At 63.0% G+C, this 114,205-nt stretch carries 108 protein-coding genes and 1 pseudogene; 68 read left to right on the forward strand and 41 right to left on the reverse strand.

From position 1 onward, the window contains the following. Positions 1-151: 151 nt before the first annotated feature. Positions 152-775, forward strand: a complete 624-nt coding sequence (locus tag ACFI9K_RS21310; protein WP_462665338.1) for a DUF6188 family protein — start codon at positions 152-154, stop codon at positions 773-775. Here ACFI9K_RS21310 and ACFI9K_RS21315 read toward each other — a convergent pair. Continuing rightward, on the reverse strand, positions 754-1,503 hold the full coding sequence (locus ACFI9K_RS21315; protein WP_462665339.1) for a YqjF family protein: 750 nt from the start codon (positions 1,501-1,503) through the stop codon (positions 754-756). The two genes, ACFI9K_RS21310 and ACFI9K_RS21315, sit on opposite strands and share 22 nt — an antisense overlap. A 23-nt stretch (positions 1,504-1,526) precedes the next feature. Further along, complete coding sequence (locus tag ACFI9K_RS21320; protein WP_462665340.1) at positions 1,527-2,195, reverse strand: SIMPL domain-containing protein; 669 nt, start codon at positions 2,193-2,195, stop codon at positions 1,527-1,529. Positions 2,196-2,282: 87 nt separating this feature from the next. Here ACFI9K_RS21320 and ACFI9K_RS21325 point away from each other — a divergent pair, with 87 nt between their 5' ends. Further along, entirely contained in the window at positions 2,283-3,275 is a 993-nt protein-coding gene (locus ACFI9K_RS21325) for an isopenicillin N synthase family dioxygenase (protein ID WP_462665457.1), read from the forward strand. A gap of 7 nt (positions 3,276-3,282) precedes the next feature. On the opposite strand, the gene ACFI9K_RS21330 is transcribed toward ACFI9K_RS21325, so the two are convergent. Next, complete coding sequence (locus tag ACFI9K_RS21330) at positions 3,283-3,711, reverse strand: DoxX family protein (protein WP_462665341.1); 429 nt, start codon at positions 3,709-3,711, stop codon at positions 3,283-3,285. Between the two features lie 34 nt (positions 3,712-3,745). Between ACFI9K_RS21330 and ACFI9K_RS21335 the strand changes: the two genes are divergently transcribed. Beyond that, complete coding sequence (locus ACFI9K_RS21335; RefSeq protein WP_462665342.1) at positions 3,746-4,813, forward strand: DNA polymerase IV; 1,068 nt, start codon at positions 3,746-3,748, stop codon at positions 4,811-4,813. Here ACFI9K_RS21335 and ACFI9K_RS21340 read toward each other — a convergent pair whose 3' ends face one another. The 3 genes from ACFI9K_RS21340 to ACFI9K_RS21350 all read right to left on the reverse strand — a co-directional run bounded on the left by ACFI9K_RS21340 (position 4,814) and on the right by ACFI9K_RS21350 (position 8,446). Next, the gene (locus ACFI9K_RS21340; protein ID WP_462665343.1) at positions 4,814-5,518 is read right to left on the reverse strand and encodes a TerD family protein; all 705 of its coding nucleotides are present in this window, start codon (positions 5,516-5,518) and stop codon (positions 4,814-4,816) included. A 137-nt stretch (positions 5,519-5,655) separates the two neighbouring features. After that, positions 5,656-6,582: a hypothetical protein gene (locus ACFI9K_RS21345; protein WP_462665344.1), complete on the reverse strand. Its 927-nt coding sequence runs from the start codon at positions 6,580-6,582 to the stop codon at positions 5,656-5,658. Positions 6,583-6,694: 112 nt separating this feature from the next. Then, positions 6,695-8,446 carry a pyruvate dehydrogenase gene (locus tag ACFI9K_RS21350; RefSeq protein ID WP_462665345.1) on the reverse strand — a complete coding sequence of 584 codons (1,752 nt, stop codon included), beginning with the start codon at positions 8,444-8,446 and terminating at the stop codon, positions 6,695-6,697. Positions 8,447-8,725: 279 nt separating this feature from the next. Here ACFI9K_RS21350 and ACFI9K_RS21355 point away from each other — a divergent pair, with 279 nt between their 5' ends. From ACFI9K_RS21355 to ACFI9K_RS21370, 4 genes are read left to right on the forward strand one after another with little or no spacing between them, the layout of a single operon-like run. Further along, positions 8,726-9,463 carry a GntR family transcriptional regulator gene (locus ACFI9K_RS21355; RefSeq protein WP_462665346.1) on the forward strand — a complete coding sequence of 246 codons (738 nt, stop codon included), beginning with the start codon at positions 8,726-8,728 and terminating at the stop codon, positions 9,461-9,463. 35 nt (positions 9,464-9,498) lie between these two features. Then, positions 9,499-10,500, forward strand: coding sequence for an ADP-ribosylglycohydrolase family protein (locus tag ACFI9K_RS21360; RefSeq protein ID WP_462665347.1), 1,002 nt, complete (start codon positions 9,499-9,501; stop codon positions 10,498-10,500). Between the two features lie 30 nt (positions 10,501-10,530). Further along, the gene (locus ACFI9K_RS21365) at positions 10,531-11,997 is read left to right on the forward strand and encodes a purine-cytosine permease family protein (RefSeq protein WP_462665348.1); all 1,467 of its coding nucleotides are present in this window, start codon (positions 10,531-10,533) and stop codon (positions 11,995-11,997) included. Next, entirely contained in the window at positions 11,994-12,932 is a 939-nt protein-coding gene (locus tag ACFI9K_RS21370) for a PfkB family carbohydrate kinase (RefSeq protein WP_462665349.1), read from the forward strand. Before ACFI9K_RS21365 ends, ACFI9K_RS21370 begins: the two co-directional genes overlap by 4 nt. Here ACFI9K_RS21370 and ACFI9K_RS21375 read toward each other — a convergent pair. Further along, positions 12,888-13,967, reverse strand: a complete 1,080-nt coding sequence (locus ACFI9K_RS21375) for a LacI family DNA-binding transcriptional regulator (protein WP_462665350.1) — start codon at positions 13,965-13,967, stop codon at positions 12,888-12,890. The two genes, ACFI9K_RS21370 and ACFI9K_RS21375, sit on opposite strands and share 45 nt — an antisense overlap. A 112-nt stretch (positions 13,968-14,079) precedes the next feature. On the opposite strand from ACFI9K_RS21375, the gene ACFI9K_RS21380 reads away from it, so the two are divergent. From ACFI9K_RS21380 to ACFI9K_RS21455, 16 genes are all read left to right on the forward strand, one after another. Then, positions 14,080-15,114 carry a formamidase gene (locus ACFI9K_RS21380; protein WP_462665351.1) on the forward strand — a complete coding sequence of 345 codons (1,035 nt, stop codon included), beginning with the start codon at positions 14,080-14,082 and terminating at the stop codon, positions 15,112-15,114. 159 nt (positions 15,115-15,273) lie between these two features. Further along, positions 15,274-15,906: a flavin reductase family protein gene (locus ACFI9K_RS21385; RefSeq protein ID WP_462665352.1), complete on the forward strand. Its 633-nt coding sequence runs from the start codon at positions 15,274-15,276 to the stop codon at positions 15,904-15,906. Then, positions 15,903-16,796 carry a carbon-nitrogen hydrolase family protein gene (locus ACFI9K_RS21390; RefSeq protein ID WP_462665353.1) on the forward strand — a complete coding sequence of 298 codons (894 nt, stop codon included), beginning with the start codon at positions 15,903-15,905 and terminating at the stop codon, positions 16,794-16,796. The genes ACFI9K_RS21385 and ACFI9K_RS21390 overlap by 4 nt, the downstream gene beginning before the upstream one ends. Next, a complete protein-coding gene (locus ACFI9K_RS21395) occupies positions 16,774-17,805 on the forward strand; it encodes a hypothetical protein (RefSeq protein WP_462665354.1) in 1,032 nt (343 codons plus the stop codon). The genes ACFI9K_RS21390 and ACFI9K_RS21395 overlap by 23 nt, the downstream gene beginning before the upstream one ends. A gap of 1 nt (position 17,806) precedes the next feature. Further along, positions 17,807-19,066 carry an FAD-dependent monooxygenase gene (locus tag ACFI9K_RS21400; protein ID WP_462665355.1) on the forward strand — a complete coding sequence of 420 codons (1,260 nt, stop codon included), beginning with the start codon at positions 17,807-17,809 and terminating at the stop codon, positions 19,064-19,066. Then, on the forward strand, positions 19,063-20,493 hold the full coding sequence (locus tag ACFI9K_RS21405) for an MFS transporter (protein ID WP_462665356.1): 1,431 nt from the start codon (positions 19,063-19,065) through the stop codon (positions 20,491-20,493). The genes ACFI9K_RS21400 and ACFI9K_RS21405 overlap by 4 nt, the downstream gene beginning before the upstream one ends. Further along, the gene (locus ACFI9K_RS21410) at positions 20,493-21,344 is read left to right on the forward strand and encodes an FAD binding domain-containing protein (protein WP_462665357.1); all 852 of its coding nucleotides are present in this window, start codon (positions 20,493-20,495) and stop codon (positions 21,342-21,344) included. Before ACFI9K_RS21405 ends, ACFI9K_RS21410 begins: the two co-directional genes overlap by 1 nt. Continuing rightward, the gene (locus ACFI9K_RS21415; protein ID WP_462665358.1) at positions 21,341-23,707 is read left to right on the forward strand and encodes a xanthine dehydrogenase family protein molybdopterin-binding subunit; all 2,367 of its coding nucleotides are present in this window, start codon (positions 21,341-21,343) and stop codon (positions 23,705-23,707) included. Before ACFI9K_RS21410 ends, ACFI9K_RS21415 begins: the two co-directional genes overlap by 4 nt. Further along, positions 23,704-24,207 (forward strand): (2Fe-2S)-binding protein, encoded by a 504-nt coding sequence (locus ACFI9K_RS21420; RefSeq protein ID WP_462665359.1) that lies wholly within the window; start codon positions 23,704-23,706, stop codon positions 24,205-24,207. Before ACFI9K_RS21415 ends, ACFI9K_RS21420 begins: the two co-directional genes overlap by 4 nt. Further along, positions 24,204-24,830, forward strand: coding sequence for an SRPBCC family protein (locus tag ACFI9K_RS21425; protein ID WP_462665360.1), 627 nt, complete (start codon positions 24,204-24,206; stop codon positions 24,828-24,830). The genes ACFI9K_RS21420 and ACFI9K_RS21425 overlap by 4 nt, the downstream gene beginning before the upstream one ends. Positions 24,831-24,837: 7 nt before the next feature. Beyond that, positions 24,838-26,046: an XdhC family protein gene (locus ACFI9K_RS21430; RefSeq protein ID WP_462665361.1), complete on the forward strand. Its 1,209-nt coding sequence runs from the start codon at positions 24,838-24,840 to the stop codon at positions 26,044-26,046. Between the two features lie 108 nt (positions 26,047-26,154). Beyond that, a complete protein-coding gene (locus ACFI9K_RS21435) occupies positions 26,155-27,018 on the forward strand; it encodes a hypothetical protein (RefSeq protein ID WP_462665362.1) in 864 nt (287 codons plus the stop codon). Positions 27,019-27,119: 101 nt separating this feature from the next. Further along, the gene (locus ACFI9K_RS21440; RefSeq protein WP_462665363.1) at positions 27,120-27,419 is read left to right on the forward strand and encodes a hypothetical protein; all 300 of its coding nucleotides are present in this window, start codon (positions 27,120-27,122) and stop codon (positions 27,417-27,419) included. Next, positions 27,416-28,399, forward strand: a complete 984-nt coding sequence (locus ACFI9K_RS21445) for a hypothetical protein (protein WP_462665364.1) — start codon at positions 27,416-27,418, stop codon at positions 28,397-28,399. The genes ACFI9K_RS21440 and ACFI9K_RS21445 overlap by 4 nt, the downstream gene beginning before the upstream one ends. Further along, a complete protein-coding gene (locus ACFI9K_RS21450) occupies positions 28,396-29,334 on the forward strand; it encodes a hypothetical protein (protein WP_462665365.1) in 939 nt (312 codons plus the stop codon). Before ACFI9K_RS21445 ends, ACFI9K_RS21450 begins: the two co-directional genes overlap by 4 nt. Next, entirely contained in the window at positions 29,331-29,861 is a 531-nt protein-coding gene (locus tag ACFI9K_RS21455) for an LpqN/LpqT family lipoprotein (RefSeq protein ID WP_462665366.1), read from the forward strand. Before ACFI9K_RS21450 ends, ACFI9K_RS21455 begins: the two co-directional genes overlap by 4 nt. A gap of 1 nt (position 29,862) precedes the next feature. On the opposite strand, the gene ACFI9K_RS21460 is transcribed toward ACFI9K_RS21455, so the two are convergent. The 3 genes from ACFI9K_RS21460 to ACFI9K_RS21470 form a co-directional block, all read right to left on the reverse strand. Then, positions 29,863-30,786, reverse strand: coding sequence for an ABC transporter substrate-binding protein (locus tag ACFI9K_RS21460; protein ID WP_462665458.1), 924 nt, complete (start codon positions 30,784-30,786; stop codon positions 29,863-29,865). Between the two features lie 73 nt (positions 30,787-30,859). Further along, positions 30,860-33,163 (reverse strand): ATP-binding cassette domain-containing protein, encoded by a 2,304-nt coding sequence (locus tag ACFI9K_RS21465; protein ID WP_462665367.1) that lies wholly within the window; start codon positions 33,161-33,163, stop codon positions 30,860-30,862. Positions 33,164-33,291: 128 nt separating this feature from the next. After that, the gene (locus ACFI9K_RS21470; protein ID WP_462665368.1) at positions 33,292-33,831 is read right to left on the reverse strand and encodes a DUF2231 domain-containing protein; all 540 of its coding nucleotides are present in this window, start codon (positions 33,829-33,831) and stop codon (positions 33,292-33,294) included. Between the two features lie 85 nt (positions 33,832-33,916). Between ACFI9K_RS21470 and ACFI9K_RS21475 the strand changes: the two genes are divergently transcribed. Continuing rightward, positions 33,917-35,413, forward strand: a complete 1,497-nt coding sequence (locus ACFI9K_RS21475) for an acyl-CoA synthetase (protein WP_462665369.1) — start codon at positions 33,917-33,919, stop codon at positions 35,411-35,413. 7 nt (positions 35,414-35,420) lie between these two features. On the opposite strand, the gene ACFI9K_RS21480 is transcribed toward ACFI9K_RS21475, so the two are convergent. The 3 genes and pseudogenes from ACFI9K_RS21480 to ACFI9K_RS21490 all read right to left on the reverse strand — a co-directional run. Continuing rightward, the gene (locus ACFI9K_RS21480) at positions 35,421-37,034 is read right to left on the reverse strand and encodes an HNH endonuclease signature motif containing protein (RefSeq protein WP_462665370.1); all 1,614 of its coding nucleotides are present in this window, start codon (positions 37,032-37,034) and stop codon (positions 35,421-35,423) included. 37 nt (positions 37,035-37,071) lie between these two features. After that, positions 37,072-37,323: a DUF3253 domain-containing protein gene (locus ACFI9K_RS21485; RefSeq protein WP_462665459.1), complete on the reverse strand. Its 252-nt coding sequence runs from the start codon at positions 37,321-37,323 to the stop codon at positions 37,072-37,074. A gap of 15 nt (positions 37,324-37,338) precedes the next feature. Continuing rightward, a pseudogene (locus tag ACFI9K_RS21490) lies at positions 37,339-37,527 on the reverse strand (DUF2256 domain-containing protein); the annotation flags it as partial. On the opposite strand from ACFI9K_RS21490, the gene ACFI9K_RS21495 reads away from it, so the two are divergent. Next, positions 37,505-38,071 carry a peptide deformylase gene (locus ACFI9K_RS21495; protein ID WP_462665371.1) on the forward strand — a complete coding sequence of 189 codons (567 nt, stop codon included), beginning with the start codon at positions 37,505-37,507 and terminating at the stop codon, positions 38,069-38,071. The pseudogene ACFI9K_RS21490 and the gene ACFI9K_RS21495 overlap by 23 nt on opposite strands. Before the next feature lie 79 nt (positions 38,072-38,150). On the opposite strand, the gene ACFI9K_RS21500 is transcribed toward ACFI9K_RS21495, so the two are convergent. Beyond that, positions 38,151-38,483, reverse strand: coding sequence for a hypothetical protein (locus tag ACFI9K_RS21500; protein WP_462665372.1), 333 nt, complete (start codon positions 38,481-38,483; stop codon positions 38,151-38,153). A 106-nt stretch (positions 38,484-38,589) separates the two neighbouring features. Between ACFI9K_RS21500 and ACFI9K_RS21505 the strand changes: the two genes are divergently transcribed. Then, entirely contained in the window at positions 38,590-39,003 is a 414-nt protein-coding gene (locus tag ACFI9K_RS21505; RefSeq protein WP_222095967.1) for a DUF6992 family protein, read from the forward strand. Positions 39,004-39,144: 141 nt separating this feature from the next. Continuing rightward, positions 39,145-40,413: a DUF4185 domain-containing protein gene (locus ACFI9K_RS21510; RefSeq protein ID WP_462665373.1), complete on the forward strand. Its 1,269-nt coding sequence runs from the start codon at positions 39,145-39,147 to the stop codon at positions 40,411-40,413. Here the strand turns inward: ACFI9K_RS21510 and ACFI9K_RS21515 are convergent. Both ACFI9K_RS21515 and ACFI9K_RS21520 read right to left on the reverse strand, forming a co-directional pair. Then, on the reverse strand, positions 40,346-41,008 hold the full coding sequence (locus ACFI9K_RS21515; protein WP_462665374.1) for a hypothetical protein: 663 nt from the start codon (positions 41,006-41,008) through the stop codon (positions 40,346-40,348). The genes ACFI9K_RS21510 and ACFI9K_RS21515 overlap by 68 nt on opposite strands. Next, positions 41,005-41,961: a hypothetical protein gene (locus ACFI9K_RS21520; protein WP_462665375.1), complete on the reverse strand. Its 957-nt coding sequence runs from the start codon at positions 41,959-41,961 to the stop codon at positions 41,005-41,007. Before ACFI9K_RS21520 ends, ACFI9K_RS21515 begins: the two co-directional genes overlap by 4 nt. A 322-nt stretch (positions 41,962-42,283) precedes the next feature. Between ACFI9K_RS21520 and ACFI9K_RS21525 the strand changes: the two genes are divergently transcribed. From ACFI9K_RS21525 to ACFI9K_RS21550, 6 genes are all read left to right on the forward strand, one after another. Continuing rightward, positions 42,284-43,264 carry an ABC transporter permease gene (locus ACFI9K_RS21525; protein ID WP_462665376.1) on the forward strand — a complete coding sequence of 327 codons (981 nt, stop codon included), beginning with the start codon at positions 42,284-42,286 and terminating at the stop codon, positions 43,262-43,264. Between the two features lie 32 nt (positions 43,265-43,296). After that, the gene (locus ACFI9K_RS21530; RefSeq protein WP_222095971.1) at positions 43,297-44,217 is read left to right on the forward strand and encodes an ABC transporter permease; all 921 of its coding nucleotides are present in this window, start codon (positions 43,297-43,299) and stop codon (positions 44,215-44,217) included. Further along, entirely contained in the window at positions 44,210-46,111 is a 1,902-nt protein-coding gene (locus ACFI9K_RS21535) for an ABC transporter ATP-binding protein (protein ID WP_462665377.1), read from the forward strand. The genes ACFI9K_RS21530 and ACFI9K_RS21535 overlap by 8 nt, the downstream gene beginning before the upstream one ends. Positions 46,112-46,179: 68 nt before the next feature. After that, the gene (locus ACFI9K_RS21540) at positions 46,180-47,868 is read left to right on the forward strand and encodes an ABC transporter family substrate-binding protein (RefSeq protein WP_462665378.1); all 1,689 of its coding nucleotides are present in this window, start codon (positions 46,180-46,182) and stop codon (positions 47,866-47,868) included. A gap of 86 nt (positions 47,869-47,954) precedes the next feature. After that, the gene (locus tag ACFI9K_RS21545; protein ID WP_462665379.1) at positions 47,955-48,518 is read left to right on the forward strand and encodes a hypothetical protein; all 564 of its coding nucleotides are present in this window, start codon (positions 47,955-47,957) and stop codon (positions 48,516-48,518) included. A gap of 89 nt (positions 48,519-48,607) precedes the next feature. After that, positions 48,608-49,972, forward strand: coding sequence for an acetamidase/formamidase family protein (locus tag ACFI9K_RS21550; protein ID WP_462665380.1), 1,365 nt, complete (start codon positions 48,608-48,610; stop codon positions 49,970-49,972). A gap of 14 nt (positions 49,973-49,986) precedes the next feature. Here the strand turns inward: ACFI9K_RS21550 and ACFI9K_RS21555 are convergent, their stop codons facing one another. Continuing rightward, a complete protein-coding gene (locus tag ACFI9K_RS21555) occupies positions 49,987-50,580 on the reverse strand; it encodes a TetR/AcrR family transcriptional regulator (RefSeq protein ID WP_462665381.1) in 594 nt (197 codons plus the stop codon). A gap of 143 nt (positions 50,581-50,723) precedes the next feature. Between ACFI9K_RS21555 and ACFI9K_RS21560 the strand changes: the two genes are divergently transcribed. Next, positions 50,724-51,788 (forward strand): aldo/keto reductase, encoded by a 1,065-nt coding sequence (locus ACFI9K_RS21560; protein WP_462665382.1) that lies wholly within the window; start codon positions 50,724-50,726, stop codon positions 51,786-51,788. An 8-nt stretch (positions 51,789-51,796) separates the two neighbouring features. Here the strand turns inward: ACFI9K_RS21560 and ACFI9K_RS21565 are convergent, their stop codons facing one another. Beyond that, positions 51,797-52,414: a TetR/AcrR family transcriptional regulator gene (locus ACFI9K_RS21565; RefSeq protein WP_462665383.1), complete on the reverse strand. Its 618-nt coding sequence runs from the start codon at positions 52,412-52,414 to the stop codon at positions 51,797-51,799. Between the two features lie 85 nt (positions 52,415-52,499). Here ACFI9K_RS21565 and ACFI9K_RS21570 point away from each other — a divergent pair, with 85 nt between their 5' ends. Continuing rightward, positions 52,500-53,852 (forward strand): cytochrome P450, encoded by a 1,353-nt coding sequence (locus ACFI9K_RS21570; RefSeq protein WP_462665384.1) that lies wholly within the window; start codon positions 52,500-52,502, stop codon positions 53,850-53,852. Between the two features lie 3 nt (positions 53,853-53,855). On the opposite strand, the gene ACFI9K_RS21575 is transcribed toward ACFI9K_RS21570, so the two are convergent. From ACFI9K_RS21575 to ACFI9K_RS21585, 3 genes are all read right to left on the reverse strand, one after another. Beyond that, positions 53,856-54,719 (reverse strand): alpha/beta fold hydrolase, encoded by an 864-nt coding sequence (locus ACFI9K_RS21575; protein WP_462665385.1) that lies wholly within the window; start codon positions 54,717-54,719, stop codon positions 53,856-53,858. A gap of 46 nt (positions 54,720-54,765) precedes the next feature. After that, positions 54,766-55,062, reverse strand: coding sequence for an antibiotic biosynthesis monooxygenase family protein (locus ACFI9K_RS21580; RefSeq protein WP_462665386.1), 297 nt, complete (start codon positions 55,060-55,062; stop codon positions 54,766-54,768). Between the two features lie 69 nt (positions 55,063-55,131). Beyond that, on the reverse strand, positions 55,132-56,508 hold the full coding sequence (locus ACFI9K_RS21585; RefSeq protein ID WP_462665387.1) for an NAD-dependent succinate-semialdehyde dehydrogenase: 1,377 nt from the start codon (positions 56,506-56,508) through the stop codon (positions 55,132-55,134). 240 nt (positions 56,509-56,748) lie between these two features. Between ACFI9K_RS21585 and ACFI9K_RS21590 the strand changes: the two genes are divergently transcribed. Next, positions 56,749-58,986, forward strand: a complete 2,238-nt coding sequence (locus ACFI9K_RS21590) for an NADP-dependent isocitrate dehydrogenase (protein ID WP_462665388.1) — start codon at positions 56,749-56,751, stop codon at positions 58,984-58,986. Between the two features lie 72 nt (positions 58,987-59,058). On the opposite strand, the gene ACFI9K_RS21595 is transcribed toward ACFI9K_RS21590, so the two are convergent. Then, entirely contained in the window at positions 59,059-59,952 is an 894-nt protein-coding gene (locus ACFI9K_RS21595; protein WP_462665389.1) for a LysR substrate-binding domain-containing protein, read from the reverse strand. An 82-nt stretch (positions 59,953-60,034) separates the two neighbouring features. Between ACFI9K_RS21595 and ACFI9K_RS21600 the strand changes: the two genes are divergently transcribed. The 5 genes from ACFI9K_RS21600 (at position 60,035) to ACFI9K_RS21620 (ending at position 64,133) form a co-directional block, all read left to right on the forward strand. Beyond that, entirely contained in the window at positions 60,035-61,474 is a 1,440-nt protein-coding gene (locus ACFI9K_RS21600; RefSeq protein WP_462665390.1) for a CitMHS family transporter, read from the forward strand. Beyond that, positions 61,471-62,823 carry an acyclic terpene utilization AtuA family protein gene (locus tag ACFI9K_RS21605; protein ID WP_462665391.1) on the forward strand — a complete coding sequence of 451 codons (1,353 nt, stop codon included), beginning with the start codon at positions 61,471-61,473 and terminating at the stop codon, positions 62,821-62,823. Before ACFI9K_RS21600 ends, ACFI9K_RS21605 begins: the two co-directional genes overlap by 4 nt. Continuing rightward, a complete protein-coding gene (locus ACFI9K_RS21610; protein ID WP_094643741.1) occupies positions 62,820-63,134 on the forward strand; it encodes an AtuA-related protein in 315 nt (104 codons plus the stop codon). The genes ACFI9K_RS21605 and ACFI9K_RS21610 overlap by 4 nt, the downstream gene beginning before the upstream one ends. A 331-nt stretch (positions 63,135-63,465) precedes the next feature. Further along, positions 63,466-63,765, forward strand: a complete 300-nt coding sequence (locus ACFI9K_RS21615; protein WP_462665460.1) for a colicin immunity domain-containing protein — start codon at positions 63,466-63,468, stop codon at positions 63,763-63,765. A gap of 71 nt (positions 63,766-63,836) precedes the next feature. Beyond that, complete coding sequence (locus ACFI9K_RS21620) at positions 63,837-64,133, forward strand: colicin immunity domain-containing protein (RefSeq protein ID WP_462665392.1); 297 nt, start codon at positions 63,837-63,839, stop codon at positions 64,131-64,133. Between the two features lie 178 nt (positions 64,134-64,311). Here ACFI9K_RS21620 and ACFI9K_RS21625 read toward each other — a convergent pair whose 3' ends face one another. Both ACFI9K_RS21625 and ACFI9K_RS21630 read right to left on the reverse strand, forming a co-directional pair. Next, on the reverse strand, positions 64,312-65,142 hold the full coding sequence (locus tag ACFI9K_RS21625) for an adenylate/guanylate cyclase domain-containing protein (protein WP_462665393.1): 831 nt from the start codon (positions 65,140-65,142) through the stop codon (positions 64,312-64,314). Then, complete coding sequence (locus tag ACFI9K_RS21630) at positions 65,139-66,119, reverse strand: GlxA family transcriptional regulator (protein ID WP_462665394.1); 981 nt, start codon at positions 66,117-66,119, stop codon at positions 65,139-65,141. The genes ACFI9K_RS21625 and ACFI9K_RS21630 overlap by 4 nt, the downstream gene beginning before the upstream one ends. A 126-nt stretch (positions 66,120-66,245) precedes the next feature. Between ACFI9K_RS21630 and ACFI9K_RS21635 the strand changes: the two genes are divergently transcribed. From ACFI9K_RS21635 to ACFI9K_RS21650, 4 genes are read left to right on the forward strand one after another with little or no spacing between them, the layout of a single operon-like run. Continuing rightward, a complete protein-coding gene (locus ACFI9K_RS21635; protein ID WP_462665395.1) occupies positions 66,246-66,878 on the forward strand; it encodes an isochorismatase family protein in 633 nt (210 codons plus the stop codon). A 21-nt stretch (positions 66,879-66,899) separates the two neighbouring features. Then, positions 66,900-67,319: a hypothetical protein gene (locus ACFI9K_RS21640; protein WP_462665397.1), complete on the forward strand. Its 420-nt coding sequence runs from the start codon at positions 66,900-66,902 to the stop codon at positions 67,317-67,319. 12 nt (positions 67,320-67,331) lie between these two features. Continuing rightward, the gene (locus ACFI9K_RS21645; protein WP_462665398.1) at positions 67,332-68,315 is read left to right on the forward strand and encodes an alpha/beta fold hydrolase; all 984 of its coding nucleotides are present in this window, start codon (positions 67,332-67,334) and stop codon (positions 68,313-68,315) included. 7 nt (positions 68,316-68,322) lie between these two features. Then, the gene (locus tag ACFI9K_RS21650) at positions 68,323-68,979 is read left to right on the forward strand and encodes a nitroreductase family protein (RefSeq protein ID WP_462665399.1); all 657 of its coding nucleotides are present in this window, start codon (positions 68,323-68,325) and stop codon (positions 68,977-68,979) included. Positions 68,980-68,988: 9 nt separating this feature from the next. On the opposite strand, the gene ACFI9K_RS21655 is transcribed toward ACFI9K_RS21650, so the two are convergent. Both ACFI9K_RS21655 and ACFI9K_RS21660 read right to left on the reverse strand, forming a co-directional pair. Beyond that, a complete protein-coding gene (locus ACFI9K_RS21655; protein WP_462665400.1) occupies positions 68,989-69,633 on the reverse strand; it encodes a LuxR C-terminal-related transcriptional regulator in 645 nt (214 codons plus the stop codon). Continuing rightward, entirely contained in the window at positions 69,624-70,844 is a 1,221-nt protein-coding gene (locus ACFI9K_RS21660; protein ID WP_462665401.1) for a sensor histidine kinase, read from the reverse strand. The genes ACFI9K_RS21655 and ACFI9K_RS21660 overlap by 10 nt, the downstream gene beginning before the upstream one ends. Before the next feature lie 171 nt (positions 70,845-71,015). On the opposite strand from ACFI9K_RS21660, the gene ACFI9K_RS21665 reads away from it, so the two are divergent. Continuing rightward, the gene (locus ACFI9K_RS21665) at positions 71,016-71,672 is read left to right on the forward strand and encodes a DedA family protein (protein WP_462665402.1); all 657 of its coding nucleotides are present in this window, start codon (positions 71,016-71,018) and stop codon (positions 71,670-71,672) included. A 29-nt stretch (positions 71,673-71,701) separates the two neighbouring features. Here the strand turns inward: ACFI9K_RS21665 and ACFI9K_RS21670 are convergent, their stop codons facing one another. Next, on the reverse strand, positions 71,702-72,769 hold the full coding sequence (locus tag ACFI9K_RS21670) for a ParB/Srx family N-terminal domain-containing protein (RefSeq protein ID WP_462665403.1): 1,068 nt from the start codon (positions 72,767-72,769) through the stop codon (positions 71,702-71,704). 116 nt (positions 72,770-72,885) lie between these two features. Beyond that, positions 72,886-73,416: a GNAT family N-acetyltransferase gene (locus tag ACFI9K_RS21675; RefSeq protein ID WP_462665404.1), complete on the reverse strand. Its 531-nt coding sequence runs from the start codon at positions 73,414-73,416 to the stop codon at positions 72,886-72,888. 116 nt (positions 73,417-73,532) lie between these two features. Here ACFI9K_RS21675 and ACFI9K_RS21680 point away from each other — a divergent pair, with 116 nt between their 5' ends. From ACFI9K_RS21680 to ACFI9K_RS21700, 5 genes are all read left to right on the forward strand, one after another. Beyond that, a complete protein-coding gene (locus tag ACFI9K_RS21680; protein ID WP_462665405.1) occupies positions 73,533-74,384 on the forward strand; it encodes an ABC transporter permease in 852 nt (283 codons plus the stop codon). Between the two features lie 3 nt (positions 74,385-74,387). After that, positions 74,388-75,107, forward strand: coding sequence for an ABC transporter ATP-binding protein (locus ACFI9K_RS21685; protein ID WP_462665406.1), 720 nt, complete (start codon positions 74,388-74,390; stop codon positions 75,105-75,107). A 36-nt stretch (positions 75,108-75,143) separates the two neighbouring features. Continuing rightward, entirely contained in the window at positions 75,144-76,190 is a 1,047-nt protein-coding gene (locus tag ACFI9K_RS21690) for an ABC transporter substrate-binding protein (RefSeq protein WP_462665407.1), read from the forward strand. 18 nt (positions 76,191-76,208) lie between these two features. Beyond that, positions 76,209-77,312 (forward strand): LLM class flavin-dependent oxidoreductase, encoded by a 1,104-nt coding sequence (locus ACFI9K_RS21695; protein WP_462665408.1) that lies wholly within the window; start codon positions 76,209-76,211, stop codon positions 77,310-77,312. 370 nt (positions 77,313-77,682) lie between these two features. Beyond that, entirely contained in the window at positions 77,683-78,714 is a 1,032-nt protein-coding gene (locus ACFI9K_RS21700; RefSeq protein WP_462665409.1) for a zinc-binding dehydrogenase, read from the forward strand. Positions 78,715-78,781: 67 nt separating this feature from the next. Here the strand turns inward: ACFI9K_RS21700 and ACFI9K_RS21705 are convergent, their stop codons facing one another. Genes ACFI9K_RS21705 through ACFI9K_RS21720 form a run of 4 tightly spaced genes read right to left on the reverse strand, consistent with a single transcriptional unit; the run spans position 78,782 to position 82,780 of the window. Beyond that, entirely contained in the window at positions 78,782-79,915 is a 1,134-nt protein-coding gene (locus ACFI9K_RS21705) for a serine hydrolase domain-containing protein (protein WP_462665410.1), read from the reverse strand. Further along, on the reverse strand, positions 79,905-80,531 hold the full coding sequence (locus ACFI9K_RS21710) for a TetR/AcrR family transcriptional regulator (RefSeq protein WP_462665411.1): 627 nt from the start codon (positions 80,529-80,531) through the stop codon (positions 79,905-79,907). The genes ACFI9K_RS21705 and ACFI9K_RS21710 overlap by 11 nt, the downstream gene beginning before the upstream one ends. Beyond that, positions 80,528-82,090, reverse strand: coding sequence for a class I adenylate-forming enzyme family protein (locus ACFI9K_RS21715; protein WP_462665412.1), 1,563 nt, complete (start codon positions 82,088-82,090; stop codon positions 80,528-80,530). The genes ACFI9K_RS21710 and ACFI9K_RS21715 overlap by 4 nt, the downstream gene beginning before the upstream one ends. Positions 82,091-82,117: 27 nt before the next feature. Beyond that, the gene (locus tag ACFI9K_RS21720) at positions 82,118-82,780 is read right to left on the reverse strand and encodes a nitroreductase family protein (RefSeq protein ID WP_027497814.1); all 663 of its coding nucleotides are present in this window, start codon (positions 82,778-82,780) and stop codon (positions 82,118-82,120) included. A gap of 184 nt (positions 82,781-82,964) precedes the next feature. Here ACFI9K_RS21720 and ACFI9K_RS21725 point away from each other — a divergent pair, with 184 nt between their 5' ends. Beyond that, the gene (locus tag ACFI9K_RS21725) at positions 82,965-84,890 is read left to right on the forward strand and encodes a flavin-containing monooxygenase (RefSeq protein WP_462665413.1); all 1,926 of its coding nucleotides are present in this window, start codon (positions 82,965-82,967) and stop codon (positions 84,888-84,890) included. Here ACFI9K_RS21725 and ACFI9K_RS21730 read toward each other — a convergent pair whose 3' ends face one another. From ACFI9K_RS21730 to ACFI9K_RS21740, 3 genes are read right to left on the reverse strand one after another with little or no spacing between them, the layout of a single operon-like run. Beyond that, a complete protein-coding gene (locus ACFI9K_RS21730; protein ID WP_462665414.1) occupies positions 84,891-85,523 on the reverse strand; it encodes a DUF6636 domain-containing protein in 633 nt (210 codons plus the stop codon). Next, positions 85,523-86,155: a DUF6636 domain-containing protein gene (locus ACFI9K_RS21735; protein ID WP_462665415.1), complete on the reverse strand. Its 633-nt coding sequence runs from the start codon at positions 86,153-86,155 to the stop codon at positions 85,523-85,525. The genes ACFI9K_RS21730 and ACFI9K_RS21735 overlap by 1 nt, the downstream gene beginning before the upstream one ends. 14 nt (positions 86,156-86,169) lie before the next feature. Beyond that, on the reverse strand, positions 86,170-86,847 hold the full coding sequence (locus ACFI9K_RS21740) for a hypothetical protein (protein ID WP_462665416.1): 678 nt from the start codon (positions 86,845-86,847) through the stop codon (positions 86,170-86,172). A 263-nt stretch (positions 86,848-87,110) separates the two neighbouring features. Here ACFI9K_RS21740 and ACFI9K_RS21745 point away from each other — a divergent pair, with 263 nt between their 5' ends. Next, entirely contained in the window at positions 87,111-87,638 is a 528-nt protein-coding gene (locus ACFI9K_RS21745; protein WP_462665417.1) for a hypothetical protein, read from the forward strand. Positions 87,639-87,650: 12 nt separating this feature from the next. On the opposite strand, the gene ACFI9K_RS21750 is transcribed toward ACFI9K_RS21745, so the two are convergent. Together ACFI9K_RS21750 and ACFI9K_RS21755 are read right to left on the reverse strand one after the other, a co-directional pair. Continuing rightward, complete coding sequence (locus ACFI9K_RS21750) at positions 87,651-88,124, reverse strand: ArsR/SmtB family transcription factor (protein ID WP_462665418.1); 474 nt, start codon at positions 88,122-88,124, stop codon at positions 87,651-87,653. Further along, positions 88,121-89,224 (reverse strand): serine hydrolase, encoded by a 1,104-nt coding sequence (locus ACFI9K_RS21755; protein WP_462665419.1) that lies wholly within the window; start codon positions 89,222-89,224, stop codon positions 88,121-88,123. The genes ACFI9K_RS21750 and ACFI9K_RS21755 overlap by 4 nt, the downstream gene beginning before the upstream one ends. Before the next feature lie 159 nt (positions 89,225-89,383). On the opposite strand from ACFI9K_RS21755, the gene ACFI9K_RS21760 reads away from it, so the two are divergent. Both ACFI9K_RS21760 and ACFI9K_RS21765 read left to right on the forward strand, forming a co-directional pair. Further along, the gene (locus tag ACFI9K_RS21760; RefSeq protein WP_462665421.1) at positions 89,384-89,980 is read left to right on the forward strand and encodes a TetR/AcrR family transcriptional regulator; all 597 of its coding nucleotides are present in this window, start codon (positions 89,384-89,386) and stop codon (positions 89,978-89,980) included. Between the two features lie 39 nt (positions 89,981-90,019). After that, positions 90,020-90,454 (forward strand): GNAT family N-acetyltransferase, encoded by a 435-nt coding sequence (locus ACFI9K_RS21765; RefSeq protein ID WP_462665422.1) that lies wholly within the window; start codon positions 90,020-90,022, stop codon positions 90,452-90,454. A 53-nt stretch (positions 90,455-90,507) separates the two neighbouring features. Here ACFI9K_RS21765 and ACFI9K_RS21770 read toward each other — a convergent pair whose 3' ends face one another. After that, positions 90,508-91,281 (reverse strand): 8-oxoguanine DNA glycosylase OGG fold protein, encoded by a 774-nt coding sequence (locus tag ACFI9K_RS21770; protein WP_462665423.1) that lies wholly within the window; start codon positions 91,279-91,281, stop codon positions 90,508-90,510. A 283-nt stretch (positions 91,282-91,564) separates the two neighbouring features. Here ACFI9K_RS21770 and ACFI9K_RS21775 point away from each other — a divergent pair, with 283 nt between their 5' ends. After that, complete coding sequence (locus ACFI9K_RS21775; protein WP_462665424.1) at positions 91,565-91,783, forward strand: hypothetical protein; 219 nt, start codon at positions 91,565-91,567, stop codon at positions 91,781-91,783. A gap of 7 nt (positions 91,784-91,790) precedes the next feature. After that, positions 91,791-93,206, forward strand: a complete 1,416-nt coding sequence (locus ACFI9K_RS21780) for a hypothetical protein (RefSeq protein ID WP_462665425.1) — start codon at positions 91,791-91,793, stop codon at positions 93,204-93,206. Between the two features lie 573 nt (positions 93,207-93,779). Here ACFI9K_RS21780 and ACFI9K_RS21785 read toward each other — a convergent pair. After that, positions 93,780-94,655, reverse strand: a complete 876-nt coding sequence (locus ACFI9K_RS21785; protein ID WP_462665426.1) for a helix-turn-helix transcriptional regulator — start codon at positions 94,653-94,655, stop codon at positions 93,780-93,782. Between the two features lie 86 nt (positions 94,656-94,741). Here ACFI9K_RS21785 and ACFI9K_RS21790 point away from each other — a divergent pair, with 86 nt between their 5' ends. From ACFI9K_RS21790 to ACFI9K_RS21805, 4 genes are all read left to right on the forward strand, one after another. Further along, positions 94,742-95,527, forward strand: coding sequence for an SDR family NAD(P)-dependent oxidoreductase (locus ACFI9K_RS21790; protein ID WP_462665427.1), 786 nt, complete (start codon positions 94,742-94,744; stop codon positions 95,525-95,527). A gap of 150 nt (positions 95,528-95,677) precedes the next feature. Next, positions 95,678-98,128, forward strand: coding sequence for an AAA family ATPase (locus ACFI9K_RS21795; protein ID WP_462665428.1), 2,451 nt, complete (start codon positions 95,678-95,680; stop codon positions 98,126-98,128). Beyond that, a complete protein-coding gene (locus tag ACFI9K_RS21800; RefSeq protein WP_462665429.1) occupies positions 98,125-98,481 on the forward strand; it encodes a hypothetical protein in 357 nt (118 codons plus the stop codon). Before ACFI9K_RS21795 ends, ACFI9K_RS21800 begins: the two co-directional genes overlap by 4 nt. Further along, on the forward strand, positions 98,478-99,482 hold the full coding sequence (locus tag ACFI9K_RS21805; RefSeq protein ID WP_462665430.1) for an HNH endonuclease: 1,005 nt from the start codon (positions 98,478-98,480) through the stop codon (positions 99,480-99,482). The genes ACFI9K_RS21800 and ACFI9K_RS21805 overlap by 4 nt, the downstream gene beginning before the upstream one ends. Positions 99,483-99,496: 14 nt before the next feature. Here the strand turns inward: ACFI9K_RS21805 and ACFI9K_RS21810 are convergent, their stop codons facing one another. Then, positions 99,497-100,000, reverse strand: coding sequence for a type ISP restriction/modification enzyme (locus tag ACFI9K_RS21810; protein WP_462665431.1), 504 nt, complete (start codon positions 99,998-100,000; stop codon positions 99,497-99,499). A 337-nt stretch (positions 100,001-100,337) separates the two neighbouring features. Here ACFI9K_RS21810 and ACFI9K_RS21815 point away from each other — a divergent pair, with 337 nt between their 5' ends. The 3 genes from ACFI9K_RS21815 to ACFI9K_RS21825 all read left to right on the forward strand — a co-directional run bounded on the left by ACFI9K_RS21815 (position 100,338) and on the right by ACFI9K_RS21825 (position 104,222). Next, on the forward strand, positions 100,338-100,877 hold the full coding sequence (locus tag ACFI9K_RS21815; RefSeq protein ID WP_462665432.1) for a hypothetical protein: 540 nt from the start codon (positions 100,338-100,340) through the stop codon (positions 100,875-100,877). A gap of 590 nt (positions 100,878-101,467) precedes the next feature. Further along, positions 101,468-102,649 carry a TRAFAC clade GTPase domain-containing protein gene (locus tag ACFI9K_RS21820; protein WP_462665433.1) on the forward strand — a complete coding sequence of 394 codons (1,182 nt, stop codon included), beginning with the start codon at positions 101,468-101,470 and terminating at the stop codon, positions 102,647-102,649. A gap of 544 nt (positions 102,650-103,193) precedes the next feature. Beyond that, positions 103,194-104,222 (forward strand): hypothetical protein, encoded by a 1,029-nt coding sequence (locus tag ACFI9K_RS21825; protein WP_462665434.1) that lies wholly within the window; start codon positions 103,194-103,196, stop codon positions 104,220-104,222. 21 nt (positions 104,223-104,243) lie between these two features. On the opposite strand, the gene ACFI9K_RS21830 is transcribed toward ACFI9K_RS21825, so the two are convergent. Beyond that, a complete protein-coding gene (locus tag ACFI9K_RS21830) occupies positions 104,244-105,824 on the reverse strand; it encodes a hypothetical protein (protein WP_462665435.1) in 1,581 nt (526 codons plus the stop codon). Positions 105,825-106,854: 1,030 nt separating this feature from the next. Here ACFI9K_RS21830 and ACFI9K_RS21835 point away from each other — a divergent pair. From ACFI9K_RS21835 to ACFI9K_RS21850, 4 genes are read left to right on the forward strand one after another with little or no spacing between them, the layout of a single operon-like run. Continuing rightward, positions 106,855-107,853: a hypothetical protein gene (locus ACFI9K_RS21835; protein ID WP_462665436.1), complete on the forward strand. Its 999-nt coding sequence runs from the start codon at positions 106,855-106,857 to the stop codon at positions 107,851-107,853. A gap of 54 nt (positions 107,854-107,907) precedes the next feature. Further along, positions 107,908-109,053, forward strand: a complete 1,146-nt coding sequence (locus tag ACFI9K_RS21840) for a DUF6361 family protein (RefSeq protein WP_462665437.1) — start codon at positions 107,908-107,910, stop codon at positions 109,051-109,053. Then, a complete protein-coding gene (locus ACFI9K_RS21845) occupies positions 109,040-110,818 on the forward strand; it encodes a phospholipase D family protein (RefSeq protein WP_462665438.1) in 1,779 nt (592 codons plus the stop codon). The genes ACFI9K_RS21840 and ACFI9K_RS21845 overlap by 14 nt, the downstream gene beginning before the upstream one ends. Beyond that, the gene (locus ACFI9K_RS21850) at positions 110,811-114,029 is read left to right on the forward strand and encodes a helicase-related protein (RefSeq protein WP_462665439.1); all 3,219 of its coding nucleotides are present in this window, start codon (positions 110,811-110,813) and stop codon (positions 114,027-114,029) included. Before ACFI9K_RS21845 ends, ACFI9K_RS21850 begins: the two co-directional genes overlap by 8 nt. Positions 114,030-114,205: the final 176 nt, after the last annotated feature.

Genomic DNA, 114,205 nt, shown 5'->3' on the forward strand with positions numbered 1-114,205 from the left:
CTCCAGGTTCGGGGGCATCACGCATTTCGAAACCCCCACCCACACACAAAAACCCGAGTGCGCTGTGTCGCCTGGACCCGCCGGCTCCGAGGGTCCAGGTGGCAGTGCTGCGTGTGTACCGAACCGCTGTTGTGTGGCACAGTCGACGTCGATGAAACTCGACGTCGTTCAGTGCCGCGTCAGCAGAATTCTGCTCGATTTCGATTTGACCATCGAATTCCACGGGGGAGCCACCATTTCCTTCAGTGAGGTAGTCGTCGATGACCTCACGGTCGACGAGGACAATCAGTTCGAGGGCTTGCGAGCCCTCGCGACACTGCACGGTCTCGTCTGCGAGAACGCCGAGTACGACGGATCAGGCGTGCTGCGAATGGCATTCACAGGTGGGCGCGGTGTGGTGGCGCGTCCCCGCGACGAGGTCGAATCCTGGGAATATTGCGCAGCAGACGGGTCGACCGTGCTGTGCGGACCGGATGGAGCCGTCGAACAATGGCCCGCCCCGGAGCAACTCGGCGCGAAGGCATCCCCTGTAGAAGGGCTCCCGTCCATCGGTGCCACAGTCGTCCGGTTGTCGACGGGAGATGAGTCGGCTGTCGAATTCTCGGACGGCACCGTGCTGCTGTGCGATCTTCCGCTCGACAGCGGCTATCTCGTATTGCGGGAGAGCGTCACGTCGAGTTCTGTCTCCGACGCACATGCCGACGAGGCCCAGGGAGATTGGGTTGTCGAGCTTTCGTCGGGTCACGTGATCTTCTATCGCCCGCGAACCAGGTAGGGCTTTCCGAACTGTGTTTCCACGCCGGGCGAATACAGCACCGAGTCCGGCGAGCGGGTACTGACGTCGGGTAGCCCTGCAGCAGCAACGAGTTCGTCTGAGCAATGGGTCAGCTCCGCTTCCACCAGCTCCCAGTGCCGGTGCACGTTCGGTACGTACAGCAGCCGCCCGGCCAGCGAGGTGTGCAAGCCCCATCGCGCCGTCAGAAACACTGCAAGTGGGTTCTCGGACATATCGCGTGTTCCTCGGACGATTCCGAAATCCGTCGTCGCGCCGCGGTGCGGAGGAGCCAGCCGCGTGCTGCGGTAGCCGATCGTGGTGGTGTCGTCGTCGATGTCGATCGACGCCCAGCGGTACGGAATACGAGCGGCGTTGGTGCCCAACACGACTGCCAGTCTGGACGCCTCGAGCGATCGGAAGACGACGCCGCGTCGACCCTCAGCGTCCACGGAGTACAGCCGGACGTTGATCTCCCCGAACGTCCCGAAGTACGGAACTGGGTGCCGGTACCCGAGCCCGGCACCGACCATATGAAAACCGATGAGACCGACCCAGGAAGAGCCGTCGAATTCGTCGGGTTCGCACCCGTCGGGAAGCAACGGGGCGACAGTCGAACTCGGAACCCGCCAGTGCAGAAAGACCAGCCGCTCCCAGCGCTGATCCATCAAGATCGGACGAGGCAACAGCGGTGGCCGCGGCCAGAGGCGTCGGGCATCGTCTCGATTCATGATTCGAGAGTATGCGCGCGGAGTCAGGAGGCGGTGAATCGGGCGTGCACGCTCGCGGTGATCGTGATGTTCTCGGGTTTGAGCGCGAACCCGGCTGGTGCCGACTTGGCGGCGAGCATACGTGGTGAGGCGTCGGGGCCGCCGTGGTCGGCGGAGCCCGGCAACAGTCCCGGATCGGCTATCGCGACGGCGTGCACGCTCGTCCTCCCCAGGCTCGACGCGTAGGCCTCGGCTTTGGTCACCGCGTCTCGAACTGCACGTTCGCGTACCTCCAACGTGCGCGAGAGTCGGCTCGATTCGGTGAGGTCCCAATCGAAGTGATCGATCGACACTCCCTCGAGCGCGGAGGCGGCGTAGACGAAGGCGTCGACGAGGTCGAGCTGACTGAACTGGACTTCCACCGACGCTTCCGCCTGGTAGACGTACGGCAGTTGTTCGCCCTCGTGATTGAAGGGGCGGTTCCGAGAGTGCCGCACCTGATCGACCGACCATCGCTCGATGGGGCCACCGTCGCTGTTGTAGAGCGGTTCGACGAGCCGGGTGATCTCGCGAACGAGCTGTTGAGCCGGCTCCGACGCCGACTCCGCAGTCCGCCCATCGGTACGGACGGTCAGCGACAGGGTGCACTGCTCGGGCGGATACGTGGCTGCGCCGTGACCGACGACCGTGATGTCGAGTGCTTCGGGGCTCATGGTGTCCAGTCTCGCATCCACCCATCGGTATTCACCGAACGCCAACACTGCTGGCCGACGCGCGAGGTGGGGAGGACAATCATGAACATGCTTCCTGTTCTCGATCTGGCTTCCGCCGAAACAGAGCCCCATGCGTTCCAACTGTCACTGCGCGAGGCCGCTCATCGTTCGGGGTTCTTCTATCTGGTCGGGCACAATATCGAACCCGGACGCATGCGCGGGGTACTGCAGCTGGCACGAGAATTCTTCGCGGTAACCGACGAGGTGAAGGACGAGATCAGTCAGCTGAAGAGTCCGCACTTTCGCGGCTACTCGCGGGTGGGCGGCGAGCTGACGAACGGCCGAGTCGATTGGCGGGAGCAGATCGACATCGGACCCGAGCGCCCGGCCATCGACGGGGCAGAGGGCTATTGGAATCTGCAGGGCCCCAATCTGTGGCCGTCCCAGCCCGCAGGGTTCAGAGAGACGTTCGAGCAGTGGGAACGCACGGTGTCGGGTCTCGGGCTTCGCCTCCTGCGGCATTGGGCGCAATCGCTCGGAGCGCCCGAGACCGTGTTCGACGACGCGTTCGCCGTCGCTCCGGCGACACTCATGAAGGTCGTCCGCTATCCCGGTACCCCCGATCATTCGCAGGGCGTCGGCGCACACAAGGACTCCGGGGTGCTGACGCTGCTCCTCGTCGAACCGGAGTCGTCGGGACTCCAGGTCGAGACAACGCCTGATACGTGGATCGATGTGCCGCCGGTGGCGGGGGCATTCATCGTCAACATCGGCGAGTTGCTGGAGGTGGCGACCGGAGGCTATCTGCGTGCCACGCGGCACCGGGTGATTGCGCCGGGTCCCGGCACAGACCGGATTTCGGTGCCACACTTTTTGAGCCCGGCCCTCGATGCCGTCGTGCCGGTGATCGAACTGCCGGCCGAATTGGTTCAGCACTCACGGGGAGTCGAGAACGATCCCGACAACCCCATCTTCAGCACCTACGGCGAGAACGCGTGGAAGTCTCGGACGCGAGCGCACCCCGACGTGGCTCGGTTGCACCACGGCATCGTTGCGGCCGGGCAGCGGTCTACCTACTGATCTCCGCTTACTGGTCTCCGTTGCGGTCTCGACGCGATGCGCGGTAGTGCGCCCACGCGCCGGTGCACCACAGTGCCCAGACGATCAGCAACGGCTGGAACACCAGCCTGATGCCGCGCGCTGCGTCGGAGTCGAGACCGAACGCGTCGGTGTGGGTGACGAACTGCGAGATGTTGCCGGGGAAGACCGCGACGAAGAAGGCCGCGACGACCCAACCGACGAGCGGTGACCTGGCAGTCCAGAACAGCAGCGCCAGGCCGAGCACGATCTCGACGACACCCGACGCCAGTACGACGAAGTCGGTGTCGAGCGGCAGCCACTCGGGTACCTGCGCCGCGAATGTGCGGCGCGCCCAGAACAGGTGGCTCAGGCCGGCGAAGACGAGAAACGCCCCCAACACGACCCGGCCGATGGTGCGAGAAATCGATTTCGTCATGGCGTCATGAGACACCACGGGCACACTGGGCATCATGACCGGGAGCATCTCGACCGACTCCGTTCGTCGCCGATGGGTACTGCACGTCGACCTGGACCAGTTCATCGCTGCGGTCGAAGTGCTGCGCAACCCCCACCTGGCAGGCAAAGCAGTGGTCGTCGGCGGTAGAGGAGATCCCACCGAACGCGGGGTCGTCTCGACGGCCTCGTACGAGGCGCGGGCCAAGGGGGTCGGCTCCGGAATGCCGCTGCGCATCGCCGCGAGAAAGATCCCCGACGCGGTCTTCCTGCCGGTCGACAAACCGGCCTACGACGAGGCGTCCGCGATGGTCATGGACACACTGCGGGCGCTGGGCGTCGTGGTCGAGGTGATCGGGTGGGACGAGGCGTTTCTCGGTGTGGAGACCGATGACCCGGAGCTCTTCGCGAAAACTGTGCACGACGCGGTGTTCGATGCGACCGGGCTGCACTGTTCGGTCGGAATCGGAGACAACAAATTGAGAGCCAAGATCGCCACCGACTTCGACAAGCCGCAGGGTATCTATCGCCTCACCCAGGACAACTGGTTCGAGGTGATGGGTGAACGCAGTACGGACGCGCTGTGGGGCATCGGAAAGAAGATCTCGAAGAAGCTGACCACTTTGGGCATCTCGACCGTTCGCGCACTGGCCGAGGCCGACGATGCAGACTTGGCGGCTGCGTTCGGCCCCAAGATCGGTCCGTGGCTCGGTACCAAAGGGCGTGGCGTCGACCTGGCACCGGTCACGTCCGAGCCGTGGGTCGCACGGTCACACAGCCGCGAGGTGACGTACCAGACCAACGTGGCCGACTGGGACATCGTCCGGCAGGAGGTCGCTGCCCTGACGTCGAAGGTGTTGACAGACATCGAGGCCGAGAACCGCCCGGCCGTGCGAGCCGCGCTCAAGATCCGCTATGCCCCGTTCGAGACGCACACCGTCAGCGCACCGATCGTCGGCGCGCCGACCTTCGATCCAGCAATCTTGACTTCGGCGGCAGTGGCTCTAGTCGATCGCCTCGACCACACCCGGGAGGTCAGGCTGATCGGCGTCCGGCTGGAAATGACTCCCGCGCAGTCGGTCTGATTACTTTCTGCCCGCTGCCCAGCGCAGACCCCAGTTGTACTTCTTGTCCAGGTCGGCCTGGCTGCCTTGGATGTACTCGACCTCGCGCGTGACGGTGATTCCTGCAGACGTGTTCTCCAGCAACGCGATCGAACAGATTCGTGCCGAGTTCTCGGCCGAATCGAGTCGTACCTCCACCTGAGGTCCGCTGGTGGGATACAGCGTCACGACGCCGTCGACCGCGGCCCAGTTGGGCGCGCCGTCGTAGATCATCGCGAAGATCAGGATTCGGGCGAACTTCTCGGGATGCGCGAGGTTGATGTGCATGTTCTCGCCGCCGCTCACGGATCCGGAGCGGTCGTCGCCGTCGAGCGCGATGAACGGGGCGTCCTGCAGCGAACCGAAGCTGTTGCCGAGTGCTTGGACCACGCCCTTGGAACCGTCGCGCAGTTCGTAGAGGCACCCGAGGTCGAGATCCACACCGCCGGAACCGTACGACGCGGCGGCCAGCTTCGCGAGAAAGCCCTTCTTCTTCGGCTGTGCCGCGGGTGCGCCGGTAGACCAGTTGAGGTTCACCCGCATCGAGCCCTGCTTCTCACCGGACTTGGTCAGGCTGATGGTCGGCGCTGCCTTGGACAGCGTCACCTTGCTCAGACTGACGGGGGTGCCGGGTTGCTGCGCTGCGTTCTGCCCGGTCGAGGGCTTGCGGGTGTAGTCGATGGCCATCGTGGTGCCTTTCGAACTGTCGATTCCGGATTGCGATGTCCGGTTTGGGCGGTCCTTCGAGCCTAACCGTTGACGGAACGAGGCACGCATTTCGGGAGGGCACAGTCGCGGACGTGACCTGCATACACCGATCACTCCTATGGCGTGTGCTGACCGCCGACCACGGTGGGCATCGGCTCGTCGAAGCTTTCGTTCTCGGTCAAGGGATCCGTGCCGTGTACGTTGCCGATGTCCTTCACCGACTTGGTATTCGCAAGCTGGTCGGAACCGCGTCGTGCCCCGGCGAAGTCGTTGTACCAAAGGAACCACGGCAACCCGGCTCGGGTGTACTCGGCGGCCGAGGGCGGCATGGTGGGTGGCATTTCGCCGGTGAGGTTCTGCCATACGTCGCTGTTGGCGATGTCGATCGTGAATTCTGTTCCGTGGTCGAGATCCCAATCGTCGTGCTGCCGGAGGGGAGACGCAATGGTCTGACGGACGGACCCGCCGCCGCCGAAACCCATGTCCGATGCCGGTGCGGCGCACACGATGAAGTCGTGCACTGGGGGTTCGGGCGGCCTGGCATCCCAGACGGACGCCTTCAGTGGATAGGCAGCTATGCGGATTCCCCCGATTGCCTGATCGGCCGAGAGCTGCTCTTCCACCGTGTACCCGTCACCGAGAGGCATCGCGACGAACTGCCGGACGCTGCCCTCGCCGACATTGAATCCGTCGAGCCACGGTTGCTCGGGAACCTCGAAGTAGTCCTCGTCGTCGAAGTTCGGTGTCGCCGACCACGGTGAGCCGGTGACGACGTTGATCGAGCCGGCCGCGATCGTGACCAGGAATGGGTAACGAGCGGTGAAGTCGATCCAGCACGCTTCGGACTGCCACATCGGCAACACCGCACGATCGGCAGAACCGTTCTGGCGCAGCGGGAACGAGCCGAGCCCGGGCGGCAGGTTGTAGTCCGTACCGTCGTCGGGCACGCGCAGGGTGCGCTGAAACGTCATGTGCATCGTCGCCTCGGGATGGACCTCGGGGCAGGCGATGAACAGAGCGTCGTGTTCGACGAATGCAGGCATGGACTTCTCCTCGGTGCAGGGTGATCGTCGAAGGGTAGATCGAGGCACCGACAAGAAATATCGGCGCGACGGATGATGTCCGCCGCGCCGATATCAGGGAATGCGCAAAGAGCTACGGGCGCGGTACGTTGCGCAGATTCGTCTTGGCCATCCGAACTGCCTCGCCGACTCCGCCGTTCAGAACGATCTTGCTCATCGCCAACGCGAATCCCTTGATCTGCTCACCGGTGAGAGTCGGCGGCACCGACAGAGCCAAGGGGTCGGTGATCAGCTGGACCAGCGCCGGGCCGTCGACAGCGAAGGCGGCTTCGAGTGCGCCGCGGATGTCCTCGGGCTTCTCGACGCGTTGTGCGTGGATACCCGCCGCTGCGGCGATGCCGGTGTAGTCCACCTGCGGTACGTCGACGCCGAAGTCGGGCAGGCCGTCGACGAGCATCTCGGCCTTGACCATGCCCAGCGTCGAGTTGTCGAACAGGACGATCTTGACGGGCACCTTGTACATGGCAACGGTGAGCAGTTCGGAGAGCATCATCGAGAAGCCGCCGTCGCCGGAGATCGAGATTACCTGTCGGCCCGGGTTGGCGAACTGTGCGCCGATGGCGTGTGGCATCGCGTTGGCCATGGAGCCGTGCAGCATCGATGCGACGAAAGCTCTACGGCCGGTGGGGTTTATGTAGCGTGCGGTCCACACGTTGCACATGCCGGTGTCGGTCGTGAACACGGCGTCGTCGGCCGCAACGTCGTCGAGTACCGATGCGGCGTACTCGGGATGGATCGGGACCAGCTTCTCTGCATTGCGGGTGTACGCGCCGACGGTCTTCCCCATCAGTTCGTTGTGATTGTCGACCCACTTGTCCACGTAGCGGCGGTCGTTCTTTCGATAAACCAAGGGCTGCAGGGCATTCAGCGTTGCGCGTACATCGCCGTGCATCGGGTACTGCACCGATGTTCGACGTCCCAGCTTCGTCGGATCGATGTCGATCTGTGCCGTCGTGACCTTCTCCGGCAAGAATTGATGATACGGAAAGTCCGTACCCAGCAGGATGAGCAGATCTGCGTCGTGGATCCCGGCATGCGCAGCCCCGTACCCGAGCAACCCCGTCATCCCGACGTCGTACGGGTTGTCGTACTGGATGAATTCCTTGCCGCGCAACGAGTGTCCGACGGGAGCGCCGATGGTGTCGGCGAAGGCGACTACCTCGTCGTGCGCGCCCTTGACGCCGTAGCCCGCGAAGATGGCAACTTTTTCGGCATTGTTGATGGCGTCGGCCAGTTTCTGAATGTCTGCCGCGGGCGGTGTCACAACAGGTCTCGACGGAATGGCGATCGGGTCCATCGGTGCGGTGGCCGACAGTTCGGCGATGTCGCCGGGCATCGTCAGCACCGACACCCCACCACCGGTGATAGCGGCGTTGATGGCCGCACGGAACACCCGCGGGGCCTGCTCCGCGGTGGAGACGAATTCGTTGTAGAGCGAGCATTCGACGAAGAGCCGATCGGGGTGAGTTTCCTGGAAGTATCCCGAGCCGATCTCACTGCTGGGAATGTGTGACGCGATCGCCAGAACCGGTGCGCCGGAACGATGAGCGTCGAACAAGCCGTTGATCAGGTGCAGGTTGCCCGGGCCGCACGAACCCGCGCACACGGCCAGTTCGCCGGTGGTCTGGGCATCGGCCGATGCAGCGAACGCCGCGGCCTCCTCGTGGCGGACGTGAATCCAGTCGATCCCGCCCTTGGCCGATCCACCGGTTCGACGCACTGAATCGACGACGGGGTTGAGACTGTCACCGACGATGCCGTAGATGCGTTTGACGCCGGCTTCGACGAGTCCGCGAACGAGTTGATCGGCCACTGTGGTGGGCATGTTGCTTCTCCTCGGATGAAAGTGGTGCCTTCGGATGGGTCGCGTGCGCCTGTTCGACGTCTTCTCTATGCCAAGGGCGTAAAGACCATAGAAGTGCAGTGCGATCGGTACCGCAAGAGGAAAGCCCAGGTAGAGGACCGGTTCGGTCTCCGTCACGTGGCGATATTCCTGCCAGCACCCATCGAAAACTGGGGCTGTCCCGACATGCGCTCGCCGGAAGTAGTTCGGCAAAATGAACAGGCTCTGTACAGGTTCGATTTCTGGATGTACGGTATCGACATGAACGAGCCCGCTATGACTCAGCGCACACCGGAACGTGCTCGCCACAAGCGTCATCAAGTGCTCGCGTCGTTGAAGAGCACCATCGAGTCCGGCGGAATCCCCTCCGGCTCGTTCTTGCCGGGTGAGAACGAACTCGCCCGCGAGTTCTCGGTCAGCCGCGGAACCATTCGTTCTGCGCTGAGCGAGCTGGAAGAGCAGAAACTCATTCAAAAGCGAAGCGGCATCGGATCGCTCGTTACCTTCGACGGTCACCAGATCGAGACCGCCGAAGGTTGGGCGCGGGCGCTGTCGTCTGCGGGTGTGGAGATGCACACCCGCACTCTGCGCATCGAGCGCATCGTGGATCCCGAACTCGCTGCCGAGGCCGGAACTCCGACCCTGAACTTTGTTGCCGTCGATCGAGTGCGCCATGTGGTCGACGGTCGTCCGGTTTCGTTGGAACGAAGCCGCATTCCGGCGTTCGGGCCGCTCGCAGAACTGCCCGAGACCGGATTGGTCCGGGAGTCGCTCACGGCAACTCTCGAATCGGCGGGACTGACTGCTGCGACCGGCGAGCAATGGGTATCGGTGGTTCCGGTGGACTCGGCCGACGCGGCTGTTCTCGAAGTACCGGTAGGCACCCCGTACCTGCACAGTATCCGGGTCAGTCGGGACGCATCGGGTCGGTTCGTCGAGAAGGTCGTCAGCCTCCTTGCACCCGAACGCTTTCGGCTCCATCTGACTTTCAATTCCTGATCTGTCCCAACGTTCCTCCGGCAAGGATTGTGTACATGTCCACTTCACGTGATCGCGCCCTCGGGGCCTTCTACGGACTGGCGCTGGGTGATGCGTTGGGAATGCCCACGCAATCCATGCGCCGAGAGGACATCGTCGAGGATTACGGACAGCTGCGCGGATTCGTCCCCGCCGGTCCCCGTCAGCTCATCGCGCACGGAATGTCTGCGGGCTCGATCACCGACGACACCGAGCAGGCGATCATGTTGGCCCAGTTGATTGTCGACGGTGACGGCGTGGTCGATCCCTCGGCTTTCGCCCGCGCGTTGATCGCCTGGGAGTCGGAGATGTCCGCCCGCGGATCTCTGGATCTGCTCGGACCGTCTACCAAGCGAGCTGTGGAACGAATACTCGACGGCTCGGACCCGAACGAGGCGGGCAAATTCGGCAGCACCAACGGTGCGGCCATGCGAATCACCCCTGCGGCAATCGCGGCATCGTTGGACGGCGGAATCGTGCCGTTCGTCGACGCGATCTACAGCTGCAGCTTCGTCACCCACAACACGTCTCTCGGAGTAGCCTCTGCCGCAGCGGTTGCTGGAGCCATCAGCGCCGGAATTGCAGGTGCAGAATTGCACGAGGCGGTCGACATCGGTGTTGCCGCCGCCGTCGAAGGGGCCACCCGTGGATATTGGGTCGCCGGTGGAAACATCGCAGCCCGTATTCGCTGGGCAGTAGAGCTGGTCGGCACATCCGCCGACAGGCATATAGCGGACACGGTGGCCGACGTCATCGGCACTTCCGTCGCGTCACAGGAATCAGTGGTAGCGGCCTTCGCTCTGGCCGTTGCGTACGACGACCCTTGGGACGTCGTACTGGCAGCCGCCACCATCGGCGGCGACACCGACACGATCGCAGCAATAGCCGGCGCAATTCGAGGTGCCGTCGGCGGCCTGGCAGCGTGGCCCGGCGACGCGATACGAACGGTAACCGACGTGAACAAGCTCGATCTGGAGCCCATCGTCGATCGACTTCTCGCTCTCCGTAACACGAACTGACACAGTTCGACTCACTTTTGGAGCACAACCATGACCTCATCCGCTTCCACGTCTGCATCGGATACGGCAGTCGACGTACTGTCGCTGGAAACCAGGGGGATCGAGCCCGTCCCGGACGACGAGCGCAACGGCAATCCGCTGCAGTTGTTCTGGGTGTGGTTTGCCGCGAACATCTCCATCCTCGGTCTACCACTCGGGGCAACCCTCGTGGTCTTCACCGGTCTGAACATCTGGCAGGCATTGATCGTTGCGTTGGTAGGCGCGGCGGGTTCGTTCGCCATCGTCGGAATCGTGTCGATTGCCGGCAGACGGGGCGGGGCCCCCAGTCTCACGTTGTCGCGGGCCACCTTCGGGGTTCGCGGAAACATCGGCCCCACGCTGGTCTCGCTGATGTCGAGGCTCGGCTGGGAAACCGTCAACACCACCACCGCGGCATTCGTGTTGCTGTCGATCTTCACACTGGTCTTCGGCGGATCCGGTGTCGCGAAGGATCACGCCGTCGTCACGGTTGTGTCCATCGTCGTTTTCATCGTGCTGACTCTGGTGGTCAGTGGTCTGGGGCACGCGGCGATCCTCGTCATCCAACGTTGGTCGACGTGGATTTTCGGTGCGCTGAACATCTTCGTGGCGATCTTCCTGATCGCCACCGTGGACTGGACTGCAGTGACCAGCACCCCGGCCGGATCCATCAGTGCGATGGTCATCGGTGTCGGAACCATCGCTGCCGGAACGGGTATCGGTTGGGCAAATGCCGGGGCCGATATGTCGCGATATCAGCGAAAGAGTGTGGGAGCCGGCTCGTTGGTGCTGTCCAGCGCTGCTGGAGCCGGAATTCCTCTCGTTCTGCTGATCGGGCTCGGCGCGTTGCTCTCGGCAGGCGACAACAGCCTTGCCTCCGCATCGGATCCGGTTGCAGCCATCCGAGAAATACTCCCGGCCTGGATGGCCGTTCCTTATCTGATCACCGCATTCGGCGGATTGCTGTTGTCCAACCATCTTTCGGTGTATTCGGCCAGTCTCACCACGTTGACCCTCGGCTTCCGGATCAAGCGAGTTTATGCGGTCGGAGTCGACGTCTTCGTCACGTTCGTCGGTGCCATTTACTTCATGCTGATCTCCGACGGCTTCTACGGCCCGTTCATCACCTTCATCTCGGTTCTCGCGGTACCACTGACGGCGTGGCTCGGTGTGTTCATGTCGGACATGATCAGACGAAAGACATACGATGCGGCATCGATCATGAACGTGGGCAACAGCAGTCGTTACTGGTACACCGGCGGAGTGAACTGGTATGCCTTCGTGAGCTGGGCAGCGGGCATCGTCGTGGGATTCCTGTTCACTGCCATCGCTGTCGATGGAGACGTCATCTACACCGGGCCGCTGTCGGGCAGCTGGATCGGTGACAACGGTCTCGGCTGGGTGGCCTCGTTCGTGGTTGCCGCAGGTCTGTATCTCGCCACCGGGGGAGCCCGCCGGACCGAGACCGCAGCGCAGTGAGTCCCCGACTGATCCACACCGGCCAGGTCATCGTCGACGTCGTAATGGCCGTTCCCGAGGTCCCGCAACCGGGTGGAGACGTCGTGGCAACGTCACTGAACGAGACCGCGGGCGGTGGACTCAATGTGATGGTCGCCGCGATTCGTGACGATCTTCCGGTGATCTTCGCCGGCAGACACGGCACCGGCCACTACGGTTCGATCGTCCGCGACGCTCTGTCTTCCAGCGGTGCGCTCGTCGTCAATACCGCGCCAGCGGAGCGGGACTCGGGATTCTGCATCGCCCTCGTCGATGCGAACACCGAGCGTACGTTCGTCACCTACCCCGGAGCCGAAGCGGAACTGAGCATCGCAGACCTCGAGGCCGCAGGGGTGCGGAGTGCAGACTTGGTGTACGTGACCGGATACGGGTTGGCGCACGGGCGCAACGCTGCGGCACTGACTGCGTGGCTACCGACCCTGCCCTCGGATATCACGGTGTTGTTCGATCCGTCCCCTTTGATCGCCACGCTCGAACGCGACGTGGTGGACGTTGTTCTCGCCCGAGCCGACATCGTGAGCGTCAATCTACGCGAGGGCATGCTCATGACGGGTGAGGTCGACATCGACTCCATTACAGCCGAATTGGTGAGACTACTGCGGCCCGATGCCTCGGTGGTACTGCGTACCGGCCCGGACGGTTGTCGGATCGCGGGCGGTGAACGAACTCCGCAGTCGGTGCCCGGGTTCGAGGTGCACGCGGTGGACTCGAACGGTGCGGGCGATGCGCACGCCGGGGTGTTGTTGGCGGGACTCTCCCGTGGACTCGGTCTGTACGACGCGGCGGTGCGGGCCAATGCTGCTGCAGCACTTGCGGTGACCGAGCGGGGACCGGCGACGGCTCCGCCTCGATCACGTATCGACGCGTTGATCCGCACTCATCCTCTCGACGGGTGAGAGGAAGGGCTGTGTCGTCCGCCCCGGAACCGTCGAGTCGCGCACGACGAGTGCCGGCGTCAACGCCATCGAGGAGACAGGAAGTCCATGGGTGACAGCGAGCAGCATTTCGGCTGCGCGGGTGCCGATTTCGCGATGTGGACTGTGGATCGTAGTCAACGGAACGGTCAGCTCGCTGCAGATGGAGATGTCGTTGTAGCCGACGACGGCGACGTCGCGTCCTGGCTGCAGCCCCGATTCACGCAGCACGCCGAGCACCCCGATGGCACTGAAGTCGTTGGTGGCGAAAATGGCCGTCGGGGGAGTCGGCAGCGACAGCAGGGCGCTCGCCCCGCGCCTTCCGGCGTCGGGATCGAACCCCTCTTCTCGGACGTACTCGTCCGGAACGTCGATGCCTGCATCACGGAGGGCGGCTCGGCAGCCCTCCAATCGGTCGATTCCGGTACTGGCCCACGCTGGGCCGGACACGATCCCCACTCGGGTGTGGCCGAGTCCTGCCAAGTGCTCACCTGCGAGGTAGCCGCCCCGATGGTCGTCGCACGTCACCGAGGTCATCCCCGGGTACCGACGACTGATGAGCACGAACTTGATGCCTCGGCGTTGGAGGTTGTCGAGGTTCTCGCTGTCGAGGCGAGCGTCTCCGAAGATGAGGCCGTCGACGTTGCGGCCGAGCAGAAGGTCGATACGTCGACGCTGCTGAATCGGGTCGTCGTGGGTGTTGGCGACGAAGGTCTCGTAGCCTGCCCGGTTTGCTGTTTCCTCGATGGCGTCGTACATCGCCGAGAGCACCACATCGGTCAATCGCGGGACGAGTACTCCGAACGCGGTGGACTTCTTGGTGGTCAAGCTCGCCGCGTTGGGGTTGGGGACGTACTCCATCTCGCGGGCCAGCTCGAACAATCGCAGATCTCCGGCGCTGGCACCGGTCGGGTCGAGCGCGACGCGTCGCAGAGCTCGGGAGACGGTCGAGACATGTACTCCCGCAGCAGATGCGACCGTTTTGAGCGTGACGCTTCCCGACGTAGTGCTGTCCACTGGCGGTTCCCCTCGATTCTCCGTCGGCACTGCCCCGACCCCTGATGACCCTTAAGCTAGCACCGTGCGCAATCGTTTGCGCAACAAGTTGCCCTCGAGGAACGGACATTCGATGACAAGTTTGGGTGGTCTCAATCCGTCGCCGACGTCGCTCACGCTCGGCCTGGTTCAGCAGCAGGTTCCGCTGATCACGAGTATGGACGATGTGAACGCGACGACCGATCGCGTATGCACGCAGTTGCGGGAGGCGAAGGCCGGGTTCGGGGCGCTCGACCTCGTGGTGTTCCCGGAGTATTCGCTGCACGGTCTGCGTAAGTCGTCGTGGGCGTCCGACGAGGTGATGTGCGACATCGACGGTCCGCAGGTGGAGCGATTGCGGGACGCGTGCCGCGAATCCACAGTGTGGGGGTGCTTCAGCATCATGGAACGCAATCCCGTTGGAGCGCCGTTCAACTCGGGAATCATCGTCGATGATCAGGGTGAAGTGGCCCTGTACGTCCGCAAACTTCATCCCTGGACGCCGAAGGAGCCATGGGAACCGGGCGACATCGGTCTGCCGGTCTGCCCGGGGCCCAAGGGTTCGGTGTTGTCGCTGTTGATCTGCCACGACGGAATGTTTCCCGAGATGGCGCGGGAGGCGAGTTACCGCGGGGCCAACGTGCTGCTGCGTACAGCCGGGTACAAGTTTCCACTGCGGCAGTCCTGGCGTATCACCAACGAGGCCAATGCCTTTCACAATCTGGCCTACACGGCGTCGGTGTGTCTGGCGGGGGAGGACGGTAACGGCATCCCGTCGATGGGCGAGGCGATGGTGTGCGACTACGAAGGAACGATTGTCGAGCGCGGTGATTCCACACCCGATCGCGTGGTGACCGTATCGATCGAGCCGGCCAGGGCCGATGCGGCACGTCGAGAGTGGGGAGTGGAGAACAACATCTATCAACTGGGTCACCGTGGGTACAGCGCGCTCGAGGGCGGGGCGCGTGACTGCCCGTACACCTACGTCCGCGATCTCGCCGACGGAACCTACCGGGTGCCGTGGGAGGACGAGGTTCGCATCGTCGACGGGACCTCGGAGGGGTACGGGCCGCCGCGTCGAGTCGGCAATCCGACGGATTCTGCGCGGGCAGGTCTGCGCGGCGAGTAAGGCGCAGGTTACGTAGCGGGCGCCCGTGTAACGGTGCCATTAATTGGTTCCGGATTTGTCGCCCAAAGCTCGACATCGTGCGAGAAACCCCTCTATCGTCAGAGCAACGCAATCGGTTGCACGACCGGTTGCACAGCAAGCGAAAGAAGGATCGTTTCGATGACTTCCCAGGTAGGCGACTCTCTGGAGCTTACGGATCGCACCCGCCACGACATCGATTCGATGTCGTCGGGGGATGTGTACAAACTCCTGTCCTGCGCGGTGCAGCCCCGTCCGATCGCCTGGATCTCGACCGTCTCCGGCGACGGCGTCCGAAACCTGGCGCCGTTCAGTTTCTTCAATGTTGCGTCTCGCAACCCGGCGACGCTGATGATCTCCATTGGTGAACGCATCGGTTTCCCCGGAGAGTTCAAGGACACGCTGGTCAACATTCGCGACACCGCCGAATTCGTCGTCAACATCCCGTCGGCGGACACCGTGGATGCGGTGACCGCGAGCTTTGCCACCGTCGGCGCCGATGTCGACGAGTTCGAGCTCTCGCACATGACCGCAGTGCCCTCGGTGTCGGTCGCGGCCCCGTCGGTGCTCGAATCCTTGGTCTCGCTCGAATGCAGGATGCTGCAGGAAATCGCACTCGGCAGTGACACTTTGGTGCTCGGTACCGTCACGACGGTGACCAGCAGGCCCGGGTTGCTCACCGACGACCTCCACGTCGACACACTCGAACACCGATTCCTCGGCAGACTGGCGGGCCCGTTCTACACCACCGACATGAATCGGGTGGCGCAGTGACCACCTCGGCCCGTCTGCGCGAGGTCGACACCGAGTCGGTCGTCGAGACATTCGATATCGCTGTGGTGCAGACCAGTTCACGGGTCGGAGCCTGGCAGCAGAACATCGACGCCGTGCGGTCGGAGGTGCAGGTTCTTGCCGCGGGCGGATCGAAGGTGATCGTTCTACCCGAATTGTTCGCCAGTGGTTACGATCTCGATCGTATCGAGGCGATGGCCGAGTCCGTGCCCGGTCCAACGTCTACCGCGCTCGAAGTGCTCGCCGCCGAGACCGACACGGTTTTGGTGACGGCCATCGTGTTCCGTGATGCCGACGGAGTCGTCTTCGACAGCTCGCTCGTGGTAGGGCCGGATGGCCTGCTTGCATTTGGACACAAGCGTTTTCTGTGGGACCGAGAGAAGTCGGTGTTCACCCCTGGAGCACAGAGTGGTCTCCTGGTCGATACGCCGTTCGGCACCATCGGCGTCGTCATCTGCTATGAAGCAGGGTTCCCGGAGACGGTCCGCGATCTCGTTCAGCGAGGAGCCGACGTCATCGCCGTGCCGTCGGCATTCGGACACGTGCGTCTGCACGTGTGGAAGTTGCTCACCCGCTCCCGCGCACTCGAGAACGGCGTCGTCGTCGCGGCCGCCGGACTCACCGGACAGACCGGCGACGGCCCGCGGTTCGCCGGCCACAGCGTCATCGTCGGACCGCAGGGGCGCACCATCGTCGAGATGGACGAGAGCGTCGGATCGGTGTCGGCAACAGTGACTCGCCGCGAGTTGCTCGACGCGCGCGACGAAGTGCCTTATCTGAAAGACCTTGCCTGCCTGGGCGGAATCACCGATAACGATTCAACCGAGAACCCTCACGAGAGGAACCGAGATGTTCGATCTGCGATCAGCTGATCTCCTGCGCGCGTTCACCCGTCAGCTCGAGCTGTGCAAAGTGCAACCCGGAGAGCAGGTGGTGATACTCGCCGAGCCGTCGAGCCGCGGGGATTACGTCTCGGCTGCCTTCGGGGCGGCGCAAAGTCTGGGCGCACAGGTACTCTCGGCCACCGTTCCCGGCGGTAGTCCGGCACCGATGCCGAGCACCCACACCGGAGCGGGCCCCGGTCTGGTGTCGGTGATGAACAGTTCGGTCGCTCAGGACCTGCTCAAGGGAGCCGATCTCGTGGTCGATCTGACCAGCGAGGGCTTCATCCATGCGCCCATTCAGCAGGAAATCCTGGCTGCCGGCACACGCATCATCTTCGTCTGCGATGCCCCGGACGTACTCATCAGGAACATGCCGCAGGACGGCGACAAGGAACGGGTCCAGGCAGGCGTCGATCTGATCCGCAGCGGTTCCACCATGCGCATCACCAACGCCGCAGGCACCGATCTGACCGTGCAGCTGAGCAATTCGCAGCCCGAGTTCCAGGTCGGCTTCGCCGACGACAAGGGCCGCTGGGATCACTGGCCGTCCACAATGGTGCTGTGTTGGCCGGAGATCTCGAATGGGAAGATCGTGCTGTCCGAAGGCGATATCTTGTTGCCGTTCAAGGAGTACGTCCGGGACGAGACGACGCTGACGGTCACCAACGGCCACATCGACGAGGTCACCGGCGGCGGTGAAGCAGCACTGCTCAACATGTTCTTCGCCGACTCCAACGACAAGTGGGCGCGCTACCTGTCCCACATGGGCTGGGGATTGATGAAGACTGGCGACTGGTTTGCGGCCGCGATGTACGGCAAGGACGACATCATGGGCATGGACGCGCGAGCGTTCGCCGGCAGCTTCCTGTGGTCCACCGGCCCGCACCCTGTGCTCGGCCGAGACTCGTACGCGCACCTCGACATCGGAATGCGAGCTTGCACCGTGTCGATCGACGGCATCGATGTCGTCACCGAGGGTCGATTGGTGGAAAACTGACATGGCACCGATCGAAGTAGTCATCGCAGGCGGCGGCCTGGGCGGGTTGACCGCGGCGCTCTCGTTGCGGCACAGAGGTATTCAGGTGACGGTGCTCGAAGCCGCAGCCGAATTGGGCGAGGTGGGTGCAGGAATTCAGACTGCCCCCAACGCAAGCCGGATCCTCATTGCCCTCGGGATGCGGGACACGCTCGAAGCGATCAAGACCGAGCCGATGGATCAGGTGCGCAGGCGGTGGGAGAACGGCAAGGTCATCGCGCTCACCGCCCTCGGCGATTACTGCAAGAAGACGTTCAACGCGCCGTACTGGCACTACCACCGCGCGGATCTGCATTCGGCCATTCATGCCCAGTGCCTCGACCCCGATGGTCCGGGCCCGATGGTGGTGTTCGAGACCGACGCGAAGGTCGTCGAGGTCGACCGCACCGACCCGATGCGGCCGGTCGCGGTCACCGGAACCGGACAACGCTACGAGTCTGATCTGCTCATCGGAGCCGACGGTATTCGGTCGACCGTGCGCGATCTCATCGGCCTACCCGATACGCTGGTGTTCTCCGGTGAAATGGCCTATCGCGCTCTGATTCCGGGTGATCGCATCGTCAAGGATCCAGCTACCCGCTGGCTCGTCGACCGATACCAGAGCACCATCTGGTACGGACCCGACCGACACCTGGTGCATTACATGATCCGTAACGGTGAATACCTCAATGTCGTTGCGCTGGCACCGTGTACCGACGAGGTTCGCGACGGTGGACCACGGCTCGTCGGGCCCGAGGAACTGATGGCGACGTTCCCGGACTGGGACGACCGCGCCCACGCGATGCTGTCCAAGGCCGACGAGAACGTACTGTGCCAGGCGCTCTACTACCGCAGGCCCGACCCGCGTTGGACCGACGGCCGCGTCGCGTTGCTGGGCGATGCCTGTCACGCCATGCTGCCGTATCAGGCGCAGGGCGCATCGCAGGCGATGGAAGATGCGGCCGTGCTCGCCGAGGAACTCGCAAAGGTGACCTCGAGCGGAATCGACGACGCATTGGCGCGCTACGTCTTTCGTCGAGCCCGGCACGCGCGGATGGTGCAGGACGCGAGCCTGCAGAACAAGACCTTCTACCACATACCCGATGGACCCGAGCAGCAGAAGCGGGACGCGACACTGGCGTCGTTCGATGGGGAGTCCGACATCTCGTACGACTGGCTGTGGAGCGGTACACCGCTCGACGACAGCGACGACGAGAAATTCCATTACTCGTTCGTCCGATGACGACCTCGGACCACAACACCGCGCCGGAGGCTGCGATGAAGACTGGTGATCAGGTAGTACAGGAACTCCCCTGGAAATGGGGTGTGCAGGGCAAGATCTTCATCATCGGCGGGCTGGGCTACATGTTCGACGCCTGGGACGTGGCGCTGAACGGTTTTCTCACGCCGCTGCTCGGAAGCTACTGGGATCTGTCCCAGGCCGAGCGAGGTCTCGTCGCCACCGGCAACCTGATCGGCATGGCCGTCGGAGCCGTCGTGTGGGGCACGATCGCCGACCGCGTCGGTCGAAAGCGCGCATTCTCGTTGACACTGTTGATCTTTGCGCTGTTCTCGGTCCTCGGTGCTTTCGCGCCCAGCTTCGAGATCTTCATCGTGCTGCGGTTCCTCGCAGGATTCGGCCTCGGTGGCTGCATCCCGGTGGACTACGCGTTGGTCAGCGAATTCTCGCCACGCCGCATTCGCGGCAAGATTCTTTCCGCGATGGACGTCTGGTGGCCGATCGGTGCCACCATCTGCGGCGTCGTCGCAACACTTCTCGTCCCGATCGACGGTGACGTTCGTTGGCGCTTCATGCTCCTGTTCATGGTTCTGCCCGCACTGCTCCTGTTCTGGGTTCGACGCGGCATCCCGGAGTCGCCGATCTACCTCGCCAAGGTGGGCCGTGAGGCCGAGGCCCGTGCCGTCATCGACGACATGGTCACACGTACCGGATCCGACGCCGTCGACTACGTCATCGTTGCCGACACCACGCCGAAGGGACCGGGCGGAATGAAAGCTGCGCTGACGCAGCTCAAGTCGGTCTGGGCATACAGCCCACGTATCACCGCGGCAGCCTGGATGCTGTTCGTATCGATCATGCTCCTGTACTACGCCGCACTGAGCTGGATGCCGTCCATCCTCCGCGCCGAGGGCTACGGAGAATTCGCGGCCTTCGCCGGTACGACGCTCATGACCGGCGTCGGCATCGTCGGAGTGCTCACCTCAGCATTCATCGTCGAGATCTTCGGCCGCAAGTGGGTCATCGGACTGTCCGGCCCGATCGCCGGTAGCGCTCTGGTCATGTTCGCTGTCATGCTCGACATCCAGTCTGCGGCGCTGATCTGGCTCGGCATCTTCGGGTTCGTCATCCAGCTGACCATCCCGGTTCTTTACTGCTACGTCTCGGAGTTGTACCCCACCAACATCCGCGCCTCGGGATTCGGCTACGCGTCCTCGGTCAGTCGGGTGGCGACGGGCTTTGCGCCATTGCTCTTCGGCTCGGTCATGTGGCCGATTCTGGGTCTGCCGTTGACCTTCGGCATCGTCACCGCGTTCGTGTTGTTCGCGGTGATCTGGATGGCGTACTTCGCACCCGAGACCAAGGGGCGAGAACTCGACACCCTGGTCGACGAACCCACCGAGGTAGTCGCAGGCGAGGCTCGGGTCTGATGAAGCCCGCACAGTTCGACTACCACCGGGCGCGCGATGTCTCGGGCGCAGTGCGCCTGCTGGCCGAGCTGGGCGAGGATGCGAAGATCATTGCCGGAGGCCAGTCCCTGGTCGCCATGATGAACTTCCGTCTCGCTCGGCCCGGGCATCTGGTCGACGTGGGTGGCTTGAACACTCTGAGCTACATTCGCCGAGAATCCGACGGCCTCCACATCGGAGCACTCACCACTCACCATGACGTCGAATCCGGCGATGTGGGAACGGAATTCGCTGTTCTGCGCGATGCCATGCGGTGGGTGGGGCACTACCCGATCCGTACCCGCGGCACCGTCGGGGGCAGCATCGCCCATGCGGACGCCACCGCCGAATGGTGCTTGCTCGCCATCCTGCTGGACGCCCGTATCGTCGTCGAGAGCGTGCGGGGGCGGCGAACCGTCGACGCAGATTCGTTCTTCTTCGGGTACTACTCCACCGATCTCGCGTTCGACGAGATGATCGTGGAAATCGTGTTCCCGAACCCGGCACCGCATGCCGCAGTCACCGAATACGCCGAGCGGCAGGGAGATTTCGCGATCGTGGGCGCAGCAGTGTCCCTCGATCTCGACGGAGTGGCCGTGGTCGGCGGACGCGTCGCTCTCGCAGGGGTCGGCGCGACCCCGGTGCGCGCGCCGGCCGCAGAGGCCGCGCTCGCCGGCGGCGGAACGTTCGCCGACTGCGCGGACGCCGCAGCCGAAGCACTGGAACTGGAGGACGAGGGCATGTTCACCGCCGAGTACCGCCGCACCTTGGTGCGCACATTGGTCGCCGAAGCTTGCAGCGACGCACTGGTATCGCAGGGGGTGCCCACGTGAGCGTCGATCAGGTTCTCACGCCGAAATTCGTCGGCACCTCGGTCGCGCGCCGGGAAGATCCGCGGTTGCTCACCGGCCGCGGCAGATTCGTCGACGACATCGCGATGCCGGGAATGCTGCACGCTCAGTTCGTCCGCAGCACGGTCGCGGCCGGAGCGATCACCGCACTCGACATCGGTGACGTCGCCGGAGTCGAGGGAGTGCGCGGTGTCTTCACCGCGGCGGACCTGAGCCTGTGGCCGATCCGCGCCGAATTGTCCAGGCCGCTGAGCGAATTCGTGCCCACCGACATGCCGGTGCTGGCGCACGACGTCGTGCGCTACGTCGGTGAGCCGCTGGCCATCGTCGTCGCCGTCGATGCCTACAGCGTCGAGGACGGGCTCGAAGCGGCACGAGTGTCGTACCGGACCGTCACGGCCGTCACCTCCGCAGATCAGGCCATGTCCGAAGGCGTCCCTCTGGTTCATGATTCGGTTCCGAACAACACCGTCGTCGACGTGCAGATGTTTGCGACCGAGGGCATCGACGAGATATTCGACGACGCGCACACCGTGGTGTCCGTGCAGTCCAGAACCGGACGTCAGAACGCACTGCCCCTCGAGACCCGCGGATGCATCGCGTACTGGGACGACCGCGACGAGCAGTTGATCATCTACATCTGCACGCAGGTCCCGCACCAGGTCCGCACCGTCACCGCGCAGTGCCTCGGCTTCGACGAACGTCAGGTACGAGTCGTCGTGCCCGACATGGGTGGCGGGTTCGGACAGAAGTGCGTCGTCGGTCGCGAGGAGATCGCGGTCGCCGCGGCCGCCCTGAAACTCGGCCGTCCGGTCAAGTGGATCGAGGACCGCAAAGACGCACTGACGGCGTCGTTCCTGGCACGCGAGCAGCAGTACGACGTGCGGGCCGCCTTCGACTCCGAGGGACACATACTGGGCCTCGACGCGGATGTCGTGTGCGACATGGGCGCATACTCCTGCTACCCGTTCACCGCCGGTATCGAGCCACTCATGGCGTCGGCGGAAATGCCGGGGGTCTACCAGGTTCCGGCGTACCGAGTCCGTGGGCGATCGGTGTTCAGCAACAAGGCTCCGACCGCGCCGTACCGAGGGGTGTCACGCCCGCAGTACGTCATGGTGATGGAGCGACTGTTCGAGCGCGCAGCCCGCGAACTGGCACTCGATGCAGTAGAGATCCGACGCCGCAACGTCATCACTGCCTTCCCGTACACGGGCGTCAACAACATCACTTACGACCCCGGCTCGTACCTCGAGGCTCTCGATCTATGCGAGCAGACTGTACGAGACGGCGGGTGGTACGACTTTCAGCAGCGAGCCGCAGCGGAAGGTCGGCACATCGGCATCGGGTACTCCTGCTTCAGTGAGCGAACAGGGTACGGAAGTAGCGCGTTCGCTGCCCGCAAGATGAACGTGGTCCCGGGATTCGACATCTCGGAGGTCCGGATGGATACTTCCGGAACCGTGGTCGTAACGACCGGAACGATGAGCCACGGGCAGAGTCACGAGACCACCATGGCGCAGATCGTCGCCGATCGACTCGGGATCGGCGTCGAACAGGTGAAGATCGTGCAAGGCGACACCGACCGAATCACCTACGGCTTCGGATCGTTCGCGTCTCGCTCCATCACCATCGGCGGCAGCGCTGTGGCGTTGGCGTCGAACAAGCTGGGAGACAAACTGTGTGAAATCGCAGCGCACCTACTGGAGACTCGCGACGACAATGTCGAGCTGGCCCCGGGGCGAGTGCGTCAGCGTGACGACCACTCGAAGTACGTCACCTACCGGGACATCGCCGACGTCGCGTATCTGAAGGCACAGTTGCTGCCCAAGGGGGTCGAGCCGGGGTTGTCCGCGACGGCGAGTTTCGACGTGTTCAACGACGGCACGTTCTCCAATGCCACGCACGGTATCGTCGTGGAATTGCACGAGGGCACCGGGCAAGTGGAGATCTTGAAATATGTGTGTGTCGAGGACTGCGGGGTCGCGATCAATCCGAAGATCGTCGAGGGCCAGTGCCGCGGCGGGATCGCGCAGGGGATCGCGGGCGCGTTGTTCGAGCAGGTCTCGTACGACGACCACGGAAATCCACTGTGCGCGAGCTTCATCGACTACAAGGTACCCACTGCGTGCGAGATCCCCGACATAGAAATCCATCACCTCGAAACGCCCTGCCTGTTCACCGAATCCGGTGCCAAAGGAGCCGGCGAGGGTGGAACGATCGGTGCTCCGGCTGCGGTACTCAACGCGGTCAACGACGGATTGCGTTCCACCGGAGTGGAACTCAACGACACGCCGATCACTCCTGTCGCGGTACATACGGCGTTGATGAAGGGAAGGCCATGAGTAACAAGCAGTTGATCGAATTGACCGTCAACGGTACCGAGCACGAAGTGATCACCGAGCCACGCCGCACCCTGGTCGACGTTTTACGGCACGACTTGCAGTTGACCGGTACTCACGTGGGTTGCGAGCACGGCGTGTGCGGGGCCTGCACGGTGCTGATCGACGGCAAGCCGGCGCGGGCCTGCTTGACCTTCGCCGCGCAGGTGGAGAACTCCGAGATTCGGACCGTCGAATCCCTCGGTGTCGACGGCGAATTGAACGATCTGCAACGGGCGTTCGCGGACCACCACGGGCTGCAATGCGGATTCTGCACTCCAGGCTTCTTGATGCTGGCCGAGGGATACCTCGCCGACAATCCCGATGCCACCAAGGAACAGATCCGCGAGGTGGTTGCCTCGAACTACTGCCGTTGTACTGGATACCAGACCATCGTCGAGGCCATCGACTCGTGCGCCGAACAGCGCCGCTGCGTCGGCTGCGCGAAAGGAGTTTCCCAGTGATACTGACCAATACCCTCGACATCGACGCGTCCGCGGACGACGTTTTCAGGCTGATCAACGACGTCGAGAAAGTGGCGACCTGTGTACCCGGGGCCGCCATCACCGGCAAGGACGGCGAGACTTTCCTCGGTGGAGTCAAGGTCAAGGTCGGGCCGATCAGCGCGGCCTACGCCGGCACTATTCGGTTTCTCGAGGTCAACGCCGAGACCCGCACGCTCACCCTCGAAGCCAAGGGCGCGGACTCGCACGGCAACGGCGATGCCGAAGCCCAGGTCGATTTGGCGGTCGAGGAAATAGGCGACCGTTCGCGGTTGACGTTGAACACGGACCTGGTGATCAGCGGCAAGATCGTCTCGTTCGGCAAGGGCGCGATCGTCGCGGTCTCGAACAAGGTGCTGCAACAGTTCGCCGTCAATCTCGGTGCACTGCTCAGTGGTTCGGCCACGTCCGATCCAACCGTCCCGACAGCTAAGAGGACTGCAGTTGCGAGCCCGATGGGCGGTGAACTGAACGCGATGTCGTTGATGCCCGATCCGGTGCGCAAGTACCTACCGGTCGCGGGCATCTTTCTAGCCGGGATGGTCGAGGGCTGGTTGGTGTCCAGAGCCTTCGGGCGTCGGTAGGTTCACGATGCTCGATTTCGCCGGCACACTGCACGATTGGTTCGTCGACGGACGCCCGTTCGGTGTGGCTACTGTCGTGGCAACCTCAGGGAGCGCGGTCCGGGACGTGGGTGCCGTGATGGCCGTCGACGCCGGTGGTACCGCCCTCGGCGGGGTGTCCGGCGGATGCGTCGAAGGTGCGGTGTTCGACGCTGCAGTGGCGGCGGCGACGGGTGGATTCGCCGACCGCCTGAGGTTCGGCGTAGCGGCCGATGACCCCTTCGCCATCGGTCTCACCTGTGGCGGAACGGTGGACGTTGTGGTCGACAGAGTCGACCGGGAAACCCGCCCGCACTACGACGAACTGTTGGACCGAATAGCATCGCGATCATCGGTTGCCGAAGTGACCGTCGCCTCGGGTGCAGCGGCCGGGCACCTCGTGGTGAATGCAGACGACTTCTCCGGCTCCATCGGCAACTCGGTGCTCGACACGGAAGCTGTCGCTCTCGCTCGTGTCATGTTGGCGGACGGTGCAAGCGGATTGAGAGAAATCGACGTGGACGCCGGTACCGCCGAGGTCTTCGTGCGATCGTTTCCGGCCCCGCCGCTCCTGATCGTCTTCGGCGCGCTCGACCTGGCCGACGCCGTCGCTCACGCAGCAACCATCGTGGGCTACCGAACCGTGGTGTGTGATGCCCGGCCGATATTCGCTACGGAGGAGCGCTTTCCACACGCCGACGAAGTGGTGGTTGCCTGGCCGCACGAGTATCTGACGGCCCAGTGGAACAAGGGGCTGATCGACGGCACCACCGCCCTGTGCGTCCTCACACACGATGCGAAGTTCGACGTCCCGTTGCTCGAGGTCGCAGTGCGCACCCCTGCCGGCTACATCGGCGTGCTGGGCAGCCGTCGAACGCACCAGGACAGACGTGAACGTCTCGTCGACGCAGGTGTAGGGGAGGACGCATTCGCGCGGGTGTTCTCGCCCGTCGGACTCGACATCGGCGGACGTTCCCCCGGGGAGACTGCGCTGTCGATCGTCGCCGAAATGGTTGCGGTGTCCAACGGCCGATCCGGCGGTCGGTTGCGCGACGGCAACGGTCCCTTGCACGGCAGAGCGGACCGTGGCGGCGGGGCTCAGCGTGGCGCGTTGGCGTGCGGTACGCGCACTGAGCCTGCAGTTCCAAGTATCGACACAGCGGTCGCCATGGCGAAAGCGAACCCGTCACCGTCGTAAGTCGAGTCGACGCTACGTGTCGCATCTGCTTCTCCCACGTAACGGGACCGGAGGGAACCGAAACAACCCCCAGTGCGTCCAACACCTGATACCGACTGTGGGGGACGCATGAGTGAGACGAAGTACACCGACGCAGAACGACCGACGTGGGTTCCGTATTGGCTGTGCACATTGGGTCGCGTGTGGACGGCGGTCATCGGCGTGGTGGCGGTGGTGGCCGTCTCGATCTATCGTGGACGGCTCGCAGCGCACGGCAGCGATAATTCGTACACGATCGGATCGATTGCTCTCATTGCCGTCTTTGCCTGCGTCTGGATCGGCGTCAACGACAACGTGATTCGATGGGGCATACCCATCCGATTCGTCCGGCGCATCGAGGACGATGTGCTGGGTAGCGGTGTGTCCGTTCCGGCCCGGAGTGCCAGGCTGTGGCTTCTCGCGGCCGCATCGATCGCCGCGACGGGGTTGGGTGTTGCGCTGTCGAGGAGTGATGCGTTCAGCGCGGTCGGAATGCCGATCGCCGGAATCGCACTGATTGTTCTGGTGGCGACGGTCGGCATCCGCAGTAGTGTCGAACTCCGATTGTTCGCGGACGGATTCGTCAGACGCAGACGGTCGTCGATGTTCTTCTTTCCGCGCACCCACGACGTTCTGGTGCGCTGGGACGACGTGGAGGATTACGAGGCCTCGACGTACCGGACCTCCGACAAGCGGGGGAGCGGATTCACCGAACCTGTCCTGTACATCAGAGCGTCCGGCCTCGCCATCGAGCGTCCCCGCGACCGGCTCGACGAACCGGACCGGATGGCGATTCGCATCCATATGCTGGCGGCCGAACCGAATGCCATTCTGTCACTGATGAAATGGTGCACCGATACTCCGTCCAATCGGATCCGGATGACCGGGTACGACTCACCGCATCTGCTGGTGCCACCACCGCTGCGTGAACGACTCGAACGATCACGGTCCTAGCTCGGTCACCGGCCGGCGTGGAACCGATAACGGGTCCACTGCGTCCAATCCGATGACGCCGATTCAGCAGGCGTCCATACGATGTGACTCGGGGGAACGTCATGACAGTGAATGTGGATCCAACGATCCTGCGGCAGTTCTCGAATGTGTTGTCGGGGACCGGAGCAGCGATCCGAGAGCTGGATGCTCTGAGTCCGTTCCGCGCGTCCGAGAACGCGTTGCAGGGAACCGACTTCGGTGCAGCCTGTGCGGCGGCGGCCGGCGCCGCGGCGGGTGCGGTAGCAGCGCTGGCCGGCAGGGCCGAATGCGTCGCGGACATCGCACGTGGGGTCGCGCAGAACTACGAGATCGCCGACGACGAACTTGCGCATCGGCTCGCGGCTATGGACGAGCCCAAATGACTCCGACCGTGCCGCATGTTGCCGGGTGGGAGCCGGAGTCGATGCGCAAGACGATGATCGAACTGTCGAAGATCGTCGAGCGCGTGAACGGGCAGCGCACCGGTGTGTTGGAAGAACAAGACGTGCTGTCCGAGACGTGGACCGGTGAGGCGGCGGGGGCCGCTGCCGAACGCGTCGTGACCGAGTGCTCCCGGATGAGCTCGGTATGCGGCGAGATCGATTCGCTCGGTACAGCATTCGAAACCGCGGCCGGAATTGTCGACGCCGCGAAGGCGCATCTGGCGGCTCAGGTGTCTGCAGCGACGTCGAGCGGGTTTGCCGTAGCGGCCGACGGTGTGGTGGATCCCAACGGGATGATTGCGCTCATCCCCGACAGCCTGGGCGAAGAGAAGGCGCGCCAGGCCGACGAACTACGCTCTGCTGCAGATCGATTGACCGAGGATATCCAGAGTGCGTTGAAGCAGGCCGAAAGTGCTGCGCTCGACGCCGCCGAGCAGCTGGCCGGCCCCACGAAGCTGTTGACAGAGTTGGCGCTCACCAGCCCGACCGGACAGTTCGTGGAGAACCCGGACGGATCGTTCTCGTGGATGCCGGATTGGCCGACGACCATTGCGTCGGCGGTGATCGGGGGTATGACAGACGTGACCAGGCGAGCACTCGAGTTTCCGGGGGTCGATTCGGTCGACGACGTTGCCAGGAACATCGGTCGCGGGCTGGGAGCGTTCGGCACCGTGGCCGGTGCGATCCCCGGAATCGCAGACAACATCGACGACGGCATGAACCCGGCCGAGGCGGTCATCGTCGAGGCCACCCCGATTGCCGCGGGAGCGATCACAACCTGGGCGTTCGGTGCCATCGGCAGCGTGGCGGGGTCCATCGTGCCGGGCCCGGGAACCGTGGTGGGCGCTGCTGCCGGAATCGCTTTGGGTGGATTCGTCAGCTACGGCGTGGGCAAGCTGTTCGAGGCGGCGGGAAAATGAGCGGGAACAGAGACGACAGCCCTCCTCAGTGGGAGGACTCGCTGCGTAAAAGCGTTGCAGGACCGAGTTACCCACTGTGGGTGCGCACCTGGCGCAGCGTCCATCTCGGATGGCTTGCGGCGTTCGTCGGGCTGGTAGGAGCATCCGTAGCATTACTCGCGGCCGTGGTGGTTCCGTTCGGGGATTCTCCCCCGGACGTGCTCTTGGGCTTAGCGTGGCTCGCGTTTGTCGTCATGATGGCACTCGGACAGTCTGTGGTGTTGTCGGGCATCGGATCCGCGCGTCTGTCGCGTTTCGTACGACCGACCGAGGTTGCCGCGGCGGGACGTGGTTTGTCGGTGCCCGGGCGCGGAGACTTCTTGATCCGGAGCTTCGTCTTGGCCCTCGCGGTTCTATGCGGCGTTTCGTATTTCTACTGGAGGGATGATGAACCTGGACGACGCCAGTTCAAGGCGGAGATCTTGACTCTCGTTGGTGCCCCAGTGGTCCTCCTGTTCTTTGTTCTGGGGCTCGTCGTAATAAACCGGACCAGGATTTCCCTGCATCCCGACGGGATTGTGCAAGAGGTCTATCGACGTCGGGCCTGGAAAGTGACCAGCGACGTCACGGTTGTCCGTTGGGACGCAATCGTCGATCTGCAACCGTGCGGCCATCCGAATCCGGCTGTCTCGCAGCCGCATTGGTACCCCATAATCCGGGTCGCGTACCGCGTTCCCGGCAGTGAAACTGATGAAGTGCTGGTTCTGATGGCCTGTGAGAAGAAGGTAGAGCCGAACGCGTTGTTGGCTGTGTTGCAGTGGTGCCGGGATAATCCCTCGTCGCGCGCACAGCTTGCTCACGACGACGCACGAGAGTTACTTCGCCCGCCCCGGTTCCTCGATCGCATCGAAGCAGACCGAGCGGCGTCGATGTCGGGTCCGCGGGGCAACCGATGACAACTCGAGAACTGTCGATACAGGGCTTCCTTCAGCAGCAGGGTGTCGAACTCGTGCCCGTGCATCGCACCGAATGCAACAGGTTCGGTCTCGAACTCCCGACTATGCAGGGTTGGGACGTGGTTCCCGAGCACTTGTTCCCGCATGCCACCGCAGTGCTGTGTTCGCCCGCTGATGCCGTCGACGGGTTCGTGCCCAATGCAATGGCTCTGGTGGGCAAGCTCACGCGATCGGTAGACCCGACGGTGTTGCTGGAGTGCGGTTTCGGGGACTCACGGACGTTGCCGGGCTGGGTCGAGGTCAGCCGCGACCGAGCCCCGCTGCGCGGACTGCCATCCGTCTCGATCGCTGGTAGGTACGAGTGGGATGGGCATCTGCTTTTCGCACGGACCCGTTACGTGGTGGTCCACCACATTGTCGATCAATATCTCGTGCAGATGACGGTTACTGTGCCCGATCTGAGCAGGGCCCGATTGGGTTGGGCAGCAGAGCGGTTCGTGGACGAGGTGCAGATCGGGTACGAGTGATTTACGCCGGAATCTGCTGAACCACGGCGGCGACGGCTTCGACCTGATCCGCGATTCGCGGACCCCATCGACTGGACAGGTCCTCGTCCATCGGGAAGATCCTGCCGTCCCGGACGGCGGTCATCGACGCCCACCCCGGACGCGCTGAAACGGATTGAGCTGTGACGCCGCAGCATTGGGCATCGGCGAGGAAGACCACGTCGGGGTTCGTGGTGATCACCGTCTCGGCGGAGAGCTGCGGGTAGTCGCCTGCACCGGAGCCATCGGCGATGCTTCGCAGACCGAACAGGCCGTAGATCTGCCCGACGAAGCTCTGGCTGGACACGGTGTACAAGGTGTCGTCGAGTTCGTGGAAGTACGTCAGCGGCTCGTCGCGCGTCGGCACGCCCGCGACAGCCGCGTCGATTCGGTCACGCATCTGACTGACCACCGCGTCGCCTTCAGCATCGTGACCGGTCGCGTCGGCCACCTGTTCGATCTGTGAGTACGCGTCGTCGAGGCTCGTCGCGGCCGGGAGCAACAACGTCGGAACACCCGCTTCGGCGAGGGTGGATGTCACGATGCCCAGGTCGGTGGAGGTGATGACCAGGTCGGGGTCGTACGCGACGATCGCTTCGAGGCTCGGCGTGAAGGCCGACAAGCCGGTTTTGGGTGCGTCGGCCGGGTAGTCCGACTGATCGTCGACGGCCGCGACCTGCTCACCCGCGCCGACGGCGTACAGGGTCTCCGTCGCCGTCGGGCTGAGCGAGATGATCGTGCGGGGCATCGCGTCGATGGTGATGGTCCCGCCGTCCGAGCCCGACGCGATCGACTTGGGGAACTCCCCGCTCGGCGTGGTGGACGGGGTGGCGGGCGGTGCGTCGGTCGTCGCGCCACCGCACCCGGCTGCGACGAGCGCGACGACCGCGAACCCTGCTGAGATCATTCGTGCCGATCGACGCTGCACTGCCACTCCTGTGTCCGGTGTTCCTGGAGGGCCAACACTATCGGGTCTTCGGTCACTGTCCCAGGCTGCGCGCCAGGTAACGGCCGGTGTGGGTGTCCGAGGTCAGCAGCCCGTCCACCGTGCCGGTGAAGGTGATCAGGCCGCCGTTGTGCCCGCCGTCGGGGCCGAGGTCGATGATCCAATCCGCAGCGGCGACGACGTCCAGGTTGTGCTCGATGACGATCACCGACCTGCCCTCGTCGACCATCCCCGACAACAACGCGATCAAGTTCGAGACGTCCGACGGGTGCAAGCCGGTCGTCGGCTCGTCGAGAACCAACACCGGCGACGATCCGACCAATTCCGTAGCGAGCTTGAGCCGTTGGCGTTCGCCACCGGACAACGACGACAGGTTCTGCCCGAGGGAAAGGTAACCGAGGCCGACGTCCCTGCACCGCCTCAGGATGTCGCGGATCTTCTTCACGTCGAAGAAGTCCTGCGCGTCCTCGACGGACATCTCGAAGATATCGGCGATGCTGATGCCGTCGACGGTGTGCCGGATCGCGCCCGACCGGAACCGTCTGCCCTGGCACGTTTCACACGTGCTCGTCACCGGGTCGGTGAACCCGAGTTCGGTGAAGATCACGCCGCTGCCCTGGCAGTCGGGGCACGCACCGTCGGAGTTCGGTGAGAACAGCGACGGCGGCTGGCCGGTCTTCTTGGCGAAGTACGCGCGGATCGGGTCGAGAAGTCCGGTATACGTCGCAGGGGAGGAGCGTCGTGAGCCGCGGATGGGTGCCTGGTCGATGATCACGGCGTCCGGCGCGGCCTCGCGGAGGTGTCCGTGGATGAGCGAGGACTTGCCGGACCCGGCAACCCCGGTGACGGCGGTCAGCACTCCCAGGGGAACGTCGACGCTGACGTCGCGCAGGTTGTGAGTACTCGCTCCGGTGATGTTCAGCCAGCCCGAAGGCGTACGGGGAGTGCGTACTTCGATGCCCTCGCGCCGCAGTGCTGCACCGGTCCGGGTGTCGGCGCGGCGGAGCTCGTCGAAAGTGCCCTCGAACACCACTGTGCCGCCGGACTTGCCGGCACCGGGCCCGATCTCGACGATGCGGTCGGCGATGGCCATCACCTCGGGGTCGTGCTCGACGACGAGGACGGTATTGCCCTTGTCGCGCAGCGCGAGCAACATGTCGTTGAGGCGGTGGACGTCGCGCGGATGCAAACCGGTCGTCGGCTCGTCGAAGACGTAGAGCATGTCGTTGAGCGTGGCTCCGAGGTGGCGGACCATCTTGATGCGTTGCGATTCGCCACCGGAGAGCGACGACGTCGCGCGGTCCAGACTGAGGTAGCCGAGTCCGAGGTCGACGAGTCTGCGTAGTTGCGTGACGATTTCGGCGGTGAAGGTGCCCAGGTCCTTGATCTGCCAGCCGTCGATCCGGTCGGCCAGTTCGGATACCTGCATGGCGAACGCGTCGGGTAGCGACAGGCCTTCGAGGGTGGCACCGCGGATGGTCTCGTTGTATCGCGAGCCGCCGCAGGCCTCGCAGGTGCCGCGGGTGACGATGCGCTCGAATGCAAGTTTGGCCTTGCCCTTGAGGGCGTCGGCGTCCTTCGCCAGGTAACTGCGCCGAAAACGAGAGATGATGCCCTCGTAGCTCTTCATCACCGCGTCGGGGTTCGTCACCTCGACCTCGCCGGGCTTCGCGTCGAAAAAATTGTGGCGCTCGCGGGCCGAGTACTGCTCGATCGGGACGTCCAGGTCGAACAGGCCCGAGTCGGCAAACACCCGGTACGGCCACTTGCCGACCTCGAAGTCCGGGTGCTTGAACGGCCCTTCTCGCAAGGACTTCGACTCGTCCACCAGTTCGCCGAGGTCGACGACCTTCGCTTCGCCGAGCCCCTCGCATTCGGGGCACATTCCGGCCGGGTCGTTGAACGAGAACGCGTTGGCGTACCCGATCGGCGGCGTGACGCCGCGCGACCACAGCATGCGCAGCCAGTCGCCGATGTCGGTGATCGTGCCGACGGTCGAACGCGGGCCACCGAAGAGTCGCTTTTGATCCACGATGACGACGGCCGACAAGTTGGCGATCAGATCCGCGTCGGGACGGCCGTACGACGGCAGAAACGTTTGTGCGAACGCCGTGAAGGTGGAGTTGATCTGCCGCTGTGCTTCGGCGGCGATGGTGTCGAAAACCAAGGAGGACTTACCCGACCCGGAGATGCCCGCGAACACCACGAGCGAACGTTTGGGCAGGTCGAGGCTGACGTCGCGAAGATTGTTCTCGCGGGCTCCTCGAACGACGATGGTGGACAGGTCGTGAGCTGGTGTCGCTGGCGGAGTCGAGATCGTCGGCTGGGCTGAGGTCATTGCGCGGGAGTCGCCTTTCGCCGCCCCTGACGCTGGTTCGTCCGGGGCCGACGCAGTCTACCGTACGGCGTACGGAAATGCTCTGTCCGCGGTAAAGATCTGGGAGCCGAACAACTACTGATCGGCGCTCAGCTATCTGCGCGGTGCCGAGCCTCGGACTCTGCCTCGCTGCCGGTGGTGCTGTACGCCAGGTGGCCGCCGATAAGGCCGCCGATGCCGACGGCTCCGAGGCCGGCCGCCGCGAGAGCTTTGGCCACTGCGTCCGTCTGCTTCCGGCGGCGGAGGTAGGAACCAAGGAAAAGGAACACCCCCGTTGCGTTCGAGGCCGCGTGGATGACGCCGACCCGGCGCTGCAGCGCGTTCATCCTCGACCAGTCCGCCCAACCTGTGGCTATTGCCGGCGGCGCAGACGCGAGACCGAGCGCGACTACAAGCTTGGCCGCCCGGGACTGATGCTTCACGAGATCGAGCACGACTGCGCTGGTCCAGCTCCCGGTGGTGACCGTCACCAGCGCTGGGTGGATGGGGTGCCCGATCCACTTGCCGTGTAGGGCCGACCCGACGGCGCTGTCGGTCAACGCGGGTGCCAGAACGCTGTGGATGGCATCGCTCGTTCCGTCGAGGAAGGAGGCTTTTTCGAGGCTGTCGAGTGCTTGTTTGATTGTCATGGACACCGGATGCCCCGTGATCGGCGCGCGAATCATCGATGCCGAAGTCGGGGCGAGAAGCTTGGACGTCCTATAACGTCGGGTGATGAGCAGCGGAACGCGAGTGAACACGGTCGACGGCGTCCTGCGACGGTCGGCTGCGAAATTTCCCGATCGTGCCGCGGTGACATTCGAGGGTCGTAGTCACACCTACCGAGAACTCGACACCGCCGTCACCCGCGCTGCGCGTCGACTACGTGCGATGGGGTTGGACAAAGGCGACCGTGTGGCGGCGTACGGCGTCAATTCCGATGCGTACGTCGTCGCGTTCCTCGCCTGTGCGCGAGCCGGATTGGTGCATGTACCGATCAATTACGCGCTCGTCGGCGAGGAATTGCAGTACTTGCTGGAACAGTCGGGCTCACGCGCGGTGTTGGTCGACCCAGCGTTGGTGGATACCCTCGGCTCCGTTCGCGGCGCTCTGTCGATCGAGTACGTGGTGTCTCTCCCCGATGTTCTGAGCTCGGACGGCGACGCATCCGAACTCGAGCCTGCCGCAGATTCGGCCGACCTCGCTCAGTTGCTCTACACCTCCGGGACGACGTCGAAACCCAAGGGCGCGATGATGTCTCACGGCTCGCTGGTGGCGGAGTACGTGTCGTGTGTCATTGCTCTCGGGTTCACTCAGGACGATGATCCGCTGCTCGTGATGCCGATGTACCACTCGGCGGGGATGCACGTGTTCATGCTGCCGTACCTGTCGGTGGGTGCCACCGTGCGGCTCATGCGTAGGCCCGACGTTCCGGAGATCCTGCGCCGCATCGAAGAAGAGAAGATCAAGTCACTGTTTCTGGCCCCGACAGTGTGGGTTCCGCTGGCCAATCACCCGGACTTGCAGACGCGGGATCTTTCGTCGTTGAAGAAGGCGCAATACGGGTCGTCGATCATGCCGGTCACCGTGCTCACTCGGCTGCGTGAGAGGTATCCGGACATAGAGTTCTACAACTGCTTCGGGCAGTCCGAGATCGGACCGCTGGCAACGGTATTGCAGCCCGACGAGCACGAGGCAAGGCCGGCGTCGTGCGGCAGGGCGGTATTTTTCGTCGAGACCCGCATCGTCGATGCCGACGGCAGCGATGTGCCGGACGGCGAGCCCGGTGAGATTCTCTATCGTTCCCCTCAGTTGTGCGACGGCTACTGGGACAAGCCGGAGGCGACGGCAGATGCGTTCTCGGACGGGTGGTTTCATTCCGGCGATCTGGTGACCCGCGATGCCGAGGGGTTCATCACCGTGGTCGACCGGATCAAGGACGTGATCAATACCGGGGGCATTCTCGTCGCGTCCCGCGAAGTGGAGGACGCGATCTACACCCATCCGGCGGTCGCCGAGGTCGCGGTGATCGGGACGCCTGACGACCGCTGGATCGAGGCGGTGACGGCTGTCGTCGTCCTGAAGGACGGGCAGCAGTTGTCGGCGGAGGCGCTGATCGACCACGTCAAGGGGCGCATCGCGCCGTTCAAGGTGCCCAAGACCGTCACGTTCGTCGACGAGCTGCCGCGCAACCAGAGTGGAAAGCTGCTCAAGCGAGAGTTGCGCGGTTAATTGATGGTCAGGCTGCGCGCCGTTTTCGGCGGTGGTAGCTGGGGATGGGTTGCCTCGAGGGGTCGACGGACTCAGGTGGGATGGAGTAGGGGTGGCCGTCGTCGCCCATGATCATCTGCCAGTCGCAGTGGTGGACGAGGCGGTGGCATTCTCCGCAGACGAGCGCGAGGTTGTTCAGGTCGGTTGGGCCGCCGTCTTCCCAGAACTTCACGTGGTGGGCCTGGCACCACTGTGCGGGGCGGCCGCACATGACGCAGCAGGTGTCGCGGATGGTCAGGGCGATGCGTTGGTCGGCGCTGGCCAACCTGGTGGTGCGCCCGAGGGCGAGCGGAACCCCGTGGTGGTCGACGATGACGGGGGTCAGGTCTGCGTCGCAGGTGATGAGCTCGGCGAGGGAGCGGCTGATCGGGCCGGTCCAGTCGAGGTGGAACGGCCAGTCTGGATCGCCCGGCTCGGGCGCAGGCTTCCGCCCAGCAGCACGAACACCACCACCGGTTGCTGTACCGCACGTATTAACCCGGCCTCCGGCAGCGCCGTCAGGACGCGGGCCAATAGCGCCGCTGCCGTCTCCGCCGTCCGGGCAGCTGGTGGCGACTGACCCCGTTCCCGTCGAACATGTTGTTGCGCTTTCCGTTTGCTTCTCGCCCCCGCGGGCCAGCAATTCCCGCAGGGGAACGATCAGGTGCACCGACGCCCGCGACCCGCCCGCCGACCCACTGCTACCGCCGCGCAGGTGCCGGTCGAGGATTTGATCGAGTGCATCGGCGCGGCGCTTCGAGGGACTGCGCGGGTCGCGCTCGCCACCGGGGCCGGGTCGCGGCGCAGTCAATGCTGACAACGCGGTGAGCAGCTTCTCCGCCAGCAACCGGTCGGCGTTGCCTCCGAATTGATAGCGGCCGTTGGCGAGAGGATGAATATCGAATCGGTTCAGCTCGGGGTTCTCCGACACCGGCACCGGCGGCGGCCCCCACGGAACAGGCTTGGGCCCCGCAGGCTCCGAATTCGTATCACCGCCACCTTCGTCGCCACCACCCGCATCGTCACGATCTGCGTCGTCGCTCGACTCCCCATCGTCGGCACCCGAGGCTGCAGCGTCGGCGCGGCTCGCCTGTTCCTGCTCGCGGCGTTCGTGCTCTGCCTTCTCGTGACGGGCGCGGGCGTCCTCGGCCGCGGAATATGCCAGTGCCTGCGCGCGTGAGGTGACCTGACCGGCGGTGCGCCCCAGAGCCGTCTCGAGTAGCTCGGCGACCACAGCGTCGCGATGGTTCTCGTCCAAGGTCGGATCGGCCACCAGCACGGTGGCGTAGCCGTCGGCGATCGCCGAGGCGTGCGCGGCATGGATGTCACCACCGGCGAGGGCGTCGAGCACGCTCGGCCACTGAGTGAGCCACTGCCCGACTTCCATCTGGTGGCCGGCGGATCCGTCGGTGATGCGCACCGATCGGGCGTACCAGCGAGCGACGGACGAGTGCCCCAGTTTCATCGCCAGACCGCGTCGGTCGATCTCGGCGAGCAACGTCAATCTCGTTGCCGCCAAGGCACTCTCATGCGAGGTCACGTCGGCTAGCTCGGTGACCAATTCCTGGTCCCCGAGCCCGAACACATCCCCCCATGTCTTCACCCCACGAAAGCTATACCCACCCACCGACAGGTTTGTGTCACCGCTTCCAGCGGATGCGGATGGGGCCCTTCGCGGTCGACGGATCCACGACCGAACCCTTCTGGGTGATCTCGACTTCTCCCGCGTCGACCATGCGGCGAGCAGCGCGGCGGACCGGCTCCATCAAGTCGCGCCAACCGTCGTCGGACAGTGCTCGCGCCACGTCGGAGGGGCAGATCGTGGCGTCGCGGGATCGGGCGTCGAGCAGGGTTCGGATCTTGTCTTCGAGTTCTTTGTCGCTGGTGCTCACCTTGTGTCTCCGGCATGCGTCGCTGCAGTACTTGATGTCATCCCAGTTCTTTTCCCATTTTTTGCGCCATTCGATTCGCCGGCCGCACGATGCGCAGACCTTGTCCGCGGGGTGAGCGGTGGGGGAGCGACGAGAATGAGCCATGCTTCGACAGTAACCTCGTCGCAAGTAACCTCGCCGCATGGCGATTCGACCCATCCTCATTGCCGGCGACCCACGTCTGACGACGGTTGCCACGCCCGTCTCCGAGTTCGATGCGGAACTGGCCGAGTTCGTCGACGACCTGTTCGAGACGAACACCGCCGCGCACGGTGCCGGCCTTGCGGCCAACCAGGTGGGTGACCCACGTGCGGTTTTCGTCTACGACCTGCGCGACGGCGGAGTGCGTCACCGCGGCCACGTAATCAATCCGGTGCTCGAGACGTCGGCGATCCCGGAGACGATGCCCGACCCTGCAGACTCCGAAGGATGCCTGTCGGTCCCGGGGGAGCGGTACCCGACCGGACGGGCCGAGTGGGCCCGCGTCACCGGCGTTGATGTGGAGGGAAATCCGGTCACGGTCGAGGGCGAGGGTTATCTGGCTCGGTGTTTCCAGCACGAGTGCGATCATCTCGCCGGCCACCTCTATCTCGACCGCCTGATCGGCCGCAATCAGCGTGCAGCTAGGAAGATGCTCAAGGCCAATGGGTGGTTGGACCCGGGCAACAGTTGGCTGCCCGGGTCCGACGCGAATCCGTTCGGTTGGTGATCAGCCGGCTGCGGGCCGCACTATCAGCCTCGGGTTGTGTTGCTGCGCAGGCGGTAGCGTCAGCACCCGGCGCGACGCGTCAGAACGGGTTGTAGATGTTGAGCGTGCGGTAGTCCCATTCCGAGGACCCGGCCGGGATCCGTATCTGGGTCAGCACGCGACCGTTTTGCGTGCACCAGCTTTGTCCATGGAACGACGAGCAATCGATTTGCATACTGGTCCCGAACGGGCTGATGATCAACGACTTGTTGCTCGCGCTGCCGTAAGCCGCAGGGTCGAAGGCGCTGACGAAGCTCGAGGTGGAGTCCTTGGGGCCGAAGGGGTTGTCGTCGGGTGCAGCGGATGCGGTGGGCGCGAGGATCAGTGCGCCGCCGGCCGCCAAGGCGAGTCCGGTGAGAATCTTCTTCAGCATGGTGGCTCCGTTGCTTGGATACGAGTACTCGGTCCTCACTGGATCGACCGTAACCGGCGGCGCGTTACGAGACAGTCATGGTGCCGAGCACGGCACACTGGCAACCATGACTGCATTGGAAGCTCCCGTCGTCGCCCAGCTGCTCGGCCGTCGTCTCGCGGTGTGGGGCGGTGGAAGTGTCCTTGTCGGAACGGTGTTGGCGTTGCGCGGCTCCTCGCCTGCCCGTCGTGCGTTCGGCCAGCAGACCGCCGGGTGGGGAGCGATCGATGTTGCGATCGCCGGTGCCGGGGCGCTCAACTCTTCGGTCCCGACCTCGAAGAGCCTCAGCAAGCTGTTGTGGATCAACGCAGGTCTCGATGTTCTCTACGTCGCGGCCGGGGCGCATATCGCCGTCCGGAAGCCTCGTTTCGGCCGCAGGATCACCGCGGACCAGGCAGTGGGCCACGGAACGGCCGTGGTCATTCAAGGCGCTGCCCTGTTCGTCCTGGACACGATGCACGTCCGCATGATTCGTCGTTAATCACACGGGTGTCATTCCCGCCGTAGGCATTTTGTCAAGCACCGACACGCCTCAATTGTTGCGCGATGAATAGATTTGCGTAACACTCGTCCCATCAGTCACATCGGTATCGTGTGTCACACGGGAACGGCGGGTTCGTCCATGCGTGTACGTAGTCGGCAGATTGCTGTCGGGGCTGTCCTTGCACTGGCAGTGAGCGGGCTCAGCGCTCTCACCGCACCTACCGTGTCGGCCGAGCCGTGTGGTGGTCTCGGTGGACCGGGTTCGTCGCCGCTGTTCGGGTCGTCGGGCAGTGCCGGCATGTCGGGGAAGAATCCGCAAGGGCCGCAGGGGCCTCTTCCTCGGATCACCGGCAACACCCAGAGCATCGCCTGGGTCACCGGCCCGCAGAGCGTGAACGACACCTACAACGATCTGGCGATGTCGGGAACCGACCTGGGCATCAGTTGGGACAACGGTGCCGGCCAGATTCTGATGGCGTTCGGCGATACCTTCGGTGATTGCTCTTCCGGAAATGCGCAGTGGCGCAGCAATGCGCTGTTCCGTTCGGACAAGGCGTCGACCAACCTCTCGCAAGGTATCAAGATCGGGCCGGCCGACCCCGTCGACACCACCTCGGGTGCCGTTGTCAGAGCCAACAATCCGCGCTACGCCGCCGAAATCATCTCGAGCGCAAAGCTGCCGAGCGTCGAGGACACCACCATTCCCACCGCGGCTATCGCGATCGGCGGCACGCAGTACATCAACTTCATGTCGGTGCAGCGCTGGGGTGCACCCGGCGAGTGGGTGACCAACTACTCGGCGACGGCCAAATCGACCGACAACGGGCAGAATTGGACGACGGATCCCAGGACGATCCGCGTCAACAAGGGTGTCACGATTCCGGGCTTCACCAACGTCCACGAAAGCCAGGGCAAGTTCCAGCAGAGTGCCTACGTGTTGGGTCGGGACGGCAAGTACCTGTACCAATTCGGCACTCCCAACGGACGATTCGGCGATGCGTTCGTCTCTCGCGTCGCACCCGATCAGATCGAGAACCTCGACGCGTACGAGTACTCGACGCAGGATCCGGATCCGACGAAGCAGTGGTCCAAGAACATCGGTGACACGGTGGCCATCGTGAAGGGGCCCGTCAGTGAGATGTCGGTCGCGTGGAGCGACTACCTCGGCCGCTACGTCATGATGTATGGCGACGAAAGCTCTCGCACGCTGGTAGCGCGCACCGCCCAGAATCCAGAGGGTCCGTGGAGTTCACCGAAGACCATCCTCGACGCCGGTCAAACGGCGGGTGGCATCTATGCACCGTTCATTCATCCGATGTCGAGCGGAAAAGACCTGTACTTCACTGCTTCTCGGTGGTCGGATTACAACGTACTGCTGCTGAAGACGAACCTCGATGCGCTGAAGTGATCTGCGCCGATCGTTCGACGGCGGCGCGCAGGTAGGCATCGACGTCGAGATCGAGTGCTGCCGAGATCAGCCCGCGGCGAATCGTCGAAACATATCTGCTCGACGGTTCGCCGGGCTCTCGCGTGATCGAGCTCGTCAGTGTGAAGGCGGGATGCCCGTCGATGTCCGGAAGTCGTAGCAGTGCATCGTATTTACCGCGGAAGCTCTCGCCCCGCCGATCCACTGCCAGCCGCGACCATTGTCCGATGGCGAGGGTATGCGTCGCTCCGACATCGATGTAGGGCGCGACGTTCTCGACCGCGGCCAGGTGAGCGAACTGAGTTCTCTCGATCAGATAGCCGCGCGCTACAGAACGATTCGCGGGATCGACCGTCGTCGAGACGAAGGCGGATGCTCCGGTCCAGCGCCGCGAGACTCCTGCGAAGTACAGCGCGTGATCGATCCACAGCCACCGTTGGTCGGCGGGTAGCGCCGTCGAGGGTGCCGGTGGGTGCGCGCCGAATTCCGAGAGCTCGTCGGATCCGGTCAGGTAGGTCTGGAACCTCTCGCGCAGCAGGTTCGACCCGTAGGAGACGTACCACAGCCGATCGCTCATTCGGCCTCGAACAGCTGCCGGTACGCCTCGGCGAGTAGGTCTGCCGCTAGATCGCGGTTGTGTGTGGCTGCGCCCGTTGAGTTTCCGGAGCGCATCAGTCGAGCATTGAGGCCGTAGGCCAGGTCGTCGAACGTGTCGTCGTCGATCCCCAGGTCGACGTCCACGTCCTCTTCCAGCAGCGCTCCGAGGTCGATCGACCACGACCACACGCGTTCGTCCCGGTACGGTCCGCGTCCGGCGCTGACGGTCTCGTTGGAGACTTCGAGCTGTTCGTCGGTCCGGTCGCGCGGAACGTTGGTGTTGATGCGCAGGTCCAGTTCGATCGTGTGATCGTCGTGCGTGATCTCGTCGACGCGCAAGGTCTCGAAGCCGCCGCACGTCAGCGTCACCAACCGTCGCGGACTGGCATCGTCCTGTGCGTCGGACATAGCGCTGATCTGCCACAGGTACTTCTCGGTGTTCGCTGGGTCGGGAATCGAGGAGTTGATGTAGTCGGCCACGATGCTGCGGATGGCAGGGTAGGCGATGTGGTCGGACAACTCCCAGAACTGGCGACGGCTCTGCCCGACGGCCGCGTCCAGCAGCGTTGCCCGCTTGGCGCGTTCTTTCGGCAATGCGGCTTTGACGCTCGGTGCGTCGCCTGTCGCAGTCGGTTCCGCCGGGCGCTGACGCAGGGTAGCCAGTTGCGAGATCAGCGCCGTCAGCTGCTCGAACACGTCCGCGGTCCCGGGGGTGAAGTCGAGCGTCTCGATGTCGGGCCAGATGTCGCGGTCGGCGGCGAATTGGGCAGCCACGGAGTCGGCATATCCCACGAAGGCCTCGCCGTTCGCGAAGTGCAGGACGTACAGCCCGGATCGGTGCTCCTTCGCTGCGAACGTCGTGGAGATGGATCCGGTGTCGATGACATCGAACCGCTCGAAGGCGAATGCGTCGGGTGCGGAATCAGTCGGCATGGTCGAGAATCTACTGACCGCGACAACGAGTACCTACTTCCTTGCGCTGTCCGCATTGTCGCGAATTCGTTCCCGTACCCGATGAATTAGGGGACCCTACGATTCCCTGCTCGCCAGACCCGTTCTGCCGCCGTGGTTTCCGCATTGTCCCGATGCGTCGGAGTGAGTTCGGCTACCGTGGTCGTCAGATGAATTCCTGGTGCTATCTTGAGGAATGTCTGTTTCCGCCGCTAACGAAACAAGCAGGTAACACGCGGTGTGAACAATGCCGAGAGCGGTGCCATCGGGCACGGCCGTGGTGCTCGATGGAAGGTGGTTACGCGTGGGCGGTTATCTTGCGCGGAGGTTGCTGAACTACGTCGTGCTGCTGCTCATCGCGACGTTTCTGACCTACCTCCTGGCCTCGCTCACGTTCGATCCGTTGTCCAACCTGCTCAGCCGCAATCCACCGCCGTCGAGCGCTGTGCTCGATGCCAAGCGCGCGGCGCTCCATCTCGACGACAACCCCGTGCTGCGTTATCTGAAGTGGCTGTGGGCAGTGCTTCACGGTGACTTCGGCCAGACCATCGCTGCCGGCTCGGTCAACGACGAACTCTGGCGACGCATCCTCGTCTCGCTGCGACTGGTCGTGCTCGGCACCGCCCTCGGCGCGGTACTGGGAACCCTCATCGGGGCCTACGGTGCCGTCCGGCAGTACAAGATCTTCGATCATGTCGCGACTGTCGTGACGTTCATCCTGATCAGCACCCCGATTCTGGTGCTGGCACCGGTGCTGAAATATCTTGCCGTGCAGGTCAATCAGAGCACAGGAAGCCAGTTCTTCCAGTACACCGGTGAAACGTCGACCACACTCGCCCCCGGTCTGATGAACGAAATCGTCGACCGCGCCCAACATCTGCTGTTGCCGACCGTCGTGCTGATGTTGTTCACCATCGGTGGCTACAGCCGCTACATGCGCAGTTCCATGCTCGACGAGCTGAACATGGACTACATCCGTACCGCGCGCGGTAAGGGGCTCACGCGAGGGCGTGCGATCTTCAAGCACGGCTTCCGCACGGCCCTCATCCCGATGGCGACGCTGTTCGCATTCGGAATGGGCGCGGTGATCACGGGCGCGACGTTCACCGAGCGCGTGTTCGGGTGGTACGGCATGGGCGACTGGCTGATCTACGGCATCACCAGTCAGGACATCAACATCACGCTCGCGGTCTCGCTCTTCACCGCGCTGTCGGTCTTGGTATCCGGCATGTTGACCGACATCTTCACTGCTGCATTGGATCCGCGCGTTCGTTACGCGGACTGATTCACCACTTCGAGTAGAGGAAAGGACCGGCGATGGCGACACCTGTGGTTCCCGAGATCGCTGCGGTCGAGGGCCCGATCGAGTCGGCTGCCCCGATCACCCGTCGGCGGTTGGTGTTCCGACGCTTCCTGCGCAACCGGCCGGCTCTGGTAGGCATCGTCGTACTCCTCGCGATGTTCGTCGGGGCGTTCGTCCTTCCACATTTCATCCCGTTCACCTACGAGGAACTCGACGCGTACGCGCTCAACTCACCGCCCACCACGCGGCATTGGTTCGGCACCAACCAGATCGGCCAGGATGTCCTGGCTCAGACGTTGCGTGGTCTGCAGAAGTCGCTGATCATCGGCATGCTCGTCGCGTTGATCTCCACCGTGCTCGCCGGAGTTGTCGGTGCAGTGGCCGGATACTTCGGCGGGTGGACCGACCGGGCGCTGATGTGGGTCGCCGATGTTCTGCTCGTCGTCCCCAGCTTCCTGGTCATCGCGATCTGCTCTCCGCTGTTCCGCGACAAGAGCTTCTTCATCCTGGTGCTGCTGTTGGCGGCGTTCGCGTGGATGATCACCTCGCGCATCATTCGCGCGCTGACGCGATCGCTGCGTGAGCGCGAATTCATCCGCGCCGCAAAGTACATGGGCGCGACGCCGGGCAGCGTGATCGGCAAGCATGTTTTGCCGTCGATGGCGTCGATCCTCATCGTCGACGTGACGCTCAACGTGGGAATCGCCATCATCGGCGAGGCGTCGCTGAGCTACTTCGGCTTCGGCGTCCAGCGGCCCGACGTATCTCTCGGCACGCTGATCGCGGACGGTACGTCCTCCGCGTTGACCTATCCATGGCTGTTCGCGTTCTGCTGTGGCGCTTTGGTATTGATCGTGCTGGCGACGAACTTCGTCGGCGACGGCTTGCGCGACGCATTCGATCCGAACTCGACGAGGGGACAGGCACGTGGCTGAGACTGTGCCGGTGTTGAAGGTCAGCGGACTCGAAGTCAGCTTCCCGAGTGAGGAGGGCCGCGTCACGGCAGTGCGCGGCCTGGACTATCAGGTCGACAAGGGCGAGGTCATGGCCATCGTCGGCGAATCCGGCTCCGGCAAGTCGGTGTCGTCGCTGGCCGTCATGGGATTGCTTCCACAGACCGCACGGGTCACCGGGTCCATCGAGCTGAACGGCCGTCAGCTGCTCGGACTGTCCGATCGCGAGATGTCCCGGGAGCGTGGCCGTTCGGTGGCGATGATCTCGCAGGACCCGTTGACGGCGCTGACTCCTATCTACCGCATCGGCGATCAGATCGCCGAGGCGATCTCGGTACACAATCCGTCGCTGAACAAGGCGAAGGTCCACGAGCGCACCCTGGAATTGCTCGATCTCGTAGGCATCGTCGATCCGAAGACACGGGCGAAGTCCTACCCGCACGAATTTTCCGGCGGGATGCGCCAACGCGTCGTCATCGCGATGGCCATCGCGAACGATCCGGACCTCATCATCGCCGACGAGCCCACGACCGCTCTCGACGTGACGATTCAGGCGCAGATCCTCGATCTTCTCCGTACCGCCCGCGACGTCACCGGTGCCGGCGTCGTGTTCATCACGCACGATCTGGGAGTCGTTGCCGGCGTGGCCGATCGGGCCATGGTGATGTACGCCGGCCGTGCCGTGGAGACAGCTCCCGTCGACGAGCTCTATGCGCACCCGTCGATGCCTTACACCGTCGGGTTGCTCGGCTCCGTTCCTCGCCCGGATCGTCCCGCGCAGGAGCGGCTGGTGCCCATCGAGGGCACGCCGCCCGCTCTGGTGAATCTCCCGACGGGTTGTCCGTTCGGACCCCGGTGCCCGCTGCACACAGAGGCCTGCGACAAGGGCGAACCGCCGTTGATCCAGGTGGCACCGAATCACAGCGCGGCCTGCATCCGAATCGACGCGGCGACAGCCGAATCGGTGGAAGCGGAGTTCGAGGGCGCACCGCGATCGGAGGCCCCGGCGGAGCTGGCGGTAACGGTATCGAAGGATGCACCCGTGCTGTCGGTGACCGATCTGCACAAGAGCTACCCGGTGTTCAAGGGATCCGTACTGCGCCGTCGGGCCGGGGAAGTGCCTGCCGTGCAAGGCATCAGCTTCGATGTTCATGCCGGCTCCACTCTGGCCATCGTCGGCGAATCGGGCTGCGGCAAGTCGACGACCCTGCTCGAGATCATGGAATTCGTGAAGCCGCAGCAAGGCTCGATCCAGATCAACGGTGTCGAGCCCTACAGTCTGAGCCGCGCTGAGCAACGAAAGCTGCGCGCGCACATCCAGATCGTATTCCAGGACCCGATGGGTTCCCTCGACCCGCGCATGCCGGTGGGGGAGATCATCGCCGAGCCACTGAAGATCAACGGCGTCCCGGTCGACGAGCGCACCCGCCGGGTTCGGGAACTGATGGACACCGTCGGAATGCGCCCCGAGCTCGCAGACCGGTATCCCACTCAGTTCTCCGGTGGGCAGCGCCAACGTGTCGGCATTGCACGGGCTTTGGCGCTGAAGCCATCGATCCTGGTGCTCGACGAGCCGGTGTCGGCGCTCGACGTGTCGATCCAGGCGGGTGTGTTGAACCTGCTGCAGGATCTGCAGGAAGAGCTAGGGCTGGCGTACCTGTTCGTTTCACACGACTTGTCGGTGGTGCGTCACCTCGCCGATGAAGTCGCGGTGATGCGTAACGGAGTGTTCGTGGAGAAGGGCCCGACGGAGCAAATCTTCGACGCACCGAAGGATCCCTACACACGTGCACTTCTGAAGGCCATCCCCATCCCGGATCCCGTGCTCCAACGAGCCCGGATCGCCGAGGCCGCAAAACTGGCCGACGCCATATGAGCCTGCTGCAACCAACCGGGGTCGTTTCGCGGGCTCCACTCCTGCCGCACACTGAGAAAGGTGAACTGATGAGAGTCAAATTATTTCGGGCACTGGTCCCGATCGCGGTGGCCGTGACCACCGTGGGACTGGTGGCGGGGTGCAGCTCCGGTGACACCGGGCCGAACGCCGATGCGCCTGCGTCCTTCGAGAGCGGGGCACAGATCAATCCGCATCCGATCAGTGACTTGCAGCAGGGCGGGAACATGAATTTCCCGCTTTCGCAGGTGCCGACCAATTACAACTACTACCAAATCGATGGCACCACAGTCGATGCCAATCGGTTCTATCAGGCTCTCATGCCGACTGCGTTCCACGCCGCGGCCGACGCGAGCCTGACCACCGCGACCGATTTCTTCACCGACATCACCGAGTCCGAGGTCGACGGCAAGCAGGTCGTCACGTACAACATCAATCCGAAAGCCAAGTGGAGTACCGGCAGGCCTTTGGACTACACCGACCTCGTCGCGACGTGGACCGCCAACAGCGGTAAGGATCCAGCATACGAGGCGTCGTCCACCGCGGGGTACGACAAGGTGGACACGGTGGTTCGGGGCGAGAACGACCAGCAGGTGATCCTGACCTTCAACGAGAAGTTCGGCGACTGGCGTTCGCTGTTCTCCCCGCTGATGCCGGCGGAGTCGGTGAACACCGTCGAGGCGTTCAACACCGGATCGGTGACCACGATGCCCGCTACCGCAGGCCCGTTCCGCGTCAAGAACATCGAGCCCGGCGGCAAGCGCATCGTCGTCGAGCGCAATCCCGACTGGTGGGGAGAAAACCCAGCGGTCCTGGACACCATCACCTACCTCCCACTCGATTCGACGGCCTCCGTCGGAGCGTTGCAGAGCGGCGAGCTCGACTACTACGAACTGGGCAGTAGTGCTGATGCATTCAAGGTGGCGCGGGGAATCCCGAACGTCGACTTGCGGCAGAGCCTTGGGCCGCAATACCGCCACTTCGATTTCAACGGTGCCGAGGGACGGATCACGTCGGACAAGGCCGTCCGGCTGGCTCTGATGAAAGCGATCGACCGCGACTACCTGGCTACGTCCCAGCTCGGCCAGATCACGTCGAGCCCGACGGTGCTGAACAGTCATATCTACGTCGACGGTCAGAAGGGCTATCAGGCCAACAACGGCGATATCACCTTCGACCCCGAGAAGGCGAAGTCCGAACTCGAAGCAGCCGGTTGGACGATGAACGGTGAGTTCCGCTCGAAGAACGGTCAGCAGCTCGATCTGCACGACATCATTCCGGCGGACACACCCAATGCAACGCAGGAAGCTCAGATCATCCAGCAGAACCTCAAGGCCGTCGGTGCCAACCTCATCATCGACGCAGTTCCGTCGGACGACTTCTTCGAGAAGTACATCCTGGTGGGTGCCTTCGACGTCACCCACTTCACCTGGGAGGGAACGCCATACACCTCCAGTAGTGACGGCATCTTCCGCCTGACACCCGGTAGCACGCTGCAGAACTACGGGCAGGTCGGTTCCGAGGAGATCAACGGCCTGCTGGACAAGGCTGCCGGTGAGCTCGACGACGACGCACGTATCGCCGACTACAACGAGGCGGACAAGGCGATCTGGGCCGAGGGCCACAGCCTGACGATGTTCCAGCGCCCCTCGACGTACGCGACCAAGTCGAATCTCGCGAACTTCGGAGCTCCGGGTTTCGGTGACATCGACATGTCGAAGGTCGGGTTCCTGAAATAAACAACGGGCTCGGATATCCGGTCGGTGCCGCGGCAATCACTCTGATTGTCGCGGCATCGACCGCTTTCGTCACTCCACTGGGACTGTTGGTTGCGTTCATCGTGCTCATCTGGACGGGTTGGTCTGTGGCCGCGGCCTTCTTGGCTCGACGATCTGCATCGCACTCCTCCGGCCGAACCACCGTGCGGCGAGTGCGGTTTCAACACCGGATGCGCTCGCGCGGATACCTGGAGGTCCACGAGAACGGCAGGCGGTCCTGGTACCCCGTCTACTTCCACACCGATCTTCTCGGACTTGTCCCCGACGCCGAAGCGAAGGTCAGTAGGTCGATCCTCGGCCGTCGCGCCTTCGTCGTCGAACCGGGAATTCTCGCGCTGCCGTCGGGTCGCAGTCGGTCGTCCCTGCCTCCCGGCGCACCGCTCGACGCTCCGCGCCTCAACGAATTCGATCTGCGCACGCGCAGTAAGAGATTCGGATCGTTGCGCCGTCGAATCATGCTCGACGCCCCCGCTGCGGTGGCCGGTCCGTTCATCGGTCTGCTGTGGTTGATCGTCGACGGAGGAGGATTCGCTCAGTTCGTCGCAGTGAGTCTCTTGGCTGCTGTCACGGCGATCTGGTGGTCGGTGATCGGGGGCAGCGATCCCAGTTGAGCTGCTGAGCAATTGGGCCGACGCGCGTTCGTAACTGCCGAGAAACACCCCTGATCTACGTTCGAGATTCGGACAATTCAGGAGGCATCATGGCGCGGTCGATGGCGGAGCAGGCAGCAGAGACGATCAGCAAGGGGATCGGTCGTCGCGGATTCATCCAGGCAGTGGCCGCTCTGGGAGCGGGCGTCGGAATTGCCGGAACAGCAGCGTGTTCCACGTCGTCCTCGAACACTGCCGCTGCGAGTTCTTCCGTCCCGGCGCCTACCGCTGGCGGGATCCTGCAGCCCGGAGCCGGTGACATTGCCGGCGATCACTACCTGAGTTCCGAGGTCGACAAGGTTCTGTGGGGTTACGTTCCGACGGTCGAGTCCGAGTCGGTGCTGCAGATGAAGTCCGGCGAGACGGTCACCATCGATGCGCTCAGCCACGAGGGAATTCTCGAAGATCAGGGCCGCGATCCCGTCGAATTCTTCGGCGGCAAGGGTGTTTCCGAGTCCGACGTTCTTCAGGACGCGATCGACATCGCCGGCGGGTACGACCGGACGGTACGCAACTTCGACGTCGACGGACCGCACGTGGTGACGGGCCCGGTGTTCGTGGAAGGCGCGCAGCGTGGTGATGTGCTCAAGATCGAGACGCTCGAGGCGATACCGCGCGTTCCGTACGGCGTGGTGTCGAGCAGGCACGGCAAGGGTGCTCTGGCGGTCACTGCGTCCGGTGAAGCACCTGCGGGTATTGGCCTCGACGAAGTCATGCCGCCGATCGGAGGCGACGGCAGGAAGTCGGGTGACCCGACGCAGTACGGCAACGTGTCCACGTTCACCGAAGTCGAGGACGGCCAGGGCGTGATGCGGTATGGCGATGCGTCCGTTCGCTTCCCGCTGCGTCCGTTCATGGGAATGATGGGCGTTGCGTTCGCCAGCGATCCGGGTCTGACGTCGCCCAACGCCAATTCGATTCCCCCGACGCTGGGTGGCGGCAACATCGACGTCGGCCTGCTCGGTGTCGGATCGACGTTCTACCTCCCAGTGTTCGCGGAAGGCGCGTTGTTCTACGTCGGTGATCCACACATGGCGATGGGCGACGGCGAGGTGGCCCTCACCGCAATGGAAGGATCGTTGCGTGGCACCTTCCGCCTCACGGTCTGCAAGGCGGGCAGTGGTGACGCGCCGTCCGTTGCGTACTCGTATCCCTTTGCCGAGAACGAGGACTCGTGGATTCCAATCGGCCTGTCCGATCCGGACGGTGCAGTCGGCGGCCAGAGTTCGGACCTGAACGCGGCCATGCGTCGCGCCGTGGTCAACGCTCTGAACTTCCTCGAAACCGACCTCGGCATGGACCGTGCGACGGCGTACGCCTATCTGTCTGCCGCCGCGAACTTCAGCGTCTCGCAGGTGGTCGACAAAACGGTCGGCGTGCACGGCCAAATCTCGAAGGCGCACTTCGATCGGTAGGTCATCCGGACGACCTACAAGGACCGGGCGTCGAAATCTACTGCCTTGTCGATCAATTCGCGAGCAATCCCGGCAGCGATCGGCAGGGTTTCGATGCCCAGGGCTCTGGTCCTGATGGATGCCCCGTCGAGCAGAAGCGCAAGTTGCTGCCCGAGTACATCCGGGTCGTGAGCCCCAGCCATGCGCGCAAGTTCCGAAAAGTGCTGCGCAACCGACAGCTTGTACGCGCGAACGACCTCTCGTGCGGGGTGTTCTGGGTCCGCAATTTCGACGGCGGCCCGGATGAACGGGCACATCGGCGTCGCATCGCCCGAGCTCGTCGGGCTCGGCTCGAATGCGACCAGAATGTGCTCACGGGGCGAGAGGTCGGTGCGTCCGAACACTCCGGGCTCGGACTGCAGGTCTTGTGTGCGTAGGCACGCGGCGACGACTTCGTCCTTGCTGCCGAAGTGTTGATAGATCGTTCGCTTGGATACCTGCGCTTGTGCGCTGAGTATGTCCATGCCGGTGTTGTTGATCCCACGTTCTCGGAACAGCTCTCGGGCGGTATTCAATAGACGCTCCCGCGCCCCACGGCCACGGCGCACGCCGGTCGGGCCTGTATTCATCTGCTGCCCTCGCTTTCTTCAATCCGGTAACGGTCAGTGTACTTAGCTTGCAGGGGCATGCAATCGTTGCTACGTTGAAAACTGATCGGTGTACTTAAAGTTGGTAGCACCGTTCGCACGCCACCATCGATGAGGAGAAGACGATGACTTCAGGTCTCGACACCTACCGGACGCTGGGGCGTTCCGGATTGCGTGTCTCGCGGCTGGCCTTGGGCACAGCAACTTTCGGCACCGACTGGGGATGGGGGGCCGAGCACTCCGTGGCCCGGAAACTGTTCGACACGTATGTGGAGAGAGGAGGAAACTTCATCGACACTGCCCCGACCTACACCGATGGAACTTCGGAGAAGATGCTGGGCGAGTTCAGTCGCGGCAATCGGGACGCGTTCGTGCTGGCGACGAAGTACACCACGCTTCGTCGTCCCGGGGATCCCAACTCCGGCGGCAGTAATCGAAAGAACCTCCTCGCCTCGGTTCACGACAGTCTGCGCCGATTGGGCACCGACTACATCGATTTGCTGTACCTGCACGTCTGGGACGACACGACCCCTATCGACGAGATCATGCAGGGACTCGATGATCTCGTCCGACGCGGAACCGTGCTCTACGTTGCAATCTCGACGGCGCCGGCATGGCAGGTTGCCCGGATGCAGACCTTGGCCGACCTCCGTGGCTGGGCACCGTTGGTAGCACTGCAGATCGAGTACAACCTGATCGAGCGGGGTGGCGAGCGCGATCTGATCCCTATGGCGCATCAGCTGGGTCTGGGTGTCGTCCCGTTCTCGCCGTTGGCGGGCGGGGTTCTGTCGGGGAAGTACGCCCGGGCCGACGTGAGTGGCAGCGATTCGGAAAGCAGCCCTGGGACCCGACGAAACTTCAACATCGCCATGGGTTCGCTCACCGAGCGCAACCTCGCCATCGTCGACGTGGTGAGTGGAGTAGCGAGCGAACTGGGCTGCACGCCTTCGCAAATCGGCCTGGCATGGAACCTGCAGAGTCCGCACGTCACCGCCCCGATCATCGGTGCGCGAACGCTGATGCAGTTGGAGGAAAATCTCGGTGCACTGGAGATCGAGTTGAGCGCCCAACATCTAGCGCGGCTCGACCGAGCCAGTGCGATCGACCCCGGCTTCCCGCACTCAATGCTGGCAAGCGATCACATCCGAAGGCAAACGCGTGGCGACATGAACATCGACGCCAGGGTCTGACCCCCACCTCAGCGGTGCGCGGTGGCGATGAACTGACGGGTTGCGGCGTCGACGATGTCGGCAGGCGTGATGGCTATTTCGTCGTTGAGCCACGCGATCACGAGTTCGGCGAGTCCGCCGATGAACAGCAGGCCGTTGATTTCCGACTGCGGTTGGGGGAAGGCCTGCTCACCGTAAAGTTCGCGTGATTGTTCGGCGACCAGATGGGCGAACGCGCGCATGGACTTTCGTCGGTACGTCCGGAGTGAGTCGACGGCCAGCGATTCGATCATCGCGACGCGGCCCTTGCGCGGGTCCTCGGTGAGCACATCGACGAACGCGGCGATGGCGTTGTGTGCCTGTTGCTCGACCGTGGGTGCGGGGGAGTGCAGTGCGTCCAGGGCCTTGGCTCGAATCTCGTCGGATATCGAATCCACTACCTTTTCGAGGAGATCGTCTCTGCTGCTGAAGTTTTCGTAGAAATACCGCTCGGTGAGCTTGGCGCGCGCGCAGATGGCGGTCATGGTTGCGCCCTTGGCTCCAGCTGCTGCGAACACCTCGAGCCCGGCATCGAGCAGACGGGCACGACGGTCGGCAAGGCGATCGTCTGCGCTCATGCCGTTGTAGCGGCGCGTGGTGGATGCCATGGATAGATCTTGACAGACGAACGGAATGTGACGCAGACTACATTTCATCTGACAGGACGCTCTGTCAGATTGATGGAGGTCGACAATGTCTCGTGCTCTTGCTGCTCCGCCTGCTGATTCGACGCTTGCGCCGGTATTCGGTGACGGCGGTCTGCCCGTCGTCGGTCACACCCTCGAATACATACGAGACCCTCTGAAGCTGCTCGGCAGTCGGTGGGACAAGTACGGCGAGGTCTCGTGGATGACGATGGCCGGTCAGAAGTGGATCACCGTCCTCGGCCCCGATGCGTGTCAGCAGGTGCTGCAGAACGCAGACAAGGCGTTCGCCAACGGTGACGGCTGGTCGCTGTTGATCGGGCCGTTCTTCCACGGCGGCCTGATGCTGCTCGATTCCGAGGAGCACCTACGTCACCGTCGAATCATGCAGCAGGCCTTCACTCGCGACCGACTGGCCAAGTCCGTGGCGGCGTTGAATCCGGTGACGGCAACGGGATTGGAGGCGTGGCAGCCGGCGCGCGACTTCCAGGTCTACCCGGCGCTCAAAGCGCTGACACTGGACGTGGCGACGAGCATCTTCATGGGCGGTGCGGAGGGAACGACGGATGCCGACATCGCCGAGCTCAACGACAGTTTCATCGCCTGCGTCCAGGCCGCGACGTCGATCGTCCGATACCGGGTGCCGGGCACACGATGGAAGAGAGGTCTGGACGGCCGAGCGGTGCTCGACGAGTTCTTCCGACGCTATCTGCCTGCCCGGCGAGCCACCGAGACCGACGATCTCTTCTCCGTCCTTTGCCACATCGAGGGCGACGACGGCGAGCGCTTCTCCGACGACGAAGTGATCGACCACATGATCTTCCTGCTCATGGCCGCGCACGACACGTCGACGATCACACTGTCGACGATGATGCAGTACCTCGGCCAGCATCCGGAGTGGCAGGACAAGTGCCGGGCCGAGTGCGAGGCGCTGGGCACCGATGCTCCGACCTTTGCGCAACTCGACGAGCTCACCAATGTCGATCTGGTGATGAAGGAGTGCTTACGTCTGGTGTCGCCCACGCCGGTAGTGGCTCGCCGCGCCGTGAAAGACACTGAGGTGCAGGGCAAGTTCGTACCCGCGGGGACGTATGCCTCTGTCGCACCCCACTTCACGCACCACATGGCGCAGTATTGGCCCAACCCGGAGCAATTCGATCCCGGACGTTTCGCTGCGGACCGCCGCGAAGACAAGGTGCACCGCTATGCGTGGGAGCCGTTCGGCGGCGGCGTCCACAAATGCATCGGCATGTACTTCGCCGGTGCCGAGATCAAGACGATCATGCATCACCTGCTGCTGCGGTTCGACTGGACCGTCGATCCCGATTACGTTGCGCCGCTGAACTTCACGTCGCTGCCCTTCCCGGAGGACGGGCAGCCCGTGCAGCTTCGACGGCGTTGAGGTCTAGCCGGCCCGCTCGGTGAGCCAGCCGATGATGTTCGCGGTGACCTCGTCTCGGTTGGTCTCGTTGAGGATTTCGTGGCGAGCACCGGGGTAGAGGGCGACGGTCACGTCGCTCATGCCGGCTTCGCGGTATCGGGAGGCAAGGGTTTCGATCAACTGGCCGCCGCCCGCGAGTGGATCGTCGGATCCCGACGTGATGAGCAGCGGAAGGTCGGATCGGATCTGCTCGAGGTTGTGCGGATCGGCAAGCTTCTCCGCCTCGCCGAACAGTGCGGGCACCGTCGACTCGGGCAGGTCGAAGCCGCACAGCGGATCAGCCACGTAGGCGTCCACTTCGGCCTCGTCGCGGGAGAGCCATTCGTATCCGGTGCGGTGCTCGAAGGCGGCGTTGAACACGCTCAGGTCACCGGCCGGGGCGTCGGCCATTCCGGCGGCGAGGATGTCCAGCGTGGTCGAGCCCGACAGCACCACACCCTCGTACAGGTCCGATCGTTCGATCAGAACATGCTGCGCGGCAAACGATCCCATCGAGTGGGCGAACAAGAACAGCGGCAGGTCCGGGTACTCGCCCAGCAACGATTCTCCGAGTTGCTCGATGTCGGCCCACAGCCCGGCGAACGCAGCGGCACCGAAATCGCCCGGAGTATCGACGATCGACTGCCCGTGACCGCGATGATCGGAGGCGACGACGTGGAATCCCGCGTCGTTCAGCGCGGTCGCGAAGCGGGCGTAGCGGCTGCCGTGCTCGGCGAGTCCGTGCGCGATCTGTACGACGCCGCGAGCCGGATCAGCGGCCGTCGCCCAGGTGTAGGTGCTGATCTCGATGTCGTCCTGCTTGGATACGAACGACGAAGCGTTGGCCACGGTTACTCCTCGAAACGGCGATGGGGACGAAACTCGAACTTATCGGCTACGCCTGCAGTACCGGGTCGAAATGCTCGACGACGGGGAACGGCTCGTAGAAGTGATGCAACAGGGTCTTCCAGTCCTGATACTTCTCGGATTGCCGAAAGCCCTCGGTGTGGTCTTCGATCCGTTTCCACTGCACCAGCAGGAGATAGACATCGGGCTGCTCGATGCCCTTGGACAGGGTCAGGTCTACGAATCCTGGGATCGAGGAGATGATCGACTTCGCGGCTGCGAACGCGGCCTCGAATTCGTCGGTTCGACCGGGGATGACGTGCAACAAAGCGTGTTCGACGATCATCGAGACAGTATGACCGAGGCACGCGAAAGCTCCCCGGACATCGTGTCCGGGGAGCCATGCCAGCAGGATCTATTTCGCGGAGACGCGCACGAGTTTCTTGTTCACGAACTCGTCCATGCCCCATGGGCCCAGTTCGCGGCCGACGCCGGAGCGCTTGACTCCGCCGAACGGCAAACCTGGCAGCGTGGTGCCGTGTTCGTTGACGAACGCCATGCCCACTTCGAGTTGCTCGGCGACGTCGCGGGCCTTGTCGAGGTCAGCGCTCCACACCGAGCCGCTGAGACCGTATGCGGAGGAGTTCGCCAATTCGATTGCTTGCTGCGCGCTTTCGACCTTGTAGATCACACCGGCCGGCCCGAACAGCTCTTCGCTGTAGGCGCGCATGTCCGGGGTGACGTCTGTCAGCAGCGTCGGCTGCACGTAGGCACCCGGTCCGTCGATCTTCTTACCACCGGTCAGCAGCGTTGCGCCCTTGGCGACGGCGTCGTCGATCTGCTCGATCAGCGTGTCGGCGGCGGTTTGCGACGACAGTGGTCCGAGGGTGGTCTTCGCGTCCAGCGGGTCGCCGGTTTGCACGGCCTCGAACGACGCGACGAGCTTGGTGACGAAGTCGTCGTAGACCTCCTCGGCGACGAGGATGCGCTTAGCGGCGTTGCAGGCCTGGCCTGCGTTGGACAGCCGCGCCCGGGTCGCGGATTCGACGGTGGCGTCCATGTCGTCGGAATCGAGCAGGATGAATACGTCCGATCCGCCGAGTTCGAGGACGACCTTCTTGAGGTTGCGTCCGGCCGTCTCGGCGACGGAGGTTCCGGCCCTCTCACTACCGGTGAGCGAGACGCCCTGGACGCGGGAGTCGGCGATCATGTCGGCGATCTGGTCGTTGGTCGCGAAAATGTTGATGTATGCGTCCCGGGGCAGACCGGCCTGCTGGAAGATCTCCTCCATCAGTAGCGCAGATTGCGGGCAGTTGGGCGCATGCTTGAGCAGAATCGTGTTGCCCACCATCAGGTTCGGGCCGGCGAACCGGGCAACCTGGTAGTACGGGAAGTTCCACGGCATGACGCCAACGAGTGCGCCCACCGGCTTACGCTGCAGCACAGTGTCTTCCGCGCCGGGTACGTCGAGCTTCTCATCCTCGAGAAGCGACGGGCCGTGGTCGGCGTAGTAGCGGTAGATGTTCGACGACAGCTCCACCTCGCCCTGGGATTCGGTGAGAGGCTTGCCCATTTCGAGCGAGATCGTGCGGGCCAGTTCGTCGGAACGCTCGGCGTAGAGATCGGCGACCTTGTGCAGGATGTCGGCGCGATGCTTCGGTGAGGTCTTGCGCCATGTCTGGAAACCGGCGTGTGCATCGGCAAGTGCACGCTCGACGCCGGCACCGTCGAGAGTCTCGAATTCCTTGATAGTTGTGCCGTCGGCAGGATTGACAGTCTTGTAGGTCGTCATACCTCGCTCAACGGTCGGGGAGGGTGCGATTGTTCCGACTCGGGCAAATCGGATGCTCCGACGGTGGTCAAGGATGGGGCGGGGTGAAGTTGCGAAACCCTGTGGGCGTCCTACTGGTCGGTAACTTGGAACCCCAGGTGGAGTGATACCCCACTGCCCCCACAGTCGCGGGTTCGGAAGATTAAAGTCGATGGCGAACGCATCCAAAAGACGACGTTGAAACTGAGGCAAAGGCGAAACATGACAGCGAAGAAGCCGACCATCATCTACACACTGACCGACGAGGCGCCGATGCTGGCGACTCACGCGTTTCTTCCGGTCATACGTTCTTTCGCCAGTGCGGCCGAGATCAACGTCGAGTCGAGTGACATCTCCGTTGCCAACCGCATCCTCGCCGAGTTCCCCGATTACCTGAACGAAGACCAGCGAGTGACCGACAACCTCGCCGAGCTGGGCAAGCTGACGCAGCTGCCCGAGACCAACATCATCAAGCTGCCCAACATCAGCGCCTCGGTGCCGCAGTTGCTCGCGGCCATCAAGGAGTTGCAGGACAAGGGCTATGCGATCCCCGACTTCCCCGGCAACCCGAAGACCGACGAAGAGCGCGACATCCGCGACCGTTACACTAAGTGCCTGGGTAGTGCGGTCAATCCCGTTCTGCGGGAGGGTAACTCGGATCGGCGCGCTCCCAAGGCCGTCAAGGAATACGCCCGCAAGCACCCGCACAGCATGGGTGAATGGTCACCGGCGTCGCGCACTCACGTTGCGCACATGCGCCACGGCGACTTCTACCACGGCGAGAAGTCGATGACCGTCGAGGGCGACCGCGAGGTCAAGATGGAACTGCTGACCGAGGGCGGCGAGACCATCGTGCTCAAGGAGAAGGTGTCGCTCACCGACGGCGACGTCATCGACAGCATGTTCATGAGCAAGAAGGCGCTCATCGAGTTCTACGAAGAGCAGATGGAGGACGCCTACAAGACGGGCATCATGTTCTCCCTGCACGTGAAGGCCACGATGATGCGGGTTTCGCACCCCATCGTGTTCGGTCACGCCGTCAAGGTCTTCTACAAGGACGCGTTCGCCAAGCACGGCGATCTGTTCGAGGAACTGGGCGTCAACGTCAACAACGGCCTGTCGGATCTGTACAGCAAGATCGAAGCACTCCCCAGCGCGCAGCGCGAAGAGATCATCGACGACCTGCACAAGTGCCACGAGACCCGTCCGGAACTGGCGATGGTCGACTCGGCCCGCGGCATCTCCAACTTTCACTCGCCCAGCGATGTCATCGTCGACGCATCCATGCCCGCGATGATCCGCAGCGGCGGCAAGATGTGGGGCGCGGACGGTCGGCCGAAGGACACCAAGGCGGTCAGCCCGGAGTCGACCTTCTTCCGCATCTACCAGGAAATGATCAACTTCTGTAAGACGAACGGCCAGTTCGATCCGACGACGATGGGCACCGTTCCCAACGTCGGCCTGATGGCGCAGAAGGCCGAGGAGTACGGCTCGCACGACAAGACGTTCGAGGTTCCTGCCGGCGGCGTCGCCAACATCACCGACCTGGCGACGGGCGAAGTTCTGCTGACCCAGGACGTCGAAGAGGGCGACATCTGGCGCCTGTGCATCGTCAAGGACGCGCCGATCCGCGACTGGGTTGCCTTGGCAGTGCGCCGTACCCGTGAGTCCGGAATGCCGGTCGTATTCTGGCTGGACCCGTACCGCCCGCACGAGAACGAGCTGATCGGCAAGGTGCGCAAGTACCTGAAGGATCACGACACCGAGGGCCTCGACATCCAGATCATGTCGCAGGTGCGCGCCATCCGCTACACGATGGAACGCCTCATCCGCGGGCTCGACACCATCTCCGCGACCGGCAACATCTTGCGCGACTACCTCACCGACCTGTTCCCGATTCTCGAACTCGGCACCAGCGCCAAGATGCTCTCCATCGTGCCGTTGATGGCAGGCGGTGGACTGTACGAGACGGGCGCGGGCGGCTCGGCCCCCAAGCACGTCAAGCAGCTCATCGAGGAGAACCACCTCCGCTGGGATTCGTTGGGAGAGTTCCTGGCTCTCGCGGTCAGCCTCGAGGACCTGGGAACCAAGACCGGTGACGTCAAGGCGACCATCCTCGCCACCGCACTCGACGCCGCCACCGGCAAGCTGCTCGAGAACAGCAAGGGCCCGTCACGCTCGACCGGTGAACTCGACAACCGCGGCAGCCAGTTCTACCTCGCGCTCTACTGGGCACAGGAACTCGCCGAGCAGACCGAGGACACCGAGCTGGCCAAGCACTTCGCCGCACTGGCGAAGACGTTGGCCGAGAACGAAGACAAGATCGTCGCCGAGATGAACGAGGTCCAGGGCAGTCCCGTCGACATCGGCGGCTACTACTACCCGGACTCCGAAGCTACGGCTGCAGTGATGCGTCCGTCGAAGACCTTCAACGAGGCTCTGGAGTCTGCGAAGCAGTAGCTCTTTCTGTTCGGCTCCACCCCCATGGAATGACTGGTCCATTCACGCGCTCAGACGTTGTGAATGGACCATTCATTCGTTCTGGGGCGGCACCAAAACACCGAGAAACGCCGAACAGCTTGCACTCTGGCGTCTCCCCGGCAACTGGACGACGGAAATGGTCCGGTGAATTGTCGGCTCGATGGGCAAGTAGACCAGGTTCGCGAACGACATCATCGGCACCACGAGTTCGGGGATCACGGTGATGCCCAATCCCGCCGCGGTCAGGCCCGCGACGGCGGCCACGTTGTGCGCCTGAACCGACGGTCCCACCTCAACTCCTGCACTTTCCAGTGCGAGTCGTACATGTGACTCAATGCTGGATTCGGGGCCGAACGAGATGAACGGCTCGTCGGCAAGGTCGGTCCAGGTCAGCGACGTGCGTTGCGCAAGAGCGTGATCCGCGGGTAATGCGCACACGAACACGTCGGCGCTCACCGTGGTCCGCATCAAATCGTTCGCTCGCCCCGATGCCGCCACCACTGCGAAGTCCACGGAACCATCGCGCACGGAGGCCACCACGTCGTCGCGCAAACCGTCTTTGATGTGTACCGAGACGTCGGGGTGGCTACGACGGAACTCCACGATGTAGGGAGGCAAGAACGTGGCCGCGATCGACGGCAAGCATGCGATGGTGACGGTTCCGCGGTCACCCGACACGAAGCGGCCGATCTGCTCCAGGCCGTCGTCGAACTCGAGCAATACCCGACGGGCGTAGGCCGTAACTTCGTGCCCGTCACCGGTGAGGTCGACGCTTCGGGTGGTGCGCACGAACAACCGCACGCCCAGGCGGCGCTCGGCCTCGGCGACGGTGCGGCTCAGGTTCGGTTGTGAGACCTGCAGCCACGCGGCAGCTGCGGTGAAGCTCGCGTGATCAGCGAGTGCGACGACGGCGCGTAGATGGGCAATGCCCAGGTTTATGCCCACAGTGCATGAATCTATACCCAACTGATGTTGGACTGTGTAAGTGATCTGCACAACACTCGTCATATTCGATGAAGGAGATCACATGCTGTCACTGCTCGGCTTCGGGACGATTGCCATCATCCTGCTGCTGTTGTTCACTCAACGCGTCGCGGCCATCGTGGCACTCGCGGGTGTCCCGCTGGCTGCTGCGTTCCTGGCCGGCAACTCTCCGTCCGAGGTGGCAGGGTTCGTCAAGGACGGGCTCGGTGGCGTGGTGGGCGTCGCGGCAATGTTCCTGTTCGCGATCGTCTTCTTCGGGATCATGCGCGACGCAGGTCTGTTCGATCCCCTCATCGCGCGCATCGTGAAGTGGGCAGGCAGCGCTCCGCCGACCGTCGCGGTGGCCACGACGGCTCTCGCTTTGGTCGCCCATCTCGACGGTGCAGGCGCGGTCACGTTCCTCATCGCCGTTCCTGCGATGCTGCCGATCTACGAGCGCCTCGGCATGAGCCGGCTGGTGCTGGCCACGTGTGTCGGTCTCGGCGCGGGCGTGATGAACATCGTTCCGTGGGGCGGGCCGACGGCGCGAGCGGCAGCAACCTTGGGCGTCGACGCCAACGAGCTGTGGGTGCCGCTCATTCCCGCGCAGATCGCGGGCGTGGTGTTCGCGTTGGCCGTCGCGTACTACCTCGGACGCCGAGAGCGGACACGGTTGGCGAAGGTCGCAGCAGGCGATGTCTCGGCCGAGGTGGAGGAGTCGACGGCACGCGTCGGGCAGCGAATTGCTGTACCCGCTACCGGCGGAACCGATGAGCCGGCTTCAGCCGGCTCGGCCGGTGACGAGACCTCAGAAGAGCCCGACAAGCCCGACAAGCCCGACAAGCCCAACACGCCCGACGAGCCCAGCTTGCTGCGTCCGAAGCTGTTCTGGGTCAACGTCGTTCTCGTTGTCGCGACACTCGGCGCACTGATCGCGGCCGTCGCCCCTCCGGAGACGTGTTTCATCATCGCGACCATCGTTGCGCTCCTGATCAATTACCCCGGGATGAAGGCGCAGTCTGCGCGCATCGAAGCGCATGCTGTCGGCGCGATGCTCATGGTGGGCACGCTGCTCGCCGCCGGTGTTCTCCTCGGTGTGCTCGACGGCAGCGGCATGATCGAATCGATGGCAGTCAGCGCCGCCAACGTGATTCCGGACTGGATGGCACCGGCACTTCCGCTCATCGTCGGGGTGTTCGCGGTACCGATGAGTCTCATCTTCGGCCCCGACGCGTACTACTTCGGCGTGTTGCCGGTGCTCATCGAGGTAGGTGACCAATTCGGTATCAGCGCAATCCATCTCGCTCAGGCGTCGATCATCGGTGAGGAGACCGTCGGCTTCCCGATCAGTCCGATGACGGGTGCGTTCTATCTTCTCGTCGGTCTCGCAAAGGTCGACATCGGCAGGCATATCCGGCACACGATCGGGTGGGCGTGGCTGGTGAGCCTCGGCATGCTCGGGGTCGCGTTCGCTACGGGCGTCATCCCGGTGTGGGTTTCATGAGCGCCCCCGGAACCGTCCGATTGGGAGCAGGCGCTGGGTTTGCCGGCGATCGGATCGACCCTGCACAGATCTTGGCCGAACGAGGCGAGCTCGACTATCTGATCTTCGAGTGCCTCGGAGAGCGGACTGTCGCAACAGGGCAAGCCCGAAAATTGCTCGATCCCGCGACGGGCTACGACCCACTCTTGGCAGCGCGGATGCGCGCAGTCCTCGGTGCGACGACGGAGCAGGGCATCACCGTCGTCACCAACTCGGGAGCAGCGAATCCTGTTGCGGCAGCCAACGTCATCGCCCAGGTGGCGGAGCAGGTGTGCTCGCGTTCGGTGCGCATCGCTGCTGTCACCGGCGACGACGTGCTCGACGCGGTGCGCCGGATCGACCCGGTGGTGTGGGAGACCGGCCGGCCGCTGTCGGAGCATGCCGAGGAGTTGGTGTCGGCCAACGCCTACATCGGGGCCGATGCAGTCCTGCCCGCGCTCGACGTCGGTGCCGACGTGATCGTCACCGGCCGTCTTGCCGATCCAGCGCTGTATCTCGCGCCGCTGATGCACGAATTCGGTTGGGCCGGTCAGGATTGGGAGTCACTCGGCGCGGGGACGGCCGTCGGGCATCTACTCGAGTGCGCGGGCCAACTGACCGGTGGATACTTCGCGGACCCGGTGACCAAGCCTGTGCAGGGTCTGGCCAATCTGGGCTTCCCGTTCGGGGACGTGCGTGCCGACGGCACAGCTGAATTCGGCAAAGTCGACGGCACCGGCGGTGAGTTGACGCGGCGAACGTGCGCCGAGCAGTTGCTCTACGAGGTAGGCGACCCAGCCAGATACTTGACGCCGGACGTGACCGCCGATTTCACCGGTGTCTCGTTCGAGACCACTGGTCCCGATCGGGTCGCGGTGTCCGGGGCGACGGGCAGTGCACGTCCGGAGGAGCTGAAGGTGACCCTGGGATTCCGTGGCGGTTGGCTCGGAGAGGGGCAGATCAGCTACGCCGGACCACGCGCACTGCAACGCGCACAGCTTGCCGGAGAGATTGTGCAGCAACGACTGTGGGAGGTACACGGGATCGCGGCGGAAAACGTGGGCATCGAGTACATCGGGGCGGGCGCAGCATTCCGCGGACTTGCTGCCCACACCGACGTCCCCGAAGTGCGATTGCGCGTGACGGCAAAGGTGCCCGATGCGCAGACCGCTGCACTCGTGGGGTGGGAAGTGGAAAGTCTGTACACCAACGGCCCGGCCGGCGGGGGTGGTGCACGGAGCAGCAGCGCGGAGGTTCTCGCAATCCGCTCCTGTTTGATCCCACGTGCACAGGTGACGACCGCCGTGCACATCACGGAGGTGACGGCATGAGAACTGTCGATGATCTCGCCGACGTGCGAACCGGGGACAAGGGCGATACCCTCATTCTTGCGGTGTTCCCGCGAACCGATGAGGACTACGAGTTACTCTCCGGCGCACTGACTGTCGATGCCGTTGCCGGGCATTTCGCACCGCTGGTCACCGGAGCCGTGCGTCGCACCGAAATGCCCTTGGTCTCGGGATTGGTGTTCGAGCTGCCCGGCGTGCTCGGTGGGGGAGTGACCGGGAGCCCCGTTCTCGACGGACATGGCAAGTGTTTGAGCTACCACCTGCTGAGTATGACTGTGCCTGAATTTCTTTGACCTTGCTTCCTGACTCCGGCGCCCATCCGCCCCGTGTCGGAGGCTGAATCCTTGGGCGTATCTGCTGCAGTTCGATGGAACCTACTGGGCTTGGACGACGTCCAAGGCTATGGGCGTCGCCTTTCGGCGAACAGTGGCGGGGCAGACGGGGGAGGTCGGACGACACCAGGTCGGGTCGCGTGTCCCGACTCTGACCAGGCTGTTGAGCGCCCGAGGGTTCCTCGAATCTGCAGGCGCACGAAGCGGGACGTGTCGTGCAACTTCTGCCGAGCCGGCTGGGATGTGAGGAGGAGCAGATGGCGTCGTTTTTCAGTGAGGAGAGACTGTGCTGATGAATGCTATCGGGAGGGCGGCCGAGCAGGCCCTGATATTTATCCCCATTATCGAGGATTTCGTCGATGGAAGCGACACGGCCGATGTCTTCGAGCAGGAATATTTGCGGCTGGTGAAGGGGACACCGGGGATACTCGAAAAGGAAGTGTCCAAGATCGTCAACGGTCTGTTCGGAGATGCGGACGCTTACGTCGCCGAGGATAGGTTGCGCGGCGACGACGATCTGGACGCAGGTCAATTGCTGGTCTGTGCGACTGGGGCGTTGGAGAAGCTCCGTCAGTTGAGTCGAGAAGGATAGTGCCGATCTCTCCTGAACCGCGTGTACAAGTCAGCGATGCGCTCTGACAGGGAAGTCCTGGGGGATGAATAATGACGGAGAATCAGAGATCGGTCGAAGCAATGCTGAGCCAATACAGAGAGATTATCCGGAAATTTGTGAACGATGAAATGTCGGCGGATGACTTCGAGGCAAAATATCTCCACACTTTCACCAACGACAAGATCCAGTTGCGGGGTGATGTGTTCGTGATTCTCGAGGATTTATTCTTCGATGTAGATGATTACGTTTCGGATCCGGTGCTGCGTGATAGCGCGGAGGATCTTTCGGGCGAACAGCTCAGGGAACGAGCGGCGGCGACCTACGAGAAACTTACCGACTTCGAGTGATTCAGCTCTTCGACTTCGCCAGTGCAGATCAATGTCGAGTGGTCTTGGTCCTCTCCGTAGATGTTGGCGGGCGGCGACTCGTCAATTCCGTTGTCGCCTGTCAGGCGTCAAGTGAAGGCGAAGGCTCTCCGCATCCGAGGCTTGACACGGGGAACTGTGGACAGCGGCCTGGAGAGAGTCACTCGAGCTCCAACATTTGATCGGGTGTTGGCACGTCAATCGGATACAACTGGAAACTTCCGCTCATTCCTTTCAATTCGACTTCACGTGGCAGGCCGACGGGAAGATCCGGAGCCGTGCTGATGGCGTTGCGGACAGGTTCACTAATCAAGATCTCGCCGCCCTCGGCTTGTCCCGCAACCCGCGCTGCCATGGCCACGTTGAGTCCGAAGATGTCGTCTCCGCGTCGCACCGAACTGCCGACGTGCACGCCCATGCGTACGCGGATGCGGTCCCATCGATCCGGGTTTTTCATCAGTGCTTCTTGCACTTTTACCCCGCAGCGCACGGCCCCAGCGGGATCGGAGAAGGCAAGCATGTACCCGTCGCCCTGACTTTTCACCACATGGCCGCCGTGATCGGCGACGTGCTTGCAGATCAGCTTGTTGTGTTTTTCGAGCAGCTTCACCCAGCCGCGGTCGCCCAGTTCCTCGTTGCGTGCGGTCGATCCTTCGATGTCCGAGAACATCACCACGATGTCGCCGTCCGCCGTCATACGTGCCAGATCGGGGCGTTCCACCTTGGCCCAGCCCGCGAGGTCCTCGACGGAGTTGCGAACCGTGGCACCGAAGCCCTTGTTGATGAGTAGGTCCGTGGTGTGGAAGGCAGTTCTGATGGCGAAGGGCACCAGGCCGCGTCGCTTACGGCGCTGCTGTGTTTCTGCGAGAGCTCGGTCGAGTGCGCGGCGGGTGTGCTTCAGCTTGCGACGCGACACAATCAACACGACACCGAGCGCAACGATGGCGGCGAGCTCTACTCCGGCAACTATCCACAGGATCACGTCGCTCATCCTTGCCTGTCCAACGCCTCTGCGGGCGCACAACCGACCGCGAATTGCCGTCGATAGGCCGTCGGTGTCACCGCGAATGCCGAGCGGAAGTTTTGACGCAGGGTGACTGCGCTGCCGAATCCGCACAGTGCTGCGATGTTCTCGATACTGCGATCGGTCGTTTCCAGTAGGTTCCGAGCTTCCTCCAGCCGTTTGATCAGCACCCACCGAGCCGGGGTGGATCCTGTCTCGAACTGAAACTGACGGATGAAGCTGCGTCGGCTCATGCGGGCATGATCGGCCAGTCGCTCGATGGGCAGCGACTCGTCCAGTCGCTCGAGTGCCCAGCTCTGGACGTCGGCGATCGCAGTATCTCCCGATGCCTCGATGACCGGTCGTTCGATGTACTGCGCTTGGCCACCGTCGCGATGGGGTGCGACCACCAGACTGCGCGCCACCCGCGTCGCGGCCGCCGAACCAAGGTGTTTGCGCACGATGTGCAGGCAAGAATCGATCGACGATGCCGTTCCCGCGGAGGTCATCACGTCTCCGTGGTCGATGTAGAGGACCGACTCGTCGACGCCGGCGTGTGCATTTCGCTCGCGCAGTTCGGTCATCTTGGTCCAGTGCGTGACGGCGGGGCGGCCGGCCAGCAACCCGGTGTCTGCGACGGCGAACGAACCGAGGCACAGACCCGCGATCGCTGTGCCTCGAGCATGAGCTCCGCGAAGGGCGTCGGAGAAGTCAGTCCCTATGCGCGGCAATGACTCGGGCCACGACGTCACGATGACGATGTCGGCCCAGTCGACGGTGCTGGGACCCGCGATCTCGCCAATGGGAAACCCTTCCTCGGTGCGGATCGAGCCTGGTTCGTCGGACCACACGCGCGTCTCCCAATCCGAGGCGAGTCCGAGCCGATTCACCTCGCCGAACACCATCAGCGGCGCGGCGAGGTGAAACATCGTGATGCCGTCGAACACATAGAGCGCTATTCGCATGTTTGGCTCCGATCCAGCACGTTGGCGCAAATCAATCGAAAGTATGCATCCGTGCCACTCGTGGACGCAAGGTCGATGACGAACGATGGGTATCGACCGAGAACGCCGGCAACAAGGAGAACACCCATGACCGCACCGCGCAGAGCCCTCATCGTCATCGACGTCCAGCAGGAGTACTTCGATGGAGTGCTGAAGATCCAGTACCCGCCGCGCGACGAGTCGTTGGCCAATATCGTCCGCGCCATCGAAGCCGCTGCGGCTCAGGGCCTGCCTGTCGCGATCGTTCAGCACGAAATGCCCGAAGGTTCGCCCGCTTTCGTCAAGGGCACCCCGACCTACGAGCTGCATCCCGACATTGAGGCCGTCGTGCAGCCCTCGTTCGAGCGAGTCGAGAAGCAGTACAGCAGCGTGTTCGTTGGAACCGGTGTCGCGAAGTGGTTGCAGACCCACAACATCGACACTGTCACAATCGTCGGCTACATGACGAACAACTGCGACCTTGCCTCCAGTGCCGACGCCGAGGCGCTGGACCTGACCGTCGAGATCCTGTCCGACGCCACCGGTGCGATCAACCTTTCCAACGAGGCGGGGACCGTTTCGGCTGAGCAGCTGCACAAGGCACTGATGGTGCTCTACCAGTCGAACTTCGCGGCAGTAGCGTCCACCGACCAGTGGGTCGACGCAGTCAAGAACGCAAACGAGCTGACCGCAAACAATCTGGTGGTCTCGGCAGCGCAGGGCAACGACGCGGTTGCCTAAGTCGTCATTACGATGGCGAAGGTGACGGCACGGGCAATTACGGACCAGACGCTCGGTGCATGGGTGATCAAGTGCAATCCGCACAAGACCGATCTCGCACCGATGATCGAAGCCGGACGTGCGCACGAGAACTGGTGCGTCGCCGACAACTACCGAACACGTTTGATGAAACCCGGGCAACCCGTGCTGTTCTGGGTCAGTAGCCACCCGCGACGCGGGATCTGGGGTGCGGGCCGATTGGCCGGCACCCCGGTTCCCGGTTCGCAGTGGAAGATCTCGACGAACATAACGCTGTTCGATGAGCCGATCCTCGCGTCGGACATTCGGTCCATCGAGGAACTGTCGCTGCTCGAGGTGTTCCGGTCGCCGCAGCAGGCCAACCCCTCGTGGGTCGACGCGTCCGCGTGGGCAATGATCCGGCAGATAATGCCTCTCGAATGATGTGATGGCGGTATGACATCGGACGAGCCGACTCTGCACGGAATGTTGGACGTCGGGGACGGACAGCGCATCTACTGGGAGCAATGGGGCCCGTCCGGCGGCGTCCCGGCTGTCTACCTTCACGGCGGACCGGGCGGGACCCTGAACGCCAGTCAGTTTCGTCGCCACTTCGACCTGTCCCGTGTTCGCGCAGTCGGGTTCGAGCAGCGTGGGTGCGGCCGTTCCACGCCGCATGCGTCCGATCCCGCGACGTCATTGGCCCCCAACACAACTGCGCACCTGATCGCCGATATCGAAGCTTTGCGTGAGCACCTCGGCGTCGAGACGTGGATCGTCAACGGCGCGTCCTGGGGATCCACTCTCGCTCTCGCCTACGCTCTCGCGCATCCGACGAGGGTTCTCGGCGTGGTCCTCGTTGCGGTCACGACGACGGGCAGAGCTGAGGTCGACTGGATCACCGAGGGCGTCGGTGCGATCTTTCCGGAGGCGTGGGATCGCTTCGCTACCTTCGCCGAGCAATCGGGCGTCGGTTATCGACGAGGTGAGAGCCGCATAGTCGACGCGTACGACCGACTGATGAACTCATCTGATCTCACGTTGCGCGACAGTGCATCCCGAGAATGGGCCTTGTGGGAGGACGTCCACATATCGATCGGCACCGGAGGTATCAGACGCGATCCCAGGTGGGACGACGACCGGTTCCGACTGGCCTTCGTGCGGTTGGCGGCGCACTACTGGTCGCACGACGGGTTTTGCAATCCGCCCCTGCTCGATCGAGCCGAAGGTCTGGCCGATATCCCGGGTGCCCTGATCCACGGCCGAAAGGACATCTCAGGGCCCGCGGTCACGCCGTGGCAACTACACCGACGCTGGCCCGGGTCGACACTCGTCGTCGACGAGGGGGATGGGCATGGGGGAATGTCGATGGCGGCGCGCTGGGATGCTGCGAACGAGGAATTAACCAACCGGGCCCTGCAGAGGCCGGATGGTGCATGATCGAGAGGTGACTTCTTTCCCGATTGTCGACCTGACTCCCGACGAACTGCTCACCACGACGCGCACCGTCCGCAAGCGTCTCGACCTGACGCGGCCGGTTCCGTTGGAACTGATCAAGGAATGTCTCGAGATCGCGCTGCAGGCCCCGTCCGGGTCGAACAAGCAGGGGTGGCAGTGGATCGTCGTCACCGATCCCGATCTTCGTGCCCGGATCGGCGCGATCTACGGCGAACTGTTCGCCGCGTATCAGGCGTCGAAGCATTCCGCGTCGGCTTTGTTCGCGGACGATCCGGAACGCGCCTCGGTGCAGAAGCGAGTCGGCGACAGTGCGGGGTGGCTCGGCGAGCACATGGGTGAAGTTCCGGTACTGCTGATCCCGTGCATCCAGGCAGGTAAGACGCTCCCGGCGGGAAATCAGGCCGGTCTATGGGGCTCACTGCTGCCTGCGGTGTGGAACTACGCCCTGGCTGCACGGGCACGTGGCCTCGGAACGGCTTGGACCACAATTCATCTGGCCCGCGAGGCGGAGATCTCCGAGCTTCTCGGCATCCCCGAAGACTTCCATCAGGGCGCGTTGATTCCGACGGCGTACTACACGGGTGAGACGTTCAAGGTCGCGCCGCGGGATCCCATCGAGACGGTGCTGCACGTCGATCGCTGGTAGTCGGATCGGTTACGTGCGCAGGAAGGCAACCACCGCCATCACCCGTCGACTCATACCGGTGGAGTTCGCCAATCCTAGTTTGTCGAACACGGCGTTGATGTGTTTCTCGACCGAGCTCACCGAAATGTACAGATCAGCGGCAATTCTGGCGTTCGTGAGACCTTGCGCCATCAGCTCGAGCACATCGCGCTCGCGCGGAGTGAGTCGTTCGAGGGGATTCGATCGGGTGGTGCGAGAGAGCAACTGGCGCACCACCTCCGGGTCGAAGGCAGTCCCTCCGTCGGCCACCCTGTCGAGGGCGTCCAGGAACTCGTCGACTTGCGCGACTCGGTCCTTCAGCAGGTATCCGACCTTGCCCCCTGATCCGCTGATCAGCTCTGCTGCGTAACGGTTTTCGACGTACTGGGAGAGCACGAGTACTGCCACCTCCGGCCATCGACCGCGGATGGTCAGTGCCGCCCGCAGGCCCTCGTCGCTGTGACCTGGGGGCATACGGACGTCGGTGACAACGATGTCGGGACGATCCAGTTCCACAGCAACCAGAAGCGCGTCGGCGTCGCCCACAGACGCGATCACGTCGTGGCCTTCGTCGACGAGCAGACGCACCAGACCCTCACGCAGCAACGTCGAGTCCTCCGCGACGATCACGCGCATGGGACGCTCGCAGTCACGACGGTCGGGCCGCCGACCGGGCTGTCCACGGTGAGGGTGCCATCCATCGCAGCGACGCGGCGGGCCAGTCCGGACAGTCCGGTGCCGGACGGATCAGCACCGCCGCCCCCGTCGTCGGTGATGGTTGCCAGTACGCGATCGAACTTCTGCCGAGTGACGTTGACCTCCAACGATGTCGGGGAGGCATGTTTGGCTGCGTTGGTCACCGCCTCCGAGATGACGAAGTAGACGGCTGTTTGCACAGCGGGGCGCAACCTCTCCGTCAGTTCGTACGAGAGTCGGACGGGCACACCGGACCGCTCGGCCAGTGCTTCGAGAGCTGCGCGCAGGCCGTCCTTGTCGAGCGCGATCGGATAGACCCGGTTGGCAACCTCGCGCAACTCGTCGATCGCTCCCTGCGAGGCGACCTGGGCTTGGCCGAGGAGTTCGTGCACCTTCGCAGGATCGTCGGCGCGGCGAGCCCGGCCGACCAGCATCCCCAGTGCAACCAGGTGCTGCTGCACCCCGTCGTGCAGGTCACGCTCGATGCGTCGGCGTTCGTCGTCGATGGCGTCGACCACGTGATCGCGGCTGCTCGTCAGCTCGGCCACCCGCTGTTGCAACAGTCGCTCGGACTGCCGTCCGAGCACGTGAACGGCAAACCAGCGGTCCAACGATCCCACTCCTGCGACGCCGACAGCGGCCACGAAGATCAACAGTATCCCGGGCAGCGCGGCCATCGCGACGAGTCCGCCGTCGACGCGGTTGGACTCTTCGATCAGGCCCCAGTCGCCGCCGAAAATCCATGCCGAGACCATCGAGCCCGCGACGACGAGGCACAGTGTCAGCAGGAGAACCACGCCGAGCCCGAGTATTCCGATCGTCCACCGCAGACCGAGATACATGCGGCAGCGTAGAGGGGTCAGCGCGTCCGTGCGCAGCGCGCCGTGGAATCGGCTGATGCGTCGAATCTCGAACTCTGAGAACGACAATGCGCTGGCGTCTACTGCCCTCTGCACAGGCCACCCTCGTCGACCGAGGATGCGCGCCAGAACGAGGGCGAGTGAGGTCATCACAGAGAACAGCAGCGCTGCTACCGCGGTGATGCTACCGAGCAGAACTCCGGACAGTGCCGTGAGCCAACGCCGCAGCAGTGAGCCGATCGACACACGATCCGCCTGCCCGGTTGGGTACACGCCACGGTTAGCCAGCACTCCAGCAGCGTAGCCGCACAAATGCCCGCTGATACTGCGGTAAACCACAGGATTTCCATGCGGTTTGCCCGGCGAGAGGCGACGGTATTCCTCGATGCCCCGCATTCACGAAATTCGTAGCGTTTTCAGCGTCCTTCACGACAGGAAACACCGACGAACAGGGGAATTGCCATGTCCGACATATTGATTACCGCAGCAGCAGAAACCGAGACTCTCGACGGGCTGGCAGGCTGGGCGGTGGGAGTCATGGATGCACTCGGTGGCCCCGGCGCGGCCGTGGTCGTCGGTGCCGACAATCTGTTTCCGCCGATTCCGAGCGAGCTCGTTCTCCCACTTGCCGGGTTCTCGGCCAGTCAGGGAGTGTTCTCCTTCGGTGGCGCGCTCTTCTGGACGACTCTCGGCTCGGTGCTGGGCGCGGTGATCGTCTACGCGGTGGGTGCAATCATCGGACGCGAGCGCACGCGGGCATTGGTAGCGCGCATTCCACTGATCAGGGCCAGCGACTTCGACCGCTCGGAGGCGTGGTTCACCAGGCATGGCTCGAAAGCAGTGCTGCTCGGTCGAATGATCCCGCTCTTTCGTAGCTTCATCTCCCTGCCTGCCGGGATCGAGCGGATGGGAATGGCGAAGTTCCTGCTACTCACCACGATCGGCAGTCTGATCTGGAACACCATTTTCGTCACCGCGGGATATCAGCTGGGCGAGAACTGGCACCTGGTCGACGCGTATGCGGAAATCCTGCAGAAGATCGTCGCCGTCACGGTGGCCATTGCTGCCGTAGTCTTCGTTGCCCTGCGGTTGCGGTCTCGCCGCCAGGCCGCTCTGTAAGAACGACGGCCCGGCGACTCGACCTGCACCTACCGGGGCAGTCCCGACTTGTATTGCAAGGCGTAGGCGAGTTTGCCGGGCTTGGCGTCCGAGAAGGGTGCCGAGAGCTTACCGAATTCACCCTTGGTGGCTGCTTTTCCGTCGTTCCAGGCGTTCAGGGCACCGAGTTCCGCTGCGGTGCGGCCACTGTCGATCACAGCGTCTTTCGGGGCCGCGACCTGAGCGCGCGAGACCGACTGGACGGTGTTCAGGTAGCTCGCCAGGTTGTTGCTGTTCCAACCGCTGATGTCCACCGCTCCGGAGTCGCGAACCCATGCACCCCAATAGAATTCCTGGAAGGGGATGGTGCCGGGGGTGAAGCCGATGTCGCGAGCGAAGTACATCAGGCTCCGGTACTTGTCGTTCTGGAACTTGGCAAGACCCACGCCTGATGGGAGCTGCTCCACCGGAACCTCGTTGCCGTCGACGTCGTAGTTCCACACCCACTTCTCAGCTTTCATTCGAGCCCAGAAGTCGGCAGTGCTCAGGTCACTGAGATTTGCGACCACCCGGAGTCGAAGGTGCAGATTCGGTCCACCGTCGGCTGTTTCGTAGAACGAGGTCAGCGTGTGGTGTCCGTCGGTGAGGTAGGTCACGCCGCCCGGCCCGATGACAACGGTCTTCATAGGTGCGATGGTGTCGGGCGTTTCCTGTCCGACGGGCACAGTGCAGGTGAACGACGACGGATTGTCCAGCCGCGCACCGGGCGATGCCGAGGCAGCCTCTTCTTGGCCGTTGGCCTCGCACCAGTCGTCGAACTTCTTGTTGATCTCGTCTTTGCCGAGCGTGTAGCGACCGAGCTTGTAGTACACCTCGTCGTACCCGAGCGAGGGTTGCGTCGCGCGCACATCACCGATCGGCAGATCCAGAAGCTCACCCGCTTCAGCACATTGGTAGCCGAGGCCAGATGACGATCCGCTGGGGAGCAGATCCGCAACCTGGCACAGCGGCGACGCGGTCCGTGCCGGCGCAGCGGTAGCGACACTGCCCATCGACGTGGATACGACGGAGACCAGCGCGAGCGTGCCCAGCAAGGCTGCTCTACGAATTGTGCGCATTCGTGAAACTCCCAGGAGTCGAGAAGTGAAGTGTCCCGAGACTGTCGCACTCCGGTCACCGGCCGGTGGCGAGGAACCGAACCAGAGGTGGTCACGAGGTGAACGCGCCACGTCGGTCAGCGATCCTCGCGCAACATCGCGTATACGAGGGTGTCGGTCCATTCGCCCTTGCACCACCAGTTCGCTCGGAAATGCGCTTCCTGACGCATCCCGACCCGGGCGGCCAACCGGGCAGAGGCGTCGTTACGTCCGTCCATCTGCGCGCTGACGCGGTGGATCTGGGGTAGCGAGAACACGTGGTCGATGAGCGCGTTCACCGCCTCGGTGGCGTAGCCACGACCGGATACGGCCGGGTCGAACGTCCAGCCGAGTTCGACGAGAGCCGGGGAACTGTCCACCAACCATGCCTCGACGTTGCCCACCACCGTCCCCTCGTGTTCGACGACCATCGCCAGTGCCTGGGTGTGTAGTCCGATTCGCTTCATCCGTTTGCCCACCGCGACAACCGCATCGGCCTGTGTCCACGCCTCGTGGAGCAAGTAGCGGCAGACTTCCGGGTCGCTGTAGTACGCGAGAATCCGGTCTGCGTCGTCAGGTTCGTACAGACGCAGCGTCAGGCGCTCGGTGTGGATGGGCGCGGTGTTCATACGTCCGATTCTGCCCGACTTGGATTCACGCTGATTCGAACCCTGTTCTCGGACCCCCATCGTGACCGATGGTGGTGAATCGAACCTGCTCGTCATCAACCGGAAGGCACGTGAACATGGTCGTCACGTCGTACGCCCCACCCGCTGGGCCCGTGCACCTGCGTGTCAGCGACACCGACCCTGCGCCCGCGTCACCGAAACAATCGGTGTGGCAGCGGTACCGGTGGACCGTCCTACGCTTTCTCTCTCCCGTCGCACTGCTGATCCTGTGGCAGATCGCCAGCGCTGCAGGTGTTCTCTCCGAGCGTGTGCTTCCCGCTCCGTCATTGATCTTCGACGCGGGACTGGACCTGCTGCGCACCGGTGAATTGGCCGAGGCCCTTGCCATTTCCGGTACCCGGGTCGTCCAGGGGCTCGTTCTGGGCGGATTGATCGGCGTGGCACTCGGTGCGCTGGTCGGGTTGTCCAAGCTCGCCGAAGCAACCGTCGATCCGCCGCTGCAGATGCTGCGCGCGATTCCGCACCTCGGCCTGATCCCGCTGTTCATTCTGTGGTTCGGGATCGGCGAGACTCCCAAGATCTTGTTGGTCGCCCTGGGTGTCGCATTTCCTTTGTACCTGAACACGTTCTCGGCGATACGCCAGATCGATCGTGACTTCCTCGACACCGCCGTCGTACTCGGATTCTCGTGGCGTCAGCGGTTCACCACGATCATCCTGCCGAGTATCGCTCCCCAACTGTTGGTGGGGCTCCGGCAGTCGTTGGCCATCGCGTGGCTGTCGTTGATCGTGGCAGAGCAGATCAACGCCGAATCCGGGCTCGGTTACGTCATCAACAATGCGCGAGATTTCCTGCGGTTGGACACCATCATCTTCGGACTTGTCATCTACGCCCTGATGGGAATCTCCACCGACGGCATCGTCCGGATTCTCGAAAAGCGCGCCCTGCGATACCGATTGGATGCTTGATTCATGACTACGACGACGACGTCCGTCGCCACCCTGCACGGCATCGACAAGTTCTACGGATCCAGCCACGTATTGAAGGGCGTCGACCTGTCCATCGAGCGGGGCGAGATCGTCTCCTTGGTCGGACGCTCCGGTTCCGGAAAGTCGACGATCCTGCGCGTGCTGGCCGGCCTGTCGACGGATCACACCGGGGAGCGGCACGTCGCCGGGAATCCGGCGGTGGCGTTCCAGGAACCCCGCCTGTTTCCGTGGCGGACGGTCCGTCAGAACGTGTCCTACGGACTGAACACCGCGGGCGTGACGGGTAACGACGCACTGACTGCTGCGGACGCGACCCTCGACGAGGTGGGTCTCGCCGAGAAGCGGGACGCGTGGCCGCTCACGCTGTCGGGTGGCCAAGCCCAGCGCGCCGCCCTGGCGCGGGCGTTGGTGGGGGAGCCCGAACTGCTGCTGCTCGACGAACCGTTCGGCGCGCTCGACGCCCTCACTCGGCTGACCATGCAGTCGCTTCTGCTCGATCTGTGGGGACGGCACGGCTTCGGCATCCTACTGGTCACCCATGATGTCGACGAGGCAATTGCGTTGGGAGACAGGGTGGTGGTGCTCGAGAACGGCGAAGTCTCGGACACGGTGACAGTCGACCTGCCTCGTCCCCGCGACCGGGGAACACCCGGCTTCTCTCGGATTCGCCATCACCTGCTCGGAGCTCTCGGAGTTCACTGACCGGTCAATTCGGCACCTGAAAAGGATCTTTCACACATGTCGCCACACGCTCGTCCCCGTTCTCTGCGCGCACTCGGTGTGCTCGCCGCCCTATCTCTGGCGGTCGCCGGCCTTACCGGCTGCGTCTCCCGTGGCAGCGACACCGCGACCACCGAAGCCCCGGAACTCGTTTCGAACGACCAGCTCGCCACGGTCACCCTCGATGTCGGTGATCAGAAGGGTGGCACCGAAGCACTGCTGCGTGCATCGGGCGAGCTGGACTCTGCTCCCTACGATGTTGCGTTCTCCACCTTCACTTCCGGTCCTCCTCAGGTGGAGGCCGCGACGGCCGGTCAGATCGATTTCGCGGTCACGGGTAACACGCCGCCGGTCTTCGGTGTCGCAGCCAACGCGCGCATCAAGGTTGTTTCCGCCTACACCAACGACGCGAGCGGCGATCAGATTCTCGTACCGGCAGACTCGACGCTCGCATCGTTCGCAGACCTGCGTGGCAAGAAGATCGCAGTGGGCAAGGGGAGTTCCGCGCACGGCCATGTGCTGCTGCAGTTGCAGAAGGCCGGCTTGACCACCGGCGACGTTCAGTTGGTGTTCCTTCAGCCCGCTGATGCGTTGACGGCATTCACCTCGGGTGAGGTCGATGCCTGGGCAATCTGGGATCCGTTCACCGCGATCGCGCAGGTCCAGAACGGCTCCAAAACACTGACCACCGCTGAGGGCGTCGCCAACGGTTATGGCTTCGGTATCGCCTCGCAGCAAGCACTGGACGATCCGGCGACCAATACCGCCCTGCAGGACTTCGTCGTTCGCCTGGCCAAAGCCTCCGCCTGGGCCGAGAAGAATCCGGCCGAGTGGGCGGCGGCGTACTCAACAGCAGTCGGCATCGACCCGGCAGCAGGCGAATTGGCGCAGGGACGAAGTCAGCGACCGGCAATTACGTTGGACGACAAAGTGGTCGAGTCGGAGCAGACACTGTTCGATGTCTTCGTAGACAGCGGCAGCATCCCTGGTGGCAACCAGTTCGAGGACTTCGTCGACACCCGCTACAACGACGCCATCGCAGACGCGAACGCATCCACCAACTGATCACGTAGGAGTTCACCCGTGTCCGCACGCATCTTCTGGTTCCTTCCCACCGCTGGCGACGGCCGCTCCATCGTCGGCGCGTCACACGCCTCCGGCAATCTGCGTGAACCCGCCGGGTTTCGTCGTCCGTCGTTGCGCTACCTCACCGAGGTCGCTCAGGCCGCGGATCGACTCGGCTACGAGGGGGTGCTGACTCCCACCGGAACGTGGTGCGAGGACGCGTGGCTGACCACGGCCGCCCTGCTGCAGAGCACCCGTCGGCTCAAGTTCCTCGTCGCCTTCCGTCCCGGTCTCACGCCGCCCACGTTGGCGGCGCAGCAGGCCGCGACGTTGCAGCGGTTCTCGGAAGGGCGGGTGCTGTTCAACATCGTGACCGGGGGCGACGACGTCGAGCAGCGTCGGTTTGGTGATTGGATCGACCACGATCGGCGCTACGCCCGCACCGATGAATTCCTCGGACTCGTCCACCGGATCTGGACCGAGTCGGCGGTCGATCACGAGGGCGAGTTCTTCAAGGTCGCCGACGCGCGTGTGTCCGAAGCACCGGACCCGTTGCCCGAGTTCTGGTTCGGCGGTTCGTCGGATCCCGCACTCGCCGTCGCCGCGAAGCACGTGCAGACGTATCTGACGTGGGGCGAGCCGCCGGCCGACGCTCGCGCGAAGATCGAGAAAGTGCAGGCGCTCGCGGACGCCGAGGGGCGCAAGCTCACTTATGGCATTCGCCTGCACACCATCAGCCGCGACACGTCCGAAGAGGCCTGGGCCGTCGCGCAGAAGCTCCTCGACGAGCTTCCCGAAGACCAGGTTTCCCAGGCACACGCACTTCATTCGTCGTCGCAGTCCGAGGGGCAGCGGCGGATGGCCGCGCTGCACGGGGGCAGCAAGGACTCGCTCGAGATCTACCCGAACCTGTGGGCCGGCGTCGGCCTGGTTCGCGGCGGTGCAGGTACGGCGTTGGTCGGGTCGCACGAGGAGGTCGCGAACCTGATCGGGGAATACCACGACGCCGGGTTCGACGAATTCATCCTCTCGGGCTACCCACACCTGGAGGAGGCGTACTACTTCGCCGAAGGAGTGCGTCCCATCCTCGACGCCCGAGGAATCACGGTTCCCGCACTCTAGGGCACGTGGGATCGAACCTGTCGGGTCCACGCGTATGGGAAATCTGTCCAGTAGCCCGTGTAAAAAGTGGATGATAGAGAAGGCGATGGAGGCCTCTATCGCTCTGCCGTTCACCAACCCTGAGCCACGCTGTGCGGCAACAAGTGTCCCATTTGAGAGCGCTTGGTCTCGAGGTAGTGGATGTTGGCCTGCGCCGCACCGACGATGATCGGCAATCATGAAGTGACGCCGACGCCGTGCGCTTCCAGGCCGCTCGACATCGCCTGCTCGATCGACAGTGCGACGTCGGAGACCCACCACCACCGCTGCCCCGGATACGCCGGTGGCCCTCCCGTACTCTGAACACGCGCACTACGAGAGACGAGATGGCATGAAAGCACTGGTATTCCGCGAGTACGGCGGCCCCGAGGTCCTGAAGATCGAGGAGCTTCCGGATCCGATTCCGGGATTCGGCGAAGTGGTGGTCGATCTGAAGGTGACCGCGCTCAATCACGTCGACATCGATGTGCGCGAGGGCGTCTCGCGATTCGACTTCGCGATGCCGCACACCTTGGGCCTCGAGGGTGCCGGCATCATCTCCTCTGTCGGTGACGGTGTGGACCCCGCTCGGATCGGCGAGCGCGTAGCCGTCTCCTACATCCGCACCTGCGGCCACTGCGAGTGGTGTCAACGGGGCATGGAGAACATCTGCGTCAACCGCAAACTGCTCGGCGAGCACATACCGGGAACGTACGCGCAGAAGATCTCGACACCCGCCGACCATTGCCTGACACTTCCCGACACCGTCGACTTCGGTGAGGCGGCAGCCGCACTCAGTGCATTCGGCACCGCCCGGCACGCGCTCATGATCCGCGCCGAGCTGAAGCTGGGAGAGACCGTGCTGATCCATTCGATCGGGGGTGGCGTTGCATCGGCTGCACTCCAGATCTGCAAGGCTGCCGGCGCGACCGTGATCGGTACAGCCAGCCGAGACGACAAGTTGGCTCAGGCGACCGCTGACGGTGCCGATCACGTCATCAATTACACGACGACCAACGTGCGCACCGCCGTCGACGAGATCACCGGAGGCCGCGGGGTCGAGCTGGTCTTCGACGGGGTAGGTGGGACAGCCTTCACCGAGTCGATGTTCATGCTGCGCCCGTACGGCCGACTGGTGTCGATCGGCGCTCACGCGGGGGAGGTCGTCGAGTTCGACATCATCGAGTTCTTCCGTCGCCAGATCTCCTACATCTCCTCGCATACCCAGACGCGTGACGAAATGCGTACTGTGCTCGAACTTGTCGGCAAGGGGGTGCTGCGCCCGCGCATCAACTCGCGTTATCCCTTGGATCGCGCCGGGGAAGCGCATGAGGAACTGGCTGCGCGCACCGCCTACGGGAAGATCATCCTCGACATCGACTGAGGAGAGCGTTGGTGGACGTCATGCCGTCTCACCTCCAGCAGACACGCCCTGGACCCGCTGAGTGCAGTCAGGCGAGGGCGTCGTACACCGCGCGCACGTAGTGCTCGGCTCGCTCCGAACCGATGATGCCGGGCCCCATTCGGTTCATCACGTACGAGATGGTCAGCTTCGATTCCGGGTGCAGAATCGTCAGCGATCCGCCCCAACCGCCCCAGAAGCAGATTTTGCCGTCGGGGATGTAGGGCATCGATTCCTGCTGAGGCAGAGCGAAGCCCAGACCGAAGCGCAACGGGATACCCAGCGCCAGATCGACTCCGTTGGTTTGCTCCTCGAAGATCGTGTCGATGGTCTCCGGGCTCAGCAGTCGTATGCCGTCCACGGTGCCGCCTCGGGAGATGACCGACAGGATTCTGGCGACCGATCGTGCGTTGGCATGCCCGTTCACCGCACCCATGTCCGCGGCGCGCCACACCTCGGTGTTCGCGGACGAAGCCTGCACCAACGGTCCGAGAAATGTTTTGCGACGCACCATCGTCGGGTCGGGCACGGCATCATCGGTCGGTGGGGGCGGCGGTACGACGTCGGCGATCCGATTCCAGTCGGCCTCGACGGCACCGATCTGGAAGTCGGCACCGAGCGGCCCGGCGATCTCGTCGGCGACGAACTGCCGCAACGACTTTCCGGTGACGCGGCGGACGACTTCTCCGATCAGGTGGCCCTGACTGACAGCGTGATAGCCCGACGTCGTGCGCGAATCCCACCACGGAGCCTGCGCAGCCAGACGCGATGTTGCCAGTTCCCAGTCGTAGAGGTCCTCTTCGCCGAACGGCCGGTCCCAGCCCGAGACGCCAGAGGTGTGCGACAACAGATGCCGCACCAGAATGTTCTCCTTGCCTGCGGCTGCGAACTCCGGCCAGTATGTCGCGACCGGCGAGTCGGGGTCGAGCACTCCACGGTCGATCAGTATCAACGCTGCCAGGCACGTCACCATCTTCGTCGTCGACCACACGTTGGTGATCGTGTCCGACTCCCACGGCAGGCTGCGCTCGGTGTCGCGATAGCCGCCCCACAGGTCGACCGCGGTGTGGCCGTCGATGTCGACGACGATGGACACGCCGAGTTCCTCGCCGCTGTCGAGGTTGGCTGCGAGCGCGTCACGCACCGCTGAGAACTCGGGGTCGCAGTGACCGTCAATCGCCATGTGATGCTCCTAGGATGCGGTGAACGGCCAGTTCGACGTAGTTGTCGGCGACGTCCTCGATGGTCAGCTCGCCGCCGTCGTGGAACCAGTTGCTGATGCCGTTGAGCATGTCGGTCAGGGCGAAGGACGCCAATCGTGCGTCAGGAACGGTGAATTCGCCGCTCCGCATTCCCGCGGTGATCACGTCTCGGACGCGTCGTTGGTACTGACGGCGATAATCCTCGACAACAGTGCGGTGCTCGGGGGTGAGCGAGGCCAGCTCGTGCAGGCCGACGATGTACTCCACCCGTCGCCGATTCAGATGCACCAGGTGCGCGCGCACCAATGACGACATGCGCTCGGTGGGGGTTCCGGCCGCGTCGAGCAGTGGCAGGTTCTCCTCGGCCGGTTCCTGCGTCACCGTCAGGCAGATCGCGAACAGGATGTCTTCCTTGGACGGGAAGTGATGGTAGAGGCTGGCACCTTTGATGCCGACGGCGTCGGCGATATCGCGCATCCCCACATTCGAGTAACCCTCACGCGCAAAGATATTCGCGGCGTTGGCGACGATGTCCTCTCGCCGTTGACGCGTACGAGCCTGACGAGGCAGTGGACTCACATCGGCCGGCTGCGTCATACCGTTTCCTCGACCGCCGCCAGCAGCCGCAGTTCACGCTTGAGGATCTTGCCCTGCGGGTCGACGGGCAGTTCGGCCACAATGTGCACCGACTTCGGTGCCTTGTACGACGCCAACTCGGTGCGGCAGTATTCGATGATCGCGGCTGGGTCGGCGGTCATCCCGTCGCGGGCGATGACGAAGGCGGTGACGGCCTCGGACCAGTACGGGTCGGGTACTCCGACGACGGCCGCGCGCAGCACATCCGGATGCGTGTGGATGGTGCGTTCCACTTCCTGCGACGACACGTTCATCCCTCCCGACTTGATCATGTCCTTCATCCGATCGTAGAAGAACAGGTTGCCGTCGGTGTCGATGCGCACCATGTCGCCGGTGTGTACCCAGTCGTCTCGGAACACCTCGGCGGTGCGTTCGGGGTCCTTGAAGTAGCCGAGCATCACCGACGGAGTGCGACAGAGCAATTCCCCGATCTCACTCTCGTTGCCCGCGGGGTCCACCACCTTGATCTCGAGGTGGGTGACGGGCTTGCCGATCCACGACGCGTCCCCGTCGGGGATGTCGTCGAGGGTGGAGAACCAGCCCACCGAGCCCAGCTGGGAGAGTTCCGACTGTCCCCAGTAGGTGCCCCAGATCGCCTCGGGTGCGGCGTCGGCCCACGCGCTGATCGTGTGTGGTGACACCTGGCCACCGTAGGTGAGGCAGCGCCGTACCTGGCTCACGGCCTCGGGCCCGAATTGCCCGTCACGGGCCAGCGCCAGGTAGAACGTCGGCGTCTGCGCGATGACGGAGATCTTCTCGGCGGCGATGATGCGCAGCGACTGAGCAGGATCGACCGTTGCGGGCAGCACCAGGGTCGCGCCCATCAGCGTGAGGGTGGTCATCGAGCCGAGCCCGGCGATGGTGTGGAAGGGCATGACGAACAGCCAGGTGTCCTCCGGTCCGGTGCGCAGACCCCAGCTCCACGCGGGCGCAGTGGAGATCAGGAAGTTGCGGTGCGGAATCATGACGCCCTTGGGCGCCGCTTCCGTCCCGGAGGTGTAGATGACCATCGCGACGTCGTTCTCGTCGATCTCGACGTTCGGCTCGGTGGACGGAGTGTTCGCCGTCAGCGCGGCATATTCGGAGCCGAACGTCACCAGGGTGGTGGTGTCCGGCTTCACCGAGGAGATGATCTCGACGAAGGCCGGATCGGCCACCACCACAGTCGGTTCCGCGTGTTCGAGTTGGTGCTTCACCTCGGCTGCGCGATACATCACGTTGATGCCGGTGAAGGCCGCTCCGGCTTTGAGCGTGCCGTAGTACGCCACCACCACGTCGACGCTGTTGCGAGCCATCGATGCGACGCGGTCACCTGCTGTCACCCCGAGATCGACCAGCAGGTTGGCGAACTGGTTTGCGCGAGAATCGAGTTCGCCGTAGGTGGTGACCTCACGGGTGCCGTCCGCCGCGTAGCTGATGAACGCGACCTTGTTCGGCTGCGTCCGCGCATGGCGACGCAGTTGATCGCCGATGGTGGCGCGGCCGATGGGGGAACGGTGGTGGGTGGCGGTACCGGGCACGGCGGACTCCTGAGATGGGTACGTGGTTCAGAGGGCAGGGGAGAGTGCTGCGGAGTCGAACATCGGCTGCGAGAACGTCTCTGCCGCCACGATCTGCTCCACCGGATCACGGGTGAGCTTGCGCGGGAACGACTTCTCCGGGTACCCGACGGCGATGTGCGCGGCGGTGATGTAGTCGTCCGGGATGCCGAGCAATTCTCGAATGGCCGGCTCCTCGTGGCACAGGAGAGTGGTCACAGCAGTCGCAACGCCCTGATCGCGCAGGCTCAGGCACAGGTTCTGCACGGTGGGGTAGATGGACGCGCCGCCGACGACGGAGAGTCGGCCGAGTTCGTGATCGGTGGGGTGCAGTCCGTCCAGCGCGGCGCAGACCACCACGATGGCGGGCACCTCGTGGAGGTGGCGGGCGAAGTAATCGGCGTCCTGCACGGTCTTGGGCAGTGCGCCGACGGCGACGGTTCCGCCGGTGATGCCGGCGAAGTAGGCGTCCCACATCGGGAGGTAGAGATCGGCAAGGGCCTGCTTGCGGGCGGCGTCACGCACGACGATCCACCGCACCGGCTGACGATTGCCGCCCTGCGGGCCGAAGCGCGCGACGTCGAACGCGGCTTTGAACACCTCGTCGGGAACAGGATCGCTGAGGTACCGCCTGCAGGTGCCGGTGGTGCGCATCGCCTCGGTGAGTTCCATGGGTGTATCCCTTCGCCTGTCCGCTGTTAGGTAGTGCCCTGAAGCATTGTGTGGCGTGGGCCACATTGTCAAGGGCTGAGAAGCTGTGAATATCGAGACCGCGAATCCCTTGCGCGAAATTGCCTAACCATGGTTAGTTGAGCTATCGGAGTCGGATAGAGCAGCACGCAACAGGAGGTAACCGGTGTCCACAGATGCAGCAACGGCAGCGGAGACCGTGGATGGGGTGGATCGGGATCGGCTCGCGCGGGCACTCACCGCGGCGAATCTGCCGACGCTGGTGGCGGTGCTCTATCAGTTGACCGGAGACCGTACGTGGCTCACCGATCCGTATCGCCCCACCCGTAGTCGGGGTATGGACAACAACGACACGGGCGGGTTCGACGACGCTGTGGCCGACCGCATCCGCGCCGCTGCGCTCGACGCGATCTGCGCGTTCCACGAGGGCACGCCCATGGCGGTGCCCGCACCTAGCTCGGAGCACCTCGTCGAGATGATCAGCGCGGCCGTCGGTGAGCAGGTTCCTCCCGATTTCGGCGTCATGGTCGCCGAGGATATGGGCTTCACCGCCGCGGACACTCCGGTGGCGGCTCCGAACGATCTGTCGGTCATCGTCATCGGTGCCGGCGTCTCGGGGATGCTCGCCGCCATCAAGTTGCACGAGGCGGGCATCAGTCACACCGTGCTCGAAAAGAACTCCGATGTGGGCGGCGGCTGGTTCGAGAACACCTACCCCGGTGCCGGCGTCGACACCCCCAGTCACCTGTACTCCTACTCCTTTGCGCCGCGGGCCTGGAGCACGCACTTCGGCAAGCGTGACGAGGTGTGGCAGTACCTCAGCGATGTCGCGTCCGAACACGATCTGCGGCAACGTATTCGCTTCGACACCGAGGTGGCGACCGCCGAGTACGACGCGCAGCAGCAGGGCTGGACGGTCACTACGGTCGATGGTGAGATCCTGACCGCCGACGTGGTGATCACCGCCACCGGTCAGCTCAATCGACCGAAGGTGCCCCACATTCCCGGGCTCGAATCGTTCGACGGCCCCATCTTCCACACCGCGAACTGGCCGGCCGATCTGGACCTGACCGGCAAGCGCGTCGCCATCGTCGGAACCGGGGCCAGTGCCATGCAGGTGCTTCCGGCCATCGCGTCGACGGTGGGGCATGCGACGGTATTCCAGCGGTCGCCGCAGTGGGTGTCGTCGAGCGACGTGTATTTCACCGAGATGGGCGACGACGCCAACTACTTGATGGATGTCGTCCCGTTGTATCGATTGTGGTACCGGACCAGGTTGGCCTGGAACTTCAACGATCGTGTGCACAGCTCGCTGCAGGTCGATCCTGAGTGGGAGCATCCGCAGCGCTCGATCAACCCGATGAACGATGCCCATCGACGCGTGTTCACTCGCTACATCGAAGCCGAGCTCGAAGGCCGGCCGGACCTGATCGAGAAGTCACTTCCCGACTACCCGCCCTTCGGCAAGCGGATGTTGCTCGACAACGGTTGGTACGCCGCGCTCAAGCGCGACAACGTCACCCTCATCGCCGACGCCGTCGCGTCCATCACCTCGAATTCGGTTGTTGCGCGCGATGGTTCGGAGACCGAGGTCGATGTGGTGATTCTCGCGACGGGCTTCGAAACCCACAAGCTGTTGACGCCGATCGACGTGCGCGGACGATCGGGTGAGTCCATCCGCAATATCTGGGGCCCGGAGGACGCGCACGCGTATCTCGGCATCACTGTCCCGGACTTCCCGAACTTCTTCATCACCTGCGGTCCCGGAACGGTATTGGGTCACGGAGGCAGTTACATCACCATCGCCGAATGCCAGGTGCGCTACATCGTCGATGTTTTGACTGACATGGTGGACAAGCGAATCGGAGCTATCGAGTGCAAGACCGATGTGGAAGCGGAGTACGTCCGCAAGCACGACGAGGCGCACGCGAAGATGATCTGGTCGCACGGCGGCATGGACAACTGGTACCGCAACGACGCCGGACGGGTGGTCTCGACGTTGCCGTGGCGCATCGTCGATTACTGGGAGATGACGCGGCGAGCCGATCTGGACGACTTCGTCATGGAGCCTCGACGGGATGAGGCTCGCTGATCAGTTGGACGTCGCCTGCTGCATCGACAACACGAAGCCGTGCCCGCCGCCCGCGTCGCAGACCATTGCGTCGACTCGGGAGTAGCAGGTGTAGCCGAGGTGCGAGATCGATGTGTTGTAGTCCAGCGATTGCGCGTTCTCGACCCCGAAAGCGCCTTGGTTGAAGCACATCGGGGTGACCTTGCCCGGGTCCAGGAAGAAGCCCTTGCTCATCTCGTCGGCCGAGAACGGTGGCTTGTCGCAGTCCGCGCCGTCGGGTACCGGTGCGTCCGTAGCTTGGCATCCGGACGAGAACGCGGTGGAGCCGAGCTTGCAGTAGATGTTGCCCGACGGTGATTTCCACCCGACCTCGTCGTTGACGGCGGCATATAGGGCCGGGTCGACGGGAGTGATCGGCGCGGCGTCGACCGATGGTGTTGTCACAGAATCGGTCTCGGATGCGATGCCGCCCGGTTGCGGAGCCGCCGTCACTTGTGGTCCCGCCTCGGTCGATGTCGCCGGCGCACCCGCGACGACGGTGGGAATGACCGACGGCATCGCATCTGTCGGTTCGTCCGAGCTACTGCATCCCGTCAGAAGTACACCAATGAACGCGATGGCGACGAGGGCCGCGCGACTGCTGTGTCCCGTCATCAGTTGGACGTCGCTTGCTGCATCGACAACACGAAGCCATGCCCGCCGCCGGCGTCGCAGATCATTGCTTCGACGCGGGAGAAGCACGTCATCCCATTGAACGTGATGGAGGTGTTGTATTCCAACGTCTGCGCGTTCTCGACTCCGAATTGGCCTTGGTTGAAGCAGGTCGGCGTCACCTTGCCCGGCGTCATGTAGAAGCCTTTGCTCAGTTGGTCGATAGTGAACGACGGGGTGACGCAGTTCGCGCCGTCCGGTACCGGAGCATCTCCTGACTGGCAACCGGACCCGAATTCGGAAGAGCCGATCTTGCAGTAGATCTTGCCCGAGGGCGACTTCCACCCCACCTCGTTGCCGTATGCGGTGTAGCGGGCCGGGTCGACGGGAGTGATCGGTGCCGTGTTGTTCACCGGATTCGGGTTGCTCTGCGATGAATCCGCGGTCTCCGGCGCGGCAGTGTCCGTGGTGTCGACCGGGGGATTGGCGATGGTCACTTGCGGTGGAGCAGGAATTGCTGATGCGGCGTTGGAGGCGGGGGTCGGTGCAGCCGCGGGGGCCTCCTCGCCGCCGCAGGCGGTCAGCGCGAAAGCGAGGGCAGCAGTGGACGCGAGTAGAGCACTTCTTCGGATCATTCGGAGCTCCTTCATCAGAAAGCGATGTTGACGTCGCGGGAGATCATGAAGCCTCTGTCGCCGTCGTAGCAGGTAATGCCGGCTTCGGTGGACCGGCAGAAGTTACCTGTCACTCCGATGACCTGGCCGTACTGGAGTATCGGGACGTCGCCATTGTTCGGATCGCCGACGAAAATCCCCTGGTTGGTGCAGATCTGTTCGACGGTCCCGTCCTGGTTGATCTTCACCCCGTAGGTGTTGTTTGCCGTATTCGCGCACTCGCGCCCGGTGTTGCCCGGTACCGAGTAGCGCACCTGGCAGCCCACGATCGTTCCGGGAGCGTTGGACGAATTGAATGCGCAGAACACATTCCCGCTGGGGGATTGGAAGAAGTACTGGCCACCGTCTACCTCGAAGTCGCGTGCGTCGACGTTGACGTCGTCGCGGTTCGGGGCAGGTGGAACGGCAGCAGGTCCCGCTTCGGTGGGCTGCTCGGGTGCCGGGGTCACGACCTCGGGAGTCTCGACCGCCGGTCCCTCCGCCTCCGTGCCGCCGCCCATCTCGGGAGAGCTACCCGCTGACGGAGCGGGAGCGGCGCTGGTGACCGCCGCTGCATCGGTGCTGGTCGGTCCCTCGGACCCGCAGGCCGTGAGGGTCAGGGTGGTAGCGGCGACCAGGGCACACATGGCCACGATGTTGCGGACTTGCCTCATTCGTTCGTCCTCACCGGTGGCTGCAGAGTGCATCACCTCTTGGCAGGTAAATCGAACGGTCCGATCGGTCTGTTAACGTCCGTCGGGTCACGACCCCGTCACGAATCGGTATACGGATGGAACAACGGACATTTCGCCTGAGAGGGTGAAGGCAACAAACACTCAACAGCCAGTTGATGTTTCAGCTTCAACCTGGAGCGCTGGGAGCCGATTCTGGTACAACTCGGAATCACCCTGTGCGACTTAGACGAAAGGTATGCAGCATGCGAAAGTCATTGCGGCGAGCGGTAGTAGCAACGGCACTGACCGTTCCCCTTGCGCTCGGGATCGGAATGGGTACGGCAGCGGCCGCCCCTCAGGTGACAAACCTCCAGGTTCCCATCGTGACCGGATTCCAGATAGCCCCAGGAGCCGTCCCCGGTGGCCTGTTCCAGACCATTCCGATGAAGGCCATTGTGGGCGACGAGCCCGGTGTCGCCCGCTTCTCGGCCGCGAACATTGCCCCGTTCGCCGATCAGTATCCCTACCGGTACCTAAATCTGAACTGGCGAAACCTCGCGACCGGTGCGACGGGCGCCGCCGATCTACGGCATTGGCAGGACGATCCGACGCCTCCGGCGGACAACTCTTTCAGTAAGCAGTACCTTCCACTCGAGGTGGTGGCGAACACCGGTTCGGGGCCTGTTGTGGTGACGGTGACGCATTCTCGCGACTACTCGTACGGTGCCGAGTGGGGCTCGCCGTACCTCGACACTCTTCTCCCCGGTGCCGGCATAGTGCTGGTTCCCTGATCGGGTAAGGCCTCAGGTGCCGAGGTCTCCCGCGATGTCGGCGGCGGTAAGCATCGAAACCAGGAGCGGCACAACCCGTTTGGCGGCGATGCGGTAGTCACCGCGTCCCTGCTGCTCCACGATGTTCGCCGAGCTCAGCGTCTTGAGATGGTGGTAGATCTGGCCCGAGGAGCCGACCCCCACTGCGGCATGTAGATCCGCGGCGTTCGCTGGACCGCGCAGCAACGTTCGGACGATCTGCAACCGGACCGGATGGCCCAATGCAGCAAGCACTTCCGATATCGAGGCAATGGGCAGATCGATGATGGCGTCGGCGGAGTAGCTGATGTCCCAACGGACCGTGCCGTGCAGGTGCACGTCGCCCTGATAGGCGACGATGCCGCCCGTCGACGGGGCGGCATCGACCTGCTCGGGAGCGTCGCGTCGTTCCAGCTCGGCGACGCGAGCTTCCAGCTCTGCCAGTCTCGACTCGAACTCTGCGCTCACACCACGCAGGCTATCCGGTCGAGTACGTCCGACGAGAGCATGGCCTCGAGGATGAGTTGCTGCTGTACTCCGGCGTCCGCATACGCTTGCTCGAATCTGTCGGCAGAAAGACCATCGATCAGCCACACTGCGGTCGCCACCGTTCCATCGGTGCGCCGTAGCTCGAATCCCTGAGTGATCACCCCCGCGAGGCTGCCGCCTTTGAACCCGACACCGAGAACGTCGTCCCCTGCGGGCTGCCATTCCAATTGGCGCAGAATGGTATCCGACGCGGTGCCAAAGGTTCCATCCGTGAAGGCGCGATACATGCCGTTGAGTTGTGCGGCCGAACCGCCGCGGAAGGTGCTCTGCACTCGGGTGGCTTGCTCCTCGGGGGTGGACGGTTGCAGCGACGTCTCCAGTTGCGCGCGGAACTGCGGGTCGAAGGCCCACTTCTGCGCGGTCTCCCACCGGTCACCGGCGGCGAGAGCGGGGTCGTAGAGCGACAGGATGTCCGTCACCAGGCTGGGCACCTCGAAGTTCTCCCACCCTCCAGTAGCGGCCGCGTCGATGATTGCTTGGTCGCCGAGTCGGTATCGGAGGTAGTCGGGGACGGAGTTGTCGCTTTCTTGAATCATGGCCGTGACGATGTCGTCGATGCGGACCGTGGCATTGGGGTCGGTTGCATTGGTGCCGGTGTTCGCGATTCCCAAGCGATTCAGGGCATTCGGATGCGCGCCGCCGTCGGTGTTGGGTACGTACCAGCGCTCCCAATCCGAAAGCGTCACTTGCTCGTTCGGGTCGATGCCGCCGTTCGCGACGGCTTGGGCATAGGCGGCGAGATGCACCACCTTGATCGCCGATGCGAGTACCTGCTCCTGATCGGCCCGATGCTCGACGGTCCTGCCGCGTCCGTCGTCGATCACGAGGCCGACGGTGTCGGGTGCCTGATCGATCAGTCCGATCCACCCGTCTTCGGTGGCGAGGTCGGTCGAGGTGACAGGTGCGCAGTTCTCCGGTGTCGGGGTGGCGGCCTCGGCTTTATCCGAGTCGGTGGAGGCGCATCCGCTCATCAACAGGACCGTCGCGCAGGCTGCCGAAACCAGGGTAAGGCGTCGCATCTCGAGCTCCTTGGTTGTTATTCCGTAATTACGGAATAACAGTAAATCGGATTGTGTGTCTCGGCAACCCCTTCCTGTGGCGTCCTGCAGATGGCTCGCCGTAACACCTGTTACGCTCGTCCGTAACAAGTGTTACGGCGAGAGGGGAGGTGGGAACGAGTGACACTCGAAGCGGACGATCCGCGGCATCGCATTTCGCAGGCCGTGTGGGACACGATCGCGGAGTTGGGAATCGAGGCGACGACGGTGCGCGCGGTCGCGACTCGGGCGGGCTGCACCACCGGTCTGATCATGCACCGCTTCGGCTCCCGGTCTGCAATGTTGGTGCATGCGCGACAGACCCTCTTCGAGCGCACGGCAGCGCGCGCCGACGAGTCCGGTACCGGTTGCACACACTCCGCAGCGGAGCGGCTGTATTCCGTTGTCTGCTCAGTACTTCCGCTCGACGACGAGCGCGTTGTCGAAGCTCGAATCTTCACGGGCTTCGCGGCGGCAGCGATCGCGGACGCCGAGCTGCGGAACCCGCATGTGACCCACACGCGTCAGTGGCTCATTCGCCTAGCCGGTCTCGTTGCCGACCTCGGCTCTCACATCACCGATGCCGAGGCCGCGGACTACGCCTTGCAGATTGCGACCGCGGTGGAAGGCATCGTGGTCCTGGCGGTACTCGATCCCGAGACGTATCCGCCGGCGACGCAGAAACGACTGGCTCAGCGCACGATCGCCAACGTGGTCGACCGCAGTGCCCGCCACTGATCGGTGACCTTGTCCCAACCTTCGACAGAACGGACCCCCATGCCCACTCTCCATCACGCTCCGCTGGCACGCGTCGACCAGAACACCCTGTATCGCATCATGGCGCTTCGGGTCGCGGTATTTGTGCACGAGCAGGGCATCGTTGACGACATCGAACTCGATGGCGCGGACCTGCTTCCGACGACGGAGTTGTTCTGGATGCAGGACGACGACGGTGAGGTGCTGGCGACCATTCGAGTCCTCGTCGACGACACCATTCACATCGGCCGAGTCGCGACCGCCCTCAGTGCACGGGGTAAGGGCTACGCCGGAGAACTCGTGAAGGCGGCGCAGGCGGCATACCCCGGGGTTGTCGAACTCTCCGCTCAGGCGCACCTCGAAGAGTGGTACGGCCGCTTCGGATTCGTTCGCGTGGGCGAGAACTACCTGGACGCTGGAATCCCGCACGTGCGCATGGTGACGAGCGGATGTTGAACCCTCTCCAGTTCTGATCAATACCGTTGAGCTGCAATGATATTTCGAGCGTTTCAGAACAACGTGGGTGCGGTGTAGCGACCGTGTCGCGCTTCGTTGAGTCGGGCGCTCCAGCGCTGCACGAGCCACATTTCGACGAGCTCGGGGCTGGTACCGATGTCGGTGGCCCATGCGGTGATGAGTTCGACGTAGCGGTCGTAGCGGCGACGAGTGAATCCGGTGACGGACGGGTCTTCGAGCCACCCTTCGTGGATGAGGGTCGAGACTCCGTATTGGTCGATCAGCTGCGCCGGCCCGCCGTAGACCGACGCCTTCACCGCCCATAGGAACGTGGCCATGAGGGACATTCCGACGCCGGGTGCGTCGGGCCAGCCGGACCAGGTCGAGTTCGGATGGTCGGGCACTGCGCGGTTGCGGACGCAGCTGTCGAGCACAGTGAGAGTCTTGGCGACGGGGTTCTCGTCGGGACGGCTGAGGTGCGGGTTCATGAGGTCCGGGAATCGCCGCATCGCCCTGCGGTGCCGATGGCTGCCCTGCCACGCTGCGCAGAGAAACAGCAGTCCGAGCGAATCATGTTCGCCTACAGTCAGATCGCTGCCGATCCGCAAATCGTTGCGCTGCACGGTGGCACCGCCGTACTCGACGATTTCGCCGTCGAGATTGCGGCCGCGCAGTCGCAAATCGTGGCCTGCTCGGTCGAGGTGGCCGTTCCACCAATCGAGGTCCACCTCGACACCGTCGTCGAGGACGTGCAGGTCGTAGCTGCGGTGCTGACACCACTGCACACAGGCCGTGGGCGGCGGGAACCCCTCGTCGAGTCGTGACATACCGCCATCGAAGCATCAGGTACCGACACATTCGATCAGCTTTCGGGGCTCGGGAAATAAGGAACTGCACCGGCTCCTCCTTTGGCGCGCACGCGCCCGCCAAATGTCTCAAGCGGCTCACGCAGGTCCCGGGGGGCCGTGCCTCCGTTGCTGTATGTTGTGTCCACAAGCCTCGGGGGAGACAATGACTGACTTTGCTTGCGATCCAGATGAGTTGTATTCAGGTGCGGTTCGATTGGCGGCTATAGCTGCGGACCATGACGACTTCATGGAGCATGCGCGGGTGACAGTCGAGGGCGCCTTGGCCAACGGGCTGGTGGGTAGTTCTGGTGCGGCCACCGCGGACTTTTTGACTCGGATGCAGAGCTGGACCAACAGCGTGTCGGTCCAGATCAACCTGCATTCGGCCAACATTGCCGACGCTGCGCGATCGTACGAGCAGCAGGAGTCCGACTCGGCATCGACGGTGCTGCGGGCTTCTACTATGTCGAATCCTGAGTAGGCACCGAGTGCTGACAATCGACGATATCGATCGATGGAACGTAGTCGAGTTGGAGCTGTTCGCAAGGGTTTGCAGCGAAGTGTCGCAGCACTGCGACGATCTGAAAGCCTCGCTTGACGGTCGAGTCCTCGTTCCGAGCTGGGAGGGTGACGCGTCGGATGCTTCCCACAGGACATTGGAATCGATGAGCCGAGCTATCGCTGAGACGGGCGGATTCGTTCACGACATCCGGGAGGCCGTGGTCACCGCAGTAGCAGATGTTAGATCGGTCAAGGATGACCTTGCGTCGGTACGGGATGATCTCTCCGCGGCGACGCTCGCGGTCGACCAGCTGACGGCTCGGGTATTCGACCCAGATCCGCCCAGGATGCAGGGTTGGATGCAGGAAGAAAAGGCCCAGTACTATCGACTGGTTCGTGATCTCCAAGGCAGGATCAACGACATTCTCTCCACAGCGGACCGGATCGACCGGAACTTGGCGACAGCTATCAGTGGTGGATTCTTGGATCAAGCGGCCCCGAGTTCGGTCGACGCGGGAGCCTCCGACAGCCTCGATCGGAACCGAACTCAGATCAATGCATTCCGTCAGGTTTACGCCCGGGATCCCATCAGCGTGAATGACTGGCGAATGGCGGAAGCGCTCGATCCGCAAACGCATCTGGCAGTGAATATGGGCGCAGAGTCGAACGTCGTCGTCGGAACGATCGAACCGCGAGAGGGATACGGAATGGTGCGAACCAATCTCTATATTCCGGGTGAACAGGCGCAGAATTTCACTGTAAACCCAGCTGACATTCTGGACGGCCGAGCCTTTCCGAACAATGCTGGCGATAACCGGGGGCCCGACCCGTATGCTGGCGCAGGTCAATCTCGGGTTTCGGTGTATGTGGACTACGAGAATGGTGTTGTGGTCGCGCGACAGAATCCCACAGTCGTAACGAGCGGACCGAACCCGCCGCTTGCGGACGATCCGCAGATCCGCGTGGCACAGGCCGCCGACGGTTCGGTGAGAATCAATTATTTTGCAACAGACGCCTATCAGCCGGTAGCGGGCAAGCTTGCCGGTGTTGGTGTTGAGGGCGATGTGACGCTTCACCCGAGCCACGGCGGGTCCGCTGTACTGGCCGGCGGAACTGTCGGCACGTTTCCGTCCGCCGAGATCTACCAATATCAGCCCGATGGGAACGTCGTGCCGCTAGCCAACTATGAAGCGACGGGTTCCGAATTTGGACCAATGAGCCATCTGGTTCAAGGGCCGAACAACGAGATCGGGGTGGACGTTCCGCAGGTGGGGGAGCCGCCGCTGGCTCCCCGTCAGATGGGGTACCCCGGTTCTCAGCAAGGTCTGGCACCGGAAGTCGGTACGCTCCTTGGCTCGCCGTCCGCGCCGCCGAGGATCGAGATTGTGGAGAGTGGCCGATGACGGCACGGTCTCGAAGCAACTTCCTGCACCTGTGGTTGGTGTCGCTATTGTGGGCAGTCCCAATCGGTTACGTCTTGACCGCCGCGAGTGTGGCTGTCGCATTGACGACGGGATACGCGACGGACGGTTTCGAGCATCCCTTCTCCGAGTACTTCTCGACGGCGCTGGTGGGCTTCTTTCTTTGGGGCACAATCGTTTTTGTTGGTCTGTGTTACCTCATCGTGCCTCTAGTTGCGACGGTGATGGCGATCGTACGATTGTTCGCACACAGACAACGGAATCAGAAGCGCCACGATTGAGTAGAGTTTGCTCGATAGATCTTGGTTCATCGAAACCGTCGTAGAGGGCATCCGGGTCATAGGTGCGGTGCCGTCAGCGCTGCAGACAGGCTGTGCGTTCACCCTAGTCTCGTTGCAAATTAGCGTCATCTAGGCATTCGATACCGGCAGTTAGCCGCAGTGGCGTTTGTGCGCAACAGGCAGACGGTTGGGTGGTACACCACCTGCAAAACGAAATTTCTGACTAAGGTCAGGGCGTCAGCAACTGCAGCAAGTTCATGCGTCATGACTGCCATCACTCGGTGCGGGTCCCGGCTGGTGTCTCGCGGTGATCAGTTCCCTGCGGTCCGATCATTGCCAGTAGCGCCAACTTGTCGGCATCGGGGTTGCCGACAGCGGCGGTGTACAGGATCAGGTGCTGGTCGAGTTCGACGAGCTTCAGCGAATCGCAGTCGACCGTGATCTCTCCAACGGGTGTGTTCCGAAAGGTCTTTCGCAGGGCGGGGGAGACTGCAACGTCGTGTCGTTCCCACAGTCGAGCGAAGTCGGGGCTACCGTCGCGGAGTTCGGCGACGAGGCCGGACACGGTCTCGTCCGTGGGATAGCGGGTGAGTGCGGTGCGGAGTTCGTTGACCACGCTGTGGCGAAAGTGGACGTCGTCGGAGATGCCGTAGAGCCGCTCGCTCAGCTGCTCGGTGCCGAGGAACGCTTTGCGGGCAAGGTTGCGATCACGAGGGGTCAGGATGCCGAAATCTTCCATGAGCACTGCGGCGAGATCGTTCCAGGCGAGTACCTCGAACGCGGCCGACATGACGATGCCGGCGGTCTGCGGTAACCGTTCCAGGAGCGTGAGAATGCTGGGCCGAACATCGCGCCGGTGCACACCTGATCTCGCGGGCGCGGTGCCCGCCAGCGCGTGCAGATGGTCGGACTCGGTGTCGCCGAGGCACAGGGCAGCCGCGATGCCCGCCAGCACTTCTGCCGACGGGCGTGGTGCGCGGCCCTGTTCGAGGCGCACGTAGTACTCCGTCGAAATATGCGCGAGCACGGCTACTTCTTCACGGCGAAGACCCGGGGTCCGGCGCCGAGGGCCGGACGGAAGACCGACATCCTGCGGTTGAAGCTTTTCGCGGCGACTACGGAGAAACGCCCCGAGTTCCTGCTTGTCCATGAGTTCGATTGTGCCCCGAGTCGAGCGTCGGACCCTAGTACCGTTTGTGCCTGTATCCGGTGTTGATGCGCCTTGATGCTTGCACCATGACCATCGAAGCAACTTCCCGTACAGCCGGCCTTCTGGCCGGAAAAATCATGTTCATCACCGGTGCCAGTCGAGGAATCGGTGCTGCTGCGGCTCAACTTTTCTCTGATGAAGGGGCTGCTGTTGTGCTCGCCGCCCGCAACGTCGACGCGCTCGATCAGCTCGTGAGGAAAATCCGAACGGCCGGGGGCACCGCCGACGCGGTCTCCATGGACCTTGCTGACTCCGACAGCATCCGTGCCGCCGTCGCCCGCGTCGAGCAGCTGCACGGACGACTCGACGGCGCGTTCAACAACGGTGGCGTCAACCAGCAGCAGATAGGTCCCCTCGACACCACTACCGAGGACGACCTCGACGAGCAGTTCACCGTCAACTTCCGCGCCCATTGGACGGCGATGAATGCCGAAGCCGCCCTTATGCGTCGGAGTGGAGGCGGTGCCATCGTGAACACCTCGAGCATCGGCAGCCGCCGTGCCGTTCCGCCGCTTCCGGCGTACGGAGCGATGAAGCGGGCACTCAACAGCATCACCGAAACAGCAGCGGTCACATGGGCCCCTGAGGGTATCCGTGTCAACGGTCTGATGCCCGGAGGAACTGCAACAGAAATGATGGACGAATGGGAGGCGAAGACACCCGGTGTAATCGCAGCCAGTAGCGCTGCGTCACCGATGGGTCGCATGGCCGAAGCCCGCGAAGTTGCCGAGGCCGCCGCGTGGCTGCTGAGTGACAGGGCCTCCGCGGTGACCGGGGCGATCGTGCCCGTCGACTGCGGTTCGGGGGCCTGACTCTGATCGCCACGTTCGTGCCATTCAACGATTAACCTCCACCGGTCCGAGCTGACGCGGGATCGGAGATGGTTCATGTCCCTGCGAACTGTCGGCACCGTATGGAACTGTGGGGTCTGGTTAGCCATCAGAACGAACAGGGGAGTGCCGGTGACCGTTGCCGACAATGCTGTCGACAGGCCACTCGTCGACGTGGTGATCGAAGCCATCGACGCGGATGCTGAGCTGTCCGACGAGGCCAAGTACTTCGTTCTCGCCGCCCTCGAAGGGCCGACAGCACTACAGGAGCTGCTCGACGGCATCTCGACCCCGCACGTTCCGGAGCCGTCGGGTAGCCAGCTCGTCGAAGAGCCGGTCGGTGCATTTCTGACCTCGATCACTGTCGCGGGATTCCGCGGCATCGGGCCCAAGGCAGCGCTGGAGCTACACCCCGCGCCGGGCATCACGATCGTCAGTGGCCGCAACGGATCAGGCAAGTCGAGCTTTGCCGAGGCGCTCGAATTCGCGATCACCGGTTCGAGTTACCGCTGGGAGAACAAGGCCAAGCTGTGGGCCGACACCTGGCGCAATCTGCATCAGGGAGACCCGTGTGAGGTACGGGTGGGGCTCACGATCGAAGGTTCCGAACCGACGGTTGTCGGTGTCGACTGGACCTCCGATGCTGCGCTGAAGGGATGCTCCACCTGGACTCAGGTGGGAAAGCAGAAGCGCAGCAACGGTACCGATGCACTTGGGTGGAAATCTGCCGTCGAATTACATCGCCCGATTCTGTCCTACGACGAAATCGGCGGCCTATTCGACGCGACGCCGTCCACCTTGCACGACGCCCTGGCCAAACTCCTCGGACTCGACGAGATCACCGATGCCGAGAAGCGACTGGCAGCGGTACTCAAGGAAATCAAGGGGCCTAGGCAACGAGCAGCGGAGAGTCTGCGCCAGCTCAAGACCTCGTTGTCGGAAGCGTCGGATGATCGTGCGAAAACTGCTGCAGACCTGGTCAAGAAGCGGGTTGCGGATCTCGATGCAGTGTTGGCGCTCGCCACCGGAGCCGACGCATCGACCTCGCCCGCGCTTGTCGGTTTGAAGCGGCTCGCAGCGTTGAGCGCCCCGACACAGCAGCGCGTTGACGAGGTGGTGGCGGAGCTCCGGGCAGCTGCGGCCGATACCGCGGATTCCGCTGATGAGGCACTGTCGGCGGTGGAGCAGCGCAACGATCTGCTCGATGCGGCCCTGCGACTGCATAGTGAGACGGGCACTATCGAGTGCCCGGTCTGCGCGACGGGGACGCTCGACGATGCGTGGGCCGAGCACTCGCGGGCGCAGCTTGCCGAGCAGAGCCAGAAACTGGCCGCCTACAAGCACAGCCGCCGCCGACTCGACCAAGCGCAACGCGCCGCAGTCGAACTGGGGAACGAAATCGCCGACGCCACCGCGGTGGAGGGCGTCGACCTGCCCTCCTTGTCCGAGTATCGAAAGTCCGTCGCAGTGGCGCGAGAGCAACCGTCGAGTTCTTCCGATGTGGCGGATCACTTGGCTACGACGATCCCTGCGGTTATCGAGTCTGCTGAGGCGCTGCGCACCGAGGCCACAGAAGCGGCGGCTCAGCGTGAGGACACCTGGGCGCCGATTGCTGGACGTCTGGCAGCGTGGGCAACTTTCGAATCCGCGGCGCGAGAGGCCGATGAGGCCGTCAAGAATCTCGACACGGCCAAGAAGTGGATTGCCTCGCACGCCAAGCAATTGAGGGATCAGCGGCTCGCTCCGATTGCAGAGCAGGCGCGCAACATCTGGGCGGAGTTGCGGCAGGAAAGCAATGTCGACATCGGTGCCATCAACTTGGTGGGCCACAACACCAGCAGGCGAGTGGTGATGACCGGCTCGGTCGACGGCGTGGAGTCCGAGGCACTGTCGGTGATGAGTCAGGGCGAGCTGCATGCATTGGCATTGGCACTGTTCATACCGAGAGCGACTACGCCGAACAGTCCGTTTCGATTCATTGTGCTGGACGACCCGATACAGGCCATGGATCCGGCGAAGATCGATGGCTTCATCAACGTGCTGTCGACGCTCGCGAAGACCAGGCAGGTCATCGTGTTCTCGCACGATGATCGATTGGCCACTGCGATCAGACAACTCGCAGTCGACGCTCGGCTCGTCGAGGTGATGCGCGAACCAGGTTCCAACATCAGTGTTTCCGAGACGCAGAATCAAGCGACCCGCTATTTCAACGATGTGCGGGCATTGGTGTTGGACGAGAATGTGCCCGAAGACGTCAAGCGTCGGGTTGCACCGGGCTTGTTCCGATTGGCTTTGGAATCGGCTGCGCAGCAGGTGTTCTACGCAAAGCAACACCGAGCGGGGGAGTCTCGGATGGTGACCGAAGAGCGGTGGTCGTCAGTGCACAAGACGCGCAACAAGATTGCCCTGGCCGTGCACCAGGACTCCGAACGCGACCTATCGCAGTGGCTGGGCTTCCGCACCGAACGCTTCCCGACGCTCCACATCGCGAACGCCGGCACTCACAAAGGTGCAGATCGACCGATCACCTGGGAAGTGGTGAACGATTTGAAGAAGATGGTCGACGGGATCCTGGCCGAATGATTACGACCACGTCGCCGGCAGTTGCGCTCCGCAACGCGGAATTGCTGCTCGACGGAAGTCACGGTGCTGCAGGCGGTTCGGCGCGTCTGGCTGCGTTCCTCGCTCGCCAGGCGTTGGAGGAATTGGTAATCGAGCGATGCGTAGCGCTGGGTGTCGACATCGAGCGGCCGAGTATGCGATCGCGCTTGGTGATTCTGCGGTCTCTCGATACAGCCGAGAACGCCGACGCTGCAGCGATGGCGTGGAACAGATTGAGCAATGCCTGCCACCATCATGCGTATGAACTTGCACCAACAGTGGATGAGGTGCGGCACCTGTGTGGAGTGGTTGCGATTCTGTTGGAGGTCAAGTGACTGTGGAACCAATCAGCTCCGGCGTGGCGGCGTTCATCGACCCGACCGACGACATGCTGCGACAGCAGTGGCTATCGGTTCTCGCTCGCGAACATGTCCCTGCGGGTACTAATCAGAAGAATTTCGTTCAGTGTGAAGTCGTGCTGTGTTTCTGTGCGTCTCTGGTAATGGACTACAGCAGATATGGAAGCGCATCGGCTTCCCGCGCGCCGTTCCCGGTTCAGGACCTGGCCCGGGTATTCAAGCGTCCACCGACGTCGATTATCGCAAAGATGGCGAATCTCTACGGGACTCGATCACATGGCGGCAAGTACGACCTCGAAGTGGCCGAGCGCCTCCGAGATCTCGATCTGCTGCGAGGTCTCTACTTGCGCATACTTGACGTTGCTCGAAGTCTGAGTGTCGACGAGGTCGAGCTGCCAGATTTCCTTCACCTCGAGGATGGTTTCGCTCTCCAACTCAAGGGTCAGGCTGAACTCGACGTCAGTGTTGTCGAGAGCGAATTCGAAAGAAAGCTCGAGCAGCACAAGCGAACAGGTAGTACAACGGCAGTTCTGACGACGCAGAAGATGTTCACGTTTGCCGTGCGTGTGGGCCAGCATAGGTTCGCCCAATCGGTCCTAGAGAATCACCAAAACTGTTGCGTCTTTTGCGGACTGAGCGGCACCATTGCGGGACAGCGTCGGCCGCGAATGATGGTGGCGAGTCATATCAAGCCGTGGCGTGATAGCTCCGACGATGAGCGGCTCGACTTCCGCAATGGGTTCACTGCGTGCCCTACTCACGATGTTGCGTTCGACACCGGGCTGATCACCGTTAATCAGGACCTCAGTGTGAGCTACGCGCCGGGAGTTGAGAGCGACATGAGAGCAACGCCGGCACTTCGGCATGCACTGGGCAAGCCGCCGCTGGGAGACCGGATCTTCCTAGGCCCAGACTCGGTTGCTCCGGAGATATCCTATTTGACCTGGCATCGGGAAAAGATCTACGTCGCTGCATAGAACAGACCGCCGGTCTAGGCAATGTCCCTCCAATGATGTGCGGCACCACAACTTGCCGCAATTGTCGTAGCGAGGAAATCTGCGACCAGCCTTGGACATCCGTGTCGGCGGCTGATGTCGTTGGGGTCGAAAATTGTTCGACCCGAGCTGGGGTCCTTGGCTAGCTGACACCGATCCAGGACCCAGTCGACGAGCGTGAGCTGCCCGAGGCGGACGGTATGAGCTTGTTCGGGGATCGCCGAGAACTTGATATAGCCGTTGAAGCGAATCGCTGATCGGTCAGATCTGGCGTACTTCATCTTGTTCGTCCGCCATATTGTCCAATCGTCGGTTTGCACGGGTGCCGAGATCGTCTCGACAAGAGACATGGGCTCACTCCTGTTGAACGCATGGCTGAACACCCCGAATTGCCGCACAGCGGTCGGAGTCAGGTCGAACTGCGGCGAACGCGGGATGCGGTCGCGGAAGATTACGTCGAACAGGTCGCCAAGTGCCTGCTGAGTCGATGTATGCGCCATAGCGGCGGACAGTAGCCAGCCGGTGTGCACAGGCGCGCTCAAGAGGCTGTGGATCAGCGGGTAGCCCGAGTTTCCCGGTATACGCATGAACTCGCGCCTATGGTCAACGATGTACGGCACCGCTCACGAGCTAGGAGACATTGATTCAAAAGCCGATTCGGACTATCTGTTCGATAACTAACAGTGCCCCGACGGGCGCTGATCGTGACTACGCAGGTGCGGCGCAATCGCGAATCGGTTCGAAATTTGTAATGTGCCGCGGGAATTGCCGGGCAAGCGGTACGGTCCCGATACGCCTCAGCAGTCTGATAGCCCGAGCGAGAAGGACACGAGCGCTATGACCGCACCAGTCCGACAGCCGTCTCTGTCTAACGTCAACGTTCCCGCTTTTGTGCTCGCCGCCGCCTCAGCTCTCGGCTTGGTGATCAGCGCCTTGGGTAGCTGGGTGTCTACACCGTTCGGAGGTCTGCCCGGAACATCGACCACCGACGGCAAGATTGTCCTTGGGGTGGGAGTAGTGGCGGGCATCGCGGTATTCGTCCGTTCTGTCGTTGCATCGCTTATTGCCGTCGTGGCTATAGCGCTGTGCGGTACCGCGGGGTTACTGACAGCGATTGTCGACATCGTTGCCTTCGAGGGCGAGGACGCCTTGATTGGGTGGGGTTTGTGGCTGGTCCCCGTCACGTCGGTGGCGTTGCTGATCGCCTCAGTCGTCATGCTCTGGACGCACCCGTACGGCGCTCGGAGCGCAGGGCAAGAACACGAACAAGCGCGAGAGCTCACGCCGGCACAGGAACGACATTACATAATTCTGACGGTTGTCCTGATGGTGGTGACCGTTGCGCTACTGGCGGTGGCGGTCGCGATAGGCGTTTGACGTTAAGGGAAGCTGCCTATGCCGCCCTTACTCATAGCGTCTAGTGGGACTAAACGAGTCTTGTGTAGTGGGCAGGCGTGGTCAACGAGAACCGCGCTTACGCCAACACGATCTCGCTCGATACAGCGAGATCCACGACGTGACAGTCAAAGCGGTCCGAAAGCTGCTCGGAATGACCGATCCGCAACAGAAGCGCACAAAATGAAGGCGACCGCGAAAGCGACGCGACCGGGACAGTATTGGGCCTTGGAGTTGCCCGAAGTCGACAGCATCTAAACGCAAACGCGTCGACTCGATCAGATCCCGAAGGTGATGGCCGACGCGGTGAGCCTGCGTGATGACCAACCGGTCGACACTAGCGAATTTGCTGCCTCGGCTTTCAGACCCCAACAAGCAACGGCAACGGCTATCTTCAGCTCTTAAGAGTGTCGTTCCCCCAAGTCTCTTCGTCCAGGAGCCTGAGCAATTGGGGAACCGTTCGAGTTCAAACAACTCGTGGATAGTCGATCCATTCTCGGATCCCGGTGTGGGCTACCTTCTTCGCACTAGTCGACTGCTAGCGTGCCCAAGTTGTGTTGTACCGTTCTGGCGTGGCCAAGTACCCAAGAATTCGAGAGCAGCACATTGCCGTCTTCGGCGAAAGCGGGTCGGGCAAGACTGTTTTGGTTTCGTCGTTCTTCGGCCGGACCCAGGAGGGGTCTTACAAGAACGACCTCTGGGATCTAGTAGCTGATGACGCTGGTCAGGGGAATCGGCTCTACCAGAATTACCTTGGCATGCGGGACCGAGCGGCCCCGCCGTTACAGACCCGCTTCGAGTCTACGACCTACTATTTCTCGGTCAAACTGAAGGGCGGCGACAACGGCGCAGCCAAGAAGAGGCCCTTCGATGTCCTTCGACTCGCGTGGCACGACTATCCGGGCGAATGGTTCCAAGAGGAACCCAGCAGATTGGCAGAAAAGAACCGCCGGACCGACAATTTTCGTTCTCTACTTCGGTCCGATGTTGCAATCCTGCTGGTAGACGGGCAGAAGCTGCTCAGCTACCGCGGCGAAGAAGAGCGTTATCTAACGTCGCTGATGGCGAACTTCCGTCAGGGGCTTCTGCGACTCAAGGACGACCTGCTCAAGGACGGGCCAATCATCGAGTTCCCTCGAGTGTGGATCTTGGCCCTGTCAAAAGCTGATCTGCTGCCAGACTGGGACGTCGACACATTTCGCGATCTGGTCATCCTCAAAGCAGCGGGGGACGTCGAACGCCTTCGATCGACCGTCGCAGAATTCATCGAGACTCCTGCAGCCCTGTCTATCGGCGAAGACTTCATGCTGCTCTCCTCTGCCAAATTCGAGCTCAAGTCTGACGGCCCGCAGACGCTCGACATCGACCTGACGCAGCGCGTTGGTCTCGATCTCGTCCTTCCGGTGGCGTCTCTTCTCCCGCTGGAACGTCGGGTGCAGTGGCATGAGAAGTTCGACATCCCCCGCAAGGTGCTCGACTCGCTAGCTGACGGCGCCGAGTTGCTGGCAGCCGGCCTGGCCGGTGGGAAATTCGGAGCCGTCGATAAGATTCTGGCCAAAATCCCCAAGGCCGACAAGGTCGCCGCCATCGCGCTGCCGATCCTGGCGCAAGCAGTCCAGTTGGCGGGACCGGAACTCAAGAAGATGAACGAGCAGGCCCGAGCGCAGCACGACTACCTGAGAGCGACGCTGACGCAATTCAAGCGGGACCTTGAGCAGGGCGTCATCGACAAAGTAATCAGGAACCCGAAGTGAATACCGAACGCACGGAAACCCTTATCTGGGCCTCTCGGGGTCGGACGTGGGGCTTCCGTTTTCTTCTCGACGCCGGACTAAGTGATCCACTTCCGCACTACGAACGCGCTTTCCAAGATCTCCGAGACGCACCGACTGCGTGGCGTCGCCAAGACGGACAAGTGGCGCTGCGCTTTCCAGACCCGCTCGTGCGACGCGACTCGGCAGGCCGTGTGATTCCCCACGAGTTCGTCCTTTTCGGCGACCTCGCTGCTGCCGTCAACTCTGTCGAGGACGGTCTAAACGAGGTGTGGCCGTTAGTGTCCGAGATGTACGCGAGCGTCTGGGAAATTTCAGACCTATCGAATGACTGACAGCTCCTGCCGGACCGATGACGTTCACGGGTGCGCGCCGACTGAGATCGGAACTGAATCGCGGCCCGATTGCCACAGTGGTGCCCGGCTAATGAAATACGTTGCGGAGTTGTAGGTCTGCCGGTCCTCACCGTTGTAACCCTCGACTTCTCACGACCGATACGGAGACGACCATCATCGAAAGGGCCGATGTGCGAATCCGAACGACACTCTTCGTAGCAGTATCTGTACTGGCGCTCGGCGCGACATCGTGCAGTGCAGACGACGACTCGACAGCCGCGGCGTCTACCAGTGTCACGACGGAGGAGACGGCCACCACCTCGACGTCGGTGTCGCCGCCACCTGCCTGCGAGGGCGCAGACGGCGAGCCCACCGGTAGCGACACAAGCATTCAAGACATTCTCGATGCCAACGGTGTCACCGAACAGATGGTGTGCGATCTCGGCGAGGTCACCGACGAAGCGGGATACGGACTCGACAACAGGAACACGAACTTCGAAGAACGGCAGGGATTCGCCGCTGTCGTGATCGACACCTGTACCGAGGTCGCGGCAGGCTTTCAAACGTGGGACGAGGTAATTGACGCCGATGTTGCCAGCGGCGCTCCGTTCAGTGACTCCCAGCGTCTCAATGGCTATCTGCGAGACGTCTTTTGCCCTGCGCTGACTGCCGACTCAGCGGTGGACCAACGAGAGCCAGGACCTGCCGAAGAGAACGCCGCACGCGGCTTGGGTTCAACGGTCGATTGGTATCCGAGTCGGTATGAGACGCTGCCTGAAAGCGAGTGCGTCGCACGGTTCGGCACGTGGATCAGCCCGTTCTTCGGGTTCCAATTCGACGCCGACACAGTGATGTGTACTCGCGAGCCGTACCGCGATAACGTCGTGGACCCCACGAATTGGGTCGGCCTCGCACTGAGCTCGCCCGTGGACGAAGATGCCGCTATTGCAACCGCATTGGCGGTGCTTCCGGAGGACACTCGCATCGTGGATCGGCTGATCGGGACCAACTCGGACCCGTCGAGCTCGAACACGTGCGTCAGCATCGATGCGCAGTCCGTGTCGCTGGGAGACATCACCGGAGACGACGGTTACGTGTCGATTTTGCTGTATCCGGACCGACAGACCGATCTCGGTTCATCCGACGTGTATAGCGGAACGGCGCAGCAAGTGACTGTCTCGACGGGCCGTGGAAACGAAGACAGAGACCCGGTGTGCTGAGCGAAACGGGTTGACTGCGGGTCACAGCTCGGGCGCATCGTCATCGGGCAGCAGTTCGTCGGGGTAGCGGTAGTCGCAGCCGATGTTGCCGGGCTCACTGGCTCCTTGGTTGTCTCGGAACCAGGTAACGCAGGTTTCCGCCGCCAGACGTCGATCTCTGGTGAACAGGTAGCCGTCGGTGCAGTCGTCGAAATGAGGGGCGAGGTACCACCGATCGAGCTCGACGTAATCCGTGGAGTAGTCGGCGAACATTAGGTGGCCCACTTCCACTCGCGAGCGCCGGACCATGAACACATCGTCGGCCATGACGATCAACTGGGCGCACACCACGTCGTTCTCGTCGTCTTCGCTGGGGATGTAGTCACTCGGACCAAGGTCAATGACAAGTGCGCACGGTTTGTCCGCGAGGGACTCGGTCAGCCACTCGGTCATGTAGATCCATGAATCGACCTCGATCCGCGCGCCGGATGCGGTGATGAACGCAATCAGTCGAGCGCCGGGTTCGACGGATGCAGCAAAGCCGTGAAACGTCTCTCCCTGAACGTGAAGGTTGAAATCCTCGCTGTCGTTGCGATACAGAGTCTTTGCCGAGATCGGTGCAATGTGCACGTCGTCGTCCTGCGTGACCTCAACCGCCCATCCGGTGTAATCGTGTTCGAGGTCGGTGATGACGACGAATCGCTCCGACGACATGAATGAACCGAAATGCCAACCAGGGGAGACTGTTTCCGATGGAGGCGCGGTAGCCGGAAACGACCCGCTGACAGGGTATTCGTGGCGGTAGAACCGTGCGCGACTCACCCGGATGCGGGCAATGGAGAACCCGTTACTCAGGAGGTGCGCGGTCTTGGAGGACATCTGCGCCTCATCGACGCAGTTTCTGCCCACCCTGGGAATGTTCAGCTGAGCACTGCCGCTTCCCGTCGACGTCAGGTACGAGGTCTCCCCGGGCAACGAGTAGCGATCCAAATCCTGACCGGCCCAGGGGTTGGGCACGACCTCGAGCGTGAGGACGCAGTCGTCGGCACGGCTGTCGAGTACCTCCGCAAAGTCCGGTGCCAACCAATGGACCGCTTGCTCGCCGTCGTTCCACAGGTCGGTTCGGCAGATCTGTACCGCCAGGATCGGCCAGTGCGCTTCGATGTGACGAGCGACAGTGACGCCGGCCGACCCGGCGGCGAACCACCCGGTGTGTGGGATGTCTACGACGATCTGAGCATGCCCGGTGCTGCCTGAACGCACTCGTATATCAACAGGATTGGGGACGCTCAAGTGTATTGACTGCAGAATGGAATCGCCGAACTCGGTGGCAGACACGTCGAGGTCGATGGCCACCGTATAGCCAGGGTCGCCAGGGGGAGTGCCGTCGAGCCCGAACGCTCGCCGTTCGGTCAGTGAGTCCGCCTCGTCGACCGTCACGGAATTCCAGTCTTTGCCTTCGTTTTCGATGTCGATCTCGTCATCGATGATCCAGGTCGAGCGCTCGACGTCGTAGCGTTGGTAAGTGTCGAAGTCGGTGTCGCTCACGCGAGCGACCGTCACGGTGTGGTCGCCATCGTACGACGCGTAGTAGAAGTACTGCGCGCCGCTGATGTCCGTCACGCAGTTCTCCTCGTTCTTCTCACACTTGCACCGTATCGGAGAGGTACGACGCAAATGCGGTCAAAAAAATCTGTTGCCGGTCTCGGGCGATGCATCGAAGGCGGAGAGGCAATGGCGGCACAACCAGTACCCAAGAATGTCCCAGGGCCTGAGGTTCGCTGGAAGACTTCCACGGTGATCTCGTTGCTGGCAGATCATCGGCATAGGGTCGCGAGACGTAGCCGACCGACCGGCGAAACGGACACCGTGGGCACGGCGGGTTCGCGGCGAACTCGAAGTCCAGATAGTTGGTGAATCCCCCGGCGCTCATCTTTACGTGGCAGCTCGTGCACAGCGCCGCTGACAAGTCCGAATAGTGACTATCTACACGCGATTCGCTTCACAGGTGTAGAGGTGAATCCGCGCGCGCCGCGGCCCCGCTAGTCAGATGGTTTCCTTGCAGTGTGTGCGCTGACTGCCGTTGTTCGTCATGAAGCGTGCTGCTTCGGCTGTGGTGGCCGGCTCCCTACAGCCGTCCACCTATGGTTGCGTACCGAGGGGCGCTCGCAAGTGGCTGCCGCTGCCGTCATCCAATTATCGATCGCGCGGAGTATTAGATCATCGAGTGGCGGTGAATGCGGTTGTGCTTGGCTTGACGAGCCACCCACAGGTTGCAAAGCCCCGGACCGGTCGGTTCGTTCGGTTAGTGTGAGCGTCAATTACCTCAGGAGGGCACGGAATGACGGAGAGCACTTACGAAGTCCCGGTGTGGACATTGGCGACCGAAGAAACTACGTCGCCTGTGGTGATGACCGAGGATGCTCTGACGAGCGCACGGCTCAATGAACTGCGAACCGTCCTGGCCGCCTTGGTGGACGCCCCGCTGGCCACCCTTGAAGCACATCCTCTCCCGAAAACTGCTGATCTGTCCGGAGGGATACACCTGGAAAGTGCCAGTCCACTAGCAAGTCACCTATCCCAGTTGATCAGCCAAACGGCGAAGACGGGTGCGGCAAAAGGCGTCCACACTGGTGGGGAGACCCTGTACAAGATGGTTGTACCGGCAAAGGTCGCAGCCCAGGTGGGTAGTGGCGTAGTGAAGTCGATGACCTCCAAGGTTGCTTCCGGAGGCGTTCACAGTGCGCTGGTGGGCTCGTCTGGCATCGCAGCGCAGGCCACGTTCGTACCGGTGGCCGGTTCGGCGGCGACCGCAGCGGCTGGTGCTGTCGGTGGATCGGCAGCCACCGCGGGAGCTGCCGTTGTCGGTGCCAGCGCGTTGACGGTGGCGGCACCGTTGGTTTTGATGGCTGTCGCTGTCGGACTCAACGCGCGTGCGGAGCGCAATCGTCAAGAGGCGTTGGACACCATCACCGAGATGCTCGGTGAGCTGAAGGACAACGCGCTGACAGGTGAGCGGTCAGCGCTGAATGCCTGTATTCCCATCATCGACAGCGCGTCGGCCGTCCTCCTGGATGAAGGAAAGATCGGTGCCTCGCTGGGGTTGGACACAGCGGTCTTTCACATCAACGTCGGTCTCGCGAACGCTGAAACACGGGTGGCCGCGTGGGAAACATCTCTCAGTAAGTTCAAGGATGGCCGAGTCGAAGTTGCTGCTTTGGAAAAGGCATTCAAGGGCATCGGAAGTGATGGCGGCGAATTCCGGACTCACCTCGAATTGGCGAAACTTTCGATCGATCTGCAGCAACGCGTAACGGTGTTGCAAGCAGTCGAGCACGCTCAGCTCGACCCGACGAAGCTATTCGAGGGTTTCACTCGAGCTCTGAAGAGGAGAGACCAGCGCGTCGTCGCGCTGCAGGGCAGAATCTCAGCCGCCCTCGGCCGCCTGTCAAGTCTCGAGATCGACCGCACGCACGGCGTCCGTGACTTCGTATTCAAATCGAGTGAGGTCGATACGCTACTTCGCACTGCCCGCCGCATGCGCGCGTTGAGCGATTCGATCGAGCTGTCCGGTCCGCAGCCCGACGTTGCCATCGAGATCGCGCGCAAGGCAGACGGTTCGCTGGTAGTCCTTCCGGCACATTCTGCGTAACTCGTTCTCGCACAGTCACTTCGTCGGTCGACCTTCGATGTAAGGAATTACCACTTGTCAGATATTGCTTGGTTGGATACATCTCCCGACGAAGAACGGCGCATGCGTGAGTTGGTCAAGATGTTCGCCGACACTGCCACCCTCGATGACATCGGTATCGGCCAGGTGCGAGACAGTATCTCGGATCAGCTTTTTCCTGCCACCTCGACGGTCCACACCCGCGCTCGGTATCTGCTGTTCATCCCGTGGATCCACCGCGCCGCCGCGGCCAAGTTCAGCGGAACCGCGGTCCTGTCCAAGGCCAACGATCAGGAACGCAAGCTCATCGAAACGATGAAGGCAGCAGGGCATACTCAGGGCCTGATTGGCCGCCGTGCCGGCGCGAGTGTGGCGATTCTGCCGTCCAACATCTACTGGTCTGCGCTCGGCAAGCTCGGTATTCGTGATGACGCGGGACTTCAGCCGAAATGGAACGTGAGTGTCGATGCGCCCGTGGGCTTCCCCTCCGATGTCGAGTCAGGGTTCTCCATGTCCCAGACCGAGGCAGGCTGGTTGCAAGAGCGGATACTCGCGACATCGCCTAAGTCCTACTTAGCGCACCTGCTCGCTACAGGCCTGGACGTCGACATTGTCGACATCGACTCGCCGTGGGAGCACCCGTCCCTCGATTCCGCATCGGATGATATTCGCTCGTTGGTCGAGCATGCGCGTTTGTTCTCGCTGGCAATCCATGGTGCGGCGCTGCTCTATAACCTTCTCGTTTCTGAAAAGTACGACAATGTCAAAGGTCAAGGCCAAGCGGGATATGTAGACGTCTATCGTGATCTACTTGCTAATTGGGCGACGCAGCTTACGGTGGACTCCAGCAGTTTGGATGGCTGGGATCTTGACGATTTCTGGAGCGCTATCGGCGCTGGACGCTCTACCGTGATACCGGCGGGCACCAAGATTTTCGTCGACGCGTGGCTCGCTGCCGTCCGGGCGGGAGAGGTAGTCAGTGCCGCGTCTTCGTCACAACTGCGTGGCCTCGTGGCAGCACGCGAACGGGCCAACAAGGGTGAGCAATCACGGCTCAACAACGATCGTGCACTGAAGAATTGGACTGGTGCGTCGGGTGCGGGCCGGCTGATGTATCGATGGCCCAATGTGCAAACTCTTGTCGGCGACATCCAAGAAGGGCTCGACAATGCTGCCTCCTGACAGTCGAACGACGCTCCTCAAGCGTCTCGAACCGCCACCGGGATATGCGGTTTCGCAGGTTGTGGGAACTACCTTCACCCTGGACCTCGACAGTGCAATGCTGCCTTCTCTGGCGCTGTCGAGAAGCGCTTCTGCCGACACCGCAGACCGGCTCGAAACCATCGCGGCGGTCCAGGCGAGCATTGGCAAAATCAACATTTTTCACCAGAGCGGGTTGATCAAGGTGCCGCCGAATCGTTCACGGCTACACACGCTGATGGAGCCAGCTTTACACGCGATTCGGCCGGGTGGAAAAAACCTGTTCCACCCGAAGATTTGGCTGGCGCACTACGTGAACTCCGAAACAGCAGAGGTCAAGTTTCGGCTGATAGTCCTCAGCCGCAACCTGACTCGAGACAGGTCGTGGGACATCGCTCTCACGCTCGATGGTCGACTCGAATCGACCCCCAGTGCACAGAACAAGCCGTTGGTAGATCTCCTGCGATACCTACCCACGACCGTGACACCTGAGCTTCCTGCGGACCGGGCGCTGACGATAGACATACTCGCTGAGGACGTGCGTTACGCGCGCTGGGACCTTCCGGCAGGTGCGAAGGAGTTGACCTTCCACGTATTCGGCGTTCCGAAGATGCCGAAGCCGAAGATCGACTTCTCCGGTTACAAACATCTGCTTGTGTCGCCATTTCTCGGCGACACCGGGTTCGAAGTGGTCTCGAACCACGCGAAAGGGTCGGTCACTGTCGTGTCCCGGCAGGAGTCACTCGATGGGTTGAACCAGCAAAATGCTGACTGGATCAGCGATGCGTACGTACTCTCGCCAACCGCCGGCATTCCAGCGGAGGAGGACGAGTCGAACGGCGGACCGGTACTGGCTGGACTACATGCCAAGATGTACTGCGTTGAGCGTGCCAAGTGGGCCCACTTGTTCATTGGATCGGCAAACGCAACCCGAAAAGCATTCGGTGGCAACGTCGAGGTTCTTGTCGAGCTCACCGGCAGTGTCAGCGCCTTCGGTGTCGACACGTTCCTCGGGAAGGACGGTTTCATGTCGATCTTGCAGCCGACGACGATAGAGCCTTCGGATGAAAAGGCAGAGGACCCGCAGTTTTTCCTCGACGGTCACCTACGCGAGGTCGCCGCAGTGCCTTTGCGATCCGAACTCAGCCAGACCGATGACACATTCGGGCTGCACCTCACCAGCATTGAGCCAATTCCATCCAAACCTGATGTCGTACTGTCGGTGTCGTTACTAGCGGACAAGTCGACTTCGACGGTAATTCCGGCCGGTTCAACAGTCAGCGTGATGTTCGAGAATTTGGCACTGTCCGATGTCACTGCCTTCGTCGTGTTGACAGTCGCTGACTCCGACGGGCGATCGAGCTCGGCCGTCGTCAAGTGCGAATTGATCAACGACCTTCCCGACCGTATGAGCTCGATCATCACCCGTGAGATCGACAGCCCAGACGCGTTCCGAAGATTCCTTTCGCTTTTACTGGCATTCGGGACACCGACCGAAGCGGAGTCGGAGCAGGAGGACGGTGCTTCGGACATGGGCGTCGGTCGGTGGGACTCGCTCGAGAACGGACTCTTCGAGCAACTTCTGCGAGCGGCAAGTTCTAGTCCCGCAATCTTGGAGCAGCTGTCGGGAGTGGTTACCAGCATTATCGGGAACGACGACCCCCATCGCGTACTACCGGAAGGATTTGGCGATCTGTGGATTGCCATAGCTGCCGCGACGAATCTGAAAGAGAGCGCGAATGTCTGACCAATCCTTCCGTGCTGAGCCTCATCTCGAACAGTTGCGGCCGTTCCAACGAGCAACCGTCGAGCACATCACAGACGTGTTGTATCGCAACAAGACCGGAACGCGTTTTTTGGTTGCTGATGAGACAGGACTGGGAAAGACGATGGTCGCGCGCGGTGTGATCGCGCGGGCAATCGAGGCACTCCAAGATGATCCAGAAGTCGATAGAATTGATGTGATATACATCTGCTCAAACGCGGACGTGGCGCGTCAGAATATTCAACGTCTCGATATTCTCGGCAACCAGGTTCACATGTCGACTCGGCTGAGTCTTTTGGCCGCGTCCACCGAGGCACTGAAAAAGGGTGACCGGTCAGCGGGAAAGCCAGTCAATCTTGTATCACTCACTCCTAGAACGTCTTTCCCGGAGAAGGGGTGGCGGTCTGGCACCGCACAGGAGCGCGCGCTGCTCATGGTCATACTTGCCGACCGTCTCCAGCTCGCCGGCGCTGAGAAGACAGCGGCCTATCGCATCCTGCAAGGAACCGTCGCGTCACTCGATGCATTCAAGCAACGCGTCACCGATTTCGAGATCAAGCTCGGTGCCCGACCGGGGCAGGGCGCGATCAAGCTAGACCAACAAATCGTCGAGAAGTTCTGGGATCTGGTCGGATGCCAAGATGATGGCGACTCCGTTCTCCAGTCGTTCCAAGATCTGCTCGCGCAGACAACAGGAAAGTCCTTAGTCCCCGGCGGATTCAAGGCAGCGTCTGTCGTGGTCAGTAAGCTCCGAAAGACACTGGCTCGTGCGAGCGTCGATGCCCTCGAACCCGACTTGGTCATCCTGGACGAGTTCCAGCGGTTCACCGAGTTGCTCAACGCCGACGATCCGGTAAGCGAGCTCGCGCAGGATCTATTCAATTACAAGCATGCGAAAGTGCTTCTGCTTTCGGCTACTCCCTACAAACCGATCGACGACGGCACTGACGTCGGTGATTCGCATCAGTCACAGTTCCTCGGCGTCCTCGACTTCCTGGCACGAAACTCACAAGGAGAGGGTGCCGAGGGGATCGAGAAACTACTCGGAGAGTACCGCGAGGCGGTGAAGAATCGTCGGGATCCAGGAGTGCTGCGAGATCGACTCCGTAGTGAGCTACTGGCTCTGATGTGCCGCACCGAGCGACCACCACGCTTGCGCGAGTCGATGGTGAAGGAACGCCGAGTACCGGCATCCGCAATCTCGGCTGAAGGGGTAACACAGTTCATCAAGTTGACCGAGCTGGCGGAACTGGTTGACACATCCCTCCCGATGGACGTATGGAAATCGGTACCGGAACTGGTGCACTTTTTCGATGGTTATCTGCTGGGGCAATATGTTGCCGAGGACGTCGTGACAGACGAAGAGGTCAAAGCACTTGTGCGCTCGCTCGATCGGTTGGATCCGAACGCCGTTGATTCCTTCGCGGAGCTGCCGGTTCGTAATCCTCGACTTCAGGCGCTGATCGATCAAACCACTGCGCAGGGGTGGGAGACGATGCTATGGATGCCGCCGTCGCTTCCGTACCTCAAGCCGGGCGGGCCGTATGCCTCGAGCGACGCAGCTTCGATGACCAAAAAGCTCGTGTTCTCGCAGTGGACGGCAACCCCCACCGCGGTCGCGTCGTTGCTGAGTCACGATGCGAGCCGCCGTATTGCTCGGTCGGGTGTCGACACTGGTATCGGTGTCACTGCGTCCAGCGAGAATGTGTCTCAGAGGCTTCAATTTCGCAAGAGTGGCGACCAGCTGACTGCAATGGCCGGATTCCTACCCTTCTTCCCTATGCCGGGTCTGGCCGACATGGCTGATCCGCTACTCCGCGCTGGAGCTGCCGGGCGCCCTTTCGGCCGCGAGTACGCGGAGTCGAGGATCGCGGGTGATCTGGTGTCACACTTTCCTGAAGGAGCTGCGGAAACGGGTGCTAGCGAAGTGGCGTCGCGAATTTGGGAATGGCCGTTGGCGTTGAGCGACACCAAGCTGGATGCGGCGCTGAGCGGCTCTGTCGCTGGAATATCAGCTGCCGACGCCATCGCCGGTCGGGGCGCAAAAGCCGGTATCGAGAGTGCCGACGATAGGGCTGATCAGAAATCGGTGATCGACGAGTACGTCGCCGCAGCTGTGCAGGCCCATCGGAATCGGACGTCGCTCGACTTGTCGCGAATTCCACCGAAGCTGGCCGAGCAGACCGCGCGGCTCGCGATGCACTCGCCGGCCAATTGTGCTTGGCGTGCTTTCGGCCGGTTGTCGGTGGATGTGTCCGCCGTGACTGACGCGGGCCGCTGGCGCGCCGCTGCGATCGTGGCGTCGGGTCTGCGTGGGCTCTTCAACAGGTGGGAATCGGCTCTGATCTTGGACAAGCTCTACGGTGTCGATACGCCGTACTGGCAGAAGGTGCTCAGCTACTGCGCCGATGGCAACCTTCAAGCCGTGCTGGACGAGTACCTCTTTCACCTCGTTCAGGTGGAGGGGAACAGTGAGTTCGACGACGAAGCGCTCATCAAGTTCGCTTGGCATGCGGCAGGTGCGCTCAAGTTGAAGCCTGCGACATATCGCGCGAAGGATCCGCTGCAGGAAGGCGGCGACATCGACTTCACCAGCCGATTCGCCCTCCGGTACGGAGTGGGAAATCAGAACGACGATTCGGCCAGGCCAGGTGAGATCCGTGAGGCGTTCAACTCCCCGTTCTGGCCATTCGTACTCGTATCGACGAGTGTTGGCCAGGAAGGGATAGATTTTCATCCGTGGTGCCACAACCTAGTCCATTGGAACGTTCCGGGTAATCCCGTCGACTTCGAGCAGCGAGATGGGCGCGTCAATCGTTTCCGGGGGCACGCCGTCCGGCGCAACATAGCCGACATGCATGGATCCAAGATGTTGGCGGCAACAAACCCGTGGGACGAGGCATATCGGCTTGCGGAGCAGGACGCGCCGCACACCGATATACCGGGACTTGCGCCGGAATGGATTTACCCGGGGCGGCACAAAGTGATCCGTGATGTGATGCCCTATCAACTCAGCGTGGATTCAGCGCGATTGAAGCGCACGCATGAGCGGGTTGCGTTGTATCGCTTGGCTTTCGGACAGCCGCGACAGGAGGATCTCCTGGAGTTACTGCGTTCGGTAGGTGTGAGCGGTGATCAAGCTGATTTGTGGCGCGTCGACTTGCGTCCGACGCAGACTGGAGCTGCGACTTAGTCGAACATCAAACGCTTCGACTGGCGTTTCGAGGTTGCGGTGACCAAGCACCCAGGTTCGGTATCGTCTCATCTGCGGCGCAACCAACGCGTCCATTGGCCATCAAATCCCTTTGGCCGTCGTTCCAAGCAATTAGGCGGTTCTCGCCCCGAACCCACTACTGCCGCGCTGGACAT

It is taken from the genome of Rhodococcus sp. PSi06, from assembly GCF_054960675.1.

Coding starts and splice junctions, on each gene's coding strand:
- ACFI9K_RS21445 (WP_462665364.1), top strand. CDS start 27,416: ATGACTCCGACCGTGCCGCATGTTGCCGGGTGGGAGCCGGAGTCGATG.
- ACFI9K_RS21335 (WP_462665342.1), top strand. CDS start 3,746: ATGACCGGGAGCATCTCGACCGACTCCGTTCGTCGCCGATGGGTACTG.
- ACFI9K_RS21815 (WP_462665432.1), top strand. CDS start 100,338: ATGACCGCACCAGTCCGACAGCCGTCTCTGTCTAACGTCAACGTTCCC.
- ACFI9K_RS21495 (WP_462665371.1), top strand. CDS start 37,505: ATGGCGATTCGACCCATCCTCATTGCCGGCGACCCACGTCTGACGACG.
- ACFI9K_RS21690 (WP_462665407.1), top strand. CDS start 75,144: ATGTCGCCACACGCTCGTCCCCGTTCTCTGCGCGCACTCGGTGTGCTC.
- ACFI9K_RS21320 (WP_462665340.1), bottom strand. CDS start 2,195: ATGAGCCCCGAAGCACTCGACATCACGGTCGTCGGTCACGGCGCAGCC.
- ACFI9K_RS21515 (WP_462665374.1), bottom strand. CDS start 41,008: ATGAGCGATCGGCTGTGGTACGTCTCCTACGGGTCGAACCTGCTGCGC.
- ACFI9K_RS21810 (WP_462665431.1), bottom strand. CDS start 100,000: ATGGCGCATACATCGACTCAGCAGGCACTTGGCGACCTGTTCGACGTA.
- ACFI9K_RS21610 (WP_094643741.1), top strand. CDS start 62,820: ATGAGAACTGTCGATGATCTCGCCGACGTGCGAACCGGGGACAAGGGC.
- ACFI9K_RS21710 (WP_462665411.1), bottom strand. CDS start 80,531: ATGACGCAGCCGGCCGATGTGAGTCCACTGCCTCGTCAGGCTCGTACG.
- ACFI9K_RS21600 (WP_462665390.1), top strand. CDS start 60,035: ATGCTGTCACTGCTCGGCTTCGGGACGATTGCCATCATCCTGCTGCTG.
- ACFI9K_RS21345 (WP_462665344.1), bottom strand. CDS start 6,582: ATGCCTGCATTCGTCGAACACGACGCTCTGTTCATCGCCTGCCCCGAG.
- ACFI9K_RS21530 (WP_222095971.1), top strand. CDS start 43,297: ATGGCGACACCTGTGGTTCCCGAGATCGCTGCGGTCGAGGGCCCGATC.
- ACFI9K_RS21735 (WP_462665415.1), bottom strand. CDS start 86,155: ATGATCCGAAGAAGTGCTCTACTCGCGTCCACTGCTGCCCTCGCTTTC.
- ACFI9K_RS21580 (WP_462665386.1), bottom strand. CDS start 55,062: ATGATCGTCGAACACGCTTTGTTGCACGTCATCCCCGGTCGAACCGAC.
- ACFI9K_RS21400 (WP_462665355.1), top strand. CDS start 17,807: ATGGCACCGATCGAAGTAGTCATCGCAGGCGGCGGCCTGGGCGGGTTG.
- ACFI9K_RS21330 (WP_462665341.1), bottom strand. CDS start 3,711: ATGACGAAATCGATTTCTCGCACCATCGGCCGGGTCGTGTTGGGGGCG.
- ACFI9K_RS21700 (WP_462665409.1), top strand. CDS start 77,683: ATGAAAGCACTGGTATTCCGCGAGTACGGCGGCCCCGAGGTCCTGAAG.
- ACFI9K_RS21620 (WP_462665392.1), top strand. CDS start 63,837: ATGACGGAGAATCAGAGATCGGTCGAAGCAATGCTGAGCCAATACAGA.
- ACFI9K_RS21655 (WP_462665400.1), bottom strand. CDS start 69,633: ATGCGCGTGATCGTCGCGGAGGACTCGACGTTGCTGCGTGAGGGTCTG.
- ACFI9K_RS21590 (WP_462665388.1), top strand. CDS start 56,749: ATGACAGCGAAGAAGCCGACCATCATCTACACACTGACCGACGAGGCG.
- ACFI9K_RS21350 (WP_462665345.1), bottom strand. CDS start 8,446: ATGCCCACCACAGTGGCCGATCAACTCGTTCGCGGACTCGTCGAAGCC.
- ACFI9K_RS21315 (WP_462665339.1), bottom strand. CDS start 1,503: ATGAATCGAGACGATGCCCGACGCCTCTGGCCGCGGCCACCGCTGTTG.
- ACFI9K_RS21325 (WP_462665457.1), top strand. CDS start 2,283: ATGCTTCCTGTTCTCGATCTGGCTTCCGCCGAAACAGAGCCCCATGCG.
- ACFI9K_RS21555 (WP_462665381.1), bottom strand. CDS start 50,580: ATGAATACAGGCCCGACCGGCGTGCGCCGTGGCCGTGGGGCGCGGGAG.
- ACFI9K_RS21565 (WP_462665383.1), bottom strand. CDS start 52,414: ATGGCATCCACCACGCGCCGCTACAACGGCATGAGCGCAGACGATCGC.
- ACFI9K_RS21470 (WP_462665368.1), bottom strand. CDS start 33,831: ATGACAATCAAACAAGCACTCGACAGCCTCGAAAAAGCCTCCTTCCTC.
- ACFI9K_RS21430 (WP_462665361.1), top strand. CDS start 24,838: ATGCTCGATTTCGCCGGCACACTGCACGATTGGTTCGTCGACGGACGC.
- ACFI9K_RS21625 (WP_462665393.1), bottom strand. CDS start 65,142: ATGAGCGACGTGATCCTGTGGATAGTTGCCGGAGTAGAGCTCGCCGCC.
- ACFI9K_RS21465 (WP_462665367.1), bottom strand. CDS start 33,163: ATGACCTCAGCCCAGCCGACGATCTCGACTCCGCCAGCGACACCAGCT.
- ACFI9K_RS21310 (WP_462665338.1), top strand. CDS start 152: ATGAAACTCGACGTCGTTCAGTGCCGCGTCAGCAGAATTCTGCTCGAT.
- ACFI9K_RS21720 (WP_027497814.1), bottom strand. CDS start 82,780: ATGGAACTCACCGAGGCGATGCGCACCACCGGCACCTGCAGGCGGTAC.
- ACFI9K_RS21585 (WP_462665387.1), bottom strand. CDS start 56,508: ATGACGACCTACAAGACTGTCAATCCTGCCGACGGCACAACTATCAAG.
- ACFI9K_RS21560 (WP_462665382.1), top strand. CDS start 50,724: ATGACTTCAGGTCTCGACACCTACCGGACGCTGGGGCGTTCCGGATTG.
- ACFI9K_RS21510 (WP_462665373.1), top strand. CDS start 39,145: ATGCGTGTACGTAGTCGGCAGATTGCTGTCGGGGCTGTCCTTGCACTG.
- ACFI9K_RS21360 (WP_462665347.1), top strand. CDS start 9,499: ATGTCCACTTCACGTGATCGCGCCCTCGGGGCCTTCTACGGACTGGCG.
- ACFI9K_RS21755 (WP_462665419.1), bottom strand. CDS start 89,224: ATGCGACGCCTTACCCTGGTTTCGGCAGCCTGCGCGACGGTCCTGTTG.
- ACFI9K_RS21790 (WP_462665427.1), top strand. CDS start 94,742: ATGACCATCGAAGCAACTTCCCGTACAGCCGGCCTTCTGGCCGGAAAA.
- ACFI9K_RS21645 (WP_462665398.1), top strand. CDS start 67,332: ATGACATCGGACGAGCCGACTCTGCACGGAATGTTGGACGTCGGGGAC.
- ACFI9K_RS21635 (WP_462665395.1), top strand. CDS start 66,246: ATGACCGCACCGCGCAGAGCCCTCATCGTCATCGACGTCCAGCAGGAG.
- ACFI9K_RS21410 (WP_462665357.1), top strand. CDS start 20,493: ATGAAGCCCGCACAGTTCGACTACCACCGGGCGCGCGATGTCTCGGGC.
- ACFI9K_RS21500 (WP_462665372.1), bottom strand. CDS start 38,483: ATGCTGAAGAAGATTCTCACCGGACTCGCCTTGGCGGCCGGCGGCGCA.
- ACFI9K_RS21340 (WP_462665343.1), bottom strand. CDS start 5,518: ATGGCCATCGACTACACCCGCAAGCCCTCGACCGGGCAGAACGCAGCG.
- ACFI9K_RS21845 (WP_462665438.1), top strand. CDS start 109,040: ATGCTGCCTCCTGACAGTCGAACGACGCTCCTCAAGCGTCTCGAACCG.
- ACFI9K_RS21385 (WP_462665352.1), top strand. CDS start 15,274: ATGACTTCCCAGGTAGGCGACTCTCTGGAGCTTACGGATCGCACCCGC.
- ACFI9K_RS21850 (WP_462665439.1), top strand. CDS start 110,811: ATGTCTGACCAATCCTTCCGTGCTGAGCCTCATCTCGAACAGTTGCGG.
- ACFI9K_RS21355 (WP_462665346.1), top strand. CDS start 8,726: ATGAACGAGCCCGCTATGACTCAGCGCACACCGGAACGTGCTCGCCAC.
- ACFI9K_RS21365 (WP_462665348.1), top strand. CDS start 10,531: ATGACCTCATCCGCTTCCACGTCTGCATCGGATACGGCAGTCGACGTA.
- ACFI9K_RS21730 (WP_462665414.1), bottom strand. CDS start 85,523: ATGACGGGACACAGCAGTCGCGCGGCCCTCGTCGCCATCGCGTTCATT.
- ACFI9K_RS21605 (WP_462665391.1), top strand. CDS start 61,471: ATGAGCGCCCCCGGAACCGTCCGATTGGGAGCAGGCGCTGGGTTTGCC.
- ACFI9K_RS21680 (WP_462665405.1), top strand. CDS start 73,533: ATGGTCGTCACGTCGTACGCCCCACCCGCTGGGCCCGTGCACCTGCGT.
- ACFI9K_RS21450 (WP_462665365.1), top strand. CDS start 28,396: ATGAGCGGGAACAGAGACGACAGCCCTCCTCAGTGGGAGGACTCGCTG.
- ACFI9K_RS21835 (WP_462665436.1), top strand. CDS start 106,855: ATGGTTGTACCGGCAAAGGTCGCAGCCCAGGTGGGTAGTGGCGTAGTG.
- ACFI9K_RS21675 (WP_462665404.1), bottom strand. CDS start 73,416: ATGAACACCGCGCCCATCCACACCGAGCGCCTGACGCTGCGTCTGTAC.
- ACFI9K_RS21570 (WP_462665384.1), top strand. CDS start 52,500: ATGTCTCGTGCTCTTGCTGCTCCGCCTGCTGATTCGACGCTTGCGCCG.
- ACFI9K_RS21455 (WP_462665366.1), top strand. CDS start 29,331: ATGACAACTCGAGAACTGTCGATACAGGGCTTCCTTCAGCAGCAGGGT.
- ACFI9K_RS21670 (WP_462665403.1), bottom strand. CDS start 72,769: ATGCGCACAATTCGTAGAGCAGCCTTGCTGGGCACGCTCGCGCTGGTC.
- ACFI9K_RS21460 (WP_462665458.1), bottom strand. CDS start 30,786: ATGATCTCAGCAGGGTTCGCGGTCGTCGCGCTCGTCGCAGCCGGGTGC.
- ACFI9K_RS21765 (WP_462665422.1), top strand. CDS start 90,020: ATGCCCACTCTCCATCACGCTCCGCTGGCACGCGTCGACCAGAACACC.
- ACFI9K_RS21785 (WP_462665426.1), bottom strand. CDS start 94,655: ATGGACAAGCAGGAACTCGGGGCGTTTCTCCGTAGTCGCCGCGAAAAG.
- ACFI9K_RS21740 (WP_462665416.1), bottom strand. CDS start 86,847: ATGAGGCAAGTCCGCAACATCGTGGCCATGTGTGCCCTGGTCGCCGCT.
- ACFI9K_RS21550 (WP_462665380.1), top strand. CDS start 48,608: ATGGCGCGGTCGATGGCGGAGCAGGCAGCAGAGACGATCAGCAAGGGG.
- ACFI9K_RS21540 (WP_462665378.1), top strand. CDS start 46,180: ATGAGAGTCAAATTATTTCGGGCACTGGTCCCGATCGCGGTGGCCGTG.
- ACFI9K_RS21435 (WP_462665362.1), top strand. CDS start 26,155: ATGAGTGAGACGAAGTACACCGACGCAGAACGACCGACGTGGGTTCCG.
- ACFI9K_RS21380 (WP_462665351.1), top strand. CDS start 14,080: ATGACAAGTTTGGGTGGTCTCAATCCGTCGCCGACGTCGCTCACGCTC.
- ACFI9K_RS21770 (WP_462665423.1), bottom strand. CDS start 91,281: ATGTCACGACTCGACGAGGGGTTCCCGCCGCCCACGGCCTGTGTGCAG.
- ACFI9K_RS21440 (WP_462665363.1), top strand. CDS start 27,120: ATGACAGTGAATGTGGATCCAACGATCCTGCGGCAGTTCTCGAATGTG.
- ACFI9K_RS21405 (WP_462665356.1), top strand. CDS start 19,063: ATGACGACCTCGGACCACAACACCGCGCCGGAGGCTGCGATGAAGACT.
- ACFI9K_RS21630 (WP_462665394.1), bottom strand. CDS start 66,119: ATGCGAATAGCGCTCTATGTGTTCGACGGCATCACGATGTTTCACCTC.
- ACFI9K_RS21505 (WP_222095967.1), top strand. CDS start 38,590: ATGACTGCATTGGAAGCTCCCGTCGTCGCCCAGCTGCTCGGCCGTCGT.
- ACFI9K_RS21705 (WP_462665410.1), bottom strand. CDS start 79,915: ATGGCGATTGACGGTCACTGCGACCCCGAGTTCTCAGCGGTGCGTGAC.
- ACFI9K_RS21745 (WP_462665417.1), top strand. CDS start 87,111: ATGCGAAAGTCATTGCGGCGAGCGGTAGTAGCAACGGCACTGACCGTT.
- ACFI9K_RS21800 (WP_462665429.1), top strand. CDS start 98,125: ATGATTACGACCACGTCGCCGGCAGTTGCGCTCCGCAACGCGGAATTG.
- ACFI9K_RS21420 (WP_462665359.1), top strand. CDS start 23,704: ATGAGTAACAAGCAGTTGATCGAATTGACCGTCAACGGTACCGAGCAC.
- ACFI9K_RS21520 (WP_462665375.1), bottom strand. CDS start 41,961: ATGCCGACTGATTCCGCACCCGACGCATTCGCCTTCGAGCGGTTCGAT.
- ACFI9K_RS21665 (WP_462665402.1), top strand. CDS start 71,016: ATGTCCGACATATTGATTACCGCAGCAGCAGAAACCGAGACTCTCGAC.
- ACFI9K_RS21395 (WP_462665354.1), top strand. CDS start 16,774: ATGTTCGATCTGCGATCAGCTGATCTCCTGCGCGCGTTCACCCGTCAG.
- ACFI9K_RS21475 (WP_462665369.1), top strand. CDS start 33,917: ATGAGCAGCGGAACGCGAGTGAACACGGTCGACGGCGTCCTGCGACGG.
- ACFI9K_RS21685 (WP_462665406.1), top strand. CDS start 74,388: ATGACTACGACGACGACGTCCGTCGCCACCCTGCACGGCATCGACAAG.
- ACFI9K_RS21615 (WP_462665460.1), top strand. CDS start 63,466: ATGAATGCTATCGGGAGGGCGGCCGAGCAGGCCCTGATATTTATCCCC.